Genomic DNA, 94243 nt, shown 5'->3' on the forward strand with positions numbered 1-94243 from the left:
TAGGAGTCTGGGCCGTGTCTCAGTCCCAGTGTGGCCGGTCACCCTCTCAGGTCGGCTACCCGTCGTCGCCTTGGTAGGCCATTACCCCACCAACAAGCTGATAGGCCGCGGGCCCATCCTGCACCGATAAATCTTTCCACCACCCCACATGCATGGAATGGTCATATCCGGTATTAGACCCAGTTTCCCAGGCTTATCCCAGAGTGCAGGGCAGATCACCACGTGTTACTCACCCGTTCGCCGCTCGTGTACCCCGAAAGGCCTTACCGCTCGACTTGCATGTGTTAAGCACGCCGCCAGCGTTCGTCCTGAGCCAGGATCAAACTCTCCGTAAAAGACTCTCAACCACGCAGTCCGAAAACCACGCAATCAGTTCAAAAACCAAAGAGCCAAATCACTAGCAAAAAAACTCAACTAGCAAAACAAAATGTCCCCTCACCCCAGACGGGAAGAATGAAGCAAGAAGACGTCACACCCACACCCCGAAAGGCATGAGCGCCAAAAACATTCGGCACTGACATTCATCGACACACTGTTGAGTTCTCAAAGAACACGCGCACACCATCCACCCGCAGACTCACGCCTGCCAGCATCAAGGGCAACTGTTCCAGCCTATCCCAGCTTGGTCTCGGAAGCAAACTTCCGACTCTTGGGGGACACACTATGTCAGGCACTCCGTACAACCTCGTTGTCTCCGGCCTCTCGGCTCGGAGTCGGTGTCCGTGTCGCTCTGACTCGACAAAAGTTACGCGACGAGTCGCAGAACTCCAAATCGCCTGGTCAGAGGCGGTAGGTCGCGAGGAGAAGCCGTCGGGCACGGTCGAGACGCCCCGAAACTACCGACCCCGCCCTACCGCGTCGACGACCTGAGCGCGTCGCGCGCGAACCTACGAGCCCACTGCGGCGCGTCCACGTCCGTTCGCCCCAAGTAGTACATCGGCCCGTGCGCGCCGATCAGGTCGAGGAACGCGACCGTCCTCTGTCCGGCGATACGTGCGTCCATCGCCCATCCCAGCGCCGCCATCGCATGGGTGGCCAGCTCGTCCCGATGCCGAGCCGACGCAGACGACGCGAGGGCTATCAGGAACAGCGTGCCTGCGTCCTTCTCCTGCGCCTCCCTGCCGATCGGCAACCGAGCGACGCAGTGCTGCCAGAGCCCGACATGGTCGTCGGCCAGGTGGGTGCCGGCTTTCGTTCTCACCAACGTGCCTTTCAGCACGCGTACCAGCCCCAGACTCCTCGCTGCGTCGCGGAGGTCCGTCACCTGGTGATGATCGACCTCTCGCAAGCTCGTTCCATGCCAGCCGATTCCCCAGTCCAGCTCGTCGCGAATGGCCTCGACCAGCGACGGAGGTAGATAGCCTGCCCCGGTTAGTTCGACGCCTCGCTCGCCGACGCGGTGGAGGAACCAGGCGAGTTTCGACATCGCGATCTCCGCGAGTGGGATGTCGACGGAACTCTCGATGGTCAACTCACAGCGAGGCAGCAACGCGGTCAGCTGCGGAACGTCGGTCGCTCGCAACCTGCGCAGCAGTCTCGCAACCAGGGGCGACTCGGCCGCGCTCTCCGTGTCGACGGACCGCGACATGCTGAGCGCGCGCATGCGGAGGTCGACGGCACCGCGGTCGAAGGCAGCGACATCGACGCTGTCGTCGCGATCCTCGGGCAGGCACACGTTTCGACCGTCGAGACAACGGGATCGAGGGTCGTCGACGTGAAAGACGATGTCCTGGAGTTCGACGATGTGGACCTGCCCGCCATGGGCGTCGTAGGTGTAGTCGAGCGACGCCCCGACCTCAGCCAGCAGCGCGTCGATACGCAGGTGCCCGTGAGCTGCGTCGTCGTCGACCATGGGGTGTCCGGAGAAGCAGTGTGTACAACGGCCGGACCACCCCATCGCCGTCTGCAGAACCGTGTGCAGTTCCGGAAGCAGCAGGTCCGACCGCACGCGAATCCGGCGCCACACGGCAGGCTCGCCGTCGCGCAAAGTCACCCGCAGGACGAACTGCGCGTCCCGCAGCGGCCGGCCGGTTCTGGCAGCGGGGCCTGCCAACTCGGCCACCGTCGAACGACTCGATGAGTCGTCGGGAAGGTCCGGCACCACCCACAGGTGCCGCGCTCGTCCGCTGCGATTCGGCATGCACCCGACACTAGCGGCGTCGGGCGACAAGCCACGGCGTCACGAGATGTCGGTGAAGAGCCCGCTGTTGATCGCGTCGATGTCGAACGCCAGCTTGTCGATCTGGTCGGCCAGAACCGTCACCGTCAACTGCACGAGAAACTGATCGTCGACGCCGACGACGGCGTATCTCGTCGTCACGGCCAGGTCCAGTTGCTCGGCAGCGAACGACCCGCGGATGAAGCGTGCAGGCCACGGTCCGAGGTTTTCGGCCTGCGCCTCCAACTCGACCCACCCCGGCATCACGCGAGCGTCGGTGAAACTGCAGTCCAACAGCGCCTGAGCATCGACCGGTTCGGAGAGCTTGCCGACGAGGAGGACGGCATTCGGCGCGAAACCGTTCTCGACCAAGCCTGGTTCGACGAGCACCTCGGTCGCTCCCGGGAACTGGCCCACCGGTGCTGCCTGCCACCCCGCCGGCGCCGACGCGGCGATTCCCAGCGTCGCCGCGAGCACACTGTCCGACGGAGTAACGGCGATCCCGTTCACCGACAGATATTGCGCGACGGTCATGCCGCCGGATCCGTTGCCGTCTACCTCGGTCATGCGGTGGTCTCCTCGTCGTTCCACGAATTTGGTTGCAACACAGGGTTTCACGCGCGCAAACGCACGAGTTCCTCGAGATAGAGTGCGACGCCGTCGTCGTCGTTCGATTCCAGCACACGATGCGCCACGTTCTTGATCTCGGGCATGGCATTGGCCGTCGTGAGTGGAGTTCCTGCCCATTCGAGCATCGGGAGGTCGTTGAAGGCGTCGCCGACGGCGGCGACGGACTCACGGTCGATACCCAGTTCGGTGCACAGTCGCGACAGTGCACTCGCCTTGGACACACCCGCCGCCGACATCTCGATGTACGGCGCGCCCGAATGAGTCAGCTCGACGCCACCTACCTCGGCACTCAGGACCGTGCGATACAGATCGACGCTCGACAGTTCGGGGTGACGCGCGACGATCTTGACCGTCGGTTCCTCCTCCAGAACCGTTGTGGAGACGACCATTTCGTGCGGGTGCCGATGGTGGTCGGCGAACACGCACAATGCTGCGTACCCGTGTTCGGCCACGAACGCCGTCGGCCCGACCGTCGCGAACACGACGCCGGGCACGAGCTCGCGAACTCGGGTCATCGCGGCTTCGACGGCCGAGGCGTCGATGGCCGTCGTACCGGATATGACCGGGGTGCCGTCGGACAGATCGAGAACGACCGCACCGTTGGCGCCGATCGCTTTCCCGGTGAAGCCGCAGGACCCGGCGAGTTCGTGAATGGAGTGCCTCGCGCGTGCCGTCGCCCACACGATCTCGATTCCCGACGCCCTGGCCGCGGCCATCGCATCGGCGGTACGCGTCGACACCGTCCGTTCGGAGGTGAGAAGTGTGCCGTCGAGATCGGTGGCCACGAGTTGCACAGTCACACCGACGATGATGCCAAAGACGCTCTAGCCTGGACGAGGTGAGCACTCCGAATCTGACATTGAACTCCGGAACCACGATCCCGCAGCTCGGCCTCGGCGTGTGGCAGGCCGCCGACGCCGAAACCGAACATGCCGTTCGGTACGCGCTGGACGAAGCCGGGTATCGCCACATCGACACCGCGGCCGCATACGGCAACGAGGAAGCGGTCGGCCGCGGAATCAGCACCTCGTCCGTGCCGCGCGAGGACATCTTCGTCACCACCAAACTGTGGAATGCGGACCAGGGATACGAGCCTGCCTTGGCGGCGTTCGACGTCAGCCTCGGAAAGTTGGGCCTCGACTACGTCGACCTGTATCTCATCCACTGGCCCCTGCAGAACGACGACCGACTTCTTCGCACGTGGGATGCGCTGGAGAAGATCGCCGACTCCGGTCGAGCGAAGGCCATCGGCGTGTGCAACTTCGAGCCACGCCATCTGCAGATGCTCATCGATCGCGGCGGACGGCTTCCGGCCGTCGACCAGGTCGAATTGCATCCGCATCTCACCCAGCAGGCCATTCGCGACCTGGCAGGGCAGCACGACATCGCCGTCGAATCGTGGAGTCCGCTCGGCGGCACCAGCAACTCGGGGTGGGGTAACGCGTCGAAGCCCAACACGCTTCTGACCGACGACGTGATCACGCGCATCGGTGAGCGACACGGAAAGTCGGCCGCGCAGGTGTTGATTCGCTGGCACCTGCAGAACGGCTTGATCGTGATCCCGAAATCCGTTCACGACGAACGTATTTCGCAGAACATCGACGTCTTCGACTTCGAACTGACCGACGAGGATCTGAGCGAGATCGCAACGCTCGACGACGGCGTACGCGTCGGCGCGCATCCCGACGAGTTGAACCTCGGCGCTCCGGACTAGCGGTTCGCGCGAGGACCGGCCGCACCGGTCGCGGTGATCGACCCTCCACGTCGAGTGATGCGCGTCACGTGCAACCCACTGCAACTCTCGACGGTTCGTGCCCGCATGGAGTGTGCTGGATCACAGCACACGGACACGAACGAGGGAGTCTTCCATGACCCAGACCATCGAACCGCCGGTTCTCGCCTTGACCCCACAGGAACGCGTCGACGCCTGGTTGGCGGATTTCGAAGCTGCGCTGGCTGCCCGCGACATCGAGCGGGCGGCCGGCAAGTTCGCTGTCGACAGCTTCTGGCGTGATCTGGTCACGTTCACCTGGAACATCAAGACGGTCGAGGGCCGAGACGGAATCGCCGACATGCTCGGCGAGCGTCTGCACGACACGGACCCCACCGGCTTCCGGACGACGGAAACCCCGGAGGAGGCCGACGGCGTCACGTCGGCGTGGATCGAGTTCGAGACCGCCACGAGCCGCGGAAAGGGCCACCTGCGTCTGAAGGGCGACGAAGGTTGGACTCTCCTGACGACCATGCAGGAGTTGAAAGGCCACGAGGAGCGTCAGGGCAGGACGCGCATCAAGGGCGCGGTGCACGGATCGAACGCCGATACCCAGAACTGGGCGGAGAAGAAGGAGATCGAGGAGAAGGAACTGGGCTACACCGTCCAGCCGTACGCGCTGATCGTCGGCGGCGGTCAGGGCGGCATCGCTCTCGGAGCGAGGTTCCGTCAACTCGGGGTGCCCGCCATCGTCGTCGACCGCGGCAACCGGCCGGGAGATCAGTGGCGCGGACGCTACAAGTCGCTCTGCCTGCACGACCCGGTGTGGTACGACCACCTGCCCTACCTGCCGTTCCCGTCGAACTGGCCGGTCTTCGCGCCGAAGGACAAGATCGGCGACTGGCTCGAGATGTACACGAAGGTCATGGAGGTTCCGTACTGGAGCCGAACCACGGCCAAGTCCGCGACGTACGACGAGAAGGCGAAGGAGTGGACCGTCGTCGTCGATCGTGACGGCGAGGAAGTCGTCCTGAAGCCGAAGCAGCTCGTGATGGCGACGGGAATGTCCGGCAAGAAGAACGTCCCGAACTTCCCGGGTATGGACATCTTCGAAGGGGAACAACACCATTCGAGCGAACACCCGGGTCCCGACGCGTATGTCGGCAAGAAGGTCGTCGTGGTCGGCTCGAACAATTCCGCGCACGACATCTGCAAAGCCCTGTACGAAACGGGCGTCGACGTGACGATGCTGCAGCGGTCGTCGACGCACATCGTCAAGTCCGATTCGCTGTGCGAAATCGCCTTGGGCGACCTGTATTCCGAGCGTGCCGTCGAATCCGGAATGACCACCGGCAAGGCGGATCTGACGTTCGCGTCGCTGCCGTACCGGATCATGCACGAATTTCAGATCCCCGTGTACCAGAAGATCGCCGAGCAGGACAAGGACTTCTACGATCGGCTCGAGAAGGCCGGGTTCCAACACGACTTCGGCGACGACGGATCCGGACTGTTCATGAAGTATCTGCGTCGCGGATCGGGCTACTACATCGACGTGGGCGCATCGGAACTCGTCGCGGACGGGAAGATCAAACTGGTTGCCGGACAGGTCGATCACCTCACGAAGAACGCGGTCGTTCTCTCCGACGGCACCGAGCTCGAGGCGGACGTCGTCGTCTACGCGACCGGCTACGGCTCGATGAACGGATGGGTCGCGGATCTGATCGACCAGGAGACCGCGGACAAGGTCGGCAAGTGCTGGGGCCTCGGCTCCGACACCACCAAGGACCCGGGTCCGTGGGAGGGCGAGCAGCGCAACATGTGGAAGCCGACGCAGCAGGAGAACCTATGGTTCCACGGCGGCAATCTGCACCAGTCGCGGCACTACTCGCTGTACCTGGCGTTGCAGATCAAGGCGCGGTACGAGGGCATCGACACCCCGGTCTACGGGCTGCAGGAAGTGCATCACCTTCGGTAGGCGGCTTCGCCGCATGTGCACGGAAATACACAGCCTGCTATGTATTTCCGTGCACATGCGCTATGCGCCTTGCGCCTTCGCGATCAACGCATCCTCCGACCGCACCTGGTCCAGATTGACGACACGCGTCGGCAGGATCGACGCATACAGCCAATCCGTCGCAACCCGCACGCGCGCAGCCGCCGTCGGCAAGGCGTAGAGGTGATAGCCACGCGCCACGAACTTCGCGACCGGTCCCTTCAGCTGCACCCCCAAAGGCTTCGCGACACCGTCGAAACCACCGAGATCGGCGACGAGTCCGAGATCCTTGTGGATGTACGGCTTCGCCTCTCCGACACCGAGGCTCGCCGCGACATTGCGAGCCGCTCTGACGCCTTGGCGTTGCGCATGCTGGGCCGTCGGCGGCGTGGGTGCCGACGGGTCGGTGGCCAGGTTGGGCACCGCGGCCGCGTCGCCGAGCGCCCAGACACCCGGGTGGCCGGGCACGGACAGGTCGGGTTCGACGACGAGGCGACCCTTCTCGGTCGGCAACCCGAGCTTCGCGATCAGCGGACTCGGCGCGACACCGGCACCCCATACGAGCGTGCGCGACGGAACGACGGTCCCGTCGGTGAGCGTCACAGTGGTCTCCGTCGCCGACTCGACGGAGACTTCCAACCGGACCTCGACGCCGCGCTCGGCCAGTACGTCCATCGCCTCCTTGCCGAGTTGCTCGCCCAGTTCGGGAAGAACGGCGGGCGCGACGTCGACGAGCAGCCAGCGCACGTCGTCGGGATCGATACTCGCCCACCGTGTTGCGATGCCCTTGATCCAATTCTGCATCTGCGCAACGAATTCCGTGCCGGTGTAGCCGGCTCCGACGGCGACGACGGTGAGTCGTTCCACGCGCTCGGCGCGACCGGCGGGCGTATCCGGAAGTGTGTCGGCCGCGTCGAGCTGCGCCAGAACGTGATTGCGGATGAACGTGGCTTCACTGAGGGTCTTGAGCCCGTGCGCGTTCTCGGCGACGCCGGGGATGTCGAACTGCCGCGTCACCGATCCCGGCGCGAGAATCAGCTTGTCCCATTCCAATTCGCTCTCGGACTCGCGGCCCTTCACGCTGAGCCGCCGGCCGTCGAAGTCCACGGAACCGACGTGCCCCAGCACGGTTTTCGCCCGGCGAAGCGTCTGTCTCAGGGAGACGGCGATGTCGCGGGGATCGAGCACACCCGTCGCCACCTCGGGCAGGAGTGGGCTGTAGAGCAGGTAATCGTTGGGCGCGACGAGGGTCAGCGTTGCCCGCTCGGGTTCGAGGAGTTTCTGCAGAGTTCGGAGAGCGTAGAAGCCCCCGAACCCGCCTCCCACCACGACGATCTTCGCCGGCGAGGCCGGAAGCGGTGCTGACGTGCGGTAACGCTGTCGCCATGTGCGCATGAGGGCCACAGTAACGCGCCTTCGGCGCACGTGCGCGCGAATGTATAGAGGCCGGGAGTGAAGCCTGCGGAACGACCCGAAGGCACAGTACATTCGCGCGCGTGCGGAGTCAGCCGCCTACCGCCTCCAACTGCGGACGAATCCTGTCGAGCGAGTACTCGATCGACGCCTTGGACGGCAGATTGAATCCGACGACCGTCGCGTAGTCCTGCACCGCGAGACCGCCACCGGCCACCGCAGGCAGAGTGTCGAACCCGGGGAGCGCTTCGAGATCCGCCGCGGTGCCGCCGTTGGGCAGCATGACGACGAGGTCGGCGCTCAGCTCGTTGATCCGTTCGGGACTGAAGACGATGCGACCACCCGTGACATCGGGCGATGCAGCGAGATCGGCGGGAACGCTCATCCCGATGCTGGAGAAGACCTTCGCAGCACCGTCGTCGGGGTTCACGACCGCGACGGCCTGCTGCGTGGCGACGATGTACTGAGCCAGGACGGCGGTCTTGCCGTCGAGCCCCGGGTACTGCTCGGCGATGCCGTTCGTGAAGTCCTGTCCCTCGGCGACGATCGCCGCCGCGTCGTCCTCACGATCGAGAATCCTGCCCAGGGTTTCGATCTGCCACTGCCAGCTGTCGACCGTTGCAGCCTCGGGGAATACCGTCGGCGCGAGCTGGTTCAAACCCTCGAACGGATCCGGGGACGCGATGCCGGACACCAGAATCAGGTCCGGTGCCAGTGCGGCGATCTCCTCGGTCGGTGGGGTGGCGTCGAGCGTGTCCACCGTCGACGAGTCGAGCATCGTCGCATCCTCGGCGAGGCCGGTCTGCCACGGAAACAGCTTGCGGTCGTCGCCCTGGGAACCTGCCGAGACGTAGCCGACGGGTGTGACGTCGAATTCGGCCAACGCGTCGACCCATTGCTGCCCGAGCGCCACGATGCGTTCGGGCGTGCCCTCGATGGTCGTCGACCCCGCCACGTGCTCGACGGTGACCGTCCTCGTGTCGGTCGACGCCTCGTCCTGACTCGCGCTACTGCAGGCCACCAGGCCCGCGACGACCACACCGGCAAGCACGATCCGCGAAAGGATGCGTTTCATGCCGAGGAAGTTAGCACAGCCTAGCCTTGCATGTACTTCTTCAGCTCCATCTTCGCGATCGCGCGCTTGTGCACCTCGTCTGGCCCGTCGGCAAGCCGGAGCGTACGCACGTGGGCGTACATCATGGCCAGCGGGAAATCGTTCGAGACGCCGCCGCCGCCGTGCACCTGGATGGCCCGATCGATGATGGTGAGCGCCATTTCCGGCGCTGCGACCTTGATGGCCGCGATCTCCGTGCGCGCTTCCTTGTTGCCGACGGTGTCCATGAGATGCGCGGCCTTCAGCGTCAGCAACCGCGTCTTCTCGATGTCGATGCGCGCCTCGGCGATCCAGTCCTGAATGTTGGCGCGCGCCGCGACGGGCTTGCCGAACGTGACGCGCGACGACGCCCTTCGGCACATCAGCTCCAGCGCACGCTCGGCGACACCGATGGTGCGCATCGCGTGGTGGATGCGGCCTGGTCCGAGCCGAGCCTGGCTGATCGCGAACCCCTCGCCCGGGCCTTTCAAGACGTCTTTCGACGGCACCCGCACGTCCTCGAACAGGATTTCGGCGTGACCCTCGCGGTCCACGTAGCCGAAAACGGGGAGATTGCGGACGACGGTCACGCCCGGCGCGTCGATGGGAACCACGAGCATCGACTGTTGCCGGTGCGTCGCGGCGTCGGGGTCGGTCTTGCCCATGACGATGAGGACGCGACAATTCTTGTGCATCGCGTTGGACGCGAACCACTTTCGACCGTTGAGGATGTAGTCGTCACCGTCGAGCACCATGCTCATCTCGATGTTGGTGGCGTCGGAACTGGCGACGTCGGGTTCCGTCATCGCGAACGCGGACCGAATGGTGCCGTCCAGCAACGGCTTCAGGTACTTCTCCTTGTGCTCGTCGCTGCCGAACAAGGTGAAGACTTCCATGTTGCCGGTGTCGGGAGCGTTGCAGTTGCACGCTTCGGGCGCCAACAGACTGCGTCCCATGATCTCGGCGAGCGGCGCGTATTCGAGGTTGGTCAGACCGGGCCCCCACTCGGGGTGTGGATGGAAGAGGTTCCACAGACCACGGCGTCGCGCTTCGACCTTCAGATCCTCGAGAATCTGCGGCTGCGCGTGCGGGTCACCCGCCTCACGCATCTGTTCCTCGTAGACCGCCTCGGCCGGGTATATGTGCGAGTCCATGAACTCGAGCAGATCGGATTCGTATTTCTTTGCGCGATCGGTTCTTTCGAAGAACGACACGTGAGATCCCCTCAGTTGGTCCGGCCCATCAATGTCTTCTGGTATCGCCGCATACCGTGCAGCCACCTGTCGTAGTCGGCTCCCTTGCGGCGGTACATCTCGAGCACGTCGGTGTGCGGCAGGATCAAGAACTGTTCGGCGTCCATCGCAGCGAGCACGATCTCGGCGACGTCGGACGGCTCGAGCACTTCGCCGGCGGACAACACAGCATTGGTCGCGGCGACGCCCAGAGCGTCGCCCGAATCCTTGCCCTCGTACAGCAGCTTCGTGTTGACGCCCATCGGGCACAGGCAGCTGACGCGAATACCCTGATCGCCGTACGTGACATTCAGCCATTCAGAGAATCCCACCGCGGCGTGTTTCGTCGTCGAGTATGTGGCAGAACCGATTTGAGTCAGAAGCCCGGCTGCCGACGCGGTGCTGACGAAGTAGCCCTCACCACGTTCCAACCATGTCGGCACGAGCAACTGCGCGGCCCTGATGTGAGCGCGCACGTTGACGTCGAAGGACAGATCCCACTCGGCTTCGCTCGCGTCGAGGCCGGGCGCGCCGCTGATTCCGGCGTTGGCGAAATAGAGGTCGACGGGCCCGTAGGTGTCCTCGGCCAGCGCGATGAGCGCGGTGATGTCCTCGGTCTTCGACGCGTCGCCACCCAGGGAGACCGCGACGCCGGGGCTCGTCTCGTCGATGCGTGCGACGACGTTCGACGCGGCAGTCGGATCGATATCGGACACGATGACACGGGCGCCTTCTGCGGCCAGCCGTTCGGCGAGGGCTCCCCCGATTCCACCGCCTCCACCCGTGACGACGGCAACCTTGCCTGTAACCTTCATCACCCAGGTATATCACCCCGATCTCCGCGGTGCCTCCGCCCCACGTGCGCGCGAGCCCGCGGAGTGACACGAGCACTACGCATTCGCATGCACGTGGCGAGTGAACGCCCGGACCGCGACACTCGGATTCGGCGACCAGACCAGTGCGAGAACAGCATCCACGACCGCGTCCGAGATGGGAACCGACACCAGCCGGTCCGTGAAATCCGTGCTCATCGACCGACTGAGAACCGCGACGCCCATACCCCGCGCGGCCAGATCCGCCACCGCCGCCGGGGCGCTGGCGGCGAACGCGATGTTCGGATTCGCGCCTGTGCGCGAACAGGATTCGTCGAACACCGACCGGATTCCCGTTCCCGGCGGCAGACAGACGACGGGATATGCGCAGAGCTCGCGAACCGTGACGTCCGATCGTCCGGCCAGCGGGTGCTCCGGCGGCACGCACGCCGCAAGCCCCTCCCGGATCAGGACGAGCGATTCGAGCTCGTCGGGCGGATCGGCGGCGGTACCCACCAAGGCGACGTCCAGTGAACCGGCGAGCACACGCTCGATCAGCACATCCGAATTGTCCTCGGACAGAGACACTTCGACGCCTGGATGTTCTCGATGGAACGACGCCAACGCGTCGAACAGCGGGGTCACGGTGCACGCGGTGACCATGCCGACATCGATGCGCCCACGCACCAACAGGTTCACCTCGTCGACGCTGCGCTGCAACGACTCCGCCGACGCCAGAGCTGCCCGCGCGTGATGCACTGCCGCCTTCCCTGCGACGGTGAGCGCGGCGACCCGGCTGCGGCGGTCGATCAACTCGGCGCCGACCTCGCGTTCGAGCGCTTTGATCTGAGCACTGATGCCCGACTGGCTGATGTTGACCCGCTCCGCTGCACGCGTGAAATTGGCTTCCTCCGCGACGGCGACGAAGTACTCGAGCTGACGGAGTTCCATAAGCTCTGATTCTAGTTTCCATCGGAACAATGCGTTGGACTTCTGAAAGACGCCCTTGCAGGCTGAAGAACATGACACAGAACAAAGCAATGACCCCGGAAGACATCACGCGACTGTTCGTCGAGCGCTCGAACGCAGGCGATGCGGACGGCGTCGCCGCCCTCTACGACGAGAACGCTGTCATGGCCTACCCCGCTGGTCGGACAACGGTAGGACGGGCAGCGATCCGCGACCTGTGGGCGTCCGTGTTGGCCCACGGCCCGCATTTCGAGTACGAGGAAGGCCTCCCGACGCTCGTCCACGGCGACATCGCCCTGACGTCGACAGCCCCGAAGGACGGGGCGGGCGCCCGAGCGCAGGTCGTCAAGCGTCAGGCAGACGGCTCCTGGGTGCGCATCATCGATCAGCCGGAGTTCACCCCGACCTCGTAGGGCCATTCCGTCGGCGCTCTGACAGTATTCCTCTCCGTGATACCGCAGCGGCTGACCCGGACCATCGATGCGGTCGCGCGACGGCTGGGCCGCAGCAGCGCCGCGCTGCACGATCAGGTCCAGGACTTCGGAAGCGACACGCACCCGTGGTTCCTCGGCGCCGAGGAACGCGGTAACCCCGACACCCGCATCGCGGCATGGACCGTCGGCAACCGCGTCACGACGCTCGTCCACGGCAAGCCGTATTTCGCGGCCCTCGCCGACGCGCTGGCCGTGGCCGGAGACGGCGATCTGGTGATGTTCACCGATTGGCGCGGCGACCCCGAGCAATTCCTCACCGACGACGGCGTCACCGTGGAGGACGCGTTGGCCGACGTGGCCGGGCGCGGTGGCGTCGTCAAGGGAATGGTGTGGCGGTCGCACATCGAGACGCTCGGTTTCACGGGCCCGAAGAACCGCAAGCTCGCCCTGAAGCTCGAAGAGGCGGGCGGCGAGGTGATTCTCGATCAACGCGTGCTGGCATTGGGCAGTCATCACCAGAAGTTCGTCGTGATCCGCTACCGGGAGGCCGACCGCTCCGACCTCGCGTTCGTCGGGGGCATCGATCTAGCCCGTGCCCGACGCGACGACGCGGATCATTTCGGTGACCCCGTCAGTCGGCCGTTTCCGCCCGAATACGGGGAGATCCCGGCGTGGCACGACATTCAGGTGCAGATCGAGGGCCCGGCGGTACGCGACGTCGAAGACGTCTTCCGCGAGCGATGGGAAGACCCAGCCGCGCTGTCGCGACTGCCCTGGCATGCGATTCCCGACGCCATCCGCGGTGCGACGCGTGAGCCGTCGGACCTTCCCGAGCAGCTGCCCGCGTCGGATCCGGCGGGTTCGTGCGCGATCCAGCTGTTGCGCACGTACCCGCGTCGACGCCCGGCGTACCCGTTCGCGACGAAGGGTGAGCGCAGCACGGCCCGCGCCTACGCGAAGGCGCTGCGCCGGGCGCGACGTCTGATCTACGTCGAGGACCAGTATCTGTGGTCGGTCGACGTCGCCGAGGTGTTCGCGGCCGCGTTGCGTCGGGCGCCCGAACTGCGGTTGATCATCGTCGTGCCGAAGCATCTCGACGACGACAGCGCGATCACCATTCCGTCTGCCCTGCTGGGGCATTCGGCCGCACTCGACGTCATTCGCGACGCCGGCGCCGACCGCGTTCTCGTGCTCGATCTCGAGAACGACCGCGGCATACCGGTATACGTGCATTCGAAGGTGTGCATCGTCGACGACGTCTGGGCCGCGGTGGGTTCCGACAACTTCAATCGTCGATCGTGGACCCATGATTCGGAACTGACCGCGGCGATCGTCGACGACGAGAAGGATCCGCGCGAGCCCACCGACCCATCCGGTCTCGGTGACGGCGCCCGGGTGTTTGCACGGGACTTCCGCCTCGAACTACTCCGTGAGCATCTGGGCCGCGACGTCGGGGACGACGACGATCTCGTCGACCCCGCGTCGTGCTTCGACACCGTCGCGGCGCACGCGGATCGTCTGGACGCGTGGCACGAGAACCCGTCCGGCGGTCCGCGTCCTGCCGGGCGGCTGCGGCGTCACGACATCGACGTGCCGCCCGTGTGGCAGCAGCGTCTCGCGTCGGTGGCGTACCGGTTGTTCGTCGACCCGGACGGCCGCCCTATCGGAATGCGGTTTCGCAAGAAGTTCTAGGGCGTCTGCGGCACCCGTGCGCACATGGTTGGTCTGGGCTCCAACTGTTCACCCACGGGTGCGTAGCGCCTCCACCACCCTGTCGGCCAGCGGCTTGGTCGACGCAGGGTTCTGCCCGGTGTAGAGATTCCTGTCGACGACGATGTGCGGCTCCCAGGCGTCACCGGACGAGAAGCGGGCACCCGACTCGCGGAGTCTGCTTTCCAGCAGCCAGGGAGCCTTGTCGGCCAGACCTGCCTGCGTTTCCTCTTCGTCGGTGAAGCTGGTGAGCTCGTAGCCGTCGAACACCCAGGTACCGTCCTGGCGCGTGGCCGGCAGGAACGCGGCAGGTGCGTGACATACCGCGGACACGAGCTTTCCTGCGTCGAGAAGCTCGGTGATGATGGCACCGACCTGCGGCGACACCGCCAGATCCTCCATCGGTCCGTGTCCGCCCGGGACGAAGATGGCGTCGTAGTCGCCCGCCTTCTGGTCTTCGAGCACCGCAGGGCTGCGCAGCACCGAATCGACGGACTCCAAGTACTTCTTCAGCTCGTCGACCTTGGCTTCGTCACCACCGTTGGCGTCGACAGCGAGAGATCCCTCGTCGACGACGGTCGGCTTTCCACCCGGCGACGCGACCGTCACGTTCCAGCCTGCCTCGACAAATGTGCGGTGAGATGCGACGAGTTCTTCGGCCCAGAAGCCCGTCGGATGTTTCGTGCCGTCCTTCAGAGTCCACTGATCGGCGGACGTGACTGCAAAAAGTAGATTCGTCATGCCCCGTCGCATGCCCGATGACGGCATCGCCCAATCGTGCCTGGCCGAGCGCGGACGGAACGGACGTCAGCGCTCCCGCGGCACCGCGGTCGTCCGGCGTCGGACCAACGTGGGCGCCAGCACGACATCCTCGGCCTGTTCACCTGCCAACCGAGCGAGCCCGCTGTCGACGGCCGCGTCGGCCACGGCGGCGACATCGTGCGAGATCGACGTCAATTGAATGTGCGCGATTCGCGACAGACGCGAATCGTCGTATCCCACAACGGAAATATCGCCCGGCACGTCGATGCCCCGTCGTAGAAGGTGATCGAGAACTCCGGTCGCCGAGTTGTCGTTGAACGCCACGACCGCCGTCGGTACCTCACCCGACGCCAACAGCTGCCGCATTCCCTCCGCGCCTTCGGTTTCCGTCATTCCACCCGCGACGACGCGAGCGTGCTCGTCGAGGCCGTGACGTCGAATGGCCGCGAGAAATCCCTGGCGTCTGTCCTCGGCTCCCGGCGCTGCAGCTCCGTCGATGTGCGCGATGCGCCTGTGCCCCAACTGGACGAGATGGTCGACCGCCGTGCCGATGCCGGCCACGTCGTCGCCGCGGACCGATCCGATGGCGTCGACGCCGCTCGACCGCAGCAGCGCGACGACGGGAATACGCGCGTCGATCTCGGTGAGTTCCCTTGTCCCCAAGCCGGATCCGAGCAGAAGCGCCACGTCGCATCGTTCGCGCACGAGTGCTTGCACCGCACTCTCTTCGTCACGGGTCGGGGCCACCGCACTGAGCATGACGTCGTAACCATGTCGTTCCGCGGCCGTATAGACGTGTTCGACGAGGTCGCCGTGGAACGGTTGCTGCAGATCGAAGGTCACCCCGAGGAGTCGCGACTGGGTCTGCCGCAGCTTCTGTGCCCGACGGTCCGGCACGTACCCAATTCGGTCGGCGATCGCCTTGACTCGGTGCCGAGTCTCATCGCTCGCCCCGGGGACACCACGCATGACGATGGACACCAACGCGGGAGAAACGCCGGCGATGCGTGCGACGTCGGCCATCGTGGGTCTGACGCCGTCGATCTCCTCGGCCACTCGTCGTTCCTTCCTGCTCGCTCCTGGGAAACGCTAGTGGACCGAGCCGTCCCGAACATCATCCGCCGGATTCGAACATATGCACTAACAGGGTGTGGATAGATCTGTGGAAATCTCGAGGACCGTCGGCCGGAAGCTGTGGATGGGCTGGGGATGAAACCGGGGTGGTCGGGCATTCCCCCAGCACAGGGCATGTGTACAAGAATTACACCCCTGTGAGTAAAGCCGTCGGCAGGGGTGTGGACAACCGTTTATCTATCAAGCACACCGCTGCACATTGCCGATGAGCTACTGACTGATCGCCCGCGAATTCCCGGGCGGCGGGGTGTCGCCATGCCAGGTGACCGCCTCGACAGGCAGCGATCGTTCACCACGCACGATCGCGATGGCGTCGTCGAGGTCGAGCACGATATCCGCGTCGGCGGAATCGATTTCGTTGTCGTGATGCTCGATGTCACCGTCGGCAACCAGGACGTGGAACGTCGGCTCGCTTCCGATCCGCACGTTGACCGCCGCCTTTCCGACGCGTTCCGCGATCGCACGACCGATCGGGAACGCCATCCAATGCGCGCGGACGGCATCCTTGTCGCCGCGCTCGCCCAGACGGCCCGCACCCCATTCCGAAAGTGCCCTCAGCGCCGGCCGTAAGCCCTCCCCTTCCTCGGTCAGTTCGTACACCGAGGCATTGGTGGGCGGCCCGATCAGACGCTTCGCGACGACGCCGTCCGCTTCGAGGTCACGCAGACGAGCCGCGAGAACGTCCGTGCTGATTCCCGGCAGGTCGGCGAACAGGTCGCTGTAGCGACGGGGACCGCCGCAGAGCTCGCGCACGACGAGCAAACTCCACCGATCACCGACGATGTCGAGGGTTCGGCCTATGGCGCAGTACTGCTGATAGCTCCGACGTGGCATGCTTGCCATCGTAGACGGTCACTTGGAAAATCCAAGCGCAAACTTGGGCGAACCAAGTAGGTTGGGTGACTCCACCACGGAAAGGAACCTTCATGCAGGTCAGGCAGTCGAGCAAGCTCTCCGGTGTCTCGTACGAGATTCGCGGACCCGTTGCCGAACACGCGGCTCGCCTCGAGGCCGAGGGACACCACGTGGTGAAGCTGAACACGGGCAATCCCCTCGAGTTCGGGCTGGACGCACCGCAGGAGATTCTGTCCGACATCGTGCGTATGCTCCCGACGTCGTCGGGATACTCGACGTCCAAGGGGCTGCTGCACGCGCGCCGCGCCGTCGCGCAGTACTACGAGACCCGCGGAGTCCAGGACGTCGACGTCGAGAACGTCTTCCTCGGCAACGGCGTCTCCGAACTGGTGATGATGTCGATGACGGCGCTGCTCGAAACGGGCGACGAGGTACTCATTCCTGCGCCCGACTTTCCGCTCTGGACCGCGGCCACGACTCTCAACGGCGGGCGCGCCGTGCACTACGTGTGCGACGAGGCGTCCGACTGGTTCCCCGACGTCGACGACATCGCGTCGAAGATCACCGACCGCACGCGGGCGATCGTGCTCATCAACCCCAACAACCCGACCGGCGCCGTCTACCCCGACGAGGTCCTGCTGCAGATACTCGAACTGGCGCGCCGGCATCAGCTCGTCGTGTTCTCCGACGAGATCTACGACAAGATTCTGTACGACGGCGCCACCCACACCAGCACTGCAGCATTGGCGTCGGACGTTCTGTGCGTGACGTTCTCGGGTCTGTCCAAGGTGTATCGCAGCGCGGGTCTGCGGGCCGGATGGATGGTGCTCACCGGTGCATCCGTCGACGCGTCGAGCTACATCGAGGGACTCACGATGCTGGCCGGCCTACGTCTGTGCCCCAATGTGCCGGGACAGCAAGCCATTTCGGTCGCCATCGGCGGACGTCAGAGCATCTACGAGTTGACTGCACCCGGCGGCCGCCTTTACGAGCAGAGCACCCAGGCGTGGAAGTCGCTCAACGACATTCCCGGTATCTCCTGCGTCAAGCCCAAGGGCGCGCTGTACGTGTTCCCGCGCATCGACCTCGACTACTACCAGATCCACGACGACGAGAAGTTCGTCCTCGATCTGTTGCTGCAGGAGAAACTGCACATCGTGCAAGGAACGGGATTCAACTGGCCGCGGCCGGATCACTTCCGCATCGTGACGCTCCCGCACGCGGACGACCTCGAAGCGATCATCGGGAGAATCGGAAAGTTCTTGGCGAACTACAAACAGTGAGCTCGGCCCGGGGGCACACCAGAAAGCAAGAACCCCGGCGCGCTGGTGCGCGTCGGGGTTCTTGTCGGAGCCGCCTAAGAGAATCGAACTCTTGACCTTTTCATTACGAGTGAAATGCTCTACCGACTGAGCTAAGGCGGCGTGCCTTTCGGCGTTCGTGAGTCTAACGGAGCAACCCGCGGAAAATGAAATCGGCACGTCAGCGGGGGTTCGGCGGCCTCCGTGGCGCATCGATGGACCGTGGCATCCGATAGACAGTTGGCGTGTGCCATCCATGCTGATGGGCTGGGCGAACGTCAGCGCAGCGCCGCACCCAACTGCGCGACCATCGCGTACACCGCGAACTTGGGCTTCGAGTTGAGTGCCAGCGCTTCGCGGCAGTCGAGGATCGCCTCGATGCTCTTCAGGAGAGCCTCGGGCGACGCTCCCCTGGCCATTCGCTCGATCTGATCGGCCATGTCCGGGTGATTCAGCGTGGCCGTCGACCCGTACGACCGCGCCAACGCATCGCGGTACAGGCCGGCGAGGTCGATCAGCGCGCGGTCGAAGGAGTCACGCAGATTGCGGGTGCGCCTCGATTTCTGACGCGCCTCCAACTCCTTGATGACACCCGCCGACCCGCGTAGCGCTCCCGCCGCGCCCTTGCCGGTGCCGCCCGCACCGAGTGCCGTCCGCAGTTCTTCCATTTCGACGCCGTCGAGCGCGTCGCTGATCTCGGCAGCCTCGAGTTCGGCGGCTTTCACCATCTCCTCGGCCGCGAGGTACGCCTGATTGGGTCTCGCAGCCGCGGACGCCAGCCCCAACGCGCGCTTGCGTCGCGCACGTGCGTCTTCGTCCTTCGCGAGCCTGCGGGCCCGTCCGACGTGACCACCGCTGATCGACGCCGCCCACCGGGCCGTCTCCTCGTCGAGCTGATCGCGCGTCTGCAGTACCTGCGCAATGGCCGACGACGTCGGCGTGACGAGATGAACGTGCCTGCACCGGGACCGCAAGGTGACCGACATGTCCTCCGGATCGGTCGACGGCGCACACAGCAGAATGACCGTCCGCTCCGGCGGCTCCTCGACGACCTTCAGCAGCGCGTTCGCGGCGGCCTCACTGAGACGATCGGCATCCTCGACGACGACGATCTGCCACCGCCCGGTGCTCGGACGACGCGCGGCGATCTGCACGATGTCGCGCATCTCCTTGACGCTGATGCTCAAGCCCTGCGGGATGATGCGTCGGACATCGCCGTGGGTGCCTGCCATCGTCGTCGTACATGCGTGGCACTCGCCGCAGCCGGGCGTCCCCTCGCTGGTGCATTGCAGGGCTGCAGCGAAACACAGGGCGGCGATCGAGCGTCCGGACCCGGGAGGGCCGGTGAACAGCCAGGCGTGTGTCATCGCCGACCCGCCGTCACCGAGGCGAGCGCCGACGGCTGCACCCGTCAATTCGGCTTCGACGTCCTCTTGGCCGATCAATCGATCGAATACTCCCGCCATGGAAGGCAGCCTAGTCGGCGGGTCCGACGTCTCTTCTCCACGTCCTCGAGGAGCAGCGCGGATGTTGTGCCACAGTCACCTCGGCATCGATGGACCGCAGCAACCGTTGGACAGCTTGAATGGTCCATTCATGTTGACGGACAACATGAATGGACCATTCAAGCGAATAGCCAATGGCGGCGAGCGACCGAAGGAGCTCGCTACTCCTCGGACGCCGGCGGTGCCTTCTTCGCTGCAGCCTTCTTGGCGGGTGCCTTCTTCGCAGGCGCTTTCTTGGCCGCCGTTTTCTTCGCTGCAGCCTTCTTCGCGGGCGTCTTCTTGGCAGCCGTCTTCGTGGCCGTCTTGGTCGCGGTTGCCTTCTTGGTGGCAGCCTTCTTCGTGGCCTTCTTCTTCACCGGGCCACGAGCACGCCTGTCCGCCAACAGCTCCGACGCGCGATCGTCGGTGATGGACGCGACGTCGTCGTCCTTGCGCAGGCTGGCGTTGGTCTCGCCGTCGGTGACGTACGGACCGAAACGACCGTCCTTGATGACCATCGGCTTCTCGCTGACCGGGTCGACGCCCATCTCACGCAGCGGCGGCTTGGCCTCACCCTGACGGCCGCGACGCTTCGGCTCGGCGTAGATCTTGAGCGCCTCGTCGAGGGTCACGGAGAACAGCTGGTCTTCGTCGGCCAGCGAACGAGAGTCCGTGCCCTTCTTCAGATACGGACCGTAGCGGCCGTTCTGCGCGGTGATCTCTTCCTTCGACTCGGGGTCGACGCCGACGACACGCGGCAACGACAGCAACTTGAGTGCGTCGTCGAGCGTGATGGTCGCGAGATCCATCGATTTGAACAGCGAACCGGTACGAGGCTTCGGTCCGGCGACCTTCTTGGCGGCCTTCTTCGCAGGTGCCTTCTTGGCCGCAGCTTTCTTCACCGCGGTCTTCGTCGAACCGCCACCGTCGTCACCTGTGGGAATCGGAACGATGTCCGGTTCCGGGGCAGCAGGTTCCGGCTCCGGCTCGGGAAGGATCTCGGTGACGTACGGGCCGAATCGTCCTTCCTTGGCGACGATTTCGTGCCCGGTCAACGGATCGGCACCGAGACGACGGCCCTCCTGCGGCGTCGAGAACAGTTTCTCGGCGACGTCGATGGTCAGCTCGTCCGGCGGAAGGTCGTCGGGCAGGTTGGCGCGCTGCGAGATCGGATCCCCGTCGGGATCGTCGTCGTTTTCGATCATCCGCTCGAGGTACGGACCGTAACGGCCGACGCGAACGTGGATCTCGCGCCCCTCGGCGTCGTCGAACAGCCGGATCGAGTTGATCTCACGCGCGTCGATGTCTTCGAGGTTGGTGCCGACCATCTTCTTCAGACCACCGGATCGGGCGACCGACCCTTCGGCGCCGGTGTCGCCACCGAAATAGAAGCTCGTCAACCAGTTACCGCGACGTTCGCGGCCACCGGCGATGGCGTCGAGATCGTCCTCCATGCCTGCCGTGAAGTCGAAGTCCACGAGCCGGCCGAAGTGCGCTTCCAACAGACCGATCACCGAGAACGCGACCCACGACGGCACCAGCGCGCTACCGCGCTTGTAGACGTAGCCGCGGTCGAGGATGGTCTTGATGATCGACGAATAGGTCGACGGGCGGCCGATGCCCAGCTCTTCGAGCGTCTTGATGAGCGACGCCTCGGTGTACCGAGCGGGCGGGTTGGTCGTGTGGCCGTCGGGGTCGAGCTTGGTAGCCGTGACGGCGTGGCCCGCCTTCAACGCAGGCAGGCGCGACTCTGCGTCGTCGGACTGGCCACCGGCCTCGTCGTCGACGCTCTCGACGTACGCCTTGAGGAAGCCGGCGAACGTGATGGTGCGGCCCGACGCGGAGAAGGTGCACTCCTCGCCGGTTCCTGCGGTGCCGGTGATGCGCAGCGTCAGCGTCGTACCGCGGACATCGGCCATCTGCGACGCCACCGTGCGCTGCCAGATGAGCTCGTAGAGGCGGTACTCGTCGGTCTGCAGTGCCGAGTGCAGCTGGCCGGGAGTCTGGAAGACGTCACCGGCAGGCCTGATCGCCTCGTGAGCTTCCTGGGCGTTCTTGACCTTGCGCGTGTACTGCCTGGGCGACGGGTGGACGTATTCCGCGCCGTACAGCTCGGTTGCCTGCGCACGTGCCGCGGAGATGGCCGACTCGGACAACGTGGTCGAGTCGGTACGCATGTAGGTGATGTAGCCGTTCTCGTACAGACGCTGCGCGACGCGCATGGTCCGCTCCGAGCTGAACCGCAGCTTGCGGCCTGCCTCCTGCTGGAGGGTCGACGTCATGAACGGCGGGTACGGCTTGCGGGTGTACGGCTTGTCCTCGGCCGACGCCACCGTCAGATCGACGCCCTCGAGCGCTTCGGCCAGGCGACGTGCCCGCGACTCGTCGAGCACGGTGACGGCGTCCGACTTCAGCTTGCCGTCGGCACCGAAATCACGACCTGCGGCGACGCGTGCACCGTCGACGTTGACCAGACGCGCCCCGAAACTGCGCGGCGACTGATCGGCACCGGCATCGAGCGTTGCCGAGATGTCCCAGTACTCCGCGGTGCGGAACGCCATGCGATCACGCTCGCGCTGAACGATGATCCTGGTCGCGACGGACTGCACGCGGCCCGCCGACAGCTTCGGCATGACCTTCTTCCACAGCACCGGGCTTACCTCGTAGCCGTACAGGCGGTCGAGGATGCGACGGGTTTCCTGTGCGTCGACCAGGTCCTGGTCGAGCTCACGCGTGTCGGCAGCGGCCGCGAGGATCGCCGGCTTGGTGATCTCGTGGAAGACCATGCGTCGAACAGGGATCTTGGGGTTCAGGGTCTCGAGGAGATGCCACGCGATGGCCTCGCCCTCGCGGTCGGGGTCGGTGGCGAGAAAGAGCTCGTCGGCATCCTTGAGCAGGCCCTTGAGCTCGGCGACCTTGCCCTTCTTCTCCGGAGAGACGACATAGAGCGCCTCGAAGTCGTGGTCGACGTCGACGCCGAGCCGCGCCCAGGGCTCTCCCTTGTACTTGGCCGGCACGTCGGCCGCTCCGCGCGGCAGATCTCTGATGTGACCGACCGACGCCTCGACGACATAGTTCTTGCCCAGGTAAGGAGCGATCTTCTTCGCCTTGGTCGGGGACTCGACGATGACAAGGCGGCGCGGCTCCGCAGAGCCGGTGGTGGTGCCCCCCGAGCCGTTATTCCGTGCTGCCACCTTGCTGCCGAACCTTCCTTCGTCGCGTTCCCGACAGTCGATCTGCGGGAATTGTCTACCTCATCAATCCGACAATTTTGCCGGTGCGTCTGGTAACAGAGTGGCATACGCCGTCAAAACACTGTCAGATCAGCTGCGGAATCGCCTACTCGGCACGCGGCCAGCTGGCGCGTGCGGCGTCGTTCCGGGGCGGCATTCCGACGTTCTCCACCAGCCTCGACAGACGCCGACGCCCCGTGACGCGTAGCCCCGGCATGGAACCACGAGTACCGATCAGCGTCGGAGCGATACCGGCACGCATCAGAGCCTGAGCGAGAGGAGCATGCGTGTCCGGCGCGTGCGGATCGAGGCCGAGCACGTAACGCTCGCCGTCGGCCTCGGGACGGCCGGCAGCCAGAACCCATGCGCGGAGCTCGCGGGCGCCCGGCACCCAACCAGGAGGCATCGACTTCACCGCGCCTTTGGTCCACTGGGACGCCAGCGCGGACAACTCGGCCACGGACGCCGTCCGCACGAGGGGACGATCCTCCTCCGAGCGACCGATCTCGGCGACGAGTCCACACTCGGCGATCAGATCCGAGATGGCGTCCGCGCGCCATTCGTCGTCGACGACCACGGAGATCCGAGCACCCGCGCCCGACAGAACGACGTGACCGGTCGACGCCAGCAACCCGCTCAAGTCCGTCACCGACGGCGGCAGCGACTCGGCCGAGAAGAACGACAACTGGTTCACAGTGTGGACAGTAGGACATCGGGTCGAGTCACGACGTCCGATGCGCACGTGTCCGCACACCGAAACCGAAAGACTCTGCGATACCCACGAAACGACTCATCCCCCTCACCGCTCGGCAGAGCCGACACGTGTGAGGGGGATGAGTTTCGTCGATTCGACTCGCCGTGCAGGCGAGCGGATTCGAAATCAGACCGCGCGAACGCCGGTCGCCTGGGGCCCCTTGGTTCCCTGGCCGACCTCGAACTCGACGCGCTGGTTCTCCTCGAGGGTGCGGAAGCCGCTGCCCTGGATCTCGGAGTAGTGAACGAAAACGTCAGCGGAGCCGTCTTCTGGTGCGATGAATCCAAAGCCCTTTTCGGCGTTGAACCACTTCACAGTTCCCTGTGCCATGCTTTTCCTTCTCTTTCTAACACCGGATGCGATGGACAGCACTTACAGTCCACCGGGCCGGTTCCGACCGTTGTACTTCCTGATTTTCCCCCTCAGCAGAACCCCTGCAAGAACAGAGACCCCCTCAGGAAACGCTCCAAAAGCACAGCGCTCGCAACATCGATCCTGCGAGCGTGAAAACGAACACAGAAGCTGCGACCACGTCAAGTCAACCACGACTTGCGGTTTTCCAACAGTCGAAAATGGCAGTTTTCGCCAATTTTGTTGATCTTGAGGACCGTGACAACGCCCGTTGCATCGTTCACCGCCTCCCACCTGGGCCGACGCCCGGCCGCCACACGCCTCGAATCGGGCTGGCGATAGCATGAAAACCGCAGGTCGCGGGCCTGGCCGACGCGGCACGCAGTTTCGAGTGAGCATGGAGAGCATCAGTGACCCAACCGGATCCGTCGAACAGGGGTCATTCGAACGAATGCACCCCGAGCACGCCGGTCGATGGCGGGCAGCCCACTCCCGCTGCCGGTTACGGCCGCGCGCTTCTCGATCGTGTTCTCGCCGGCACTCCTTCGGGAGAGCAGCCACTGACACACGTCGCCGAACTCCCCGGGCGGGAAGCCCAAATAGTCGACTGGCCAACATGGTTGAAGTCCGAAGTACAAGCGACGCTGCGTGATCGTGGGATCCCACGCCCCTGGAGTCATCAGGTCCGCGCCGCAACCCTCGCCAGCGAAGGTCATCACGTTGTCCTGTCAACAGGCACAGCGTCGGGAAAGTCTCTGGCATACCAGATGCCGATTCTGACGACCCTTCTCGACGACGCGCGGGCGACCGCGTTGTACCTGGCTCCGACGAAGGCGCTCGGCGCAGATCAACTTCGCAACACCATTTCGATCACGGACGAGTTACGCGCTGATGCACCGGAACTGGCCGATGTCTTCCCCAGCGCGTACGACGGCGACACCCCGATCGAAATCCGGCAGTGGGCCCGAGCCAACGCGCGGTGGATCTTCACCAACCCCGACATGGTCCACATCGGAATCCTCGGCGCTCACGAGCGCTGGTCCCGGTTCCTGCGGAATCTGCGCTACGTCGTCGTCGACGAATGCCACTACTACCGTGGCGTCTTCGGCTCCAACGTCGCTCTGATCCTGCGGCGTCTTCGACGCGTGTGTGCGCGTTACGGCGCGTCCCCCGTCTTCGTGCTCGCCAGCGCCACCACGTCCGATCCCGGCGCCGCGGCGTCGCGTCTCGTCGGCGCCCCATGTGAGGAGGTGACCGAGGACGGGTCGCCGCACGGGCCACGGACGGTCGCACTGTGGGAACCGCCGCTACTGAAGGAGATCACCGGCGAGAACGGTGCCCCCGTACGAAGATCGGCGGGTGCAGAAGCGTCGCGCATCATGGCGGATCTCGTCGTGGAGGGCGCTCGCACACTGACTTTCGTCCGATCACGGCGCGGAGCGGAGGTCACCGCGTTGGGCACGCAGCGGTTCCTGGCCGACGTCGATCGCGACCTGCCCGCCCGCGTCGCCGCGTACCGCGCCGGGTACCTCGCGGAGGACCGTCGCAAGCTGGAATCCGATCTGTCCGACGGCACTCTTCTCGGTGTGGCGACGACCAACGCTCTCGAATTGGGTGTCGACATAGCGGGTCTCGACGCCGTGGTCGTCGCAGGTTTTCCCGGCACGGTTGCGTCGTTCTGGCAGCAGGCGGGCCGCTCGGGCCGACGCGGTGAAGGATCGCTCGTCGCGCTCGTCGCACGAGACGATCCACTCGACACGTATCTCGTGCACAATCCCGGTGCTTTGCTCGACAAGCCGATCGAGGCAACGGTCACCGACCCGACGAACCCCTACCTCCTCGGACCTCAGATACTCTGCGCTGCAGCCGAACTGCCGATCACCGCCGCGGAAGCCGACGAGTTCGACGCCGAGGCAGTACTCGCCGAACTCGTCGCAGACGGGCTGCTGCGCAAACGCCCGCACGGGTGGTTCATCACACCGGAAGGCGAGAAATACGCACCGCACTCGTCGGTGAACATTCGGGGCGGGAGCGGCACCGAGGTCGCGATCGTCGACGGCGAAACCGGACGCATGCTCGGCACCGTCGACGCCGGAAGAGCCCCTGCCACAGTCCATCCCGGCGCTGTACACATTCACCAGGGCGAATCCTTCGTCGTCGACGATCTGAATCTCGAAGACGGTCTCGCGCTGGTACATCCGGAGCAGCCAGACTGGAACACCTCTGCGCGAGAGACGACGGACATCTCGGTGACGGCCGTGCATTCGCAAGCCATGCTGGGTGAGGTGACGCTCGCGCTGGTTCAGGTGAACGTCACCCATCAGGTGATCGGGTATCTGCGTCGACTGCACTCGGGTGAGGTGCTCGATTCCGTCGAACTCGACATGCCCGAGCAGACCTTGGACACGCGCGCGGTCATGTACACGATCACGCCGGAACTGCTGATCGAGCGTGGCGTGTCGCCCGAACGCTTCCCGGGGTCGTTGCACGCGGCCGAGCATGCCGCGATCGGTCTGTTACCGCTCGTCGCGACGTGCGACCGTTGGGACATCGGCGGTGTGTCGACGGCGCTGCACCCCGACACCGGATTGCCGACGGTGTTCGTCTACGACGGGTACGACGGCGGCGCCGGATTCGCCGAACGAGGCCACCGCGCATTCCGCGACTGGCTGGAGGCGACGAGAGATGCGATCGAGTCCTGCGAATGCCGAACGGGGTGCCCCTCGTGCGTGCAATCTCCGAAGTGCGGCAACGGCAACGACCCGCTCGACAAAGCAGGCGCCATCGTGGTTCTGCAGGCGGTACTCGACGCACTTCCCACCAGGTGACGAACCCGACCCTGTGATGACGAACCACACGAGAACCGGGCCTTTCGTTGGGACCCAGCAAAGACTTTCTCCACTGCCCCACCAAATTGGTTCGAGGCTGCTGGACTAGTAGAATCGCAGAGTCGAAAGGTTCAGCACATGTCGACGGTATCGATAAGCCCCTCAGCCACCGGCCACATTCTCGACAGGGTCGGAGCGCATCATGTCGTGAGCTTCACCTACGAGATCGGTAGGGAGAAGATCAAGGAATTCGCCCGTGCCGTGCAGGACGATCACCTGACGCATTTCGACGACGGCGCCGGTCGCGAACTCGGTCACGACGGCGTCATAGCACCCGTCACGTTCGTCAGCGTCATCGGCACTGCCGTACTTCCCGAGCTGTTCGAGAACCTGCTCATCGGCTACGGCATCGGCGACATCCTGCATACCGATCAGCAGATCAAGCTCCACCGTCCGCTCCGAGCAGGCGACGTACTGTCCAGCGACCTCAGTCTCGAGTCGTTCCGGCAGTCGGGCGGCAGCGACATCATGGTCACCGCCAACGACATCACGGACGCGTCCGGTGAGCTCGTCGCCACGACGAAAACCACCTTCGTCGCGCGCACCGGCGGTAACCCGGAGAGCGAGAATTTCCAAGGTGTACTCGACGGGGTTCTGCGCCAGGGAGGGTAGGTCACGCCGGCCCCGCCCGCGCCGCGGCGGTGGCGTCGCGCACCCCGAAACGCCCGAGCGGCAACGTGATCGACACTTCCACCACGACATCCCACCCGTCGACGGTGCAGTCGACCAACGTGGCCTCCGCACGCTCGACGACGTCTGCTGCCGCGGCACACGCGTCGGCGATTCCGAGATCGAGAGCCGATGCCGCCGCGAGCGCGGACAGGTCCGCCGCCGACTGCGCCCGGTGTCGCCCGCTGATTGCGGATCCGACGTGGACGATCGCGATCACGACGACCACCAACGCCGCCACCGCCAGAGCCGCGAGGACTGTCACGCCCCCGTCGTCACGATCCATCGTCATCCGCCGATTCGATCGCCGCGACAGCCTGCGCGCTGACCGTCAACCCGGGTAGAGCCGTGTCCGCCTCGACACGCACCGTCACGAACCCGCCTGTCGAGGTGACGGTCACCCGCGCCTCGTCCGGCGCCAGATCCACCGTCGACACCGTGTCGCCACGAGCGACGAGCCGTGCCGTCTCGCGTGCCGCATCCACACATCGAACATGCAGCGAGACAGCAAGAATCGCGCCGATGCACATCACGACGACAGCGACGATGGACGCGACCGCGATCGCCGCCTCCACCGTCGCGCCGCCGTCATCGGCTACACGGACGTGTTGAGCGCCTTGTCGATGATTCCCGTCAGTGTGCCCACGATGGAATCGCCCGTCACGACGGTGTACAGAATAGCTCCGAACGCAGCGGCGGCGATGGTACCGATCGCGTATTCGGCCGTGGACATTCCGTCGTCTGCGACGGCTGCAACGACGATACGTGCCCTCGCCTCTCGAATGATGTTCCCCAACATGGTGTTCCCCCTCCTCGTTCTCCGAGACGGCGGCCCCGTCCCGGAAGTCTGTTACCCCGGCCTTCACAGAAGACCCCCACCCAGCACGGTGCGCGCGAGCCCCACGACGACCGGAACGATGCCCAGGCACACGAACGCGGGCAGAAAACACAGCCCGAGCGGGCCGCTGATCAGCACCCCGGCGCGTTCGGTCGCGGCTGCAGCCGCATCCTCGGCTTGCGCGCGCCTCTCGTCGGCGAGTTCCGCGATACCGTCGGCCAGCGACGCACCTGACCGCGCCGATCGTCGGGCCATCCGTGCCAACGACTCGATGTCCGGCTCGGCCTCCACCGGGGCCCAGGCCGCGTCGGCGTCGGCGCCCAGGACCAGGAGATCCGCAGTGGTGCGCAATGCCGTCCCGAGAGGCTCCGGGGCGGTGTCGGCCACTGCCGCCGCAGCGGTTCCGACCGGCAACCCGCCACGAAGACACGCCGCAAGCAAGTCGAAAGTCGCTGCCACGGAGTGAGAATCGGCGACGGCCACCGGTTCGGCATCGCCCGGTGCCGGGCCGTCCTTCCCGAGACGCCCGAGAGGTGAGGTGGACGCGGGCAGGACGAGCAGCGCCGACGCGGCGCACACCGCAGCCGTCCACATCACCGGACGACCCTGCCGGTGATGGCGTCGGACCACAGCAGTCCAGCGCAGACCAGAGCCGAGCCCACGACCAGCAGCACTCCCCCGAGCCCACCGCCCAGGAGCACGCCGAGCGGTTCGGCTCCCATCAACTGCCCGAGGAGAACCCCGACGACAGGCAGACAGGCGAGCACGGTGGCCGTGGCTCGTGCGCCGGCGAGCCCGGACGTCACTCGATCGCGAAAGCGTCGGCGCGCGGATATGTCCGACCGCGCGGCGGCGAGCAAACCGGCAAGTCCGAGGCCGTATTCGTCGGCGACCTTCCACACGGTGGACAGTCGTGAAAGCTCCTTCGTCAGAACCGAATCCGTGATCGCGAGCCCTGCATGAGCATGCCCGCCGAGTCTCGCACGTCCCGCGGCCCGGCCGAATGCGACCGCCGCGTCGCCGCTGCCCTCGTCGGCAGCGGCCGCGCAGGCGAGCGCCGGATGGGATCCGACGCTCAACTCGCCGATGACGACGTCGAGACCTGCTGCGAGCGAATCGATCTCGACGCGTCGAGCGCGGTCTCGTAGGGCGCGTCGACGACGCACGACGAGAGTGCTCGCGACGACAGCGGTCGCACAGACTGCGCTGACACCGCCGACGAGATAGGTCGACACCAGGAGCGCCACCGCCCCCGATCCCACCGCGACCCTGCGCGAGATGCCGCCCGCCTTCGCGACCTCAGTCGGTCTGCGCAGCAACAACACTCGCCGTCGCGGCCCTGGCAGAACGACGACGGCCGCTGCACAGACAGCGAACGCAAGGGCGCTCATGTCGTTCTCCGTTCGACCATGGCGTCGAACAGTTCTCGGCCTCGGTCGACGTGGCCATGTACGCTCCATGCGGGAACGATGGTCACCGCGCCGTCGGCATCCGGCACGACGACGGCTATCTCGCGCAATCGGCGTGCACCGTCGTGCGCGCGATGCACGTGCAGGACGACCTGAACGGCCGCCGCGAGTTGACTGTGCAGCGCGCCGCGGTCCATACCACCCAGTGCAGCAAGGGCTTCCAGCCGCGGTGGTACCTCGGCAGGCGAATTGGCGTGAATGGTTCCGGCACCACCGTCGTGACCGGTGTTGAGTGCCGTCAACAGGTCGACGACCTCGGCGCCGCGGACCTCACCGACGACGAGTCGGTCGGGCCGCATGCGCAGCGCCTGTCGGACGAGTTGGCGGACCGTCACCTCGCCGATGCCCTCGACGTTCGGCGCGCGCGCCACCAGTCGCACCACGTGTGGATGTGCAGGCGCCAGTTCCGCGGCATCCTCGACGCAGACGATGCGCTCGGTGGGTGCTACCTCGCCGAGGAGGGCCGCGAGCATCGTCGTCTTTCCTGCACCTGTGCCCCCGACGACGAGGAACGCCAGACGCGCGGCGATCATGCGTCGCAACAGCACCAGCGCATCGGACGTGATCGCTCCGCGTGCCGCCAACGCGTCCAGACCCTGCGTCGTCGGACGCAACACGCGCAGCGACAAGCATGTGCCTCCCCGGGCGATCGGCGCGAGAACGGCGTGCAGACGAACACCGAACGTCCCGTCGCCCACTCCGGGCAACTGGCCGTCGACCCACGGCTGCGCGTCGTCCAATCGACGCCCCGCCGACAGGGCCAAACGCTGCGCGAGGCGCCGGACGGCAGCGTCGTCCGCGAATCGAACTGCACTGCGCTCCAAACCTTCTCCTCGATCCACCCACACCTCGTGCGGTGATGTGACCAGTACGTCCGCGACACGAGGATCGACCAGCAGCGTTTCGAGCGGACCCGCGCCGGTCAGTTCGGTCTGAAGCACCCGGAGAGCGTCGAGAAGATCGGTGTCTCCGATGACCCCGCCCGCTTCGATGCGCACCGCACTCGCGACGAGCGCAGGAGTGGGATCCTCCGCCGAACTCGCCAATCGCTCACGGACGCGATCGAGCAGTTCGGCAGTGACGACGGTCGTCATGCTGCCCACCGGCCACGTCGAGGCCGCCGGCCGAATGTCGCAAGGATGTCCTCGGCAGCCACGCGCAACGCCGATCGCCGTCCGAGTACGATGCCTCCACGCTCGACACGCTGGGCCAGGCCTGCGTCGGGCCGCATCGTCGCCAGCAACGGCAGCCCGAGGTTGTCGGCCACATCCACGCCGCGGATGCCACCCGGCGACGGGCCGCGCACGACGAGGCCGACGTTCGTGTTGCGCGAGGTCACGTACGCCGCGACCGTCTGGGCGCTCGCGACAGCGCCGATGTCGGCCGTCACCACGAGAACTACCAGGTCGGCCGCGTCGAGAAGCGCGTCGCTGTGCACTCCTGGATGTCGAGGAACGTCGCACACGACGAGATCGCCTGCCGTCCGACCCGCGTCGACGACGGCTTCGCACGCACGCGCGTCGATGTGGTCCGTCGCGTGACCGGCCGCCAACACCGACAGCCCGTTCACCGACGGGAGCGCACCGTGCAAGGCCTCCGCCGTGACGCGCCCGCCCTCGACGGCGAGCCCCGGCCACCGCAGTCCCTGCATGTCCTCCCAGCCGAGCAGCAGATCGAGACCACCGCCGAAGGCGTCGCCGTCGACGAGCAGCGTTCGTGTGCCGTGCGCCGCGGAGGTCGACGCGAGAGCCGCAGCGAGCGTCGACGCACCGGCTCCTCCGCGGCCACCGATCACGGCGATGGCACCGCCGTCCCCGTCGCGATCACGTGCGTGTGCGGTGAGGACACGTATCAGAGCGTGTTCGTCGTTCGGGAGGCCGAACACGCTGGTCGCACCGACCGATGTTGCGGCGCGCCAGTGTTCGACGTCGGGCTCTCCCCGGGACAGGACGACGACGCCGTCACGCCGCGGGAGCCGGCCCGAGAGCACCTCGGCCGTGTGCGCCGGGTCGAGCAACACGACGTGCGCCCGGTCCCAGTCGAGGCGCCCAGGAGGGGTCGGCCCCTCCGTCGAATCGTGCTCGTGGACAGTGCACTCCGCGGCCGCGGCGACACGAAGCGCATCCGCTCGCAGGACTGCGTCCGCGGTCAGCAGCAGGACCACCCGCGGACGCACAGTCGGTTCTTGTTCCATGAGCGAAGAGACTGCGTGATCTGCGGGCCGTCGCCAAGACTCTTTCCGAGATTGTGGATGAATTCGGGGGCTGTGGATGAATTACTGGACGGTGGTACCACTACCGGCACGAGCGCACTACCGACTGGTAAGTCCGGTTACCGCACAACAGAATCCGCACACCAGGACGAGATGACTGGGCGACACAGGGCCCGAAACAGAGGACGACCCTCGCCAGGGGGGGAGGAGGCGAGGGTCGTCGTCTAGTTCAGCCCCGGGGGGTCGGGCTGAACTCGTCCGAACCGAATCGGACTGCATCAATACTACACCCGGCCAAGGCGCTGTTTGCAAGTTCAAGTTTCATGTTTTCCACCGGTAGTTTCGCTCGAGACATCGGCGAGACACGTCAGCCCTCTATTGTGAGGACCGTGACCACCAGCGCCGGCGCCGACGACGCCGAATCACCTCGCCCTGCCGGAAGAATTGCCGCATTCTTCGACTTGGACAAGACAATTATCGCCAAGTCGAGCACGCTTGCATTCAGCAAGCCGTTCTTCGATCAAGGTCTCATCAACCGACGTGCAGTACTGAAGAGTAGCTACGCGCAGTTTCTGTTCCTCCTCTCCGGAGCAGATCACGATCAGATGGAACGGATGCGCGCTCATATCGCCGCCATGAGCGCCGGCTGGGACGTCGAGCAGATCAGGTCCATCGTCGCGGAAACGTTGCACGACATAGTCGATCCGCTGGTGTTCGCCGAGGCGACCGAACTCATCGCCGATCACAAACTGCGGGGCCACGACGTCGTCGTGGTGTCCGCGTCCGGGGAGGAGATCGTCGCCCCGATCGCGGAGATGCTGGGAGCGGACATCAGCACCGCGACGCGCATGGAAGTCGTCGATGGCCGATACAACGGGACGGTCGAGTTCTACTGCTACGGCGAAGGCAAGGTCGAAGCGATGAAGGAACTCGCCGCGGCCCGAAACTACGATTTGGCACAATGTTTCGCCTATTCGGACTCGATGACGGATCTACCGATGCTGCACGCCGTCGGACATCCGACTGCGGTCAACCCGGATCGCGCTCTGCGCAAGGAAGCGGCGACACAGGGCTGGCCCATCCTCACTTTCTCGAATCCCGTATCCTTGCGCGCCCGGATTCAGGCACCGTCGGGCACGGCCGTTGCGGCAAGTGCCGCAGTGGGTTTCGGTGCTGTGATAGCCGGTGCGGTCACCTACGGATTGCTCCGAAGAAAAGGCTGACAACCCCTTGATGTGAGCCGCACCACAGGGTAGAAAAGAAGCACGGAGAAACGGAAGGCCAAGATCGATCCGGAAGAGAAGGTTCGCTCTCCCGACCCGGACTCCCAGCACGGACATCAGGTACCCACGCGGAGCGCGCCGCTGACATGGCAGAAGCGCTGTGGGCCTGCGAGATTCGGTAGGCGGCAGCAAGAACCCTGCACCGGTTGCAGGGATGACCTCCCTCCTCACCGAACCGGCGCCGAGGCCTCGCGATCCCAGATCGCCACAGCCCACCTATGCACGCTTGGTAACCGGATAGTCCGTGCTGACGGGCGGCGACGCCGACTTTCACAGTCGGCATCGCCGCCTTTCACGTGAGCGGGTGGGCGCGGGACGAGATCAGCTCGCCGACGCGTCGGCGATCGACGTCGCTTCCGCAGCTCCGGCTTCGAGTGCGCCGCAGCACAACATGATCCAACTTCCGACGCCCGTCGCGGTGCCTGCCGAGAAACCGACTGCCCCGTCGCGGTACGCCTGGGATCGACGCATCCAGCTGACCTCGGGGACACCGAGATTGTGCGGATCGAGTCCAGACGCCGTCGCGACCAACCGCGACGCTGCACGGGCCACGATGCCGTCGGCTGTGCCGAAAGGCTTCAGCGTCAACAACTCCCCGTGCACGATCGCCGCGATGACGGGTGCGGGTGCGGACGTTCCGCCGGTGACCAGCTGGGCGAGGAGGTCGAGTCGTTCACCGATGCTGTCGCCTTCACGCGGCCGACCCAGCAGGGAGTCGTCGGTGACGAGATCGGCAGCCGCGAGTAGATGAAGTCGGGCGAGTGCCTGCAGCGGTGCTCGCTTCCACACCGCCAGCATGTTCTGCAACGCGTCGCCGTCGAGTGCCGACGCCACACGCAGCGAGCCGGCGAGGACGGGGTCGCCTTCCTCCCCTTCACGTGGGAAGTCCATGGAACCGCCCTCGAGCGCGGACGACGACCGCGCGGCGCGGACCGCGGCTTCTGCGGCGGTCGCAGGCCATCCGCGTCGATTCGTCTTGTGCCGATGCACGGCGCCCAGCGCGTCGCGGGCACGCTCGGCCGCGTCGGCGATGCCGGGGAGTTCCAGAAGCGGGGCCAGGGGGTCCGTCACGACACACGACGCTACCTGGGCAGGAGCGGAGCCCGCGGAGTGACCCGCAGGCTCCGTCCGTCTCACGCCCCGAGGGGAATGGATCCGCCTGGGATGGCAGCGAGTAGACGCTGCGTGTATTCCTGCTTCGGGTTGTCGAAGACCTCGTCGGTCTTGGCCGCCTCGACGATCTCACCCGACCGCATGACGAGGACGTCGTCGGCGATCTGGCGTACGACGGCCAGGTCGTGGGTGATGAAGAGGTACGTCAGCCCCAACTCGGACTGCAGGTCGTTGAGCAGTTCCAGGATCTGGGCCTGCACCAGCACGTCGAGTGCGGATACCGCCTCGTCGCACACGACCATCTCCGGCTGGAGAGCCAACGCACGCGCGATTGCGACACGTTGACGCTGACCACCGGACAGCTCGTTCGGGAACCGCCGCATCACCGATGCGGGCAGCGAGACCTTGTCGAGCAGATCCCGTACGCGCGCTTCGCGTTCCTTCTTGGTTCCGACCCGGTGGGTACGAAGCGGTTCTTCGATGGTCCGGTAGATCGAGTACATCGGATCGAGCGACCCGTACGGGTTCTGGAAGATCGGCTGCACGCGGCGACGGAAGGCGAAGGCCTCCTTGTTGCCGAGGCCTGCGACGTCGCGGCCGTCGAACTTCACGGAGCCCTCGGTCGGTTCGAGCAGGCCCAGAACCATCTGTGCGACAGTCGATTTGCCCGATCCGGACTCGCCGACGATGGCCGTCGTCGTGCCGCGCTGGACCGTGAACGACACATCCTTGACGGCTGTGAACAGCGACGACTTGAACGGACTGCCACCACGTAGCTTGAACTGCTTGGTCAGCTTGTCGACGACGAGGACCGTGCTCTTCTCCGGCTCGAACGCAGTTCCCGCTGCCGTCTCCTCGGCGGCGACCTCCTCGGCCACCTCCTTGGCGTGCTCGACGATGTCCTTGCGGGCGACCGACGACGTCAGCCGCTGCGACGCCAGGGACGGCGCCGCGGAGACCAGCTTCTTCGTGTACGGGTGCTGCGGATTCTGCAGGATCTCCAGTGCCGGACCGGATTCCACGATCCGCCCCTTGCTCATCACGACGAGGTGCTCGGCGCGCTCGGCCGCGAGGCCGAGATCGTGCGTGATGAGCAGCACGGCGGTGCCGAGGTCCTTGGTCAAGCCCTCGAGGTGATCGAGGATCTGCCGTTGGACCGTCACATCGAGTGCGGACGTCGGCTCGTCGGCGATCAACAGTTTCGGACGCGCCGACAAGCCGATCGCGATGAGCGCACGCTGACGCATACCTCCGGAGAACTCGTGCGGGTACTGGTTGACGCGCTTCTCCGACTCGGAGAGGCCCGCCTCGTCCAGCAGTTCGATCGCCCGCGCCTTCGCCGCCTTGCCCTTCGCGATGTTGTTGGCGGCCAACGCCTCCTCGATCTGGAAACCGATCTTCCACACCGGGTTGAGGTTGGACATCGGATCCTGCGGGACGAGACCGATCTGGCTTCCACGGACCTCGACGAAGTCTTTCTCCTTCGCCTGAGCGAGATCCTTCCCGTCGAACCAGATCTCGCCTGCCGTCACCTTTCCGGTACCGGGCAGCAAGTTGATGATGGAGTGCGCCGTCGTCGACTTGCCCGACCCGGACTCGCCGACGATCGCGACCGTCTGCCCCGGGTACACCGTCAGGCTGACGCCCCGAACTGCCGGCACCGGGCCGGAATTCGACTGGAACGACACCTCGAGATTCTTGATGTCCAGCAGCGGCTGCTCGATGTTCTCGGTTTCGATGCTCATCGCTTACGTGCCTTCGGGTCGAGAGCGTCGCGCAAGGCGTCGCCCATCATGATGAATCCCAGCACCGTGATCGCCAGTGCGGCAGCGGGATAGAACAGAATGGTCGATCCCTGACGGAGGGTCACCTGCGCGGCACTGATGTCACCGCCCCAGGACACCTCGGTCGGAGGGAGGCCGATACCGAGGAACGACAGCGTCGCCTCGGCGACGATGAACGTACCGAGCGAGATCGTCGTGATGACGATGATCGGCGCCATCGAATTCGGCAGCACGTGCCGAATCAGCGTGCGCACCTTCGATACTCCGAGAGCGCGCGACGCCATCACGTAGTCGTTGTTCTTCGCTGCGAGGACGGCACCTCGGGTGATACGGGCCATCTGCGGCCAACCGAACAGCGCGAGGACCAGAATCACCGTCCAGATGGTGCGGTCGGTGAACAGCTGCATCAGCACGATGGCCGCGAGGATCAGCGGCACACCGAAGAAGATGTCCGTCAGACGCGACAGCAGCGAATCGGCCCAGCCGCCGTAGAACCCTGCGAACGAACCGAACAGGACGCCGATGACGAGCACGAGGAACGTCACGCCGACGCCGGTGAGCACCGACGCGCGGGCGCCGAAGATGGTGCGGGCGTAGATGTCACAGCCCTGGCGGTCGAATCCGAAGATGTGCCCGGACTGCGGTCCCTGCATGCTGAAGTCGAGATTGCAGTAGCGCGGGTCCGTGCTGGTGAACAGACTCGGGAACGCGGCGACGACGATCACCGCGAGAATGATGACCGCCGACACGATGAAGATCGGGCGCTTGCGCAGACTGCGCCACGCGTCGCGCCAGATGCTCGACGGCGTCTCGTCGATGCTGACGGCATCGGTCTGGCTGACGTCGACGACGTCGTCCTTCTCGACGAAACGTGCTTGGCGGACTGCGCGTCCCGCCTGCGGTGTAGTTGACTCAGGCATAGCGGATCCTTGGGTCGAGCGCTGCATAGAGGAGATCGACGACGAGGTTCGCGAGGAGATACACGACGATCAGAACGGTCACGAACGAGACCACCGTCGGCGCTTCGCCCCGGATGACGGCCTGATAGATCGTGCCGCCGACACCGTTGATGTTGAAGATTCCCTCGGTGATGATCGCGCCGCCCATCAATGCGGCGAGGTCGGCGCCGAGGAACGTGACGACCGGGATCAGCGAGTTGCGGAGCACGTGCACGTTGACGACGCGGCTGCGCGACAAGCCTTTTGCCGTCGACGTGCGGACGAAGTCGGCGTTCAGGTTCTCGGCCACCGATGTGCGCGTCAGACGCACCACGTAGGCGAACGACACCGCGCCGAGCACGAAGGCGGGTAGCAACAGGTTCTTGAAACTCGTGTTGCCACCGACGGTGGGCGGGACGATGCCCCATTTGATGCCGATGAAGAACTGCGCGAGGAAGCCGATGACGAAGATCGGCACGGCGATGATGACGAGGCTGACGACGAGGACCGTCGAGTCGAACAACTTGCCCTTGCGCAGGCCTGCGATCAGACCGAAGCCGACGCCGAACACACCCTCGATGACGAGAGCCATCGCCGCGAGCTTGGCGGTGATCGGAAATGCTTGCACGAGAACTTCACTGACCGGGCGGCCCGAGAACGACATTCCGAAGTCGAACGTGAAAATGCCCTTCAGATACAGCAGATACTGCACGATGAACGGCTGGTCGAGGTTGTAGCGGGCACGAAGCTGGTCGGCGACGGCCGGGCTGATGGCTTTGTCTCCCGCGAGCGCTGCAATGGGGTCGCCGGGAAGCAGAAAGACCATGGCATAGATCAGAAATGTTGCCCCGATGAAGACGGGGATCATCTGAAGTAATCGGCGTCCGATGTACCAAAGCATCGGATCACCTCCTTCGAGAAAAGGCGGACGTCACCGAGACGACGTGAATTCGGGGGAAGCACACGAGCAGGGCGGTAGGTGAAGACCTACCGCCCTGCTCGGTCTCATGAGGATGAAGCTACTTCGATCAGTTCTTCTCGATCGCGTAGTAGATCGGGATACCGTCCCAACCGATCTGAACGTTGCTCACGTTCTCGGACCAACCGCTGGCCGCGTTGCGGTACCAGTTGGGGACCGCGGGCAGGTCGTTCAGAAGAATCGACTGAGCCTGGTTGATCAGGTCCTGCGCCTTGTCCTTGTCGGTCTCGCTGGCCGACTCGCGGAGCAGACGGTCGAACTCGGGGTTCGAGTAGTCACCGTCGTTGGAGCTGCCGCCGGTCTGGTAGTTCTGCGCCAGGAAGCCGTACTGCTGCGGGTAGTCACCCTGCCAGCCCGAACGGAATGCCGTCGGGATGGTGCGGTTGGTGGCTTCGGTACGCAGCTGCGCGAACGTCGGGTACGGGGCGCCCTGCGCCTCGATGCCGAGGGTGTTGCGGATGCTGTTGGTGACAGCGTCGACCCATTCCTGGTGTCCACCATCGGAGTTGTACGCGATGGCGAACGTGCCGGACCACGGTGCGATCGCGTCGGCCCGTGCCCAGAGTTCCTTGGCGCCTTCGGGGTCGTACTCGACGTTTCCTTCGTTCTCGAGCGAGTCCGTGTATCCCTCGATGGCCGGGCTGGTGAAGTCCTTGGCCGGGGTACGGGTGTTGTTGAAGATCTGCTCGGTGATCTGGTCGCGGTTGATCGCCTTGGAGATCGCCTGACGACGCAGAACACCCTCTTCACCGCCGAAGTGTGCGAGGCGGCCCGGGATGGTGAACGTCTCGATGCTGGCCGACGGCTGGTTCACCGTGCGGTCCGGCAGGTCGGTCTCGAACGTCGTCACAGCAGAGGACGGGACGTTGTCGAGAACGTCGACGTTGTTCGACAGCAGATCCGTGTACGCGGTGTCGAGGTTGCTGTACAGAATGAAGTTGATGCCGCCGTTGACGGGCTTGCGGTTGCCGTCGTAGTCCGGGTTGGTGACCAGGTCGATGCGGACGTTGTGCTGCCACGCACCTTCCTGTGCGAACTTGTACGGGCCGTTGCCGATCGGGTTTTCGCCGAACGCGGCCATATCGGCGTAGGCGACCTCGGGCAGCGGGTAGTACGCGGCGAAACCGAGACGATCCGGGAACGCAGCTTCGGGCTGCTTCAGCTGAATCGTGAACGTCTTGTCGTCGACGACCTGGAGACCGGACATCGTCTGAACCGTCGGGTTCTCGGCCGCGACCTCGTCGTAGCCCTGGATGGGATCGAAGAACGAACCCTGAAGCTGCGCGTTGGTGGACAGCGCGCCGTAGTTCCACGCGTCGACGAAGGACTTCGCCGTGACGGGGGAGCCGTCGGTGAACGTCCAGCCGTCCTTCAGCGTGACGGTGTAGTTCTGGCCGTCGGTCGTGTCGATGGACTCGGCGACTTCGTTCTCGACGCCGCCTTCGGGCGTGTACGAGACGAGACCGGCGAAGATCGAGTCGACGACGCGTCCGCCGGTGTTCTCGCTGGTGTTGGTGGGAACGAGCGGGTTCTGCGGCTCGCCGCTCCATGCGTTGATGATCGCGGAACCATCACCGGATCCACCGCCGCCGGCCGAGTCACTCGACGAGCACGCTGTCACCAGCGCGGCTCCTACGACGACCGCAACCGCGGCAGTCGCGATGCGCGTTCTACGCAAAGCAAATCCTCTCTTCGGTTCGATCGCGGGTTCGCCGCGATCGGCCCCATGGGCGTCACGCCCACGGAGTATGTGGGGGCGACCGCCTACCCCGCGTCGTACGCGGGGGCAACGATCTGAATACACAGGACTCTAGACACATCCTGAGATGACGATGTGAGCTCCCCCGCAAATTGCTGACTCACGAGTAACCACGCAACATGAACGAAACGTTTCGGCAACTCGTTTTCGACGCCGCACGGGCCCCTACGTTCGGGCCTGCCCGACGGGACGGCCCTGAATACCGCCTACCGCGTCAAACCGACCGATCGCCGCAGATCACAGGGTTGCACAGCGCTGCAACGATGCGACCGCGCTCACATGTGACTACGCTCACTAGCGCCTGCAGGCCCGTGTTCGGTGATGTGCTGAGCGGCGAAATCGACGGACGAAAGAGAGCTATTCGAGATGACGACCAGTACCTCCGGAGCCCATGAGACCGCGTCGGATTCGTATCCGCCGTCCGCGGATTTCGCGGCTCAGGCGAACGCGACCGCGGACCTGTACGCCGAGGCCGAGAAGGACCGTCTGGCGTTCTGGGCCGGGCAGGCACGCAGGCTGCACTGGCACACCCCGTTCACCGAGGTGCTCGATTGGTCCGAAGCCCCCGTCGCGAAGTGGTTCGGCGACGGCGAACTCAACGTCGCCTACAACTGCGTCGACCGGCACGTCATCGACGGGCACGGCGACCAGGTCGCGATCCACTGGGAAGGCGAGCCGGGCGATTCTCGCGATGTCACCTACTCGGATCTGCTCGCCGAGGTGTCCCAGGCCGCGAACACGTTGACCGACCTGGGACTCGTCGCCGGCGACCGCGTCGCGATTTACATGCCGATGATCCCCGAAGCGATCGTTTCCATCCTCGCGTGCGCCCGCCTCGGACTGACCCACTCGGTCGTCTTCGCCGGCTTCTCCGCCACCGCCCTGCGCTCGCGCGTCGACGACGCCGAAGCCAAACTCGTCATCACCACCGACGGCCAGTGGCGACGCGGCAAGCCCGCCCCGATCAAAGCCACCGTCGACGAAGCAGTCGACGGCGCCGCCTCCATCGAGCATGTTCTGGTCGTCAAGCGCACCGACTCCGACGTTTCCTGGACCGACGGGCGCGACCTGTGGTGGCACGACACCGTCGCCAAGGCGTCTACCGAGCACGAGGCGCAGCCGTTCCCGGCCGAGCACCCACTGTTCATCCTCTATACCTCGGGGACGACGGGTAAGCCCAAGGGCATCATCCACACCTCGGGCGGCTACCTGACGCAGACCTCGTACACCCACCACAACGTCTTCGACCACAAGGCCGGCAAGGACGTCTACTGGTGCACCGCCGACATCGGTTGGGTCACAGGGCATTCCTACATCGTGTACGGCCCGCTCTCGAACCGTGCAACTCAGGTGGTCTACGAAGGAACCCCCAATTCGCCTGACGAGCACCGGCATTGGAACGTCATCGAGAAGTACAAGGTGTCGATCTACTACACCTCCCCCACCCTCGTGCGCACATTCATGAAGTGGGGCAAGGAGATTCCCGAAGCACACGACCTGTCGACGGTCCGCTTGCTGGGTTCGGTCGGTGAACCCATCAACCCCGAAGCGTGGCGTTGGTTCCGCGACGTCGTCGGCGGCGGCACCGCACCCATCGTCGACACCTGGTGGCAGACCGAGACCGGATCGATCATGGTCTCCCCGCTCCCCGGCGTCACTGCAACCAAACCCGGCTCCGCACAGACACCGCTACCGGGCATCTCGGCGAAGATCGTCGACGACGACGCCCAGCCTCTCGGCCCCGGCGGCAACGGCTACCTCGTTCTCGACCAGCCCTGGCCGTCGATGCTCCGCGGCATCTGGGGCGACATGGATCGCTACAAGGAAACCTACTGGTCCCGCTACCCCGAGCAGGGTTGGTACTTCGCCGGTGACGGCGCCCGCTTCGACGACGACGGCGACCTGTGGGTCCTCGGCCGCGTCGACGACGTCATGAACGTCTCCGGCCACCGCATCTCCACCAGCGAGGTCGAATCCGCCCTCGTCGGGCATCACGGTGTTGCCGAAGCAGCCGTCGTCGGCGCCGCGGACGAGACCACCGGTCAGGGCATCGTGGCGTTCGTGATCCTGCGCTCCGGAGTGGAGAACACCGGCGACGACCTCATCGCCGAACTGAAAGCCGAAGTGGCCAAGGAGATCTCACCGATCGCCAAGCCACGGGAGATTTCGATCGTCCCCGAACTGCCGAAGACCCGCTCCGGCAAGATCATGCGACGCCTCCTGCGCGACGTCGCCGAAGGCCGCGACCTCGGCGACACCTCCACGCTCGTCGACCCCGCTGTCTTCGAGGCGATCAAGAAAGGCCGCTGACGCGGCTCGTGCGTGCGAATGTATAGCCCGCTATACATTCGCACGCACGTGTGTTTACACGTTCTCGAGCTGCTGATCCCTGGTCTCCCGCATGACGATCAGCGAGATCAACGTCAGTGCGGCGACGATGGCCAGGTAGACACCGACCCAGCCGACGCCGTAGGACGACACCAGCCACGTCGCGATGAACGGCGCCACCGCGGCACCGAGGATCGACGACGTGTTGTACGCGATTCCGGATCCGGTGTAGCGCACGTTCGTCGAGAAGAGCTCGGGCAGAACAGCACTCATCGGGCCGAACGTCAGACCCATCAGCGCGAGTCCGATGCACATGAACACCAGCATCCGACCCGCGGTCGCCTCCGACGGAGCGGCGAGCCAGTTGAACGACAGACCGAACACGATGATCGCCGCCGTGATGACGATCAGCGTGGGGCGACGACCGAAGCGGTCCGCGAGCCAGCCCGCGACCGGGATGAGTGCGGCGAAGAACAGCACGGCGATCAGCTGTAGTTCGAGGAAGTCGGTGTAAGGAATGCTGATCTTCGGCCCGTTGACGTCGGACACCTTGCCGGTGCCGTAGCTGACCACCCACGTCGTCATGATGTAGAAGAGCGTGTACGTCGCGAGCATGACGAACGTGCCGATGATGAGCTGACGCCAGCTGGTCTTGAAGACCTCTGCGAGCGGCGTCTTGACTTTCTGTCCACGCTGGACGGCGAGCTTGAACACCGGTGTCTCCTCGAGCTTCAGACGCACGTAGAGACCGATGATCACCATGACGGCGCTGAGCAGGAACGGGATTCGCCAGCCCCACGTGAGGAACGCGTGGTCGGTCCCGGAATTGGCCGCGTCGTAACCCGTCATCATGACGATGAGCAGGAAGATGCCGTTGGCGAAGAAGAAGCCGATCGGCGCACCGAGCTGCGGGTACATCGCAGCCCAGGCGCGCTTGCCCGGCTTCGCGGTTTCCGTCGCGAGCAGTGCTGCGCCACTCCACTCGCCGCCGAGGCCGACGCCCTGCGCGAAGCGCATCAACGCCAGCAACGCGGGCGCGAGAATGCCTGCGGCTGCGTACGTCGGTAACAGTCCGATCGCGAACGTGGCGATACCCATCGTCAGCAGCGAGCCGACGAGAGTGGCCTTGCGTCCGATTCGGTCACCGAAGTGGCCGAACAGGATCGAGCCGACGGGACGAGCGACGAAAGCGAGGCCGAACGTGGCGAACGACGCCAGCAGAGCCGTCGTGTCGTTGCCTGCCGGGAAGAACAGCTTGGGGAAGACCAGAACGGCCGCGGTGGCGTAGATGTAGAAGTCGAAGAACTCGATCGACGTCCCGACCATGGAAGCAACGACGATACGAGACCGTGGTACCTCCGGTGCCGGTGCCGTGGTGCCGTCGCCGGGAACGGCGGAGGTAGTGCTCACGGTTGTGCTCCTGAAGAGAGGGTATGTACGAGTGTGCAAATTACCTGATCACAACCTGAGAAAATCAGCGGATCCCGAATATCGGGGACATGGACGGCAGCCGCCTGAGCGCTTCCGACCTGTTCGGCACTAGTGTTACGGCAGACCGGCCGAGACCAGAATCATCAGCACCAGCAAGTGGAGGGGTCGAGAAGTTGAGCGAGACCAATCGCGGCAATGGCACTGCAGGCAACGGCACTGCATACCCGGAGGGCGTACCGAACACGATCTCGTCGATCCCTCTGTCGGACCCCGACTACCGCGCCCCGGGAACCGGCAGCATCGGCAGCCTGGTCAAGGACGCGACGACGCAGGTCTCCACTCTGGTTCGTGCCGAGGTCGAGCTCGCCAAGGCGGAGGTGACCGGTGAGATCAAGAAGGGCCTGCAGGGAAGCCTGTTCTTCATCCTCGCTCTCGCAGTCCTCATCTTCAGCGCCTTCTTCTTCTTTTTCTTCGCCGCCGAGACTCTCGACATCTGGTTGCCCCGGTGGGCTGCGTTCCTGATCGTCTTCGCCTTCATGGTTCTCGTGGCCGCGGCCCTCGCGTTCCTCGGATATCGGCGTGTGAAGAAACTGCGCAAGCCCGAGAAGACCATCGACTCGCTGAAGCAGGCGTCGACGGTTCTGCCGAACCAGCACGAGACCACGCCCGGCATCCCCGGCTACAAAAAGTAGCGACGCACGTCGCCGGGCTCGCCGATGATCCAGCCTGATCCGTCCACCGTTCGCTTCGGTGGACCGTGGATCCACCGCGACGTTCATGCCAACGGCATCCGATTTCACGTCGTCGAGACCGCCGATGCGCCGTCGGACGCCCCGCTCGTCGTTCTTCTGCACGGCTTCGCCGATTTCTGGTGGTCGTGGCGGCATCAACTGACGGCGCTGTCGAGTGCCGGTTTTCGGGCGGTGGCCGTCGACCTGCGCGGTTACGGTGACACCGACAAACCGCCTCGCGGCTACGACGGTTGGACCCTGGCCGGTGACGTCGTCGGGCTCATTCGCGCTCTCGGCTACACCAACGCGACGCTCGTGGGACACGCCGACGGCGGTCTCGTCTGTTGGGCGACTGCCGCGCTGCATCCGCGTATGACACGCGCGATCGGCCTGGTCGGGTCGCCCCACCCCATCGCGCTGCGGCACGGTGTCCTGCGTGACAAGGGTCAGCGACGCGCACTGCTGCCGTTCTTCCTGCGCTATCAGGTCCCGATCGCGCCCGAGCGCGCCTTGACCAAGGACGACGGGGCTGCCGTCGAGCGCATTCTGCGAGCTCGGACCTCCGCTTCGTGGCAGAACAGCGACGAGTTCGACGACGTCGCGACGCAGATGCGATCCGCGATTCGCATCGCCGGTGCCGCGCACTGCGCGTTGGAATATCAGCGGTGGGCGTTCCGCAGCCAGTTCCGATCCGACGGGCGCCGATTCATGCAGGCGATGGACACCACACTCGACATTCCCGTTCTGCAGATCCACGGTGAACACGATCCGTACGTGCTGCGGAAGACCGTCGCAGGCGACGCGAAGTGGGCACCGCGACGGCGTCTGCACACCGTCGTCGGCGCGGGTCACTACACGCATCAGGAAGCGCCCGACGAGGTGACGGCGGAGCTTCTGGCGCTGTGCCGCGATCAGCCCTGACGCCCCCGGGAGCTGGGCGCGTGCGAAAACGCTAGGACGCCCAAGTATTGTGCGTCTCACCGACGACCACGGGAGACGCACATGACACAGACCGTACTGATTGCGGGCGCACGCACGCCGATCGGAAAGCTTGCCGGCGCACTGGCATCGCTCAGCGCAGCGGATCTCGGCGCGCACGCGATCCGCGGCGCACTCGAGAAGGCCGGGGTCGACGCCGGATCCGTCGACGCGGTCATCATGGGCAATGTCGTGCAGGCAGGTGTCGGGCCGAACCCGGCCCGCCAGGCCGCAGCAGCCGCGTCGATCCCGCTGACGACTCCTGCGATCACGATTAACAACCTGTGCCTGTCCGGACTGCAGGCCATCATCGACGGCGACCGGCTGATCAAGTCCGGTGACGCCGACATCGTCGTCGCAGGCGGCATGGAATCGATGACCAACGCGCCCTATCTCGCCCGCGGTGCACGAACCGGATTCCGTTACGGCTCGGCGTCACTCGACGATTCCCTCGACCGCGATGCCCTCATCTGCGCGTTCGACGACGTGTCCATGGGCGAGGCCACCGACCGCTACGTGAAGGGCACCGACATCGATCGCGCCGGCCAGGACGCGTTCGCCGCTCGCTCACACGAACTCGCTGCTGCGGCGACCGAGGACGGCCGGTTCGGCGACGAGATCGTGCCCGTCGAGATCAAGAGCCGCCGCGGATCGACGACGGTCTCCGACGACGAGGGCATCCGGGCCGGCACGACCGCCGAAAGTCTCGGCAAGTTGCGTCCCGCGTTCCTCGAAGACGGCACGATCACGGCCGGGTCCGCGTCACAGCTGTCCGACGGCGCCGCCGCCGTGGTGTTGATGAGCAAGACGAAGGCCGAGGAGCTCGGCTTGGAATGGATCGCCGAGCTGGGCACGTCGGCGTTCGTCGCCGGCCCGGACACCTCGCTGCTGCACCAGCCCGCCAACGCGATCGCGAAGGCGCTCGAAAAGGATGGCGAACTGAAGGTCGGCGACCTCGACGTCGTCGAGATCAACGAGGCGTTCGCCGGTGTCGCACTCGCGACGGTCGGTCAGCTCGGCCTGGACGCCGACAAGGTGAACATTCACGGCGGCGCGATCGCTCTCGGCCATCCCGTCGGCATGTCGGGTGCGCGCCTCGCGCTCTCGCTGGCGCATTCGCTGAAGCGCCGCGGCGGTGGCGTCGGCGCTGCGGCCCTGTGCGGCGGTGGCGGTCAGGGCAACGCGCTGATTCTCCGGGCCTGACGCCGTCGTGCGTGCGAATGTACAGCGGGCTGTACATTCGCACGCACGTGCGGCGTAGCCGCTACACGATGCAGGCGCCGGTGCCGACAACGCTCGAGCTGTTGACACCACTGGCCAGTTCGTCGCCGATCTCATCGGCCGTCAGCACGAATCCGGTGTCGGGGTCGTCGACGGCCGCACCGAACACCAGTCCGAGCACCTGGCCGTCCTCGGCGACGAGCGGTCCGCCGGAGTTGCCCTGACGCACCGATCCGCGGACCGTGTACACCTGACGCTCGACGGTCCCGGTTCGATAGATGTCCGGCCCTTCCAGGTTCAGGGTTTCGCGAATGCGCGCCGGACTCGCCGTGTACGGGCCACCTCCTGGGTAGCCGAGCACGATCGCGCTCTCCCCCGACACCGCAGGCTCCGGCGAGAAGTTCATGACGGGCACGTCCAGCCCGGGGACTCGCAGGATCGCGACGTCTTCTTCGGGATCGAACAGCACGACCTCGGCGTCGTAGACCGTGCCGAGCGAATCGACGGTGACGCCTTCGGTTCCGGCCACGACGTGCGCGTTGGTCATGACGACCTGCGGTGCGACGACGAATCCGGATCCTTCGAGCGCCTTCTGGCAACTCGGTGCGACACCGGAAACCTTCAGCACGCTCTGCTGCAACTGCGCGACGAGCGGGCTCGCGGCCAGGGCCGGATCCGGCTGTTCGACGTTCGCGACCGGCGTACGCCCGAACGGCCCGATGACGTCGGGTAGCCCGGACGTGTCGAGCAGCGCCGAGAATTCCTTGGGGATCCCGCGGAGCCACTGGGGTGCGACCTCGTCGACCTTGCCGAGCACCTGCGAACTGCGCACGGCAGTGGCGACCTCGGGTTGCGACGACGACGTCAGCGGTATCGCCAGTAGCCACGCCGCGGCGAGCACGGCCGCAGCCTGCAGGACCGCGCCGACGCCGCTGTCCACGGACCGGGCACCGCGCGAATGCATTCCGCTCCGGAGCGCCCGCCCGAGAACCATCCCGGACACCTCGCCGATGATGACGAGAACCACGATGAGCGCGATGCCGACGAACACGCGCAGCCTCGTCCCGTCGACGTGCTCGAGAACGTGCGGTGCGATCAGGATGCCCGCGACAGCTCCGAGAATGACGCCCAGAAAAGCCATCGCCGACGCCACCGCGCCCTGCCGCCATCCCGAACCCGCTGCGAGCAACGCGATACCGACGACGACGATGTCGACCCAGGTCCCGCCCGTCATCGTTCCAACCCTGCGCCAACGGCAGCCAAGCTCGCCTCCAGATCGCGAATGTCGGATGTGTCCCACTCGGTTTCCCAGCCCGAGACGGCCAGAAGACCCGCAAGAATACCGCCGGTGAAGCCCCAGACGAGCATCCCGTCCACGGCGAAAGCAGGGCCCTGATACCCGGCGGGGTGCCGGACCTGAAACCGATTGTCCGGGTCGAGCAGTTCGCGCAACGGCACACGGACGACGCGTTCTGCCTCGTTGGTGTCGACGACTCCGACGCGGCTCGGCGTTCTCCAGTACGCGAGCACGGGAACGACGTCGAATCGTGACGGCGGCACGTAGATTCCAGGCATCGTCGCGAGCGGTTGCACGCCGGACGGATCGAGTCCCGTCTCTTCCTGTGCTTCGCGCAATGCGGTGGCTATCGGAGACTCGTCGCCGGGATCGGTTGCACCACCGGGGAAGGCGACCTGGCCGCTGTGTTGCCGAAGCGTCGCAGCTCGTTGAGTCAACAGGACGTCGGCGTCGGCAGGCAGTCCCCCACGAGCGGTCGGATCGGCGTCGAACGCTCCACCGAAGAGCACGAGGACAGAGGCGGGACGCGTCGGCTCGGGGCCGACGGCTTTACGTTGCAGCACGGGATTGATGCCGTCGGTGTCGGTGAGGCCGCGTTCTCCCCCGGCTGCGTCGACGACGGCTTTCAACCACTGCGGCGCGGTCACCGGGCGATTCCGAGATCGGTGCGAACGGCCTCGTCGATCTCGTCGACGCTTCGGAAAGGTTGTGGCAACACTCTGGCGACATTGCCATCCGCGTCGACGAGAATCGACACCGGTAGCACGCTCGGCGCGCCGACCGCGGCTGCTATACGGCCTGCACCGTCCTGTACACCCGGAAGGCGAACGCCGTAGTCGGCGAGCTTCGTCAACCCGTTGGCCTCGTTGCGATCCTGGTGCACGGTCAGCACGGTCAGCTCGTCCGCAACCGAGTCGGCGTATTCCTGCAGGTGCGGAAGTTCCTCCTTGCACGGTCCACACCAGTACGCCCACAGGTTGATCAGAGCGGGCTTGCCCGCGAGCGCTGCACCAAGGTCGACGCGGCTGCCGTCGCCGATGCATTCGAGTTCGACACCGGCAAGCGGGCCGGACGAGACGGCCCCGGCAGAAGGCGTCGGACATGCATCCAGGGCGGCTCGTTCCCTCAGCGGCGCAAGCGCCTGCGCAGTGTCGGCGTCGCGTCGTTCCTCGGAGATCGGGGCGCCCTGCCCCGGACCGGTCGTCGTGGTCGGTTCGTCGTTCCCCCGAGGCCAGATCGCGAACACGAGCGCGGCGACGACGACCAACGCCGCGAGGGACCACCGGCCGGCAGACGCGTTCATGACCCGCTTCCGGAAGCGGGCGTCACGCCTGACCCCGAGGGTCGTTCCGCAGGCTCCACTCCTGCCAACTCGAGAAGGTGGTCCGTCTCGGGACCCTTCACCAACGCCGCCGCAGCCACCTTGTCGACGGGTCCCAGCCCGTAGGACGGGCAGTCCTTGGCCAGAACGCAGACTCCGCACGCGGGCTTGCGGGCGTGGCAGACGCGTCGGCCGTGGAAGATCACGCGGTGCGACAAATCCGTCCATTCCTTGCGCTCGATGAGCGCGCCGACCGCATGTTCGACCTTGACCGGGTCTTCTTCCTCGGTCCACTGCCACCGTCGGACGAGCCTGCCGAAATGCGTGTCGACGGTGATGCCGGGGACGTCGAAGGCATTACCGAGCACGACGTTGGCCGTCTTGCGACCGATACCAGGAAGCGTCACGAGGTCCTTCAGATTCCCGGGCACTTCGCCGTCGAACTTCTCCAGCAGCGCCGCGCCGAGACCGATCAACGAGTTCGCCTTGTTGCGATAGAAGCCCGTCGTGCGGATGTACTCCTCCAGCTCGGTTCGGTCGGCTTCCGCGTAATCGCGGGCAGTGCGATATCTCACGAACAGAGCGGGCGTCACCATGTTGACGCGTTTGTCGGTGCATTGCGCCGAGAGGATGGTCGCGACGGCGAGTTCGAGCGGTGTGGTGAAGTCGAGTTCGCAGTAGACGTGCGGAAAAGCCCGGGCCAGCTCGCGATTCATGCGGCGAGCGCGTCGCACGAGCCCCAGTCGGGTCTCCTCGCGTTTGCGCACGTCGGGACCCGAGGCGGCAGTCGATTTCACTCCACAACTGTACGGACAAGAATCGGCAACGAATCTGCCCTGTGTTCTTATCGAGACCTTTCGGGTGTTTACTGCTCGGTATGCAAGGACTCGCCGTGGTGCTCTTTCCAGTGCTCCTGATGATGTTCGCGCTCGCCATGGAGCGTGTGGAGTTCAGATTGAGCAAGCTGGGGGTTCACGAGCAGGAAGTCCAGGAGTTCCTCGATCAGGCCAGTTCGTCCGAGGTCGCGACGCTCGCGAACGAGGGCATGCCGCACGCGCTCGACCGTTTCAACAACCGCAAGCGCCGCGCGCCCGTCGTCGACGACTCCGAGGACCTGGCCGACCAACGCGCAAGCTGACCCCCGAAAACGCGTCGAACACCCTCGTTCGACGGTGAATTCTCGGTGAATGGTCCATTACGTGCGATTTCTTCACGACGTTTCGGTGGCGCCTGCCACTCACTTCCGATCTCGGCGACGTAGACTTCACCGAGATAAATGTCATGTTTGATTACGGACATGAGTCCGGGCGTCGTGAGAGGCGCGGACTCGTGTCGCGAGAAACGCCATCGTCGGCGCGGGTGACTGGGTCGGCGACATCCCAAAAGGAGCGCAAGTGGACGACGTCCTGGCACGGGCCGGCATCTTCCAAGGAGTCGAACCCTCCGCAGTAGCGGCGCTGACCAAGCAGCTGCAGCCGGTCGACTTCCCCCGAGGACATGTGGTCTTCAACGAGGGCGAGCCCGGTGACCGGCTGTACATCATCGTCTCCGGCAAGATCAAGCTCGGACGCCGCTCCCCGGACGGACGCGAAAACCTGCTGACGATCATGGGCCCGTCGGACATGTTCGGTGAGCTGTCGATCTTCGACCCCGGCCCCCGCACGTCGACCGCGACGACGGTCACCGAGGTGCGCGCGGTCAGCATGGATCGCGACGCACTCAAGGCGTGGATCGATCAGCGTCCCGAGATCGCCGAGCAGCTGCTGCGCGTGTTGGCCCGTCGCCTGCGTCGTACCAACAACAACCTCGCCGACCTGATCTTCACGGACGTTCCCGGACGCGTCGCCAAGGCTCTGCTGCAGCTCGCTCAGCGCTTCGGCACGCAGGAAGCCGGCTCGCTGCGCGTCACGCACGACTTGACGCAGGAAGAGATCGCCCAGCTCGTCGGCGCATCGCGCGAGACCGTCAACAAGGCTCTCGCCGACTTCGCGCACCGCGGATGGCTGCGCCTCGAAGGCAAGAGCGTGCTGATCTCGGATTCCGAGCGTCTCGCTCGTCGCGCGCGCTAGTTCTCCCGTAAGTAGGTCAGCTGCGCCTTCACCGACATGCGCGCAGCTGGCCACAGCTTCTTGTCGACGTCCGCGTAGACGTGCTTGACCACCTGCATCGGCTTGGCATCGTGACCGAGCTCGTCGAGCGCCGCCTTGATCTGATCGAGCCGTTCCAGCCGGTGCTTGCGGTAGAACCGCGCCACCTCGGCAGTGTTCGCAACCTCGGCGCCGTGCCCTGGTAGCGCGATCTTGCCGTCGCCCGCGGCTTCGAGACGGTCCAGCGACGACAGGTAGTCGGCGAGCGTGCCGTCCTTCGGGTCGAGCACCGTCGTGCCGCGACCGAGGATCGTGTCGCCGGTCAGGACCGCGTCGTCGAGGACGAAGCTGAGCGAATCCGCGGTGTGCCCGGGTGTCGCCAACACGGTGATGCGAACGCCCGCAGCGTCGATCACTTCCCCGTCGGTCAGCGTCGTGCTGCCGTGAACGTACTTCTCCGACAGCGCGCGAATCGGCGCACCCGTCATCTTGTGGAACTTCTTCAGTCCGCCCGTGTGGTCCTTGTGGCGGTGGGTCACCAACACGAGCACGACGTTGCCCGTCGACGCCACCGCGTCGAGATGGTCGGTGTCCTTCGGTCCCGGATCGACGACGACGCAGTCGCCGCTCCCCGGTGCACGAAGAATCCACGTGTTGGTGCCGTCGAGCGTCATCTTGCCTGGATTGTCGGCGAGCAGAACCGCCGCGGTGTCGGTTACCTGCCGGAGCTGACCGTAGGCCGGGTGCGCGAGAGTCATAGCCGTACTTTAGGAGTATGAGAATCGGACTGGTAGGTGCAGGCCCCTGGGCGCGGTCGACGCATGGTCCCGCGCTCGCCGCGCATCCGGGCGTCGAGTTCGCCGGAGTGTGGGCGCGACGTCCCGACGCGGCTGCGGCCGTCGGAGCGCCCGTGTACGACAGTTACGACGCGTTGCTCGCCGATGTCGACGCCGTCTCGTTCGCGGTTCCGCCGGAGGTGCAGGCGCCGATGGCCGTCGCGGCAGCCGAGGCGGGCAAGCACATGCTGTTGGACAAGCCGATCGCCGCGACGCTCGACGAGGCGCGCCGGCTGGCCGACGCCGTCGGACACGCGTCGGTGCGGTCGATCGTGGCGCTGACGCGTCGGTTCGCGCCGGAGACGCGGGCATTTCTCGCGGAGACCGACGGGCGGACGTTCAGTGCCGGGTCGGGGACGTGGCTCTCGGGGGCGGTGCTGGGCGGCGAGTACTCGCTGTCCGAGTGGCGCCATCGAGACGGAGCTCTGTTCGATGTGGGACCGCACGTCTTCGATCTGCTGGACGTCGCGCTCGGTCCGATCGCCGGGGTCGCTCTGGCGCGACTCGATGCGGCGTCGGATACGTGGACCGTCGTGCTCGAGCACGACGGCGGCGCGATCAGCACCTCGTCGCTGTCACTGCGGACGCCGGTGCAGCCGTCGCTGTTTCGCGTGGAACTGAGCGGCAGCGACGGTGTCGTGTCGTTGGCGGACAGGTCGACACCCGCGACGGATTGCTTCGCGGTGCTGCTCGACGAGTTCCTGGAGTCGATCGAGTCCGGAATCGACCATCCCTGCTCGGTGCAGCGGGGTTTGCATTTGCAGAAGGTGCTCGCACACGTGAGCGCGAATACATAGAGGGCTATACATTCGCGCTCACGTGGGCCGAAGGCCCCTACACCTCGACGATCAGCTCGACCTCGACGGGCGCGTTCAGCGGCAGTTCCGCGACGCCCACCGCTGACCGGGCGTGCTTGCCCGCGTCGCCGAAGATCTCGCCGATGACGTTCGACGACCCGTTGACGACACCGGGCTGCCCGGTGAATCCAGGTGCCGACGCGACGAAGCCGACGACCTTGACGACCCGCTTGATCGCGTCGACCCCGACGAGGGCGTCGATGGCAGCCAGCGCGTTGAGGGCACAGACGCGGGCTGCCTCGGCGGCATCCTCGGCGGACACGTCGGTGCCGACCTTGCCCGTCGCGGTCAGTTCGCCTGCGACCATCGGTAGCTGTCCGGACGTGTAGACCAGCGAACCCGTCTGCACGGCCGGAATGTACGCAGCCAGAGGGGGTACGACGGACGGCAGCTCGATGCCGAGCTCGTCCAGGCGCGTCGACCAGTCAGCCATGCGTCAGACCTTCGGACGCTTGAAGTAGGCCACCAACGTGTCGCCCCCGTTGGGTCCGGACATGATGGTGACGAGTTCCCAGCCCTCGGCTCCGTAGTTGTCGAGGATCTGTTTGGTCGCGTGGATCAGGACCGGCGCGGTGAAGTATTCCCAGGTGATTCGTTCGCTCATGCGGGTGAGCCTAGTCGCATTGGCGCAGACCGCTGAGTGCACCTTACAGTCCACTCACCATGGCAAAACTGGACATCAAGGACGCGGCGTTCCACTTCCTGCGCGCGGTGAGCGGACCGACGGACATGTACGGCATCTACGTGTTCGACGCCGAGGACGCCGTCCCTCCCACGTTCGAGGCGATCGAAGCGCACGTCGTAGCGCGGCGACCGGTGGTGCCAGGCCTGAACATCGTGCTGCGTGAAGCGCCACTCGGCCTCGACTTCCCGTCGTGGGTTCCCAGTGCCGGCGACACCGCCGATCACCTGTCCGACCACGACCTCACGGGCACGTCGTGGCCCGAGTGCCAGACGCGCATCTCGTCCATTCTCGAGGTCGGTCTCGACGCGCGGGTCCGGGCCTGGCATCTGCACGTTCTCCGAGGCGTCCGCGATGTGCCGACGGTCGACGGCGCGGCGACGGTCGTCGTCCTGCAGGTCAGTCACGCGATGACCGACGGTCTCGGTCTCACCCGCATCGCGAGTGCACTGTTCGCACCTCCCGGGACACCCGACGACGTCGTCGGCGCAGCGCTACCCGGACACGCCCCTGTCCGACGGCCACGAGCACCGATACTGGCCGCGACCGCGTCGGTACTCGCGACGCCGATACGACTGGCCCGTTACGGACTTCACATTCGTTCGGCCCGAAAACGCTACGCAGCCAGTCGTTCTCAGCTGGCGCCGCCGGTACGGCCCGGACCGTCGACGCGGCTCACGGTCGATCCCACCGGCAGCCGTGCCGTCCACATCGTCCCGTTGCCCGCGTCGGCGCTGCGGGGACGCGGGGTTCCCGTCACGGCCGCGGCCCTGGCCGCCGTCGCGTCGGCGACCGAGAAGTACCTGCGCGCACACGGCGACGACATCCCCGACGTCCTCAACGCGAGTGTCCCGGTCTCCCTGGGTCCCGACATCGAATGGTCGTCGGCCAACCGGGCTCTGTCGTGCATGGTCGATCTGCACCTCGGTGAATCGGATCCGACCAAGCGGGCTCGACTGATCGCGGAATCGGTTGTCGCCGAACGCCGACGCGTCACGTCACCCGAACTGCTCGACATCGCTCGCGCGGAGGAACTTCTGCCTGCACCCGTCGTACTTGCCGCGCAGCGCCTTCGGCAACGTCGAAAGACCGTGCGTCCGACGACGTTCTGGACCCACACGAACGTCGTCAGCGTGGACCGCGGCCGCACTCGACCGATGCTCGAATTATGCGGCAGCCGTGTGACATTCACGTCGGGTACGCCGATGCTGGCCGAGAACCGCCCACTGGTGCACGGTTTCTTCGGTGGCGGCGACATCATCACCGTCGTCGTGCTCGCGTGCCCCGATGTCGTTCCCGACCACGAGAAGTACGTCGAATCGTTGATCGATTCGATCCGCGAACTGTGAGAGGGTGCCACACGTGAGTCGCCTCGACATCATCGACGCCGCATTCCACTACTCCGGTGATGCGTCGCGCGACCAATACGTCCTGCTCGCGTTCGCTCCGGCCGGGCCGACGCCCACGTTTCGTCAGATCTGCGATTTCGTCGAAGCCCGAGCGCAGCGCATTCCCGAACTGGCGCAACGCATCGTCGAAGTGCCGGGCAATCTCGATTTCCCGCGCTGGGTGTTCGACGACGCGCCGGCGCAGTCGCACGTTCACGAAATCTCGGACGCGCCGACGTGGCCGGAGTTCCGACGAGTCGTCGACCGCCTTCTCACCGACCCGGTCGACGCGACACGCGCGGCATGGCATATCCACGTCGCCCGCGAGGTGTCCGGGGTTCCGCAGACCCCCGGTAATGCCGTGGTCGTCGTGTTCCAGGTCAGTCACGCGTTGACGGACGGCCGAGGTGCGTCACGGCTCGCGCGACTGTTGTTCGCGCCGAAGCCGACCGAGACGTCCGCAGGACACGAGCCCGCTCGGACTCCGACGTCGCTTCTTCCCATCGCGATCGCCTCGGCGCTTGCTCTGCCGTTTCGGACGGCGACTGCCCGCGTCGCGGCATGGCGAGCACGTCGCGACTACGAGCGCGTGCACGGTTCGCAACCAGCACAACGCGATTCACCGCGCCCCGCGATAGCGAGCAATGCCGACCCGACTCCCGCACGCGTATCGCACGTACACGTATGTCCGCCAGATCTTTTCGCGAAGAAGTCCGTGTCGGTGACGACGCTCGGGCTGGCCGCGGTGAGCCTGGCCACGGAACGGTACCTTGCCGAAATAGGCGACGGAGCGCCCGAGAGCTTGAATTCACTTGTGCCGATGGCTGTTCCCGAGGATGCACGGTGGACCGCCGTCAACCGCATCGTCAACGGAACCGTCGATCTGCACGTGAGCATCCCCGATCTGCGGAAGCGTGCCCGCGCGATCCGCGAGTCGCTGTCGCGCGCCCGCGCCGAGATCGCAGACCCCGCTCTGCTGCGGTGGATCACCGTGGAGAACCGGATCCCCGCGCCGATTTTTCTGGCGATGAGGAAGCTGAACGCCCGACGCACGCCGCCGAACCATCGCGTTCCCGAATCGGTGCTGACGAACGTCACCGTGGTCAGCGTCGACCGAGGCGATGCAAATCTCGAGCTGTGCGGTCGCCCGGCCACCTTCACGGCCGGGTTTCCGATGCTCGGGCCTGCTCGGTCGCTCACCCACGGTTTCTACGGCCTCGGCGACGCGGTCTCGGTATGCGTCGTCGCGTGCCCCGACACGTTCCCGGACCACGAGCGCTACGCCGGGATTCTGGCCGACGCCGTCGCCGATGTTGCCGACGCAACGAGCTGAAGTGCGTTTCTGACGAGGCAGTTCGCGATTCGTCTATATGGTCGTGGTGTGGCTACATCGAGTTTCGACGGCTGGCCGGACAAGGCTGCCGCCGCGCGACTTCATTTCGTCTCGGGCAAGGGCGGCACCGGGAAGTCGACGGTCGCTGCCGCGCTGGCGTTGGCGCTCGCCGCCGACGGGCGCCGCGTCCTGCTGGTCGAGGTCGAAGGACGCCAGGGCATAGCCCAGCTGTTCGACGTTCCGCCGCTGCCGCCGACGGAGACGCGCGTGGCGTCGGCCGAGGGCGGAGGCGAGGTCTACGCGCTCGCCATCGACATCGAGACGGCGTTCCTCGAATACCTGGACATGTTCTACAACCTCGGCTTCGCCGGCCGCGCGATGCGGAAGATCGGCGCTATCGAGTTCGCGACGACCATCGCCCCCGGCCTGCGCGACGTGCTGTTGACCGGCAAGGTCAAGGAGTGCGTCATCCGCACGGACAAGGCGGGCCGGCGGGTCTACGACGAGGTCGTCGTCGACTCCCCGCCGACGGGTCGGATCGGGAATTTCCTCGACGTCACCAAAGCGATGGCAGACCTTGCGAAGGGCGGTCCGGTGCGCTCGCAGAGCGAAGGCGTCGTGCGGCTGCTGCACTCGGCCGACACCGTCGTGCACCTCGTCACGCTGCTCGAGGCGCTGCCGGTGCAGGAGACAGCCGACGCAGTGCGCGAGCTCGAAGCCGCCGACCTGCGCCTGGGCACCGTCGTCGTCAATCGCACCGAGCCTGCCTATCTCCCGGCGGACGCGCTGTCCGACGCGGCACACGGAACCGTCGACGCGGCAGCCATTCGGACCGGGCTGGAGAAGACCGGGATTTCGCTGTCCGACGACGACTTCGCGGGCCTGCTGACCGAAACCATCGAACATGCGTCGACGTTGTCCGCGCAGGTCGAGAGCGCCGCCCAGCTCGACGAGTTGGACACGGCACGCCTGCACCTTCCCATGCTCGCCGACGGCGTCGACCTCGGTGGGTTGTACGAACTGGCGGCGGAACTCAGAGAGCAGGGTGTCAAGTGACCGTTCCAAGTAAAACGGCAGTCCTCGACATCGACAGGATTCTGCGCGACGCGTCGTCGCGCATCGTCGTGGTGTGCGGGGCAGGCGGCGTCGGCAAGACGACGACGGCCGCATCGATGGCGTTGCGGGCTGCCGAGGAAGGACGCAAGGTCGTCGTGCTGACGATCGATCCGGCGCGGCGTCTCGCGCAGGCACTCGGGGTCGGTGAGCTCGACAATTCACCCCAGCCGGTGAAGCTGCCCGCCGGGGCGAAGGGCGAGCTGCACGCGATGATGCTGAACATGCGTCGCACGTTCGACGAGATGGTCATCGAGCATTCGACGCCCGAGAAGGCCGAGCAGGTGCTGGCCAACCCGTTCTATCAGACGGTTGCGTCGTCGTTCTCCGGCACGCAGGAGTACATGGCGATGGAGAAGTTGGGCCAGCTCGCCGCGGATCGGACGTGGGATCTGATCGTCGTGGACACGCCGCCGTCGCGTAACGCGCTCGACTTCCTGGACGCCCCGCAACGTCTCGGATCATTCCTCGACGGCCGGTTCATCCGGTTGCTGATGGCCCCCGGCCGCGGCCTGACACGCATGGTGACGGGCGCGATGAGCCTGGCACTACGCGGAGTGTCGACGGTGATCGGCAGCCAGATGCTGACGGACGCGTCGGCGTTCGTGCAGTCGCTGGATTCGATGTTCGGCGGCTTCCGGGAACGTGCGACGCGCACCTACCAGCTCCTGCGGGCACCCGGCACCAGTTTCATCGTGGTCGCGGCGGCGGAGCCCGACGCGCTGCGTGAGGCGGCGTTCTTCGTGGACAGGCTCAGCGGTGAGGGGATGCCGCTGGCGGGCCTCGTGCTCAATCGGACCCACCCGACGCTGTCGGCGTTGCCGGCCGATCACGCGGTCACGGCCGCGGACCAGTTGACGGACGTCGACGACGACGCAGCGGCGTTGACCGCAGCAGTTCTACGAATCCACGCTGCCCGTTCGGTGACCGCGACTCGCGAACTGCGTCTGCTCCGACGGTTCACGTCGGCGCATCCGCGAGTTCCGATCGTCGGCGTGCCGTCGTTACCGTTCGAGGTGTCGGATCTGCACGCCCTGCGTGCGGTGGCCGATCAGCTGACGCAGTCGGCCTGACCGCCGTCAGATCGCAGCTTGCTGCTGGCGCTGCGACTCGAAGAAGTCCGCCCATGATTCGACTTCGGGGTGCTGCTTGAGCAGTGCACGCCGTTGCCGTTCTGTCATCCCACCCCAGACGCCGAATTCCACCCTGTTGTCCAGTGCGTCGGCTCCGCACTGCATCAGTACAGGACAGTGCCTGCAGATCGTTGCGGCCTTACGCTGTGCCGCCCCCCTGACGAAAAGCTGGTCAGGATCCGTGCCCGAGCATCTGGCCTGGGACACCCAGGCAATTCGAGCTTCTGCTTCTTCGACATCGAGCCGCGCCGGTGCTGCTGTCGTGTGCATTTGCGGATACCCCTTTGCAATTCGAACGCCCTCGTTGGACATTCCACAAGCCCCGTACCGACGACTGCTTCACCGCTCGAAGCACACCGACTTAGGAGCTGCCCCACATTCATATGCAAGTGTTATGTGAATCACACCGTGCTCACAATTTAGGTAAAGACAGCGTCGAACGCAAGATGACAACGGCACTTTTCTGGTACGCGCGTCCCGACCAGGGCTTACTCGCATAGCTCTCCGACGGCACCTGGGACAGGGGGCGCGACACACGTACTCTGTCAGTCGTGTCAGTTGGAAAAACCGTGGCGAAGCTCGCCGGATGTTCCGCACTTGCAGGTGCTCTGTTGGCCGGCGTCATGTTCCCGTTGGCGGGAGGGTTCGGCTACGCGTCCAATCGTGCGGCCGACACCGTCGACAACGTGTCCGCCGAACTGGTCGAGGGTGCTGTTCCCGCGGTGTCGACGATGGTCGACGCCGCAGGCAATCCCATCGCCTGGTTGTACGAGCAGCGGCGATTCGAGGTGCCGAGCGACAAGATCTCCAACGAGATGAAGCTCGCCATCGTCTCCATCGAGGACAAGCGCTTCGCCGAGCACCAGGGCGTGGACTGGCAGGGCACGCTGCGCGCGTTCTTGACCAACACGACGAGCGGCCAGGTCGAGCAGGGCGCGTCGACGCTCGATCAGCAGTACGTGAAGAACTACCAGCTGCTGGTCGTCGCGAAGACCGACGCCGAGCGCCGCGCGGCGATCGAGACGACGCCTGCCCGCAAGATCCGTGAGATCCGGATGGCGCTGACGCTCGACAAGGAACTGACCAAGGACGAGATCCTGACGCGGTACCTGAACCTCGTGCCGTTCGGCAACGCGTCGTTCGGCATCCAGGACGCCGCACAGACGTACTTCGGTGTCGACGCGAGCCAGCTCGACGCCAAGCAGTCCGCGATGCTCGCCGGCATGGTGCAGTCCAGCTCCGCGCTGAATCCGTACACCAACGAGCAGGGCGTCACCGAACGACGAAACATCGTTCTGGACACGATGATCCAGAACATCCCGGACCGGGCCGACGAGTTCCGCGCCGCCAAGTCCGAGCCTCTCGGCGTCCTCCCGACGCCCAACTCGCTACCCCGGGGCTGCATCGCCGCGGGTGACCGCGGATTCTTCTGCGATTACGCACTGCAGTACCTGGCCAACGCAGGTATCAGTCGCGAGCAGATCGACAAGGGCGGATACCTCATCCGTACGACGCTCGATCCGGAGGTCCAGAACTCGACCAAAGCCGCGTTGGTGTCCAACACGAGCCCGACGGTCGACGACGTCGCGACGGTCATGAACGTCGTCGCACCGGGTCAGGATTCTCATCGCATCCTCGCGATGGGCAGTAGCCGCACGTACGGCCTCGACGCCGACGCGGACGAGACCGTGCAGGCTCAGCCGTACTCTCTCGTCGGTCACGGCGCGGGATCGATCTTCAAGGTGTTCACGACGGCAGCGGCGATGGAACGCGGCCTGGGAACGAGCGCGGTGTTGCAGGTGCCGAGACGGGCCGAGGTCAAGGGAATGGGTGACGGAGGTGCCCGCGGCTGCCCGGCTGCCACGTACTGCGTCGAGAACGCGGGTAACTACCCGGCTCAGCTGTCCGTGACCGACGCGTTGGCGCAGTCGCCGAACACCGCGTTCGTGAAGCTGATCGAGTCCGTCGGCGTCACACCGACGGTCGATATGGCGGTGCGTCTCGGGCTGCGGTCGTACGCCGACCCCAACACGTCCGGGTTCGGCGAGCAGAGCATGGCCGACATGCAGAAGTCGCAGAACCTCGGTTCGTTCACCCTCGGACCGACGTGGGTCAATCCGCTCGAGCTCTCGAACGTGGCCGCGACGCTCGCGTCCGGGGGCAAGTGGTGCCCGCCCACGCCGATCGACTCCGTGTTCGACCGTGAGGGCAAGCAGGTTCCGGTGACGCAGCAGGCCTGCGAGCAGGTCGTCGAGCCGGGTCTGGCCAACACGCTCGCGAACGCGATGAGCAAGGACGATCAGCCGGGTGGAACGTCGGCGTCGGCTGCAGGTTCGGTCGGTTGGACGCTTCCGATGGCAGGCAAGACCGGTACCACCGAGTCGCACATGTCGTCCGGATTCCTCGGGTTCACCAACCGTTACGCCGCTGCTGTGCTCACCTACGGTGACTCGCCGACGCCCGGAGAGATCTGCTCGTTCCCGCTGCGCCCGTGCGGCGACGGTAACCTGTTCGGCGGTAACGAGCCGGCCCGCACCTGGTACAACGCGATGAGTCCGGTGGCGACGAAGTTCGGTCCGGTGGAACTGCCGCCGGTGGATCAGAAGTACGTGCGAGGCTCGGCCAACGGACAGGTTCCCGACGTCACGGGTCAGTCGCAGAGTTCGGCGACGTCGACGCTGCAGGGCGCAGGCTTCCAGGTGTCGGTCGCGACCAGTGAGAGCTCGGCCTCCCGCGGGACGGTGACGTCGCAGTCACCGTCGGGTTCGGCCATTCCCGGATCGACCATCACGATCTACGTCAGCGACGGGTCGGTGCGTCAGGCTCCTGCCGCGCCCGCGGTCCCGTCCTTGCCGAACATCGAGATCCCGACCATTCCGCCGAACATTCAGATCCCGGCGATACCGGGGCTCACCGCTCCGCGCTGACGTGCGTGGGAATGTGTAGCGGGCTATACATTCCCACGCACGTGCGCGGCTCGCTAGAGCCGATCCTTGACCGCTTTCGAGATGCGCGAGCCGTCGGCCTTGCCTGCGGCGAGCGCCGTGGCCGCCTTCATGACCTGACCCATCTGCTTCATCGCCGGACGCTCACCGATCTCCTCGGCGATCTGAGCGATCGCGGTGTCCGCGACGTCGGCGAGCTCGGCGTCGGTCAGCGGCGTCGGTAGGTATTCGTCGATGATCTGCGCCTCGGCGCGCTCGTTGGCCGCGAGCTCTCCGCGACCGTTCTCGGTGTAGATCTCGGCGGATTCGCCGCGCTTCTTCGACTCCTTCGCGAGCACCTTGAGCACCTGCTCGTCGGTCAGCTCGGTGGCTTCCTTGCCCGAGACTTCCTCGGTCTGAATCGCGGAGAGAAGCATCCGGATCGTTGCGGTGCGGAGTTTGTCCTTCGCCTTCATGGAGGCGGTGAGATCGGATCGGAGCTGGGACTTGAGTTCGGACATGTCACAGAACGCTACGCGGGCTCTCCCCGACACCGCACGTCGATTCCCAGGCCTGACGTATCGTTGGCTGTGTGTTCGTGAACAACAGTGCTACCAACTCCAGCATTCTCGATGCCGCAGCACGTGCTCGTCGGAGCGCGGCCGAGGCACCCGTCCGGAGCGCAGCCCTCGCGACCGCGGGAGCCGCAGCACTCGGGATCGGGTATGCAACGCTCATCGAACGCAACGCATTCACGCTGCGCGAGACGTCGATGGCCGTCCTCGAACCAGGATCCTCTCCGCTGCGCGTGCTGCACATCAGCGACCTGCACATGATGCCGGGCCAGCGCATGAAACAGAACTGGCTGCGCGAATTGGACCGGCTCGAGCCGGATCTCGTCGTCAACACCGGCGACAATCTGTCGCACATGCGGTCGGTGCCTGCCGTCGTTCAAGCCCTCGGCCCGCTTCTCGCGCGTCCCGGCCTGTTCGTGTTCGGTAGCAACGACTACTTCGCGCCGAAGCCGAAGAACCCGCTGCTGTACTTCAAGAAGGAACACAAGCGCGTGCTGGGCGAGTCGCTGCCGTGGCGCGACCTGCGTGCCGCGTTCACCGAGCGCGGATGGCACGACGTGACGCACGTCCGTCGGGAGCTCGAGGTGGCCGGTGTCCGGATCGCGTCGGCGGGCGTCGACGATCCGCATCTGAAGCGCGACCGCTACGACACCATCGCCGGTCAGCCCAACCCGCTGGCCGATCTGCGCCTGGGCATCACGCACTCCCCCGAGCCGCGTGTCCTCGACCGTTTCGCCGAGGACGGCTACGACCTGGTTCTCGCGGGCCACACACACGGCGGTCAGCTGTGCCTGCCGTTCTACGGCGCGCTCGTCACCAACTGCCAGCTCGACCGCTCACGGGTCAAGGGTCCGTCGAAGTGGGGCGCACACACCCAGCTGCACGTCTCGGCCGGCATCGGCACGTCCCCGTGGGCTCCCGCGCGGTTCTGCTGCAGGCCCGAAGCGACGCTGTTGACGCTCACTCCGGCCCCGAGAAAGGGCGGAAAAACCGGGTCCGACGAGGGCGTTTCGCGTTCCGAGGCAGTCGTACGCTAGACTTCTGCACGCGGTACACGGGGTGTGGCGCAGCTTGGTAGCGCGCTTCGTTCGGGACGAAGAGGTCGTGGGTTCGAATCCCGCCACCCCGACAGCGAAACCCCCGGCTCTCACCGAGAGCCGGGGGTTTTCTGCTTCTCGGGGAAAAGCCGTCAGAGCCCCCTGTCGATGAGGTCGAGAATCTCGTCGCTCGTCGCGGCGTGGATTCGGTCGACGGTCGCGTCCGGAGTCGGACCGAGGTCGGCGAGCAGAGCCGAGAGCCGTTCCGCGATCTGCGCCCGAGAGTCGTCGCTCACCTCGGAGACTGCGGCGCGGAGGCGTTCGACGTCGGCGAGCGCGGCCGTCACGGGATCGGGCATCAGTTCGCTTCGGAGGAAGTCGGCGACGGCGCGTGAGCTGGGATGGTCGAACACCACTGTGGGAGGCAGCCTGAGGCCTGTCGTCGCGCCGAGTTGGTTGCGCAGCGCGACCGCGGCGAGCGAATCGAATCCGAGTTCCTTGAACGCCTGGTCCGGGTCAACCGAGTCCGCTGTCTCGTACCCGAGGACGGTCGCGGCGGCGGCGCGGACGAGATCGAGCATCAAATGCCGTTGTTCCGGGACGGTCCGCTCGGCCAGCGTCTCCGCCCACGCGTCGGGCCCGCTGCCGTGGACGTCCGACGCCACCTGCGGTGCGCGCGCCTGGCGCACGAGGCCGCGGAACAGCGGTGGAACCTCGGACACGGACCGGTCGAGACGCACCGCGGCCACAACCGGTTCGCCCGACGCCACCGCGCTGTCGAACAGCGCGAGCCCCTCGGATTCTCGCAGCGCGATCATCCCGGTTCGCGACGCCCTGGCGCGGTCGATGGGACCGAGCTCGGCCGTCATCGCACTCGGTGGCTCCCACATGCCCCATTGGATCGACGTCGCAGGCAGGCCTTCCCGGTGCCGACGCAGGGCGAGCGCGTCGAGAAACATGTTGGCGGCGGCATAGTTTCCCTGACCGGGAGCGCCGAGAACGCCTGCGAGCGAGGAGAACAGCACGAAGGCCTGCAGGTCCATGCCCTCGGTGAGCCGGTGCAGATTCCACGCTGCGTCAGCTTTCGGCCGCAGCACGGCGTCGAGCTTCTCCGCGGTCAGGGAGGACAGGGTCGCGTCGTCGACGACGCCGGCTGCATGGACGACGGCCGTCAGCGGATGGTCGGCACGGACTGCATCGAGCAGCGCCGCTGCGGCCTCGTAGTCCGCGACGTCGCACGCGAGGATGTCGACATTGGCACCCGCGGACGTCAGTTCGCGGCGCAGGTCCTCGGCATTGTCGGCTTTCGGCCCGCGCCTGCTGGTCAGGATCAGATGCCGGACGCCGTGTTGCTCCACGAGGTGGCGGGCGACGAGCGTTCCCAAAGTACCTGTCCCACCGGTGATCAGAACGGTGCCGTCTCGATCCAACACGGTGTCCGATGACTGTTCCTCGGCATCCAGACGCCGCACCCGAGGTGCGAACAATGCGCCTTCTCGCACGGCCACCTGGGGCTCCCCGGTCGCGACGGCGACGTCGACCACCGCATCCAGGTCGGAGGGGTCGTCGACGTCGAGCAGTACAGTGCGGCCGGGGTTTTCGTTCTGCGCTGACCCGACGAGACCCCATACCGCGGCCGCGGCGGGATCCACCCGGTCGTCGGGTCCCACGGCCATGGCGCCACGAGTGACGACGACCAGAGGCCCATCCGTATTCGTCATGTCGTCCTGGAGTTCCGTCAGCACGCGCGCGCACTGTGTGTGCGCGGATTCCACGTCGGCAGTGCTCGCGATCATCAGACGCCGCGAAGAGCGTTCGTGCACAACTACAGTCGACTCCACCGGGATCCACACCGTGTGATGCAGCCGCCGCGCAGAGCCGACGCGACCGTCCTCGGGTGCGACGCGGACAGCGTCGACGGTGAGGACCGGCTCTCCGTCGTCGGCGTGCAGACGGAGTCCTTCGGCGGTGCGCGAGACGGTCACGGTACTGGCGCCTGTCTTACCGAGAGCAATTCCGGTCAGCCCCGTCGGCGACTCACCGACCGCATCGAGCGCGCCCTGCAGAAGCAACGGATGAACGCCGTAACCGTCTGCGTCGATCCCGTCGTCGAGCGTCACGGCGAACGCGTCCGCCGAGTCGGTGTCGCCCTGAACCACGTTCACGACATCCACGAGAGTGCTTGTCGCGTGCACGGTCTCGGCCGTCGACAGCGTGACCGTGCGGGAACCGTCGTCGTCCGCGGGCACGACGACGACGCGGATGCTCACGGTTCCGGACGCCGGAAACTCGACAGGCTCGTGAAGGGCGAGTGTGCGAATACTGTCGAATCCGACGGTTCCCGCTGCATGCAGCATCAGCTCGACGATCGCCGCGGGCAGAAGGGTACGGTCGTCGACGAGCCACGGATCTCGTTGCAGCGACAGCTGTCCGGTGAACACCACCGTGCCGTCGTCCAGTTCGAGCTGAGTTCCGAGCAGCGGGTGGCCTGCGTCGTTCAGGCCCAGATCGGCGGGTTCACCCGCGAACCCCCGCGCCGGGGTCGGCCAGAACGATCGCCGCTGAAACGCGTACGTGGGCAGTTCGACTCGGGTGCACCCCGGGAGCACGGCATCCCAGTCGATCGACGCACCCCACACGAAGGACGACGCCAACGCCCGCATCACGTCGTGCGGTTCGTCGTCCGTGGGCAGGGTTGCGATCGCGTTCGGCACGACCTCCGCCGCGAGGGCTGTCAGCACCGATCCCGGCCCGACCTCGATCACCGTCGTGACGCCGAGTTCGTCCAGAGCACGCATGCCGTCGTGAAAGCGAACGGGTTCTCGGACGTGCCGCGCCCAGTAGTTCGGTCCCGCGACATCCCCGACTCGGCCGGTCACGTTGGACACCAACGGAATCGACGGAACGCGCAGGGAAAGTCCAGCCGCCGTCCGGCCGAAGTCGTCCAGGATCGGATCCATCAGCGACGAATGAAACGCGCGTTCGACGCGTAAGCGCGTGACCGTGATGTCCTTCTCCTTCAAGTCCTCTGCCACCGAATCGATCTCGTGCACCGGTCCTGCCAGCACGAGCGACTGGACCCCATTGATCCCCGCGACGTCGATGCGGCCGTCCACGATCGCGTCGACGTCCTCGGCCCGCGCCCGCACGGCGATCATCGCACCCGGCTCGGTCGACTGCATCGACTTGCCTCGGGCGGTGACCAGCGCGGCCGCGTCGGACAGGTCGAGCATGCCGCTCGCATAGGCCGCCGTGATCTCACCGATCGAATGACCGATCAGACAGTCCGGCGCGAGTCCCCACGATCGCAGCAGCGCATACAACGCGGATTCGACGGCGAACAAAGCAGGTTGGGTGAATTCGGTCCGGTCCAACAGGCCCGCGTCCGATCCCCACATGACCTCCCGCACCGGCATGTCGAGATGCTCGTCGAGCGCGTCGCAGACGTCGTCCATCGCGGCTGCGAACACCGGGAACATCTCGTACGACCGCGCGCCCATGCCGAGTCGTTGCGCGCCCTGGCCGGTGAACATCATCGCCGACTTTCCGCGTATCCGACTGCCCTCCAGCACATTCGGCGCGGCGGCGCCCGCGGCCACGCTCGCGAGACCCGCGCGCAAGTCCGCGAGGTCGTCACCGACGATCGCCGCCCGATGGGCGAACGCAGGTCGCCCTGTGGCGAGCGTGTACGCGATGTCCGCCGGTGACGGAGAATCCTCGGTCTCGAGGAACTGCATCAGATTGGCCGCCTGGGCTCGCATCGCGTCGACTGTCTTCCCGGACAGAACCCACACGAGCGGGGCCGCCGTCGACGTCTCGGCAGTCGAGAAGTTCGGTGGCTGTTCGAGAATCATGTGCGCGTTCGTGCCGCTGATACCGAACGACGACACTCCCGCGCGTCGCGGCCTGCCGTTCGACGGCCAGGGCACCTCTTCACCGAGCAACCGCACGTCTCCGGCGGTCCAGTCGACGACGCGGGTCGGTGTGTCACCGTACAGACTCCGCGGTAGCGTGCCGTGACGCATCGCCATCACCATCTTGATCACTCCGGCGATGCCGGCGGCCGCCTGGGTGTGTCCGATGTTCGACTTGATCGAACCGAGCCACAACGGGTCGTCGTGTCGGTCCTGGCCGTACGTGGCGATCAACGCCTGCGCCTCGATCGGGTCGCCGAGCGTCGTTCCGGTTCCGTGCGCTTCGACCGCGTCGATATCAGCGGGTGTCAGCCGCGCGTCGGCCAGTGCCTGTCGGATGACGCGTTCCTGCGACGGCCCGTTCGGTGCCGTCAGCCCGTTCGATGCCCCGTCCTGGTTGACGGCCGATCCCCGGACGACGGCAAGCACCGGATGGCCGTTGCGACGGGCGTCGTCGAGACGCTCGAGCACCACCATCGCCGAGCCTTCGCTCAGCCCGGTCCCATCTGCTCTGTCGGAGAACGGTTTACAGTGACCGTCCGCAGCGAGACCACGTTGTCTGCTGAACTCGACCAGCACACCCGGCGTCGCCATCACGGTCGCGCCGCCCGCGAGCGCGAGGGAGCATTCGCCGTCGCGCAGCGCCCGTGACGCCAGGTGCATCGCGACGAGCGACGACGAACAGGCGGTGTCGACGGTGACCGCCGGTCCGGTGAAACCGAGTGTGTACGAAATTCGACCGGACGCGACGCTGTTACTGGTGCCGGTCATCAGATAACCCTCGGCATCGACGTTGCGCTGGCTCATCAGGTGAAAGCCGTAGTCGCTGCCCATCATTCCGACGAACACGCCGGTGTCCTCGAGACCGGGCGCATCCGGCGGGATGCCTGCACTCTCCAACGCTTCCCACGCTCGTTCGAGCAGTTGACGGTGCTGCGGATCCATCGCGACGGCCTCGCGCGGACTGATCCCGAAGAAGGCGGCATCGAATTCGTCTGCGTCGTACAGGAACCCGCCTTCCTTCATGTACGTCGTGCCTGGTTTCGCCGGGTCGGGGTCGTAGACGTCGCCCAGAATCCACCCTCGGTTGTTCGGGTACGGGCCGGCGACGTTCCGGCCGTCGCGGACGAGCCTCCACAGGTCCTCCGGTTCGGTCACGCCTCCCGGGTAGCGACATGCCATACCGACGATCGCGATCGGGATGTCGTGGCGTCGCGAACGTTTTTCCTGCGGAACGGCTGTGGAGATGCCGAGCACCTGCGCCTCGAGCTCGCGGGCGAGCGCGTCGGCGGTCGGGTGGTCGAACACCACTGTCGCGGCAAGCGTGACGCCGGTGGCCGACGCCAGGTCGTTGCGCAGCTGCACGGCCGTCAGCGAGTCGAACCCGAGGTTCTTGAACGCACGTTCGGGATCGATGTCACCTTTTCCCTCGTGCCCCAGCACTGCGGCGACGTGCGTCGTGACGAGGTCGAGCACCCGTAGATGGCGGGCGTCGGCATCGAGCGAGGCGAGCTCCTCGGCCAATCCGGTCGGAGACTCGGACGCCGCGGTGCGACGGCGCAGTCCGAGTACCCGGCGCAGGATCGGTGGCGCAGCTCCCGACGCGGCGGTGCGCTTGGACAGGCGTAGCGGGGCGATCAGCGGGCGGTCCACCGCGAGTGCGGCGTCGAACAGCGCGAGCCCGGACGCCCGGTCGATGGTGTCCATGCCCACGCGATGCAGGCGGCTCAGATCCGTCTCGCTCAGATGCGACGTCATCGCGCTCGGTGTGTCCCACAGTCCCCACGCCATCGCGACGGCATGCAGACCACGGGCTCGGCGATGCTGGGCAAGGCCGTCGAGGAACACGTTGGCTGCCGCATAGTTGGCTTGTCCTGCTGCGCCGAGAATGCCTGCGGCAGAGGAGAACAGCACGAACGCCTGCAGATCCCTGCCCTTCGTCAGATCGTGCAGATTCCACGCGCCGTCGACCTTGGGACGCATCACGCGGTCGAGCTGCTCGCCGGTCAGGGCCTGGGCGGTGGCGTCGTCGAGCACGCCCGCCGCATGGATCACCCCGACCAGGTCGTCGATGCCGTCGAGCATCGCGGCGACGGCATCTCGATCGGCGACATCACAGGCGACGACGCGTACCTCGGCGTCCGGAATGTCCGGTGCGAGACGGTGCTCGTGCCGGCCGACCAGCACCAGCTTCCTGACTCCGTACTTCTCGACGAGATGCCGGGCGACGAGGGTGCCGATCGTTCCCGTTCCGCCGGTGATCAGCACCGTTCCGTCCGGCCCGAAAGCAGTGGGTACGGCGTCGTCGACGACGGACTGCGATGCCAGCATCGGGGCCAGCAGGACGCCGCCGCGCATTGCGAGCTGACTTTCGTTGCAGGACAACGCGGCCGACAGGACCGATTCGTCCGGATCGCCGTCCAGGTCCACCATCGTGATCCGATCGGGATGCTCGTGCTGCACCGCACTGATCAGCCCCCAGACAGGCGCCATCGCCAGGTCGTCGATCGAGTCGGTGTCCCGGGCGCACACCGCCTGCAGTGTCGTGATCAGAAGTTCGGTCCCGGCCAGTCCGTCGTCGCGGAGCCACTCCTGTACCGCCGACAGTGCGGCGTGGACGCTGTCGTGCGCTCTGGTGGGTGTGTCGTCACCGTCGACCGTGCGCAGATCCAGTTGCAGAACACGGCCGCCTGCATCTGCCCCGGCCAACGCGTCGAACAGGTCGATGGACTGTCGCACAGTCGCATTCGTCATCCCGACCGGTAGCCACTCCACGCGGTAAAGGCTGCCCGTCGTGCCGAGCGTCGGTGCGGTGTCGGTGATGGGTCGTAGCGTCAGGCTGCCGACGGTCAGAACCGGTTGCCCGGTGACGTCGTACACCGCCACCCGGTACCGTTCCGGCCCGATCGGCATGACGTGAACCCTGGCCGCGGTGGCACCCTCGGCGTGCAACCGCACGTCGTTCCACGCGAACGGCAATCGGACACCGGGGGCGGGGGCGGGAGTGGAGCCTGCAGGAACGACCTGGGGAGGAGTGGTGCCTGTCGTCGCCTCGGCTAGCGCGATGACGTGCAGCGTCGCATCGAGCAGTGCAGGGTGAATTCCGTACCCGGCGACCGCGTCGGCGGCGTCGTCCACGTTCAGCACCACATCCCCGAACAACTCGTCGCCGCGTCGCCACGCACGACGCAGCCCTCGGAACAGCGGGCCGTACTCGTAGCCTGTCGTGTCGAGGGCGTCGTACATGCCGTCGATGTCGACCGGGTCGGCGTCGGGTGGCCAGGGCTGTTCGTCCCCGTCGTCGAACGTCGTTCCAGCGCTCATCGTTCCGGTCGCATGCATCGTCCACGGATGGTCCGAAGACGCGGTGACGGGCCGCGAATGCACCGCAACGGTCGACGACCCGCTACCCGGGGCACCCTGCACGGATACCTGCACCGCGACCTCGCCGTCGGCCGGGACGACGAGGGGCACCGCAACGACGAGGTCGTCGATCCGGTCGCACCCGACGCGTTGGCCCACATGCAGCGCCAGTTCGACGAACGCCGTGCCGGGAAGCAGAAGTGTGCCGTTCACGCCGTGGTCCGCGAGCCACGGAAGTCGGTGCGACGACAGCACTCCGGTCGCGACGACGCCACTCCCGTCACCGAGAACCATCGAGGCAGCCAGCATCGGATGTCCACCCGGATCCACACCGGCCGATGTGACGTCCCCGTCGGGCACGACGGCATCGAGCCAGAAACGGCGGTGCTGAAACGCGTAGGTGGGGAGATCGATCCAGTCGTGCGTCGCGCGACGCGCCCAGTCGATCTTGTCGAAGTCGATGTCGATGCCGTTCACATGCGCTTCGGCGAGTGCGGATGTGAACCGACGCAGGCCTGCGCGGTCGCGTCGCAAAGTGCCGACCGCCTTCCCGGAGACACCGGCCGAGTCCAGGGTCTCCTGCAGCGCCGCGGCCAGGATCGGGTGCGGCGCGACTTCGACGAACTGGCGGTACCCCTGTGCTGCAAGAGTTCTCACCGCGTCCTCGAATCGGACGGTGTGACGGAGGTTGCGATACCAGTACTGTCCGCTCAACTCGGCACCGTCGACGACCCCGCCTGTCACGGACGACACGAACGGGATGCCGCTCCGCACGGGCATCACCGATGCCAACGCGTCCTGGATCGGCTCGCGCAGAACAGACACGTCCGCGTGGTGCGACGCGTAATCGACCGCGAGCCTTTTGGCCTGAATGCCTCGGCTCTGCCACTCCGCGACGAGCGTGTCGAGCTCGTCGCCGTGTCCGGACACCACCGTGGCCGTCGGGCCGTTGACGGCAGCGACTTCCACACTGGACGAACGTCTTTCGAGATCGGCCCGCACGTCGCCGGCCGGCAGCGCCACCGAGGCCATCCCGCCGCGTCGGTCGGCGGACGAGAAGATCACTGCACTGCGTGCCGCCACCACCAGTGCCGCGTCGGGAAGGGTGAGGGCGCCCGCCACGTGGGCCGCGGCGATCTCACCTTGCGAATGCCCCACCACCGCAGCAGGTTCGACGCCGTAGGACTGCCACATCCGAGCCAACGACACCATGACGGCGAACAGAGCGGGCTGGACGACATCGACGCGATCGAGCAATTCTGCGTCGTTCAACGCGTCGAGAACCGAGACGGTCATGTAGGGCTGCAGCGCTTCTGCGCAGTCGTGCATCGCGGCGGCGAACACCGCGGACGATTCGATCAATTCGGTTGCCATTCCGACCCATTGGGCGCCTTGACCGGGGAAGACGAACACGGGCCGGTCACCTGCGTCGTGCGCAGCGCCGAGGACGAGGCTCGGGTGCGGGTCACCGCGCGCCACCGCGTCGAGACCACCGAGTAGCTCGTCGGTCGTGGTGCCCACCAGCGCAGCTCGCCGATCGAAGCGGGCGCGGCCGCGGATCAGCGATGCCGCCACGGCCGCTGGGTCGTGATCGGGCCCGACTGCTGCGCGCAACCGGGCAGCTTGATCGCGCAGTGCCGCGTCGGTGTGTCCGGACAGTACCCAGGCGACAGGGTCGTCGAGCGTCTCGCCGGACACGGCGTCGACAGCGGGAGGTTCTTCGAGGACCACGTGCGCATTGGTGCCGCTGATGCCGAACGACGACACCGCTGCCCGACGCGGCCTGCCGGTCTCGGGCCAGGGCACGGGTTCTTCGAGAAGCCTCACGCCACCGGACGACCAATCGACGTGCGGCGTCGGCGCGTCGACGTGCAGCGTCTGGGGCAGCACACCGTGCCGCATCGCCATGATCATCTTGATGACGCCCGCGGCACCCGCCGCGGCCTGTGTGTGTCCGAGGTTCGATTTGACCGACCCGAGCCACAACGGGCTCTCGCGGCGGGTGCGGCCGTAGGTGGCGAGGAGAGCCTGCGCTTCGATCGGATCGCCCAACGTCGTTCCGGTGCCGTGTGCTTCGACGACGTCGACGTCCTCCGGTCGAAGCTCGGCGCCCGCGAGCGCCTGCGCGATGACACGTTGTTGCGCTTGCCCGTTCGGTGCGGTCAGTCCGTTGCTCGCGCCGTCCTGGTTCACCGAACTACCGCGCACGACGGCGAGTATCCGACGACCGTGGCGCTTCGCGTCGGACAGCCGCTCGAGAGCGATCATCGCCGCGCCCTCGCCCCACGCGGTGCCGTCGGCGGCTGCGGAGAACGCCTTGCATCTGCCGTCACGCGCGAGGCCGCGCTGGCGGCTGAACTCGACGAACACGGCAGGCGTCGCCATGATCGTCGCTCCGCCTGCGAGCGCGAGTGCGCAGTCACCGCTGCGTAACGCCTGTGCCGCCAGATGCAGGGACACGAGCGACGACGAGCATGCCGTGTCGACGGTGACGGCGGGCCCGGTGAGCCCGAGGCTGTACGCGATACGGCCCGACGCGACGCTCATCGCATTGCCGGTGATGAAGTAGCCCTGTAGTTCCTCGGGCGGCATTCCGCCGACGCGCGAGGCGTAGTCGATTCCGGACAATCCGGTGAACACGCCGACCTGTCGGCCGTGCACCGATCTGGGGTCTATGCCCGCATGTTCGAGGGTCTCCCAGCTGGTCTCGAGCAGCGCGCGTTGTTGCGGATCCATCGCGAGGGCCTCGCGTGGCGAGATGCCGAACACCTCGGGGTCGAAGCCGGCGGGATCGTCGAGGAAGCTGCCGCGCACGGTGTACGTCGTGCCACCGTGTTCGCCTGTCGGGTCGTACAGCGCCGACGACGGCCATCCGCGGTCGTCGGGGAAGTCGGAGACGGTGTCGCGACCCGATTCGACCAGGTTCCACAGGTCGTCGGGTGATCGAACTCCGCCGGGGAAGCGGCATCCGAGGCCGATGACGGCGATCGGTTCGCGGGTCGCGTCCTCGGCGTCGCGCAGCTTCTCCCGGGCTTGGTACAGCTCGGCGGTGACCTTCTTCAGATAGTCCAGCAGCGTCGTTCGATCGGCCACGTCGCCCTCCCACACCGACAGCCGTGGACCTCCCCCGATAGTCCCCGAATTCTCGAAGAATCGAGTCTATCCGCGGGAGTCGGCGACGACGGCCGGAACGGGAAAAGCCGCGAGCGACCCGTGCGTGCGAATGTATAGAGGGCCAGGAGCGAAGCCTGCGGAGCGACCAGAAGGCGCCACTACATTCGCACGCACGTGCAGCTACGCCGACGCGTTACGCAGCTTCTCCAGCAGCGGCCCTGCCGCCTCGGCCAGGAATCGCTCCTGCGTCTCCCCGCCGACCTGTACGAGTGCGATGTCGGTGAACCCGGCCTCCCAGTACGGCTTGACCGCGTCGACGATGGCGTCCAGATCCGGACCGCACGGGATGGTCTCGGCCACGTCCTCCTGGCGGACGAACTGCGTCGCCCCTGCGAAGCCTGCGGTCGTCGGCAGGTCGGCGTTGACGGCCCATCCACCGGCGAACCAGCGGAACTTGTCGTGCGCCCGTTCGATGGCCGCGTCCTTGTCCGGATCCCACGAGATCGGAATCTGACCGATCGTGCGCGACGGCCCGTCGTGGTGATCGGCCCATCCCTTGACCAGATCGGGGTTCGACTCGACGGCGATGAGGTGGTCGGCGTAGGCCGCGAACCGCTCGATCGACTTCTCACCGGACACCGCGATGCCGATGGGGACGCCGTTCTCGGGCAGGTCCCAGATCCGGGCGGAGTCGACGCGGAAGTGCTTTCCCTCGTAGGTGACGAGGCCGCCGGCGTGGAGCTTCTCGATGATTTCCAGCGCCTCGACGAACATGTCCTGACGCTTGTCGATGGACGGCCATCCCTCACCGACGACGTGCTCGTTGAGGTTCTCACCCGTGCCGAGGCCGAGCGTGAAGCGGCCGTCGGCGAGGATCTGCAGCGTCGCAGCCTTCTGGGCGACGACGGCGGGGTGATACCGGATGATCGGGCACGTCACGTACGTCATCAGTTCGACGCGTTCGGTGGCCTGCGCGACGGCTCCCAGCGTGGTCCAGACATAGGGCGCGTGCCCCATCGAGGACAGCCACGGCGAGTAGTGGTCGCTGGCGACCTCGAAGTCGAAGCCGACGTTCTCGGCTTCGACGGCGTATTTCACCAGGTCTTTGGGCCCGGCCTGCTCGGTCATCAGTGTGTAGCCGAAATTGGTCATGACGTCTCTCCTAAATGGTTGCTACGGAACCGGAGTCGACCCGGTAGTTCGAACCGTTGACGAAACTCGCGCGATCGGAACACAGGAACACGACGACGGATGCCACTTCGTCGGGCTCGCCGCGTCGGCCCAATTCCATGAACGGGCGTTCTTCGGCGAGGAAGCCCTCGATGGCGCCCTTCCGGTCGGTGCCTTCTTCCTCGGCTCGCTTGTCCATCATCGCGTCGGTCATCGGCGTGTGGATGAACGCCGGTGACACGGCGTTGACGAGCAATCCTCCCGACGCGTAACTGCGCGAGAGTCCCTTCGACAGCGCAAGTACGCCGGCTTTGGCTGCGCAGTAGGGCAATTCGTCGTCGTACGGCTGCACGGCGTCCTCGGACGTGAGCAGCACGATGCGGCCCCAGCCGCCGCGTCGCAACGCGGGAAGGAACGCGCGCAGCAATCTCACCGGCCCCATGAGGTCGATGTCGATGGTGCTGGCCCACCCCTCTTCGTCGATTTCGTGGAACAGTCCTTGTGCGCCGGTGACTCCCGACGACTGCACCAGAATGTCGATGTCGCCGACGGCTTTCTGCACGTTCGCCGCCAGGTCCTCGACCTCGGCGGTCTTGGTCACGTCTGCCGGGAATGCGAACAAGCGACCTTCGGGCGCGTCGAGTTCGTTCTTCGCTTTCTCCAGCTTGTCCGGGTCACGATCGCTCATGACGACGGTGGCGCCTTCTTCGAGAAGTAATTTCGCAGTGTGCCAACCGATTCCGGAATCGGCGCCGGTGACGAGCGCGGTACGTCCTTCGATACCCAGGTCCATCAGATTCTCTGCTCCGATCGAAAAGTAGCTAGTTCGAGGTTGCGTCGTGCTCGTGCGCGATGGTCAGCGCTGCGTTCACGAGTGCGAGGTGGCTGAGCCCTTGCGGGAAGTTACCCAGGAACGACCCATCCGAAGCATCGATCATCTCGCTGTACAGACCGACGTCGTTGGACAGCTCGACCAGCTGATCCATCAATGCCTTCGCCTCGTCGTCGCGGCCGACGCACGACAACGCGGACACTCGCCAGAACGCGCACGCGACGAAGGTGGCCTCTTCCTTGTCGACGCCGCTGTAGCGATAGAGCAGCGGGCCGACGCCGAGTTCGTCGCCGAGCGCGTCGATGGTCGACGACAGGCGTTCGCCGCGGTCGTAATTCATCTCTGCCGCAAGGAGGACGGATGCGTCGAGACTGTTCGAGCCCGGGTAGGCCATGTACGCCTGCCGTTCGTCCGACCAGCACTCGTTCTCGATGAAGTCTCGGATGCGTTCCTTCTCCGCCCGCCACCGGTCCGGCACGCCGGGGATCTGTCCCAGCTCGGCGAGGTGCACAGCGCAGTCGAGCGCCTGCCAGCATCCGAGCTTGGAGTTGGTGTAGTGGTGTTCCTCCTCGAGCTCCCAGATTCCCGCGTCGCGACGCTGCCAGGAGTCGCACGCCTCGTCGGCGATCGTCGCCAACAGGCGTCCGGTGTCGGCGTCGAGAATGTTGCCGCCGTCGACGTAGAGGCGAACGATGGAGAACAGATCACCGAATATGCCCAGCTGCAACTGGCCGGCTGCTCGGTTGCCGTTCACGACGGGTCCGATTCCGCGCCATCCGGGTATGTCCGGCTTCTCGGTTCCGCCAGGGGCGTCTCCGCCGAGGGTGTAGAACACGCCGACGAGGGGGTCGTTGGCACGAATCACCTTCAGCAGCCACGCGACCGCACCGTGCACTTCTTCGCGCATCCCGAATCTCAACATCGCGCGGATCGTGTACGCGGTGTCGCGCACCCAGGCATAGCGGTAGTCCCAGTTCTTGCCTCCGGTCCTGTTCTCCGGGAGCGACGTCGTCGCCGCAGCTGCGATGGCCCCGGACGGCGCGTGCAGCAACAGTTTCAGGGCGAGCGCACTGCGTTCGACGTGTTCGGTCCACGGCCCGTCGTAAGAGAATTCCTCGGACCAGACGCGCCAGTTGCCGATGGTCCGATCCACGCGCTCGGCGACCTTGACCGGTTCGGGCAGGTGCAGCGGCTCGTTCTCGGTTGCGACGAGCCCGACGAGATGCCGTGAGTCCGGCGAGGTGGTGAAAGTGCCTCCGACGCTCTGCGATTCGATCGTCACGTCGTCGGCGTTCAGTGTTCGCATCGCCATCGTCACGCCGTCCGCGCGGAGTACCGTCCCGTAGGCGGTGTCGTATGCCCACGGCGACGTCATTCCCATCATCGTGCCCGGAGCCGCGCGCCACCGCATCTCGACCGCTCCGTCGATCCCGTCGATCCGACGAGCCAGTTCGACCCACGGAAGACGTCCTGCCACACCGGTATTGAGCGAATCGAGGACGCGCACCGATCCGCTGCGAGTCGTGTAGATCGTCGACAACACGTTGGTGCCGTCGACGAAATCACGTTCGACGGTGAAGTCCTCCGCCGGCGCCAGCGCGAAGCAGCCGCCGTGCTCGGCATCGAGCAGGGCCGCGAACGGGGGAGGCGAATCGAGGTTGGGAAGTGGAAGCCAGTCGATTCGGCCGTCGTCGGCGATCATCGCGACGGTGCGCCCGTCCCCGATTGCCGCGTAGTTCTCGATGCCTGTGTAGCCCTGCTGACGACTCATGCGTCGATCAGTCTCCCGATGGGGCTGTCGCTCAACTTCTCGATCAGATCGGCGGGGTCGTCGTACACGTCTTCTGCTCCGGCAGCGCGCAATTCGGCGTCGGGGACACCACCGCACCGGACCGCGAGACATGTGACACCCGCCGCGCGAGACGCTTTCATGTCCCACACGCTGTCGCCGACCAGGATTGCGTTCTCGGCCGAAACCCCCGCGCGCTGCAACGCAACGTCGACGAGTTCCGGGCTCGGCTTCGCGTCCTCGGCATCCTCGGACGACGTCACCACGGACACGATGTCCTCGACATCGAGAAGGTCACGCAGTGTCGCGAGCTCCGATTCGGGTGCCGACGTCGCGAGCACGACGGTCAGTCCCTCGTCCTCGATCCGCTGCAGCAGTTCGCGCGCACCGGGAAGAATCTGCAGACGGCCGCTGGCCTCGCTGTAGTAGTCGCTGTGCAGGTCCTTCGCCTCGAGCGCCACGGCGCTGTCGGACGCCCCGACCAACGCTTCGAGCAGCTTGTCTCCGTCCATACCGATGCATCGGTGGATCCTCCAGGACGGTACGGCCATACCCGCGTCCGCGAACGCCCTCGACCACGTGTCGACGTGCACGTAGTTGGAGTCCACGAGTGTGCCGTCGATGTCGAACAGAACTGCGCCGGGACGTGAAGTCATGGCACCGAACTACCCACCGGTTTGTTCCACGAAACAAATCGACGAAGGGGACCCCTCGAACGAGGAGTCCCCTTCCAGCGTGAAACGACAGGTCAGACCTGCGCCTGCCACATCCAGTGCAGCTGCTCGAGGCGAGCGGTGATGGCGATGAGCAGGTCCTGCGTCACCGGATCCGCGGCCTCGGTGTCGGCGATGCGTCCACGCAGCCGATCGACGACGGCAGCCAGATTGTCGACGACGGCGGCGGTTACCTCGTCGTCCTTCGTCCATCCGGTGCCGAAGCCCTTGGTGCCTGCGGTTGCCGACACCGTCTCGGAGCGGCCGTCCGGACTGACACCGATCGCGGTGGCGCGCTCGGCTGCCTCGTCGGTGAAATCACGTGCCGCAGTGACCAACTCGTCGAGCGCGAGGTGCACGGATCGGAAGTTCTTTCCGATCACGTTCCAGTGCGCCTGCTTGGCGATGAGCGAGAGATCGATCAGGTCGACGACGGTGCCCTGCAAGGCATCTCCGGCAATTTTCTGCTGTCCGGCGTCGAGGGTGCTGGTGATGGGGTTGGTCATCTCTTACCTCCTGTTGGTGAGAGGATCATACTTTTTCGGCTTCGTCACCGGGGGTGGTAGGCGACTGGCTCGTGGTGGGGGCCGCGTCGGACTGCCCTGCGCGGACACCCTCCTCGACCTTCTTGCCGAGATCGGCGTCGACGTTCCGCCAGTATTCGAAGACCCGCTGCAGAACCGGCTCGGTCACTCCGTTGAGTGCGTGTCCGATGATGTTCGACGCCAGGCGTTCTCGTTGCGCGTCGTCCATGACCTCCCGAACGAGGATGCCCGCCTGGACGAAATCGCCGTCCCCGGGGTGTTCGACGTACCCGGTGCGCACGAACCGCGGTTCGAAGTCCCAGGATCCGTCGTTGCCGTACTTCGCGCTGTCGGCGTGAGGCCCGCCGTACGAGTTCGGCGCGTAGACCGGCGTCTCGGGAGAGTTGAACGCGTACCGCATCGACCCCTCCTTCGAGTAGGTGTTCACCGGCGACTTCGGCGCGTTGACCGGCAGCTGCGCGTAGTTGGTTCCGATGCGGTATCGGTGCGCGTCGGCGTAGGAGAAGATCCGGCCGAGCAGCATCTTGTCGGGGCTGGCAGCGATGCCGGGCACGAGGTTCGACGGCTCGAACGAGCTCTGCTCGATCTGTGCGTGGAAGTTCTCCGGGTTGCGGTTCAGCGTCAGCTTGCCGACCTTGATCTTCGGGTAGTCCTTCTGTGACCAGACCTTCGTCAGATCGAAGGGGTTGTACCGGTAGTTCTCCGCGTCGTCGTACGGCATGACCTGGATGTAGAAGTCCCAGCTCGGGAAGTTGCCTTCCTTGATGGCGCCGAACAGATCCTGACGGTGGTTGTCGGGCGACGTACCCGCCAGCTCGTCGGCCTTCGCCTGCGTCAGGTAGTCGATACCCTGGTTGGTCTTGAAGTGGAACTTGACCCAGAAACGCTCGTCCGATGCGTTGATGAACTGGTATGTGTGCGAACCGAATCCGTCCATGTGACGGTAGCTGCGCGGGATACCGCGATCACCCATCAGCCACGTCACCTGGTGCGCCGATTCGGGTGAGAGCGTCCAGAAGTCCCACTGCATGTTGTGGTCGCGCAGACCGGAGTCGGGCATGCGCTTCTGGCTTCGGATGAAGTCCTGGAACTTGATGGGGTCCTTGACGAAGAACACCGGCGTGTTGTTGCCGACGAGGTCCCAGTTGCCCTCGGTGGTGTAGAACTTGAGCGCGAAACCCCTTGGGTCACGCCAGGTGTCGGGGCTACCCTGCTCGCCTGCCACCGTCGAGAACCGTGCCAGCGCCTCGGTCGTCACACCCTTCTGCAGGGCCGCGGCCTTCGTGTACTGCGAGATGTCCTCGGTGATCTCGAGAACGCCGAACGCGCCCGAACCCTTGGCATGCACCACTCGCTCGGGCACACGCTCACGGTTGAACTGCGCCATCTTCTCGATCAGGTAGTGATCGTGGAGCAGAATCGGCCCCTGCGTGCCTGCGGTCAGCGACTGGTCGTCGCTGGGAACCGGAATGCCGGAGTTGGTGGTCGTGGGGTTGGTCATGTCTGCATGCCTCCTGGTCGGTTGGCTGGGCGCCTTCCGAGGGGCTGGCTCGGAAGGCAAGAACAGTGCATGGAACTACGGGGTACCGGTAACCGAAACGTTCGCTGCGGAAGCACGCGCTGCCGAGACACACTCGGAACACAGCCCCCAGAACACGATTTCGGCTTCCTCGACGACGAATCCCTGGGAATCCGACGGGTCGAGGCACGGCGCCGCGCCGATCGCGCAATCGACGTCGACCACTTTCTGACAACTTCTACACACGAGGTGGTGATGGTTGTCGCCTATCCGGGTCTCGTACAGCGCAGGAGATCCGGCCGGCTCGATGCGTCGCAACAGACCGGCTTTGACGCACGCGCGGAGCACGTCGTAGACCGCCTGCGTCGACACCGAACCGGTTTCGGCCCGTACCACCGCTGCCACGTCGTCGGCATCCGAATGCGGCCGGGCTGCGACTGCATTCAGGACTGCCACACGCGGACCGGTGACACGGAGACCGACGCTGCGCAGCAGCGCGGCCGGATCCGTGGTCACGTCGTCCTTGGGCATGCATTCGAGTATGCCGCTTATCTGGAATTAGTCAAGAAAGCGGGGAGCCTGCTAGTCCTCCGGGACCGTGACCAGGCGCGATGGGCCTGTCGTCATCTTCCCCGACACGATCTGCAGGCCCAGATGCGTGCCCGACTTCAGCCACGAGCCCAGCGTCGGGCCCTGCGCGTCGACCGTCACGCGGCACAGCCGCGCCTTGCCGGTCAGTCGGGAGCCCGCGATCAGGAACTCCTCGTCGACGGGTTGCGAGAACCCGATTCCGCCCTTCATCGGGAAAGTCGGGCCGCGTCCCGACGCCGTGGTGGCCACCGACCAGTCCGGCCCCTCGGCGCGCGACTCCCCCAGCACGTCACCGTCGAAATCAGCGAGAACCTTCGGCAGTTGCCAGTGCGTTCTGCCGCCGTGCACGGAGCGATCGGAGTCGACGGCGATGAACGGCACCGCCAACCGAGGAAGCTTCCCGTGCCCACCGCCCGGGCGTCGCAGCGTCGGGCTCGCGAGGATCTCGCGGTAGGGACCGACGGGCGAACTCGCGTAGTCCACGACCATCGCGACCGTCACCGGCAGCGACGCCTCGGGCAGCAGTTCTCGTCCCGCGGCGGTCGCACGATGCCACCAGATCGTCGCCCGAACTTCCGCAGGCCACGGCGGCGGCGGACTGTCGGGCCAGTCGCCGTGGTCGGCTTCGGACTCGATCACGCTCCACATGACGACCCTCCCTGCAGCAGTGGGAGTCTCAGCGCACCCGGTGCGGCAGCCGGCACGACGGGCCGCGTCGGCGCCGTCGGGGCGACCTCACGGTACGGCGTCCCGACGGCAGGACGCGCATCCTGCTCGCCCTTGTTCGGCCACAGCCCCATCGCACGCTCGGCCTGCGCCGTGATCGTCAGCGACGGATTGACACCGAGATTCGCACTGACCGCCGACCCGTCGACGACATGGAGCCCCTCGTAGCCGTACACGCGGTGGTAGGCGTCGACGACGCCACGCTCGGCGGAATCCCCGATCGCACACCCGCCCAGGAAATGGGCCGTCATCGGGATGTTCACGATCTCGGCGATCGACCCACCCGGATCACCGTCTATCTTGTCGGCGAGCAGTCGGATTGCCTCGTGGCCCTGCGGAATCCACTGCGGCGGCGGATCGCCCGCACCCGGTCGGCTCGTCAGACGCCGACCGAACCAGCCCTTCTTCGAGCCGAGTTCGAGCGAATTGTCGTCGGTCTGCATGACGAGTGCGATGACGGTACGTTCGGACCATCGGCGCACCGACAGGCTACGGACTGCGGCGCCGGGATGCCGCAGCGCGACGCCGAGCGTCTTGAGAATGCGCGGCGTCCTTCCGCCGCCGTCGCTCAGGACGGTCTGGAGAAGCCCGATTGCATTGCTGCCCTTGCCGTATCGCACCGGCTCGATGTGCGTGTGATCGTCGGGATGGAACGACGACGTGATCGCCACACCCTCGGTGTAGTCGACGTCGCGTTCGCGCGCGGTTGCAGCGAGCACAGCCTCGGAGTTGGTGCGGACGAGGCTGCCGATGCGATCGGACAGACGCGGCAGCTGACCCGTTTCCTTCATGGCCAACAAGAGCTTCTGCGTGCCGTAGGTGCCGGCCGCGAACACGACCTGGTCGGCCGTCAGTACCTTCTCCGCTCGACGCACCTTGCCACCGGTACGACGCGTCACGACCTCGTAACCGCCGTTCGCTGCCGGCCTGACGGCGGTGACCGTCGTCAGCGGATGCACCTCTGCCCCAGCTTGTTCGGCGAGGTAGAGATAATTTTTGACGAGCGTGTTCTTCGCGCCGACGCGGCATCCCGTCATGCACGAACCGCACTCGGTGCACCCGGTCCGCGTCGGGCCGACACCGCCGAAGAACGGATCGGGGGACGTCTTGCCCGCGTCGCCGAAGAACACACCGACCGGCGTGCTGGTGAACGTCTCGCCGACGCCCATGTCTTCGGCCACCTCTTTCATGACCTTGTCCGACCGCGTGATCGTCGGATTGGTCGTGACGCCCAACATTCGCTTGGCCTGGTCGTAGTACGGCGCCAGTTCGCGCTGCCAGTCGGTGATGTGGCCCCACTGCGGGTCCTCGAAGAACCGTTTCGGCGGCTGGTACAGCGTGTTCGCGTAGTTCAGCGAACCGCCGCCGACGCCGGCTCCCGCCATGACGAGCACATCCGGCAGCAGGTGGATCCGCTGCACGCCGTAGCAGCCGAGGGCGGGCGCCCAGAGGTACTTCCGCAGACGCCAGCTGGTTTTCGGCAACTCGTCGTCGGCGAACCGTCGGCCCGATTCGAGAACGCCGACACGATAGCCCTTCTCGGTCGCACGCAGCGCCGCGACGCTTCCGCCGAAGCCGGATCCGATGATCAGAACGTCGTAATCGCTCATACCGTCGCACCTTTCGAGGCGGGGATCGTTGTGTACTCGTCGACGTCGAACGTGCGGGTCGAATTGCGGAAGGTGAACGTGTAGGTCGGCCACATCACCGGGTTACGGCCCTCCGAGTCGAGGTACCAGCTCGAGCACCCGCCCGCATTCCACACGGTTCCGGACAGTGAGTCGTGAATCCACGAGTTGTACTGCGCCTGCGACTGTTTCATGACGTCGATGACCGCGATGTCGTGGCGACGCATCTGCTGCAGCGCCGACACCAGGTAGTTGGCCTGAGACTCGAGCATGTAGACGATGGAGCTGTGTCCCAGGTTGGTGTTGGGTCCGTACATGAGGAACAGGTTCGGGAACCCATGCACGGTCGTTCCGCGGTAGGCATTCGGGCTGCCACCCCAGACCTCGGCGAGCGTACGGCCGTCGACGCCTCGAAGCGTGTGCGACACAGGCGGTTCGGTCGGAGTGAACCCGGTCGCGAAGATGATGGTGTCGACGTCGTACTCGTTGCCTCGGGCGTCGGTCACCGAGTTCTCCCCGATGGCGGCGAGGCCACTGTCGACGAGGTCGACGTCGTCGCGGTCCAGCGTCGACAGCCAATCGTTGGACAGCAGCATACGTTTGCAGCCGATCATGAAGTCCGGTGTCAGCGCGGCGCGTTTGACCGGGTTCTTGACCTGCCTGCGCAGATGCATCTTGGCGACGTTCGAGACCAGCGGAAGGATGCCCGGGTGGTGCGCCAGGGCGCTGACGTAGGCCTCGCGATAGCCGTAGATCGCGCCGCGAACCGCCTTCTGCGTTGCCGGGAAGCGTCGGTACAGCGCCTTTTCCAGCCTGCCGAGCGTACGGTCCAGACGCGGGACGACCCACGCGGGCGTGCGCTGGAACACCGTGAGACGCTGAGTGCGATCGACGATTTCGGGCACGAACTGCACCGCCGACGCCCCGGTGCCGATCACCGCGACACGGCGACCCGTCAGATCGTGCTCGTGATTCCATGTCGCCGAATGGAACATCGTGCCGGTGAACTTCTCGATGCCGGGCACGTTCGGGAATTTGGGTGTCGACAGTGCGCCTGTGGCGGCGACGAGAACCGTGGCCGTGACCGTGCCGTGCGACGTTTCCGCGGTCCACCGCTGCGTAACCGAATCCCATGTCGCCGACAGCAGTTCACATCCCGTGACGATGCGTCGCCGCAGTCCCAGCGAGTCGACGACGCCGCGCAGGTACCGGTAGATCTCCGGCTGACGGGCGAACGTGTGGGTCCAGTCGGGGCTCGGAGCAAACGAGAACGAGTACAACGACGTCGGCACATCGCACGCGCACCCCGGATAGGTGTTGTCGCGCCACGTACCACCGACGTCGTCGGCACGCTCGATGACGAGGATGTCCGCGCTCGGGTCGTCGTCGAGAATTCGTGCTGCAGCGGCTATTCCGGCGAATCCGGCACCCACGACGAGTACCTGGACCGACTCCGGCAACGTTCCTTCGATTGCAGTCACTGCATCACCTTGTCTTCCCATGCCGGCAGAAGCCGGGCACGTAGAGTGGCGTCGGATTCGGGGGTTCGGAACAGAGCGGACACGGCAAGTCCGCGGGCCAGCTCGACACTGAGCTCGATCGATTCCCGGGTCATACGGCTGCCCATGATCGCTGTCGCGCCGCCCATGATGGCGTCGGAGACGCGGCGTTCGAGCGGCACCATGGCCGCGTGCAACGCGGGATCGGTTCGCGCTGCGACCCACAGTTCGAGCGCCGCGTAGAACAGCGGGCCGGAGAACGCGTCGCTCAGTACCTCGAGGCCGCGTTCAGGATCCGGTTCGGTCGCGAGAATTTCGGCGAGTCGCTTGTCGACGAGGTGGCCGACCGCGGCGGTGACCAGCGCTTCCTTCGTCGGAAAGTGGTGCAGTTGAGCGCCGCGGGACACGCCTGCGCGTCGGGCGATCTCCTGGGTGCTGGTCTTCGCGAAGCCCAGCTCGACGAGGCAGTCGATCGCCGCGTCGAGCAACTTGGCCTGCGTGCCTGCCGCGCGTTCCGCCTGGGTGCGCCGCGGAGGCGCTTCGGTGCTGTGGGTCACAGAAACGACGATAACGCGAAAACAACAAACAGTCCAGACTGCTTTTTAGTGCGGCTGCGCCACCCGTGCGCGGATAGTTGGCCCAGGGTGCAACCAAGCACGCACGGGTGCGTCAGCGCACGACCCGAAAGCGCTGCATCATCTCGTGGTCCTCGTGGTCCAGCATGTGGCAGTGCCACATGTAGCCCTGCAACTCAGCGTCTCCGCTCGAATGGCCGCCCATGTCGTGCCCACTCATCTCGTGCCCACCCGCCAGCGCGGAAAACGTTGCGTCCGGGTCGAACCCGAGCTCGCCGGCGGTCGGGAAGCGCACCAGTATCCGCGTCACCGTGCCCGGATACGTGTTGACAGTGTCCTTCGCACCCGCCTCCCATGCCGCAGGTGGCGCCAGCGGACCCGTCATGTATCGCTCGACGTCGGGCGCCCACCTGACGCCGACGTTCGGTCGCGGATTGTCCCGGGTGTACGCGTTCAGGTCGATCGGCGCCCTGCCCACCGTCCGGAAGTGCACCAGATGCAGGTGGATCGGATGCGGCTCGACCGTCGTGTTGACGATGTTCCACTGTTCGACGGTGCCCTGAGCAGGCATTTCGATGTCCGGCGAGTCGTAGAACAGGTTGTTCAAGTTCATCATCGGCGTCTCGAGCGACAACCCGGTCGACGGTTGATTGACGGTCACCGTGCGCTGCACCGTCGGCGTCGGAGGTGGCGGCAGCAGCGCCGGTTGCCCCTTGCCGCCGCGGTACATCGTCAAGACGTCGCCGACGAATCCTCGTCCGGACGCCACCCTGAACTGACAGAACAGCGGCATCGGAACCGCACCCAGCGACGCGGCCTGCGCGGGCGGCGGCTCGTCGTTGCGCAGCTCGACGACCTCGCCCGGCTGCAGAGCTCCGAAATCCACGAGCACGTCGACGCGTTCCGCCGGCGCCAGTCGGACGCTGTCGGTCAGGACGGGCGCGTCGAGCAATCCGGCATCGTTTCCGATCACCCAGAACCGAAGCCTGTTGGACAGGAACAGATTCCACACCGAGTACGACCCGGCGTTGACGATCCGCAACCTGTACAACCCGCGCGCGACTTCCACCGTCGGCCAGATCTTTCCGTTGACGACGCCGACGTCTCCGGCGCCGCCGCCTTCCCATCTCCCCTGTGGCACAGTGACGTTGGTTCGAATGCTCATGCTCCCGTCGGGATTCATGATCTTTTCCTGCAGTATCAGAGGTATCTCGAACTCACCCGACGGCAACCCGAGCGCATTGTCCGGCCCGCCGGTGTCGTATCGGTCTCGAACGAGATGCATGCCCGCGAGACCGGCGTAGACGTTGATGCGCGTGATCGACATCGCGTGATCGTGGTACCACAGTCCGGCCGCCTCGTTCAGCCCCGGAAAGCTCTGTGTCAGCGATACTCCCGGATAGACCAACATCTCGGAGTGTCCGTCGCTGGCAGGCGGGGTGATGCTGCCGTGCAGGTGCAGCGACGTCGGCGTCATGTGTCGGTCGTGCTCGCTCATCGCGTGCAGCGACATATCCATGTCCGCGGCAAGCGGATTGCCCTGCGTCGTGTTGGTGTACTGCAGCGTCCAGGGCTGCCCTTGGACACTCTCGACGGTCGGGCCCAGATAGTCGAGTCCGCCGTACCCGAAGGTCGGGGCCGGCGGCAGATCGGCATGGAAGGAGTGGGCGCTGCTGTGCGCGTCGAGTGCGAGAGTCGTCCCGCTGACGACGGGGAGCCGGGGCAGCTCGTCGGCGAAGGGCCGCAGCGGCGGGGAATGGAACAGCAGCGGGCTGTGGCCGCCGAAGATGTCCTGAGCTCCGGCACTTCGAACGGCCGGGACCAGTGCCGCGGCAGTGCCGAACGCGGCCAGGCGGAGAGCAGTTCTGCGCGAAATTCCGTCCACACGCACCCCCTATGGCGACCACAGTAGGCGCCTGGCGGCGCTCGTGAGCAGAAATGCGTAGCCCACTACACATTTCTGCTCACGAGCGGCGAAGCCGCCTAGACCAGCAGCTCCGCGATCTGAATGGTGTTCAGAGCAGCACCCTTGCGCAGGTTGTCGCCGGAAACGAAGAGCGCGAGTCCGCGGCCCTCGGGGACACCCGGGTCCTGACGGATTCGGCCGACGAGCGACGCATCCTTGCCCGCAGCCTCGAGCGGCGTCGGAACGTCGACGAGAGAAACACCGGGCGCCGACGCCAGCAGCTCGCGCGCACGCTCGACCGACAGCGGGCTGCCGAACTCCGCGTTGATCGACAGCGAGTGGCCGGTGAAGACCGGGACACGCACACACGTTCCGCTGACCAGCAGGTCGGGCAACCCGAGAATTTTGCGCGACTCGTTGCGCAGCTTCTGGTCCTCGTCGGTCTCGCCGCTGCCGTCGTCGACGAGCGATCCTGCCAACGGCAGGACGTTGAACGCGATCGGCGCGACGTACTTGTTCGGTGCCGGGAAGTCGACGGCGCTTCCGTCGTGCACCAGCTTCTCCGCGTCACCGATGACGGCACGTGCCTGCGTCGCGAGTTCCTCGACGCCTGCGAGTCCGCTACCGGAGACGGCCTGGTAGCTGGAGACGATCAGACGCTGCAGACCCGCCTCGTCGTGCAGCACCTTGAGCACCGGCATCGCGGCCATCGTGGTGCAGTTCGGGTTGGCGATGATGCCCTTGGGCGGGTTCTTCGCGTCCTGCGGGTTGACTTCGCTGACGACGAGGGGAACCTCGGGATCCTTGCGGAAGGCCGACGAGTTGTCGATGACGACGGCGCCTGCCTCGGCGAAGCGCGGTGCCTGCTCGCGAGACAGCGTGGCGCCCGCCGAGAACAGAGCGATGTCGATGCCGCTGAGGTCCGCGGTCGACGCGTCCTCGACGATGATCTCCTCGCCGCGGAACGGCAGCTTCTTGCCCGCCGAACGCGCCGACGCGAAGAAACGCACGGTGTCGGCCGGAAAGTTGCGCTCCTCCAACAGGGTGCGCATGACGGCACCGACCTGGCCGGTCGCGCCTACGACTGCAACTACTGTCATCGTCCTGTACCTCCGTGTACGACGGCTTCTTCCTCGGCGCCGAGATCGAATGCCTCGTGCAGTACGCGGACTGCGTCGTCGAGCTGAGTATCGCTGACCAGCACGGAGATTCGGATCTCCGACGTGCTGATGAGATCGATGTTGACGCCTGCGGCGGCGAGCGACTCGCAGAACGTCGCGGTGACGCCGGGGTGGCTCTTCATGCCTGCGCCGACGAGCGACACCTTGCCGATGTGATCGTCGTAGAGCACCTGCGCGAAGCCGATCTCGGACTGCAGCTTCGTCAGCTTCTCGACGGCCGTGGGGCCGTCGGCCTTCGGGCAGGTGAAGGTGATGTCGGTCTTGCCGGTGTCGACCTTGGAGACACCCTGCAGCACCATGTCGATGTTGATCTCGGAGTCGGCGACGGCACGGAAGATCTTGGCCGCGTAGCCCGGGGAGTCCGGGATGCCGACGACGGTGACCTTGGCTTCGCTTCGATCGTGCGCGACGCCGGTGAGAATGGCTTCTTCCACTGGAATGTCCTCCATAGATCCGGAAACGACGGTTCCGGGTTTCGTGGTGTACGACGAGCGAACGTGTACGGGAACGTTGTATCGACGCGCGTACTCGACGCAGCGCAGCATGAGCACCTTCGCTCCGCACGCGGCCATCTCCAGCATCTCCTCGAACGAGACGGTGTCGAGATGGCGAGCGTTGGGAACGATGCGCGGATCGGCGGTGAAGATCCCGTCGACGTCGGTGTAGATCTCGCAGACGTCGGCGTTCAACGCCGCGGCCAGGGCAACGGCCGTCGTGTCCGAGCCGCCGCGTCCGAGCGTCGTGACGTCCTTGCTGTCCTGGCTGACGCCCTGGAAGCCGGCGACGAGCACGATCGATCCCTCGTCGAGCGCGTCGCGGACGCGGCCCGGGGTGACGTCGATGATCTTGGCATTGCCGTGCACGCTGGTGGTGACGACGCCCGCCTGGGAGCCGGTGAAGGATCGCGCTTCGGCGCCGAGCGAATGGATCGCCATGGCGACGAGGGCGTTGGAGATGCGCTCACCCGACGTCAGCAGCATGTCCATCTCGCGCGCCGGGGGCGCCGGGCAGACCTGTTCGGCCAGGTCGAGGAGTTCGTCGGTGGTATCACCCATGGCGGAGACGACGACTACGACGTCGTTGCCCGCCTTCTTGGTCTCGACGATTCGTTCAGCAACGCGTCGGATGCGTTCGGCGGTAGCCACCGACGATCCACCGTACTTCTGGACGATGAGAGCCACGCGTGTGTACCTCCGCTGTTATCGCTGGTTCAAGGCAGTGATCGACGAACACCTTACCGGTGGGCGTGCCGAGGGTGACGGTCGCTACCTGGGACATCCCTGTTCGCCTGGGCTCTAGCATGTGTTCGAGTGAACGGTCTGACACTGCCTCCGCGGCCCAGTGCGCGGCGCATGCTGTTCGGTCTGCCGTCGGCCGGACGCAAATGGCCGGGTGGCGTCAGGGCCGCGGTGGCCTTCGGGATTCCGGCGTCGATCGCGTGGCTTCTCGGTCACCAGGACGCGGTACTTCTGGTCGTCGCCGGGAGCTTCGCGGTGATCTACGGCGAGGGGAAACCGTATCGAGCCAGGTGGCGGGTCGTGTCGACGGCGGGAGCCGCGCTGGTCACGTCGGTGTTCGTCGGCGCGTCCGCCGGAACGGTCGAGGTCGCTATGGTTCCGGTTCTCGTGCTGTCGCTCGTCGCAGCGATCGCCGTCTACGTCGTGGCTGCGCTGCGCATCGGGATCCCGGGCGCATTCTTCTTCGTCCTGGTGTGCGCGGTGTCGTCGTATCTCCCGAGCGCCCACATATCGCCGACGACGGCCGCAGCCTGGGCCGCGGCAGGTGCCGTCACCGCCGCCGTCGTCTCGATGACGGCCATGCTGTGGTCACCTCGTGCGCCCGAGCGCCAGGCCGTCGCGGCGGCAGTCACCGCCGTCGACAGTTACCTGGAGGATCCGAGCGCCAGAAGAATCGCCGGCTCGCGGTTGCACGCGGCCTGGAAAGCGGTCTACGACGCCGGTCTCCCCGGCCGATCGCCGCGACCCGCCCTCGTCGAGACGTTGTTCGACGCCCAACACCGCTTCGCCGCGGCGATGCGAACGGGTGACGACCTCGAGCCGGTGAGCGACACACTCCCGCTCGACCGCCCGAGCGTCCGCTACCGGCTTGCACGGTCGCTCGACCGTCGATCTCACGCCGTCGCCACGTCGGTCCGCGTGTTCGGCGCCGCCGTCGTCGCCGGTGGATCGGCCGTCGCGCTGGGATTGCCGAGGCCGGACTGGGCGGTACTCGGCGCTGTTCTCGTTCTTCAGCAAGGTCCGGACAGGATCCACGGCAGCTACCGCGGTCTGCTGCGGTTGGGTGGCACCGTGCTCGGCGTCGCGGTGTTCGCCGGGCTGCAACTCGCGCCGGTTCACGGCGCCGGGGTCATCCTGGTCGTGATGGCACTGCAGTTCTTCATCGAGGTGTCGGTGCCTCGCAACTACGGCCTCGCCGTCGTGTTCATCACGCCGCTCGCACTGACGATCGGCACGCTGTCGCACCCGGACTTCTCGACCGGTGCCGTCGTCGTGGACCGAATCGTCGAGACGTTCCTGGGCGTCGCCGTCGCGTTCGCCGCGCTGTGGGGAGCGCAGAGACATGCTTTCCGACGCGCACTCGGGTGGTCCGACGGGCGGGTGCTCGAACTGTCCCGCCGTCTCACGCAGTGCCTGTCGACGTCACGTCCGTCGGATCCGGTGTGCATGGAACTTCGCCGCGATCTGCAGTTCGAATTGATCAACTCGGCGCTCGCGGGGGCGGAGGCCGCGCACAACGACCGTCGCTGGACGGAAGCGCGGTGGGGACGGCACGTCGAGGTCGATCGCCTCGGGTACGAATTGCTCGCCCATTGCGCGGTAGGGTCGGAAGACGTCCCGGGCGTCGCATCGGACGACTGGCTCACCAGAATCGACGATCTCGACTCCACCCGGAAACAGCACGAGCGGTTTGATCGAGGCCGGGAATCGAAACCTCCGGGTCGGTAAAGCGTACGTTTCCCGACGGCCACTCCCACCCGACGGCTCGAAACAATCGGCGCCGGAAGACCTTCTCGGTTCACCGACCCGAATCCGACTGAACGGTAATACTATTGGCGGGTCCGCCAACGAGGTACGGACCAAGCTCACCGTGTCGGGCCATCGGCACTCCATCGGCCCGCGTGCGCCATACCGTCGGGAGGGTCGATCGGATGACCGCGTTGCCTTGTGCTGTGCCGCATCTACGATGCCGGGTCCCCGCGCGTCCCGGGGCCACCATCCGTCGCGGCCGGCTGATCGAGTCACTGGACGTCGCAGTCGCGGAGCCGGGCACAGTCACGTTGCTCACGGCCCCAGCGGGTTCCGGCAAGACGACGCTGCTCGTCGACTGGTTGGCCGATGCTCCCGCCGCGACGGACACGGCCGTCGCGTGGGTGTCCGTCGACGAGACGGACAATTCGCTCGCGACTCTTCGATCGTGCGTGGTGTCGGCGTTGATGCAGAGCGGATCGAGTCGGGTCGCCGATGCCGTTGCGGAACTACCCGCACCGGGCGAACCCGGGTACGACGACTTCAGCGCACTGCTGTTCGCTGCGCTCGACGGCGTCGACGTCCCGGTCGTGCTCGTTCTCGACGACGCGCATCTTCTGCACGACCCCGACGTTCTCGTCGCACTGGGCAACTTCCTGCACTGGCCGCCCCGCGGACTGCGCACGGTCGTCGCGGGCCGATACGAACCGCCACTCGCTCTGCAGAAGCTCAGACTCGACGGACGTGTGCGCGACATCGGTTCGGTCGACATCGCCTTCACGAGAGCCGAAGCCGACACGATGTTCGCGGATGCAGGAATTCTTCTGAGCAGCAATGCTTTCGACGCAGTGATCGAACGAACGCAGGGATGGGCAGCCGGCCTGCGGATGGCCGCGATGACACTCGCCGACAGCCCCGACCCCGGTTCGACGGTCGATCGGTTCACCGGCTCGCAGCACAGCGTCGCGGACTATCTCGTCAGCGAGGTTCTCGAAGGCCTGACGCCAGCGGTCCGCCGGTTCCTCGTCGAGACATCGGTTCCCGCGTGGTTCACCGTCGATCTCGCGGAACGACTGACCGGCAGCCTCGAGGTCCGGCAGACACTGGACATGCTGTTGGCACGCAACTTCCTCATCGAGGAGACTCCGGGGCCGACACCGACCTATCGCTATCACCCCCTCATGCGCGAGTACCTGCGCGCGGAGATGTATCGATGGGGCGTCGAACAGGTCAGGAATCTCGAAACCGTTGCATCACAATGGTTCACGGCGTCGAAACAGCCACTGCAGGCACTGGAACACAGCATGCATTCGGGCGACGGGCCCGCGGTCGTCGCGACGTTGACGACGTCCGGGCTCGATCTCGTCCTCGAAGGGCATTCCGACGTCATCCTGCAAGCCCTCGAGCACGGGCCACGCGCCGTCGCGGAATCAGCGTACGGTCGATTGCTCGGTGCCGCAGCACATTTGACGGTCGGTGACACCGCGCCTGCGATGTCGACCCTCGCGGCACTTCGCGGCCAGGCCACCGACGGCCGCGTCGACGACCGTTCGGAGCTGCTGCATCGCACTCTCGAGGTGCAGGCGGCGATGCAGACCGGGAACATCGGTGCTGCACTCGACAAGCTCGAAATACTCGACATCGGCCGGGCGGACGACCCAGGGCTCGACGCCTTCACACTGGCGACCGCGGGCATCGCGCGGATGTATCTCGACCGAACGACCGAGGCCCGGAAGCTGTTGTCCGACGCCACCGCCAACGCCCGCGCGGGCCGGCTGCACCGGACTGCACTGATGTGCATGACCGCTGCGGCCGCCGTCGAACTGCTGGGGGGCCACCTCGACGACGCGCTGCGGGGCTCCCGCGCCGCCGTCGACCACGCACGCCGTCATGCGATCGGTGACACCGAGATCGCCGACGCCGCACTGTCGCTCGCGGCCGTCGTCGCGCATCTGCGGATGGACGCCGTCACACATTCGACGACGCTGTGGGCCTCCATCGGTTTCGCGACGGAACCTGCTGTCGCCGAGTACGGTCGCCGTGCCGCGAGTGCGCTCGGAACCCGTACCGATGCGCACGGAGTCCCGAAGGTCGGACGGGAATGGATCGAGTACGAACGGCCCGTCATTCCGGGACTCGAAGCACTACTCGTTCCGGTCGTGCAGCAGAAGTACTTCGCGGCGGGCGAGTCGCTGTGGGCCACAGAACTCGTCGGTGTGACGTCGAGGCGGCTCGGCCGGACCGGCGAGATCTCTCTCCTCGCCGCCGACGTCCATCGCCGTGCGGGCCGACTCGATGCTGCCGAATCCGAACTCGCCGCGGTCGTCGACGGCTCGCGACGATGCGTCAGTCCCGTCACGCTGATCCGAGCACTGCTCGCGGCGTCGTCGATCGCGCTCACCCGCCGCAATCCGACGAAGTCGTTCCAGCTCGCCACGCGCGCGCTCGCGCTGGCGGAGCCGGAACGGATTCTGCGCCCGTTCGCCGAGGCCGGGCAGAACGTGCGCGACGTCCTGACGCGTAACCACGGCCGGTTCGGTCGGCTCGAAGCGTTCGCCGACGCGGCCCGCACCGCCATTCCGCACCGGCACCCCGACGTCGAACCCCGGTCGTCGACGACGCTCACTCCGCGCGAACTCGAACTCCTGCGGGAGCTGCCGTCGTGGCGAACCGCCGAGCAGATAGCGTCGGACCACTTCGTCTCGGTCAACACCATCAAGACGCACCTACGCGGCATCTATCGCAAGCTCGAGGTGCGGTCGCGGCGGGACGCGATCGCTGCTGCGCACGAGCTGGGTTTGCTGTAGCTCGTGCGCGCGAATGTAGGCGGTCTCAAGCGGTCATCGCAACGAGCGTCTTGTCGTATGCCTTCAGAGGAGTATCCCATCCGAGGGTCCTACGGGGACGGTTGTTGAGTAGGTCCTCGACCTCGGCGAGCCGTTCTGGGGAGTGAACGGA

At 65.9% G+C, this 94243-nt stretch carries 75 protein-coding genes, 2 tRNA genes and 1 rRNA gene; 24 read left to right on the plus strand and 54 right to left on the minus strand.

Annotated elements, in window-relative coordinates; translation table 11 throughout:
* The 4 genes from A3K89_RS12925 to A3K89_RS12940 all read right to left on the minus strand — a co-directional run.
* Positions 1 to 335, minus strand: a 16S ribosomal RNA gene (locus A3K89_RS12925); the annotation flags it as partial.
* Between the two features lie 515 nt (positions 336 to 850).
* Entirely contained in the window at positions 851 to 2140 is a 1290-nt protein-coding gene (locus tag A3K89_RS12930) for a plasmid pRiA4b ORF-3 family protein (protein WP_068426511.1), read from the minus strand.
* A gap of 39 nt (positions 2141 to 2179) precedes the next feature.
* A complete protein-coding gene (locus A3K89_RS12935) occupies positions 2180 to 2725 on the minus strand; it encodes an LpqN/LpqT family lipoprotein (RefSeq protein ID WP_068426512.1) in 546 nt (181 codons plus the stop codon).
* Positions 2726 to 2772: 47 nt separating this feature from the next.
* A complete protein-coding gene (locus A3K89_RS12940) occupies positions 2773 to 3588 on the minus strand; it encodes a Cof-type HAD-IIB family hydrolase (RefSeq protein WP_068426513.1) in 816 nt (271 codons plus the stop codon).
* Positions 3589 to 3626: 38 nt separating this feature from the next.
* Between A3K89_RS12940 and A3K89_RS12945 the strand changes: the two genes are divergently transcribed.
* Positions 3627 to 4502, plus strand: coding sequence for an aldo/keto reductase (locus tag A3K89_RS12945; RefSeq protein WP_068426516.1), 876 nt, complete (start codon positions 3627 to 3629; stop codon positions 4500 to 4502).
* A 154-nt stretch (positions 4503 to 4656) separates the two neighbouring features.
* Positions 4657 to 6474 (plus strand): NAD(P)-binding domain-containing protein, encoded by a 1818-nt coding sequence (locus A3K89_RS12950; RefSeq protein WP_068426522.1) that lies wholly within the window; start codon positions 4657 to 4659, stop codon positions 6472 to 6474.
* Between the two features lie 60 nt (positions 6475 to 6534).
* On the opposite strand, the gene A3K89_RS12955 is transcribed toward A3K89_RS12950, so the two are convergent.
* From A3K89_RS12955 to A3K89_RS12975, 5 genes are all read right to left on the minus strand, one after another.
* Complete coding sequence (locus A3K89_RS12955; protein WP_068426525.1) at positions 6535 to 7887, minus strand: NAD(P)/FAD-dependent oxidoreductase; 1353 nt, start codon at positions 7885 to 7887, stop codon at positions 6535 to 6537.
* Positions 7888 to 7996: 109 nt separating this feature from the next.
* Positions 7997 to 8980 (minus strand): ABC transporter substrate-binding protein, encoded by a 984-nt coding sequence (locus tag A3K89_RS12960; RefSeq protein WP_084423773.1) that lies wholly within the window; start codon positions 8978 to 8980, stop codon positions 7997 to 7999.
* 20 nt (positions 8981 to 9000) lie between these two features.
* Positions 9001 to 10152, minus strand: a complete 1152-nt coding sequence (locus tag A3K89_RS12965) for an acyl-CoA dehydrogenase family protein (protein ID WP_240930944.1) — start codon at positions 10150 to 10152, stop codon at positions 9001 to 9003.
* 71 nt (positions 10153 to 10223) lie between these two features.
* Positions 10224 to 11045, minus strand: a complete 822-nt coding sequence (locus A3K89_RS12970; protein WP_068426531.1) for an SDR family oxidoreductase — start codon at positions 11043 to 11045, stop codon at positions 10224 to 10226.
* 75 nt (positions 11046 to 11120) lie between these two features.
* Entirely contained in the window at positions 11121 to 11993 is an 873-nt protein-coding gene (locus A3K89_RS12975; protein WP_068426534.1) for a LysR family transcriptional regulator, read from the minus strand.
* Between the two features lie 71 nt (positions 11994 to 12064).
* Between A3K89_RS12975 and A3K89_RS12980 the strand changes: the two genes are divergently transcribed.
* Positions 12065 to 12424 carry a YybH family protein gene (locus tag A3K89_RS12980; protein WP_068426537.1) on the plus strand — a complete coding sequence of 120 codons (360 nt, stop codon included), beginning with the start codon at positions 12065 to 12067 and terminating at the stop codon, positions 12422 to 12424.
* Positions 12425 to 12460: 36 nt separating this feature from the next.
* Complete coding sequence (locus A3K89_RS12985; RefSeq protein WP_068426540.1) at positions 12461 to 14137, plus strand: phospholipase D family protein; 1677 nt, start codon at positions 12461 to 12463, stop codon at positions 14135 to 14137.
* A 48-nt stretch (positions 14138 to 14185) separates the two neighbouring features.
* Here A3K89_RS12985 and A3K89_RS12990 read toward each other — a convergent pair whose 3' ends face one another.
* The 3 genes from A3K89_RS12990 to A3K89_RS13000 form a co-directional block, all read right to left on the minus strand.
* On the minus strand, positions 14186 to 14896 hold the full coding sequence (locus A3K89_RS12990; RefSeq protein ID WP_068426542.1) for a type 1 glutamine amidotransferase domain-containing protein: 711 nt from the start codon (positions 14894 to 14896) through the stop codon (positions 14186 to 14188).
* 66 nt (positions 14897 to 14962) lie between these two features.
* On the minus strand, positions 14963 to 15940 hold the full coding sequence (locus tag A3K89_RS12995; protein ID WP_068426687.1) for a LacI family DNA-binding transcriptional regulator: 978 nt from the start codon (positions 15938 to 15940) through the stop codon (positions 14963 to 14965).
* A 321-nt stretch (positions 15941 to 16261) separates the two neighbouring features.
* A complete protein-coding gene (locus A3K89_RS13000; RefSeq protein WP_068426544.1) occupies positions 16262 to 16885 on the minus strand; it encodes a winged helix-turn-helix transcriptional regulator in 624 nt (207 codons plus the stop codon).
* 92 nt (positions 16886 to 16977) lie between these two features.
* Between A3K89_RS13000 and A3K89_RS13005 the strand changes: the two genes are divergently transcribed.
* Positions 16978 to 18189, plus strand: coding sequence for a pyridoxal phosphate-dependent aminotransferase (locus tag A3K89_RS13005; protein WP_068426546.1), 1212 nt, complete (start codon positions 16978 to 16980; stop codon positions 18187 to 18189).
* 68 nt (positions 18190 to 18257) lie between these two features.
* Here A3K89_RS13005 and A3K89_RS13010 read toward each other — a convergent pair.
* The 5 genes from A3K89_RS13010 to A3K89_RS13030 all read right to left on the minus strand — a co-directional run bounded on the left by A3K89_RS13010 (position 18258) and on the right by A3K89_RS13030 (position 24008).
* A tRNA-Thr gene (locus A3K89_RS13010) sits at positions 18258 to 18330 on the minus strand.
* A gap of 155 nt (positions 18331 to 18485) precedes the next feature.
* Positions 18486 to 19673 (minus strand): DNA polymerase III subunit delta', encoded by a 1188-nt coding sequence (locus tag A3K89_RS13015; protein WP_068426548.1) that lies wholly within the window; start codon positions 19671 to 19673, stop codon positions 18486 to 18488.
* Between the two features lie 200 nt (positions 19674 to 19873).
* Positions 19874 to 22885 carry a type I DNA topoisomerase gene (gene topA, locus A3K89_RS13020; protein WP_068426550.1) on the minus strand — a complete coding sequence of 1004 codons (3012 nt, stop codon included), beginning with the start codon at positions 22883 to 22885 and terminating at the stop codon, positions 19874 to 19876.
* 145 nt (positions 22886 to 23030) lie between these two features.
* Complete coding sequence (locus tag A3K89_RS13025; protein WP_068426553.1) at positions 23031 to 23618, minus strand: hypothetical protein; 588 nt, start codon at positions 23616 to 23618, stop codon at positions 23031 to 23033.
* Between the two features lie 186 nt (positions 23619 to 23804).
* Entirely contained in the window at positions 23805 to 24008 is a 204-nt protein-coding gene (locus A3K89_RS13030) for a cold-shock protein (protein WP_005248460.1), read from the minus strand.
* A gap of 581 nt (positions 24009 to 24589) precedes the next feature.
* On the opposite strand from A3K89_RS13030, the gene A3K89_RS13035 reads away from it, so the two are divergent.
* Positions 24590 to 26857, plus strand: coding sequence for a DEAD/DEAH box helicase (locus tag A3K89_RS13035; protein WP_068426688.1), 2268 nt, complete (start codon positions 24590 to 24592; stop codon positions 26855 to 26857).
* 138 nt (positions 26858 to 26995) lie between these two features.
* Positions 26996 to 27529: an FAS1-like dehydratase domain-containing protein gene (locus tag A3K89_RS13040; protein ID WP_068426555.1), complete on the plus strand. Its 534-nt coding sequence runs from the start codon at positions 26996 to 26998 to the stop codon at positions 27527 to 27529.
* Position 27530: 1 nt separating this feature from the next.
* Here A3K89_RS13040 and A3K89_RS13045 read toward each other — a convergent pair whose 3' ends face one another.
* From A3K89_RS13045 to ssd, 7 genes are all read right to left on the minus strand, one after another.
* Positions 27531 to 27878, minus strand: a complete 348-nt coding sequence (locus tag A3K89_RS13045; RefSeq protein WP_068426557.1) for an Rv3654c family TadE-like protein — start codon at positions 27876 to 27878, stop codon at positions 27531 to 27533.
* Positions 27862 to 28161, minus strand: coding sequence for a TadE family type IV pilus minor pilin (locus tag A3K89_RS13050; protein WP_068426559.1), 300 nt, complete (start codon positions 28159 to 28161; stop codon positions 27862 to 27864). The genes A3K89_RS13045 and A3K89_RS13050 overlap by 17 nt, the downstream gene beginning before the upstream one ends.
* Before the next feature lie 20 nt (positions 28162 to 28181).
* A complete protein-coding gene (locus tag A3K89_RS13055; protein ID WP_068426563.1) occupies positions 28182 to 28385 on the minus strand; it encodes a DUF4244 domain-containing protein in 204 nt (67 codons plus the stop codon).
* 63 nt (positions 28386 to 28448) lie between these two features.
* Positions 28449 to 29018 carry a type II secretion system F family protein gene (locus A3K89_RS13060; RefSeq protein ID WP_068426564.1) on the minus strand — a complete coding sequence of 190 codons (570 nt, stop codon included), beginning with the start codon at positions 29016 to 29018 and terminating at the stop codon, positions 28449 to 28451.
* Positions 29018 to 29815 carry a type II secretion system F family protein gene (locus tag A3K89_RS13065; protein ID WP_068426565.1) on the minus strand — a complete coding sequence of 266 codons (798 nt, stop codon included), beginning with the start codon at positions 29813 to 29815 and terminating at the stop codon, positions 29018 to 29020. Before A3K89_RS13065 ends, A3K89_RS13060 begins: the two co-directional genes overlap by 1 nt.
* Positions 29812 to 30987: a TadA family conjugal transfer-associated ATPase gene (locus A3K89_RS13070; RefSeq protein ID WP_084423775.1), complete on the minus strand. Its 1176-nt coding sequence runs from the start codon at positions 30985 to 30987 to the stop codon at positions 29812 to 29814. The genes A3K89_RS13065 and A3K89_RS13070 overlap by 4 nt, the downstream gene beginning before the upstream one ends.
* Entirely contained in the window at positions 30984 to 32087 is a 1104-nt protein-coding gene (gene ssd / locus A3K89_RS13075) for a septum site-determining protein Ssd (protein ID WP_068426571.1), read from the minus strand. The genes A3K89_RS13070 and ssd overlap by 4 nt, the downstream gene beginning before the upstream one ends.
* Before the next feature lie 407 nt (positions 32088 to 32494).
* Between ssd and A3K89_RS13080 the strand changes: the two genes are divergently transcribed.
* Entirely contained in the window at positions 32495 to 33328 is an 834-nt protein-coding gene (locus A3K89_RS13080; protein WP_068426691.1) for an HAD family hydrolase, read from the plus strand.
* Between the two features lie 381 nt (positions 33329 to 33709).
* On the opposite strand, the gene A3K89_RS13085 is transcribed toward A3K89_RS13080, so the two are convergent.
* From A3K89_RS13085 to A3K89_RS13105, 5 genes are all read right to left on the minus strand, one after another.
* Entirely contained in the window at positions 33710 to 34459 is a 750-nt protein-coding gene (locus A3K89_RS13085) for an oxidoreductase (protein ID WP_068426574.1), read from the minus strand.
* A 62-nt stretch (positions 34460 to 34521) separates the two neighbouring features.
* Positions 34522 to 36246 carry a dipeptide ABC transporter ATP-binding protein gene (locus A3K89_RS13090; RefSeq protein WP_068426576.1) on the minus strand — a complete coding sequence of 575 codons (1725 nt, stop codon included), beginning with the start codon at positions 36244 to 36246 and terminating at the stop codon, positions 34522 to 34524.
* Entirely contained in the window at positions 36243 to 37205 is a 963-nt protein-coding gene (locus A3K89_RS13095; RefSeq protein ID WP_068426578.1) for an ABC transporter permease, read from the minus strand. Before A3K89_RS13095 ends, A3K89_RS13090 begins: the two co-directional genes overlap by 4 nt.
* Positions 37198 to 38124, minus strand: coding sequence for an ABC transporter permease (locus A3K89_RS13100; RefSeq protein WP_068426581.1), 927 nt, complete (start codon positions 38122 to 38124; stop codon positions 37198 to 37200). The genes A3K89_RS13095 and A3K89_RS13100 overlap by 8 nt, the downstream gene beginning before the upstream one ends.
* Before the next feature lie 127 nt (positions 38125 to 38251).
* Positions 38252 to 39880, minus strand: coding sequence for a peptide ABC transporter substrate-binding protein (locus tag A3K89_RS13105; protein WP_068426584.1), 1629 nt, complete (start codon positions 39878 to 39880; stop codon positions 38252 to 38254).
* Positions 39881 to 40327: 447 nt separating this feature from the next.
* On the opposite strand from A3K89_RS13105, the gene acs reads away from it, so the two are divergent.
* Positions 40328 to 42271, plus strand: a complete 1944-nt coding sequence (acs, locus tag A3K89_RS13110; RefSeq protein WP_068426587.1) for an acetate--CoA ligase — start codon at positions 40328 to 40330, stop codon at positions 42269 to 42271.
* 54 nt (positions 42272 to 42325) lie between these two features.
* On the opposite strand, the gene A3K89_RS13115 is transcribed toward acs, so the two are convergent.
* Positions 42326 to 43699: an MFS transporter gene (locus tag A3K89_RS13115; protein ID WP_068426589.1), complete on the minus strand. Its 1374-nt coding sequence runs from the start codon at positions 43697 to 43699 to the stop codon at positions 42326 to 42328.
* 194 nt (positions 43700 to 43893) lie between these two features.
* Here A3K89_RS13115 and A3K89_RS13120 point away from each other — a divergent pair, with 194 nt between their 5' ends.
* From A3K89_RS13120 to A3K89_RS13130, 3 genes are all read left to right on the plus strand, one after another.
* Entirely contained in the window at positions 43894 to 44412 is a 519-nt protein-coding gene (locus A3K89_RS13120; RefSeq protein ID WP_068426592.1) for a phage holin family protein, read from the plus strand.
* A 24-nt stretch (positions 44413 to 44436) separates the two neighbouring features.
* On the plus strand, positions 44437 to 45372 hold the full coding sequence (locus tag A3K89_RS13125; protein ID WP_068426593.1) for an alpha/beta fold hydrolase: 936 nt from the start codon (positions 44437 to 44439) through the stop codon (positions 45370 to 45372).
* An 81-nt stretch (positions 45373 to 45453) separates the two neighbouring features.
* On the plus strand, positions 45454 to 46632 hold the full coding sequence (locus A3K89_RS13130; RefSeq protein ID WP_068426596.1) for an acetyl-CoA C-acyltransferase: 1179 nt from the start codon (positions 45454 to 45456) through the stop codon (positions 46630 to 46632).
* Between the two features lie 61 nt (positions 46633 to 46693).
* On the opposite strand, the gene A3K89_RS13135 is transcribed toward A3K89_RS13130, so the two are convergent.
* The 4 genes from A3K89_RS13135 to nth are packed head-to-tail and all read right to left on the minus strand — an operon-like array spanning position 46694 to position 49984.
* The gene (locus tag A3K89_RS13135; RefSeq protein WP_068426599.1) at positions 46694 to 47884 is read right to left on the minus strand and encodes a MarP family serine protease; all 1191 of its coding nucleotides are present in this window, start codon (positions 47882 to 47884) and stop codon (positions 46694 to 46696) included.
* Positions 47881 to 48594 carry an NUDIX hydrolase gene (locus tag A3K89_RS13140; protein WP_084423777.1) on the minus strand — a complete coding sequence of 238 codons (714 nt, stop codon included), beginning with the start codon at positions 48592 to 48594 and terminating at the stop codon, positions 47881 to 47883. The genes A3K89_RS13135 and A3K89_RS13140 overlap by 4 nt, the downstream gene beginning before the upstream one ends.
* A complete protein-coding gene (locus tag A3K89_RS13145; RefSeq protein ID WP_068426606.1) occupies positions 48591 to 49250 on the minus strand; it encodes a TlpA family protein disulfide reductase in 660 nt (219 codons plus the stop codon). Before A3K89_RS13145 ends, A3K89_RS13140 begins: the two co-directional genes overlap by 4 nt.
* The gene (gene nth / locus A3K89_RS13150) at positions 49247 to 49984 is read right to left on the minus strand and encodes an endonuclease III (RefSeq protein WP_240930947.1); all 738 of its coding nucleotides are present in this window, start codon (positions 49982 to 49984) and stop codon (positions 49247 to 49249) included. Before nth ends, A3K89_RS13145 begins: the two co-directional genes overlap by 4 nt.
* Before the next feature lie 161 nt (positions 49985 to 50145).
* Here nth and A3K89_RS13155 point away from each other — a divergent pair, with 161 nt between their 5' ends.
* Complete coding sequence (locus A3K89_RS13155) at positions 50146 to 50406, plus strand: hypothetical protein (protein WP_068426612.1); 261 nt, start codon at positions 50146 to 50148, stop codon at positions 50404 to 50406.
* A gap of 256 nt (positions 50407 to 50662) precedes the next feature.
* Entirely contained in the window at positions 50663 to 51337 is a 675-nt protein-coding gene (locus A3K89_RS13160; RefSeq protein WP_019662947.1) for a Crp/Fnr family transcriptional regulator, read from the plus strand.
* Here A3K89_RS13160 and A3K89_RS13165 read toward each other — a convergent pair.
* Positions 51334 to 52113, minus strand: coding sequence for an MBL fold metallo-hydrolase (locus A3K89_RS13165; RefSeq protein ID WP_068426615.1), 780 nt, complete (start codon positions 52111 to 52113; stop codon positions 51334 to 51336). The genes A3K89_RS13160 and A3K89_RS13165 overlap by 4 nt on opposite strands.
* Before the next feature lie 17 nt (positions 52114 to 52130).
* Here A3K89_RS13165 and A3K89_RS13170 point away from each other — a divergent pair, with 17 nt between their 5' ends.
* Positions 52131 to 52988, plus strand: a complete 858-nt coding sequence (locus A3K89_RS13170) for a Gfo/Idh/MocA family protein (RefSeq protein WP_068426622.1) — start codon at positions 52131 to 52133, stop codon at positions 52986 to 52988.
* A gap of 37 nt (positions 52989 to 53025) precedes the next feature.
* Here A3K89_RS13170 and A3K89_RS13175 read toward each other — a convergent pair whose 3' ends face one another.
* Both A3K89_RS13175 and A3K89_RS25760 read right to left on the minus strand, forming a co-directional pair.
* A complete protein-coding gene (locus A3K89_RS13175; protein ID WP_068426624.1) occupies positions 53026 to 53481 on the minus strand; it encodes a RidA family protein in 456 nt (151 codons plus the stop codon).
* 3 nt (positions 53482 to 53484) lie between these two features.
* A complete protein-coding gene (locus A3K89_RS25760; protein ID WP_114330453.1) occupies positions 53485 to 53652 on the minus strand; it encodes a DUF4177 domain-containing protein in 168 nt (55 codons plus the stop codon).
* Positions 53653 to 53711: 59 nt separating this feature from the next.
* Here A3K89_RS25760 and A3K89_RS13180 point away from each other — a divergent pair, with 59 nt between their 5' ends.
* The 4 genes from A3K89_RS13180 to A3K89_RS13195 are packed head-to-tail and all read left to right on the plus strand — an operon-like array spanning position 53712 to position 58637.
* Positions 53712 to 55079, plus strand: a complete 1368-nt coding sequence (locus tag A3K89_RS13180) for a WS/DGAT domain-containing protein (protein WP_068426626.1) — start codon at positions 53712 to 53714, stop codon at positions 55077 to 55079.
* Between the two features lie 13 nt (positions 55080 to 55092).
* Entirely contained in the window at positions 55093 to 56451 is a 1359-nt protein-coding gene (locus A3K89_RS13185) for a wax ester/triacylglycerol synthase domain-containing protein (protein WP_068426632.1), read from the plus strand.
* Positions 56452 to 56499: 48 nt separating this feature from the next.
* On the plus strand, positions 56500 to 57507 hold the full coding sequence (locus A3K89_RS13190; protein ID WP_068426634.1) for an ArsA family ATPase: 1008 nt from the start codon (positions 56500 to 56502) through the stop codon (positions 57505 to 57507).
* Positions 57504 to 58637, plus strand: a complete 1134-nt coding sequence (locus A3K89_RS13195) for an ArsA family ATPase (RefSeq protein WP_068426635.1) — start codon at positions 57504 to 57506, stop codon at positions 58635 to 58637. The genes A3K89_RS13190 and A3K89_RS13195 overlap by 4 nt, the downstream gene beginning before the upstream one ends.
* 6 nt (positions 58638 to 58643) lie before the next feature.
* On the opposite strand, the gene A3K89_RS13200 is transcribed toward A3K89_RS13195, so the two are convergent.
* Complete coding sequence (locus A3K89_RS13200) at positions 58644 to 58967, minus strand: WhiB family transcriptional regulator (protein WP_068426636.1); 324 nt, start codon at positions 58965 to 58967, stop codon at positions 58644 to 58646.
* A gap of 299 nt (positions 58968 to 59266) precedes the next feature.
* Here A3K89_RS13200 and A3K89_RS13205 point away from each other — a divergent pair, with 299 nt between their 5' ends.
* Positions 59267 to 61624, plus strand: coding sequence for a penicillin-binding protein (locus A3K89_RS13205; RefSeq protein WP_068426639.1), 2358 nt, complete (start codon positions 59267 to 59269; stop codon positions 61622 to 61624).
* A 53-nt stretch (positions 61625 to 61677) separates the two neighbouring features.
* Here A3K89_RS13205 and A3K89_RS13210 read toward each other — a convergent pair whose 3' ends face one another.
* The gene (locus A3K89_RS13210; protein WP_068426643.1) at positions 61678 to 62142 is read right to left on the minus strand and encodes a GatB/YqeY domain-containing protein; all 465 of its coding nucleotides are present in this window, start codon (positions 62140 to 62142) and stop codon (positions 61678 to 61680) included.
* A gap of 104 nt (positions 62143 to 62246) precedes the next feature.
* On the opposite strand from A3K89_RS13210, the gene A3K89_RS13215 reads away from it, so the two are divergent.
* Together A3K89_RS13215 and A3K89_RS13220 are read left to right on the plus strand one after the other, a co-directional pair.
* Positions 62247 to 63233, plus strand: coding sequence for a metallophosphoesterase (locus A3K89_RS13215; RefSeq protein ID WP_068426697.1), 987 nt, complete (start codon positions 62247 to 62249; stop codon positions 63231 to 63233).
* 18 nt (positions 63234 to 63251) lie between these two features.
* Positions 63252 to 63325, plus strand: a tRNA-Pro gene (locus A3K89_RS13220).
* 60 nt (positions 63326 to 63385) lie between these two features.
* On the opposite strand, the gene A3K89_RS13225 is transcribed toward A3K89_RS13220, so the two are convergent.
* From A3K89_RS13225 to A3K89_RS13295, 15 genes are all read right to left on the minus strand, one after another.
* Positions 63386 to 73603 (minus strand): type I polyketide synthase, encoded by a 10218-nt coding sequence (locus tag A3K89_RS13225; RefSeq protein WP_068426700.1) that lies wholly within the window; start codon positions 73601 to 73603, stop codon positions 63386 to 63388.
* 201 nt (positions 73604 to 73804) lie between these two features.
* On the minus strand, positions 73805 to 74776 hold the full coding sequence (locus A3K89_RS13230) for an LLM class F420-dependent oxidoreductase (RefSeq protein WP_068426645.1): 972 nt from the start codon (positions 74774 to 74776) through the stop codon (positions 73805 to 73807).
* A gap of 10 nt (positions 74777 to 74786) precedes the next feature.
* Positions 74787 to 75587: an SDR family NAD(P)-dependent oxidoreductase gene (locus tag A3K89_RS13235; protein ID WP_068426647.1), complete on the minus strand. Its 801-nt coding sequence runs from the start codon at positions 75585 to 75587 to the stop codon at positions 74787 to 74789.
* A gap of 28 nt (positions 75588 to 75615) precedes the next feature.
* On the minus strand, positions 75616 to 77397 hold the full coding sequence (locus A3K89_RS13240; protein WP_068426650.1) for a glycoside hydrolase family 15 protein: 1782 nt from the start codon (positions 77395 to 77397) through the stop codon (positions 75616 to 75618).
* The gene (locus A3K89_RS13245) at positions 77394 to 78071 is read right to left on the minus strand and encodes an HAD family hydrolase (RefSeq protein ID WP_068426652.1); all 678 of its coding nucleotides are present in this window, start codon (positions 78069 to 78071) and stop codon (positions 77394 to 77396) included. The genes A3K89_RS13240 and A3K89_RS13245 overlap by 4 nt, the downstream gene beginning before the upstream one ends.
* 92 nt (positions 78072 to 78163) lie before the next feature.
* The gene (locus tag A3K89_RS13250) at positions 78164 to 78634 is read right to left on the minus strand and encodes a Dps family protein (protein ID WP_068426653.1); all 471 of its coding nucleotides are present in this window, start codon (positions 78632 to 78634) and stop codon (positions 78164 to 78166) included.
* Positions 78635 to 78659: 25 nt separating this feature from the next.
* Complete coding sequence (locus tag A3K89_RS13255) at positions 78660 to 80174, minus strand: catalase (RefSeq protein ID WP_068426656.1); 1515 nt, start codon at positions 80172 to 80174, stop codon at positions 78660 to 78662.
* A 75-nt stretch (positions 80175 to 80249) separates the two neighbouring features.
* The gene (locus A3K89_RS13260) at positions 80250 to 80723 is read right to left on the minus strand and encodes a Fur family transcriptional regulator (RefSeq protein ID WP_068426659.1); all 474 of its coding nucleotides are present in this window, start codon (positions 80721 to 80723) and stop codon (positions 80250 to 80252) included.
* A gap of 51 nt (positions 80724 to 80774) precedes the next feature.
* A complete protein-coding gene (locus A3K89_RS13265; protein ID WP_068426661.1) occupies positions 80775 to 81431 on the minus strand; it encodes an acetoacetate decarboxylase family protein in 657 nt (218 codons plus the stop codon).
* On the minus strand, positions 81419 to 83119 hold the full coding sequence (locus A3K89_RS13270) for a GMC oxidoreductase (RefSeq protein ID WP_068426663.1): 1701 nt from the start codon (positions 83117 to 83119) through the stop codon (positions 81419 to 81421). Before A3K89_RS13270 ends, A3K89_RS13265 begins: the two co-directional genes overlap by 13 nt.
* On the minus strand, positions 83116 to 84639 hold the full coding sequence (locus A3K89_RS13275; RefSeq protein ID WP_068426665.1) for a flavin-containing monooxygenase: 1524 nt from the start codon (positions 84637 to 84639) through the stop codon (positions 83116 to 83118). Before A3K89_RS13275 ends, A3K89_RS13270 begins: the two co-directional genes overlap by 4 nt.
* Positions 84615 to 85193 (minus strand): TetR/AcrR family transcriptional regulator, encoded by a 579-nt coding sequence (locus A3K89_RS13280; RefSeq protein ID WP_068426668.1) that lies wholly within the window; start codon positions 85191 to 85193, stop codon positions 84615 to 84617. The genes A3K89_RS13275 and A3K89_RS13280 overlap by 25 nt, the downstream gene beginning before the upstream one ends.
* A gap of 112 nt (positions 85194 to 85305) precedes the next feature.
* Positions 85306 to 87096 (minus strand): multicopper oxidase family protein, encoded by a 1791-nt coding sequence (locus tag A3K89_RS13285; protein WP_068426673.1) that lies wholly within the window; start codon positions 87094 to 87096, stop codon positions 85306 to 85308.
* Between the two features lie 98 nt (positions 87097 to 87194).
* Positions 87195 to 88217 (minus strand): aspartate-semialdehyde dehydrogenase, encoded by a 1023-nt coding sequence (locus tag A3K89_RS13290; protein ID WP_068426676.1) that lies wholly within the window; start codon positions 88215 to 88217, stop codon positions 87195 to 87197.
* Positions 88214 to 89479, minus strand: a complete 1266-nt coding sequence (locus A3K89_RS13295; protein ID WP_068426679.1) for an aspartate kinase — start codon at positions 89477 to 89479, stop codon at positions 88214 to 88216. Before A3K89_RS13295 ends, A3K89_RS13290 begins: the two co-directional genes overlap by 4 nt.
* 129 nt (positions 89480 to 89608) lie before the next feature.
* Here A3K89_RS13295 and A3K89_RS13300 point away from each other — a divergent pair, with 129 nt between their 5' ends.
* Positions 89609 to 91264 carry an FUSC family protein gene (locus A3K89_RS13300; protein WP_157105320.1) on the plus strand — a complete coding sequence of 552 codons (1656 nt, stop codon included), beginning with the start codon at positions 89609 to 89611 and terminating at the stop codon, positions 91262 to 91264.
* Between the two features lie 224 nt (positions 91265 to 91488).
* Complete coding sequence (locus tag A3K89_RS13305) at positions 91489 to 94092, plus strand: LuxR C-terminal-related transcriptional regulator (RefSeq protein WP_254303521.1); 2604 nt, start codon at positions 91489 to 91491, stop codon at positions 94090 to 94092.
* Positions 94093 to 94243: the final 151 nt, after the last annotated feature.

Source organism: Rhodococcoides kyotonense, from assembly GCF_001645385.1.
GTDB classification, from domain to species: domain Bacteria; phylum Actinomycetota; class Actinomycetes; order Mycobacteriales; family Mycobacteriaceae; genus Rhodococcoides; species Rhodococcoides kyotonensis_B.

Excerpts from the sequence above, each read along its gene's own strand:
- A3K89_RS13275 (WP_068426665.1), bottom strand. The coding sequence starts at position 84,639 with ATGGGAAGACAAGGTGATGCAGTGACTGCAATCGAAGGAACGTTGCCG.
- A3K89_RS12970 (WP_068426531.1), bottom strand. The coding sequence starts at position 11,045 with ATGAAGGTTACAGGCAAGGTTGCCGTCGTCACGGGTGGAGGCGGTGGA.
- A3K89_RS13270 (WP_068426663.1), bottom strand. The coding sequence starts at position 83,119 with ATGAGCGATTACGACGTTCTGATCATCGGATCCGGCTTCGGCGGAAGC.
- A3K89_RS13005 (WP_068426546.1), top strand. The coding sequence starts at position 16,978 with ATGCAGGTCAGGCAGTCGAGCAAGCTCTCCGGTGTCTCGTACGAGATT.
- A3K89_RS12965 (WP_240930944.1), bottom strand. The coding sequence starts at position 10,152 with ATGGACTCGCACATATACCCGGCCGAGGCGGTCTACGAGGAACAGATG.
- A3K89_RS13165 (WP_068426615.1), bottom strand. The coding sequence starts at position 52,113 with ATGACTCTCGCGCACCCGGCCTACGGTCAGCTCCGGCAGGTAACCGAC.
- A3K89_RS13060 (WP_068426564.1), bottom strand. The coding sequence starts at position 29,018 with ATGTGGACGGCTGCGGTGTGCGCCGCGTCGGCGCTGCTCGTCCTGCCC.
- A3K89_RS13045 (WP_068426557.1), bottom strand. The coding sequence starts at position 27,878 with ATGACGATGGATCGTGACGACGGGGGCGTGACAGTCCTCGCGGCTCTG.
- A3K89_RS13290 (WP_068426676.1), bottom strand. The coding sequence starts at position 88,217 with ATGACAGTAGTTGCAGTCGTAGGCGCGACCGGCCAGGTCGGTGCCGTC.
- ssd (WP_068426571.1), bottom strand. The coding sequence starts at position 32,087 with ATGGAACAAGAACCGACTGTGCGTCCGCGGGTGGTCCTGCTGCTGACC.
- A3K89_RS13070 (WP_084423775.1), bottom strand. The coding sequence starts at position 30,987 with ATGACGACCGTCGTCACTGCCGAACTGCTCGATCGCGTCCGTGAGCGA.
- A3K89_RS13245 (WP_068426652.1), bottom strand. The coding sequence starts at position 78,071 with ATGACTTCACGTCCCGGCGCAGTTCTGTTCGACATCGACGGCACACTC.
- A3K89_RS12930 (WP_068426511.1), bottom strand. The coding sequence starts at position 2,140 with ATGCCGAATCGCAGCGGACGAGCGCGGCACCTGTGGGTGGTGCCGGAC.
- A3K89_RS13130 (WP_068426596.1), top strand. The coding sequence starts at position 45,454 with ATGACACAGACCGTACTGATTGCGGGCGCACGCACGCCGATCGGAAAG.
- A3K89_RS13235 (WP_068426647.1), bottom strand. The coding sequence starts at position 75,587 with ATGGACCTGGGTATCGAAGGACGTACCGCGCTCGTCACCGGCGCCGAT.
- A3K89_RS13100 (WP_068426581.1), bottom strand. The coding sequence starts at position 38,124 with ATGCTTTGGTACATCGGACGCCGATTACTTCAGATGATCCCCGTCTTC.
- A3K89_RS25760 (WP_114330453.1), bottom strand. The coding sequence starts at position 53,652 with ATGAGCGAACGAATCACCTGGGAATACTTCACCGCGCCGGTCCTGATC.
- acs (WP_068426587.1), top strand. The coding sequence starts at position 40,328 with ATGACGACCAGTACCTCCGGAGCCCATGAGACCGCGTCGGATTCGTAT.
- A3K89_RS13015 (WP_068426548.1), bottom strand. The coding sequence starts at position 19,673 with ATGGCGGGAGTATTCGATCGATTGATCGGCCAAGAGGACGTCGAAGCC.
- nth (WP_240930947.1), bottom strand. The coding sequence starts at position 49,984 with ATGAATCGCGAGCTGGCCCGGGCTTTTCCGCACGTCTACTGCGAACTC.
- A3K89_RS13260 (WP_068426659.1), bottom strand. The coding sequence starts at position 80,723 with ATGCCCAAGGACGACGTGACCACGGATCCGGCCGCGCTGCTGCGCAGC.
- A3K89_RS13175 (WP_068426624.1), bottom strand. The coding sequence starts at position 53,481 with ATGGCTGACTGGTCGACGCGCCTGGACGAGCTCGGCATCGAGCTGCCG.
- A3K89_RS12950 (WP_068426522.1), top strand. The coding sequence starts at position 4,657 with ATGACCCAGACCATCGAACCGCCGGTTCTCGCCTTGACCCCACAGGAA.
- A3K89_RS13145 (WP_068426606.1), bottom strand. The coding sequence starts at position 49,250 with ATGAACGCGTCTGCCGGCCGGTGGTCCCTCGCGGCGTTGGTCGTCGTC.
- A3K89_RS12990 (WP_068426542.1), bottom strand. The coding sequence starts at position 14,896 with ATGACGAATCTACTTTTTGCAGTCACGTCCGCCGATCAGTGGACTCTG.
- A3K89_RS12955 (WP_068426525.1), bottom strand. The coding sequence starts at position 7,887 with ATGCGCACATGGCGACAGCGTTACCGCACGTCAGCACCGCTTCCGGCC.
- A3K89_RS13090 (WP_068426576.1), bottom strand. The coding sequence starts at position 36,246 with ATGAGCATCGAAACCGAGAACATCGAGCAGCCGCTGCTGGACATCAAG.
- A3K89_RS13095 (WP_068426578.1), bottom strand. The coding sequence starts at position 37,205 with ATGCCTGAGTCAACTACACCGCAGGCGGGACGCGCAGTCCGCCAAGCA.
- A3K89_RS13200 (WP_068426636.1), bottom strand. The coding sequence starts at position 58,967 with ATGCACACGACAGCAGCACCGGCGCGGCTCGATGTCGAAGAAGCAGAA.
- A3K89_RS13055 (WP_068426563.1), bottom strand. The coding sequence starts at position 28,385 with ATGTTGGGGAACATCATTCGAGAGGCGAGGGCACGTATCGTCGTTGCA.
- A3K89_RS12960 (WP_084423773.1), bottom strand. The coding sequence starts at position 8,980 with ATGAAACGCATCCTTTCGCGGATCGTGCTTGCCGGTGTGGTCGTCGCG.
- A3K89_RS12995 (WP_068426687.1), bottom strand. The coding sequence starts at position 15,940 with ATGGCCGACGTCGCACGCATCGCCGGCGTTTCTCCCGCGTTGGTGTCC.
- A3K89_RS13210 (WP_068426643.1), bottom strand. The coding sequence starts at position 62,142 with ATGTCCGAACTCAAGTCCCAGCTCCGATCCGATCTCACCGCCTCCATG.
- A3K89_RS13255 (WP_068426656.1), bottom strand. The coding sequence starts at position 80,174 with ATGACCAACCCCACGACCACCAACTCCGGCATTCCGGTTCCCAGCGAC.
- A3K89_RS13000 (WP_068426544.1), bottom strand. The coding sequence starts at position 16,885 with ATGCCACGTCGGAGCTATCAGCAGTACTGCGCCATAGGCCGAACCCTC.
- A3K89_RS13030 (WP_005248460.1), bottom strand. The coding sequence starts at position 24,008 with ATGGCACAGGGAACTGTGAAGTGGTTCAACGCCGAAAAGGGCTTTGGA.
- A3K89_RS13135 (WP_068426599.1), bottom strand. The coding sequence starts at position 47,884 with ATGACGGGCGGGACCTGGGTCGACATCGTCGTCGTCGGTATCGCGTTG.
- A3K89_RS12935 (WP_068426512.1), bottom strand. The coding sequence starts at position 2,725 with ATGACCGAGGTAGACGGCAACGGATCCGGCGGCATGACCGTCGCGCAA.
- A3K89_RS12980 (WP_068426537.1), top strand. The coding sequence starts at position 12,065 with ATGACACAGAACAAAGCAATGACCCCGGAAGACATCACGCGACTGTTC.
- A3K89_RS13250 (WP_068426653.1), bottom strand. The coding sequence starts at position 78,634 with ATGACCAACCCCATCACCAGCACCCTCGACGCCGGACAGCAGAAAATT.
- A3K89_RS13265 (WP_068426661.1), bottom strand. The coding sequence starts at position 81,431 with ATGTGGAGCGTGATCGAGTCCGAAGCCGACCACGGCGACTGGCCCGAC.
- A3K89_RS13170 (WP_068426622.1), top strand. The coding sequence starts at position 52,131 with ATGAGAATCGGACTGGTAGGTGCAGGCCCCTGGGCGCGGTCGACGCAT.
- A3K89_RS13040 (WP_068426555.1), top strand. The coding sequence starts at position 26,996 with ATGTCGACGGTATCGATAAGCCCCTCAGCCACCGGCCACATTCTCGAC.
- A3K89_RS13065 (WP_068426565.1), bottom strand. The coding sequence starts at position 29,815 with ATGAGCGCCCTTGCGTTCGCTGTCTGTGCAGCGGCCGTCGTCGTTCTG.
- A3K89_RS13180 (WP_068426626.1), top strand. The coding sequence starts at position 53,712 with ATGGCAAAACTGGACATCAAGGACGCGGCGTTCCACTTCCTGCGCGCG.
- A3K89_RS12975 (WP_068426534.1), bottom strand. The coding sequence starts at position 11,993 with ATGGAACTCCGTCAGCTCGAGTACTTCGTCGCCGTCGCGGAGGAAGCC.
- A3K89_RS13125 (WP_068426593.1), top strand. The coding sequence starts at position 44,437 with ATGATCCAGCCTGATCCGTCCACCGTTCGCTTCGGTGGACCGTGGATC.
- A3K89_RS13155 (WP_068426612.1), top strand. The coding sequence starts at position 50,146 with ATGCAAGGACTCGCCGTGGTGCTCTTTCCAGTGCTCCTGATGATGTTC.
- A3K89_RS13240 (WP_068426650.1), bottom strand. The coding sequence starts at position 77,397 with ATGAGTCGTCAGCAGGGCTACACAGGCATCGAGAACTACGCGGCAATC.
- A3K89_RS13230 (WP_068426645.1), bottom strand. The coding sequence starts at position 74,776 with ATGACCAATTTCGGCTACACACTGATGACCGAGCAGGCCGGGCCCAAA.